The sequence below is a fragment of the Massilia sp. H6 genome (assembly GCF_024802625.1).
GTDB lineage: Bacteria > Pseudomonadota > Gammaproteobacteria > Burkholderiales > Burkholderiaceae_D > Telluria.
On record NZ_CP103372.1, the window covers coordinates 57,672 to 172,776 of the forward strand.

The following is a 115,105-nucleotide window of genomic DNA, read 5'->3' on the forward strand; positions in this document are numbered from 1 at the left end:
GTCATGGAAGGCGATGCACCCGCAGATCCGGGCAAAGCGGTGCTGATGAGCATGCAATAAGCCGGCAAGCCGCGGCAAGGATAGTGAAATTAAAGAACGGGAATGTGCATGCTGCGCTTCTCTCCTGCCAGCATGCCGTGCCTTCCTGCGCCACATACGGCGCAGGAAAGCAAAGCAATGGTGACCGCTTGCTAAAGGGAATTTTAGCTAGGGAGCGTCGACGATAGCCGTAGTGAGTTAGCGCAGGTACACTAGCGAGATGAGTGTTCCAGCAAAAACGAAGTATTGAACGATCAACTGGGAAGAGTAAAACGCAGCGTTAGGGCGCCTGACTCTTCGCTCATCTGGTTGGACAAGGAGATGTGCAGGTAGGGCCGTGCTAGCAGTTAGCAAGGCCGATGTCCAAAGCACAGCGACGCTGCAATTCATCCCTGCCCGGGTATTAGGGGTCTGTTCATCTGCTTCTGCGTGAGGCGAAATGGATGTCGCGGAGCCTGCTCAAGCTGGACGGTCTAGATTAGCAGGGGCCCTACTTCGGCACCGTTAGTCGACGCCAAAAGCAATTGGCGGTAACGATCCTCATCTACCTTTTGTGAGCCCGCTGACTCCTCTTGAAGCCCTATTGGCCGTCGCAGGTCAGTCGTAAGACTCAAAACCCGTTGGACGCCTGTGGCAAAGCTTAATCACAAAAATGTTTTATGTCAGAAATCAGGTGAAGAATCAAAGAATAAGTATGCGTAAAACTACGCAATTTCGAATCCGCCCAATGGTCACGGAACCCGCGTTACTTCCCTGCCGCGGTAACCGTAGCCACGTACTGTCCGAGCAACTTGATCTGCTCGTCGGTCAAATTCTTAAACGCAGGCATTTGGCCGATACCGTTGCGAACGGCCTTTTCCACCCTTGTTGCGTCAGGCTTCAGTTCATCCAAACTGGGCCCGATGGCACCCTCCGCGCCAGCATTCTTTAGTGCATGGCACACCGCGCACGCTGGTACGGCCGTCTTGTTGAACAGCGTCCTGCCAGCCTCTAATTTGTCCTGCGCGAAAGCTGGCGAGCCGACAAGTGCTGCTGCAATTGCGGCGGACGTGGCCATACGTGTAATCGACGAATACATGGATATCCCTTAAACGACGGTAATAGTCAGCGCGTGATCGCGCCAGCTGTTATTGTTGTAGCCACCGGTGTTTTCCACACGGCCCTCTGGCTGGCGATTGCCCCGTGAATCAGTCACGACGCAGGCGATGGTGTAGGTACCGGGCTCAAGCTTCACCGGCAAAACGAACTGGCGCCATGCATAGCGGCCTAGATCCGGCCCTACCAGGCGCGCCGTCTTCCACGTCTTGCCACCGTCGACTGATACCTCGACTGACTTCACCGCATTCAGTCCACCAAACGCCACGCCCTTGATCTGTGCCCTTCCGGCCGATACCGCACCAGTTTCGGGCGCCGGCGAGTTGATCCATGATTTCGGTGACATCTCCCATACCGAAGGATGGCTCGGGTCGCCCTTCTGTCCCGGCGGTGAGATGCGGTAGCCGGTCTTCTGGATGGCAGCATCGGTTTGGGAAGCCGTAAACGCCAGCCTCTTGATGTACTTGATGTTGTTGACACCGGTGTAGCCGGGCACGATTAAACGCAGCGGCCCACCATGCGCGAGGGGAATCGGCTCGCCATTCATTTCCCAGGCCAACATGGCGTCAGCCATGGCCTTCGCGGGTACCGACCGCTCAACAATCACGCTTTTCGGGTCCAAACCCTCCGGCAATTTCTCTCCACCAGTACCAGTCATATACTGCATGCCGTCGATAATTCCGCCGAGCGCTTCCGTCAGGACGCGCACCGGCACACCGCTCCAAACCACGCAGCCCGCAGCGCCAACCTGCCAGGGAGTGCCGCTCGGCTTGTTCGGGAACAGGCCACGGCCATTGCCTGAGCATTGCAGTACCATCGCCATTGTCTCCAGGCCCATCGATTTCAAATCCTTCACACTCAATGTGCGGGGATTCTTTACGCCCTCGACCGCTACTTGCCAGCCGTCGCGGTCGGCGACAACCGATGCATCGGGCGCCGGCAGGTTATTGCGGATGTAGAGCTGGCTGGTCGGAGTTATGATACCTGTACCGAACGCGCTGCGCTTCGTCTCCAGCGTGCTGGCGGTATGCACGATCATCGATTCCGGGTTTTTCCAGTTGACATACGCTGGTAACGGTTTTGCTGCAATAGCAGTATCTGCCACCGCCTGTGCCATTGCAGATCTGGTGAATCCGGCTAACCCTGCTGCTGCCATGGCAGCAGTGCCACCTGCCAGCAGACGGCGACGGGTTGGGTCGGTAATGGGGGGCGGCCGGTCGGCATTTTCCAGTATGTGCGACATCGTTGTCTCCTTTGGATTTTTTAAATTATTGCTTCGGCGAACGCCCGACCTTTCCAATCCTACTCCTCATTACATGCGGTATCAATCATATTCACCGCGTCGCTGTTTTTCGGGCTGATGTACACGCGAATGCTGCCACCGGAAGCTCAGATGCCGTGCGGTAGTGCGGCAACCGAGACAATGGCAACCTTTTTGATACGGCGTCAAGCGTATAGACCTGGATCGCGCAGCATTGCGCTATAGGTAACCGTTGCGGCAAGTCGGCTGACTCCGGCTCAAGGAAGGCGATTGTGATGTTGAAGTTGAATTTTCAGCGAAGCTGGTACGGCGTATGCCAGGGAAGCCGCCTAAATGGCCAGACAAGCAGCGAACGTGGTCAAGCTGGTAGCTACGTAGCCAAACATTAGCAACCGTGCCCTAACGCGGTTTATTGAAAGTATTGCTTTGTCTGCAACATAAAGGCCCCGTCTATCACATCGGTTTGCCGGGATGGTCTAGTCCAAATTCAGTGCGAAAGTATAGCTAATTCTACCTACCCTCCAGCTCCGCTATACATGCCCTAACGTCAGTGGAAAAGAACGATAGAAAGGAAATGGTATTGCCGAGCTAGGCTATCGTTGAGGCAACGCGACACCGATGAGACATCAGAAACATGGTGTTGAAGAACTGAACACAAGACAAGCGTTAGTGCATGCTGTACGGAATCTGGGAGCAATTGATACAAGCACACTAACAACAAAAAAGCATTTGATTGTTGGCTTGCGTGTCAAATCGGTGATAAACTAACGAATTTCGTTGAAAATCAAGTACTTACAAATATAAAATGGCGGAAGCGGTGAGAGTCAAACCCATCTGGCGTTGAAGGCGCGCATTGCTGTGGCTGTTATACAGGCGGGATGGGAGGCCGAGGTGGAAGCGGAGGAGCGCAGCGCAGACGGTACGTTGGTCTGGAAAGCGGATGTCCTCGCGCGGCGGCAGAACGCGGCGGTCGCGTTCGAGGTGCAAATCTCGAATCCCGACTGGACAACCATGGGCGAGCGCCAGGCACGCTACAAGCAGAGCGGTGTGCGCGGGCTTTGGTTCGTCAAGACGAAGAAGCCGTTTCCAGTACAACATGCGCTGCCGATCTTCAACCTGGTCAGTGGCGAAGACGCGGCCTGGCCCGTTTCGCTCCACCACCCACAGGACTGGGAAAATGAGTGGTCCCAGGCTTGGGCCCTTTCCAATGTTACCGAGTTCGTCGGTCAGGCACTCAACGGAGGCCTGAAATGGGCACCGTTGACGACCACCGCTGACGCCGACTGTGACGTCTCGGTCAGGATGCTCTCTTTCGGAAAGTGCTTGAATTGCGGACGAGATGTCGGAACGCCCTATATGCTCGAGGTAGCACTGGCTGGCCAGCCCAGCTTCCCCGTCTTTAACTGGCATCAGGGAATGACAAGGCGTCGCACATACTGGCTAGACCAGGTGCTGGCCCGCCTGAGGGAGGGCGCCGCCGACCACCCGCGGATGGCACTGATGGACCATAAGACGAACTCCTGCGCGGCTTGCAAAGCAAGTGCGAATCGCCTCGGCCATGGCGCTCATTCTGGACTACTGAAATTCCGCATGCGCCTGAAAGACTTCCCGCCACCGCGCTACGGCACCATCGAGTGGGACTGGTTCAACAGGTGGGTACTGCTGCGGGGGTAGAGCAAAGTTTTGAGGACCGTGCCGAACGCACGCCAGGATCCTGACGCTTCGTGACGTACTGCCCCAACAATCGTCTCGGCGCTTCTTTCGCGCGCGAAAGTGGACGTCCTCTGTCTGCTAGATGTCGCCGAAGTTACCGCCTTAGTTGATGTCGGGGTGCGTCCGGAGTATAGCTGTGCGCTTGTCTCGTGTCAGTTAGTTACGTTTTCATCTTTCCGGCTTGCTGGCTGGTTGCTGTTCTCTCTCCCTCCTGCCGGCCGTCCCCACGTGTGTCTGGCTGAACAATTGCTATCGTCCCGCTCAACCGTCACAATCGCGCAATGACAAAGACACTCCCACCATGGATGTCCCCAGTATCGGCGGTCGACGATCTCGACCGGCCGCTCGATGACGTTATCTCGCGTATCGAGAAGCTCAACGAGGGCTTGCGCCGCTTCTGGTCGGAAGCCTCCGGGTGGGCGCCAGAGGATGCGGCCGCTCTCATGACGAAGTCGCGCCTTGACTGGCAAGTTTCGCTTTCGCGTTCACTGCGCCATTGGGACTGCGATCCGCCGGAAGACCTTGAGGAAGGGGACCTCATCCTTGCGTGGACAAACTTGGGTAGCCTGATTGAAGGCACCATCAAGCTCTTCCTGGCCGTCCACTACGATAGTTACAAGAACGATATTGAGACGCTCAAAGACACGAAGGCGTGGCATAAAACGAAGAAAAAACTCCTCGACCCGGATGGGTTGGCTTTGGACACGCTCATCGATTACATCCAAAAGGCGAACTTGTTTCCGACCGAAGAAATCGACCTTTGCAAACTGGTCCAGTCGCGCCGCAATGCGATCCACGCGTTTAAGGATCGCCCGATCGATACTGGCCTCGAGCTCCACATGGCGATCAAGAAGTATTTGTCCATGCTGCGAAGCACGGCCCAGATCCTCCCTTATCCTGACGACGTGTATGCGCCGCGGGAAACATAGGCTATCGACCATGGCACAGGACGAGCGATCAAAGTTTGTGCCGCCATCAGCCCGGTGTGCAAGTAATCCTGCCGGTTCGTTCGGTCCTTTTGCAAGGACGGTCGAATGGAGCCGATTGTACGGCAGTGTCAGAGCGGGGTCGGCGTGAGGATCTTGGGAAGATACAGCGGGTGGCCGGGATGGCCATCCGCTGTTTTTCTTAGATAATGCAGTGCCGGAACCATCGACCGCACTGCCGCATTCCGCTCCAGGTGCGTCCCATAGACGCCCATGCGGCCACGACAACGCCAACCGCCGCGCGCCAGGCGCTGCAGGTGAAAGTCGTTTTGCGGCCCGATTGGCTCGGCGGCCGCCTTCATGTCGTCAGGATCCGTCGCTCTGAACGCGAACAGGTTCGTCATACAAAGTGCGCCGTACCCCCAGGCCTTGGCGAAAGCGATGCAGCGGCGGATGGTCGGATCGTCGGTAACCTCGTCGGCAGTGCTCGGATTGAGAACGACGAACATCGCGTAGCCTTCCGGCTAGGTCGCCCAAGTCGCGCTATAGCGGCGTGTGCCTCAATGTCCTGATTGCAAGCACCTTCCGTGCTTGTTTGTTATCAGATGGCCAAGCTCGGTCGTGGCCTAGGATCGGTCAATCTCGACCTTTTCCAGAGCCCATCATGACAAAGATTGCGTTGCTTCAACGATCCAATCTGTCCGAAGACCAGTGGCATTCCATGCTCATCTCGCTGCTGCGAGGTTTAGCGGCGCTAATCGTTGCGGCCGCGCATCTGCGTGCCCAAGTCTACCCTGGCTTCGGCACCGTTCAGAACCCATCACTGCCGTTTCAGGGGCTTGCCTTTGCAGCCGGGTTTGCCTACCTTGCGGTGATCGTTTTTTTCGTGCTCAGCGGCTGGCTTGTCGGGGGCAGTCTTCTCAACCGCATTGGCACCGACGGCGTTATCAGAAATTACACAATCGACCGGGTAACCCGGTTGTGGATCGTGCTGATACCGACCTTTGGCGCGATTTTGTTGTTCGGCTTGGCGACGGCCGCGCTCGATCCGTCGCGTTTGGCGTTCGCACCGGACAATGCGTACTCGGCAACTGCTCTTGTTGGCAACCTGGTTGGACTGCAAAACATTCTCGTGCCAGAGTTTGGCGGTAATTTTCCGTTATGGAGCCTAGCGAACGAGACTTGGTATTACGTGCTGTTTCCTCTACTCGTCATGCTATTCCGTACCCGGTCCACATGGCGCCGGGTCCTGATCCTGTTAACGGTTGCCGCTATCGTACAACTGCTGAACAGCGCAATCCTGCTGTACTTTTCGATCTGGCTGCTGGGTGCAGCATTCTCACGCGTGCGGATCGAATGTGGCCCGTTCCTGCGCTGGACCTTATTTCTTGGACTCATCGGCGCGGCTGCCGCTATCCGCCTGAAAGGGAAGAGCGACATCAGTGTGGACAGCTTTGTCCAGTACCTGTTATTCAGCATGGTCTTCGTGCTGTTTCTGTCGAGCATGCAAGTCACGTGGGCACGTACGCGAGCTAACGAGTGGGTCAACCGCGTCGGGCGATTCTTTTCGGAGTTTTCGTTTACGCTGTATGTCCTGCACATTCCACTGATGGGAGCGATGCTGCACCTTGCAGCGCCCGTCCTTGGCAACGCCAAGCTCGATCCTCACCGGCCGCTGCATTTGTTGGTGTATCTGCTCCTGTATGTTGGGCTCGTCGTCGGCGCCTTCCTGTTTCACCTGCCGTTTGAAGCCAGGACCTATCAGGTCCGGGAATGGCTGAAGACGACGTTACGATTCCGGAGCGGCGCCGTCCGGGTTTGATTTCCGGCGCCGCCGCATAGCCAGGGCAGGGAACTGCAGGACAAGTGGCGTCGTTGACAACAACGGACGCCACTTGTAGCATCCCACTTAATCATGAAGCACCTCTCCCGTCCATCGCGGCTATTCGCTGCGACGATCACCCTTTTCAGCATCCTGTTCATGCAGCTTGCTGTGGCGGCGTACGCCTGCCCGGCGCTGAGCGTGCAGCATGAAAGCGAAGTCGCGCGCATGTCGGCCTACGTGCCGCCAGACGAGATGCCGGCCTGCCACGAGATGGACCTGGTGCAGCCCAGCCTTTGCCACGCCTACCACCAAGCGGACAACCAATCGCTCGACAAGCCAGGGGTGCCGCCACTGCAACCGTTCCTGGCCGTCGGTTTCGGCTTGCCGCTGCTGCCGCTGGACGTCGCTTACCGACCAGACTCCGCCCCCGCTAATCCTCCTTTCCTGACGCGAACAACGTCACCGCCCCTGGCGATCCGCCACTGCTGTTTCCGTATCTGATCCTCCTGCTTGCCAAGTCTGTCGTCGCTGCGCCTCGCGCACTGGCGATGTTGTGCGTTGCATCCTTGGAGGTTCCATGTTTATCCCATACACCGCGCCCGTGCTGGCGCGTCATCGCGCCTGTCGACACGGCGCACGGCTCGTACTCGCCTCATTGATCTCCGCATTGTGCGGCGGTGCCGGCGCGGCCAACAGTCTGCTGACACTGCAGGAGGCGCAGTTCCGCGCGGTAGAACGTTCCCGTCTTCTTGCCGCCAAGGACTATGCCGTTCATGCGTCGCGAGAACAGGCCGTCGCTGCCGCGCGTTTGCCCGACCCGGTCCTGAAGGTCGGCGTCGACAACGTACCGGTCGACGGACCGGACCGGTTCAGCACGACACGCGATTTCATGACCCAGCGTCGCATCGGCCTCATGCAAGACCTGACGCGCGCCGACAAGCGGCGCTTGCGCGCAGAGCGCTTTGAGCGCGAAGCCGACAGGACATCGGCGGAAAAGACTGCGGCCGCCGCCGCGATCGAGCGCGACACGGCGGTGGCCTGGCTGGAACGCTATTACGCTGAGGCGATGGCAGGGCTGGTCGCCGAACAGGAACAGCAGGCGGGCCAGGAGGTCGCGGCGGCCGAGGCTGCATACCGTGGCGGACGCGGCGCACAAGCCGACGTCTTCAGCGTCCGCGGGGAAGCGGTTGCCCTGGCTGATCGCGCCCGCGAGCTGGGACGGCGCGTCGCCAACGCCAAACTGGCGCTCGCGCGCTGGATCGGCGAGGCGGCGCAGCTCCCCCTCGCAGGCAAGCCGGTACTTGACGCCGTTCCGCTCGAGCTGAGGACGCTGGAAACCCAGCTTGGCCATCATCCCGAGATCGCCGTCCTGCGCAAGCAGGAAGACATCGCTGCAGCCGAAGCGGCGCTGGCACGGGCCGACAAAAAGCCAGACTGGAGCGTCGAAGTCGCATTCCAGCAGCGCGGACACGCGTACTCGAACATGCTGTCTGTCGGTGTGTCCGTTCCCTTGCAGTGGAATCAAGGTAACCGGCAGGACAGGGAGGTATCGGCACGGCTGGCACAGCTCGAGCAGGCGAAGGCCGAAAGCGAGGATGCGCTGCAGGCGCACGTAGCCGAGGTGGGGGCCATGCTCAATGAGTGGCAGAGCAACCGGGAGCGCCAGGCGCGACTGGAGCAGGACCTGCTTCCGCTGGCACGCTCACGGAGCACGTCTGCTCTCGCGCAATACCGCGGAGGCAAGATGTCGCTCGCCGACGTGCTCGCGGCGCGGCGCAGCGAACTCGATGCACGTTTACAGGTGCTGCAGCTGGAGGCGGACACTGGCCGCCTCTGGGCGCAGCTCCGGTTCCTGGTCCCTGCGGGCGGACAACACAATGCGAACCCGGGTACCGACGGGAGGCAGCAATGAACAGGAAAACCATGGCGATTGCCCTGCTGGCGACGCTCGTCGTCGGGGCAGGGGGGTATGGCGTCTATCGCCTCGGGATGAACAAGGGAATGGAAGCCGGGGCCGGGGCAGCGCCGGCGGCGCACGCAGGGGCGGGCAGTGCGCTCGATCCGGCGACCGGAAGGAAGGTGCTGTACTGGCATGACCCGATGGTGCCGGGGCAGAAGTTCGACAAGCCAGGCAAGTCGCCTTTCATGGACATGCAGCTCGTTCCCGTGTACGCCGATGCGCCTGCGGACGAGGGCAAGGTCTCGATCAGTCCAGTGGTGGAACAGAATCTCGGGATCCGCACCGCCGACGTCACGCGGGGCAAGCTGGCCATGGGCGTCGAAGCCGTCGGCACCGTCGCCTACAACGAGCGCGACGTCGCGCTGGTGCAGGCGCGCAGCGCCGGCTTCGTCGAGCGGCTGTTCGTGCGGGCGCCGCTCGACCCTGTAAAAAAGGGCCAGCCGCTGGCGGCAGTGTATGTGCCGGACTGGGTCGGGGCGCAAGAGGAATTCCTGGCGGTGAAGCGCATGCCCGGGAACGGCCTTGATGGCCTGTTGGATGGCGCCCGGCAGCGCATGCGCCTTGCAGGCATGACCGACGCCCAGATTCGGGCTGTCGACCTTGGGGGGAAGGTGCAGCCGCGGGTGACGATCGACGCCCCGGTCAGCGGCGTCGTGTCCGAGCTGTCGGTACGCGAGGGAACGACGGTTGCCGTCGGCGCACCGATGTTTCGGATCAACGGACTGCGCACCGTCTGGATCAACGCGGAAGTGCCGGAAGCGGCCGCGGCGCAGGTACGCCCCGGCAGCCTCGTGGAGGCACGCACCCCATCCTCGCCCGGCACCGTGCTGAAAGGCCGGGTCAGCGCGATCCTGCCGGAAGTCGATCCTGCAACTCGAACCCTGCGCGCCCGAGTCGAGCTGGAGAATCCGGGGCAGCGGCTCGTGCCGGGCATGTTCGCGACCGTGCGCTTCGCGCCGGCCGCGGGCACGGACACGCTGCTGGTACCGACCGAAGCAGTCATCCGGACGGGACAGCGCAGCGTCGTGATGGTGGCGCTTGGAGAGGGCAAGTTCACGCCGGTGGAGGTCGAACCTGGCAGCGAGGGCGATGGCAAGACCGAGATCCGCCGTGGGCTCGAGGCAGGACAAAAAGTGGTGGTCTCAGGCCAGTTCCTGATCGATTCGGAAGCAAGCCTGCGCGGAACCGCGACTCGCCTGGCCGAGCCCCCGAAAGCTGCGCAAGCCCCGCAGGGCGTGCGACCCCAACCGGCCGATACGGGTGCGGGCACGGGTGCGGATACGGGGGCCGGACGCCATCGCGGCGAAGGCAAGGTCGAGAGCATCGACAAGGACGAAATCGTACTCTCGCACGGGCCGGTTCCAAGCCTGCAATGGCCACCGATGACGATGGGCTTCAAGCTGCCCGCCGGCGGATTGCCGGGCGAGTTCGCTGTCGGAGACTCGGTAACGTTCGAGTTCCGGCAAAGCGGTGAAGGCGAGTACGAGATCATCAATATCACCCGGACGCCCGGGGAGCAGAAAGGCCGGAAATGATCGCCCGACTGATCCGCTGGTCGATCGCCAATCGTTTCCTCGTGCTCCTGGCCACGGCAGGCATGACCGCATGGGGCGCCTGGTCCCTCCAGCGCACGCCGCTCGACGCGCTTCCCGACCTGTCCGACGTGCAGGTCATCATCCGCACGACCTGGCCCGGCCAGGCGCCGCAGATCGTCGAGAACCAAGTCACCTATCCGCTGACGACCACCATGCTGTCGGTTCCCGGGGCGAAGACCGTGCGCGGTTATTCGTTCTTCGGCGACTCCTTCGTTTACATCCTGTTCGAGGACGGGACCGATCCGTACTGGGCACGTTCGCGCGTGCTGGAATACCTGAACCAGGTCCAATCGCGGCTCCCGACGCAAGCGAAGCCTGCACTCGGACCGGACGCGAGCGGCGTCGGATGGGTCTATGAATATGCGCTGGTCGACCGGAGCGGCAAGATGGACCTCTCGCAGCTGCGTGCGCTCCAGGACTGGTTCCTCAAGTACGAATTGAAGACTGTACCCAACGTGTCGGAGGTCGCAAGCCTGGGTGGCATGGTGCGGCAGTATCAGATCGTGCTTGATCCTGCCAAGCTGCGGGCCTACAACATTGCGCATAACGTGGTGATCGAGGCGGTGCAGAAGGCCAATCAGGAAGCCGGTGGTTCGGTGCTCGAGCTGGGCGAAGCCGAATACATGGTACGTTCGAGCGGTTATCTCCAATCGCTCGACGACTTCCGCAAGATTCCCCTGATGACATCCGAGGCTGGTATTCCTGTCCGGCTCGGTGACGTCGCGCGAATCCAGCTGGGTCCGGAAATGCGACGCGGCATCTCCGAGCTCAACGGCGAAGGCGAGGTTGCAGGTGGCATCATCGTCATGCGCTCAGGGAAAAATGCACTGGAAACCATCGATGCGGTGAAAGCCAAACTGGCGGCCCTCAAGCCAGGTCTGCCCCCTGGCGTGGAGATCGTTCCCACTTACGACAGATCGCACTTGATCAGACGGGCGGTAGACAATCTGCGCGACAAGCTGGTCGAGGAATTTGTCGTCGTTGCGATTGTGTGCGCAATCTTCCTGTTCCATCTGCGTTCGGCGCTGGTCGCGATTGTCACATTGCCGATCGGTATTCTGGTCGCCTTTATCATCATGCATTACCAAGGGGTGAACGCGAACATCATGTCGCTGGGCGGTATCGCGATCGCGGTCGGGGCGATGGTGGACGCCGCCGTGGTCATGATTGAGAACGCGCACAAGCATATCGAAGCATGGAATCACGCCCATCCGGGAGCGAAGCTGGAAGGGGAGGCTCGCTGGCGGGTCATTGGAGACGCCGCAGCGGAAGTCGGCCCAGCGCTGTTCTTCTCGCTGCTGATCATTGTGCTGTCGTTCATTCCGGTGTTCACATTGGAGGCGCAGGAAGGACGCCTGTTCTCGCCGCTCGCGTTTACGAAGACCTACTCCATGGCAGCGGCTGCAGGTCTGGCCGTGACCTTGATTCCGGTATTGATGGGTTACCTGATCCGCGGGCGTATTCCCGAGGAGCACAAGAATCCACTGAATCGCTTCCTGATCGCCGTCTACCGGCCCTTGCTTGATGGCGTGCTGCGCTTTCCCAAGGCGACGCTGGTCGCTGCCGCCGTGATTGCCACCATCACTATCTGGCCGATGACCCGGCTCGGCGCAGAATTCATGCCGCCTCTCGACGAAGGCGACGTTCTGTACATGCCCTCGGCGCTACCAGGGCTATCGGCGGGCAAGGTGTCGCAACTGCTGCAGCAAACCGACCGCCTGATCAAAACCGTACCCGAAGTGCAAAGCGTGTTCGGGAAAGCGGGACGGGCCGAGACGGCAACCGATCCTGCGCCGCTGGAGATGTTCGAAACCACGATCCAATTCAAGCCCAGGGATCAATGGCGGCCGGGCATGACCACGGATAAGCTGGTCGAGGAACTCGACCGCGTGGTCAAGGTACCTGGGCTCTCCAACATCTGGGTGCCACCCATCCGAAATCGCATCGATATGCTGGCCACCGGCATCAAGAGTCCGGTCGGCGTCAAGGTAGCCGGTACCAGCCTGCAGGAGATCGATCGCGTTGCTGGAGAAATCGAACGGATCGTCAAGACGGTGCCCGGCGTGTCGTCGGCACTCGCTGAACGTCTCAACGGAGGACGCTATGTCGACGTCAACATCAACCGCGACCAGGCAGCTCGGTACGGCTTGAATATCGCCGACGTGCAGAGCGTCGTGTCGGCAGCAATTGGGGGCGACAACATCGGCGAGACTGTCGAAGGCCTGCAGCGCTTCCCGATCAACGTTCGCTATCCGCGCGAAATCCGTGATTCAATCGAAAACCTGCGGCAATTGCCCGTCCTGACGCCACGCGGGGCACAGATTCGCCTGGGTGATGTGGCAGAGATCCGCATCAATGAGGGCCCACCCATGCTCAGGAGTGAAAACGCACGCCTGTCCGGGTGGGTGTACGTCGACATCCGGGGACGCGACATGAACTCGGTGGTACGCGACATGCAGCAAGCTGTCGCGAAGGAGGTCAAGCTGCAACCGGGTTACTCGATTTCCTGGTCAGGTCAGTTTGAATACCTGGAACGCGCCAGTGCGAAGCTCAAGATTGTGGTGCCGGCGACGCTCCTGGTGATCTTCATCCTCCTCTACCTGACATTCAAGCGCTTTGACGAGGCGATCCTGATCATGGCCACCTTGCCGTTCGCACTGGCCGGCGGTATCTGGCTTCTCTGGATGCTCGGACACCACCTTTCGGTTGCCAGTGCGGTCGGCTTCATTGCACTTGCCGGCGTAGCGGCCGAGTTCGGCGTGATCATGTTGCTCTACCTGAAGCATGCCTGGGAAGCCCGCCTGGCTGCCGGAAAGTCATCCGAAGCCGATCTGTTGGATGCCATTCGAGAGGGGGCAGTTCAACGCGTGAGGCCGAAGGCCATGACCGTCGCGGTAATCATCGCAGGTCTGGTGCCCATCATGATCGCCCATGGCACCGGTTCCGAAATCATGCAGCGTATTGCGGCGCCAATGGTTGGCGGGATGCTGTCCGCGCCATTGCTGTCGATGTTTGTGGTTCCGGTCGTTTATATGTTGATGCGCCGTCGGGAGCTGCGACAAGAGGATATCCCGAAACCCGCACGTAACGAGGTCAGTTATGAAAGCACATGAATGATGTTGTCCGGTCGCGGATGAAAAACTCTACTTTACCCACCTTGAGGAGAATCTCATGAAACGTTTTGCCCCACTGTCCCTGATCGCTGCATAGACCATTTCCGGCGCTGCCTTCGGCCAGGCTGGCGATATGAAGGGTATGGATATGAAACAAGGCTGCATGGACATGAAGGATATGAAGGATATAAAGGGCATGGATATGTCGGCATGTAAGGACATGATGAAGGAGAAAACGTCCGATAGCAAAGCCCAGGGTACGCCCCAAAAAGGGGTAGTGCATAAAACGTCGGCCGTAGTGAAGGCGCTGGATCAGGCCAACGGCAAAGTGACGCTTGCACATGATCAGGTAAAAACCCTCAACTGGCCGCCAATGACGATGAGCTTCGGCGTTAAGGACAAGTCATTGTTCGACAAGCTTGCAGTCGGCAAAAAAGTTGACGTGGAGTTCACCCAGCAAGGGTCGAACTACATCATCTCATCTGTCAAATGACGCGCGTACGAGCGTTCATGCTCGTACGCGCGTCATCGCAGTGAAAGGCTGGGCAGCTGCGGTCGCTGCTCTGGCATGCCATTGTGCTGACGCTGAATGACCAGGATGTTGACCACTATCCCTTCAGAATGGCTTGTCGCGCCTGAGTTTCCGTTTTCTGAAACGTCCCGGAAGATGGAATAGGCAGAACCGAAGAAGTGGCGCAACGAGTGGTCCTCCGGACATTACAATCTGCGGCGCTGCGCGCAGCACCGTACAGAGCCGGGTGTCTCCATCAAGTTCGTTTCAACTTTCTAGTGTGTGCGCTTGTCGCTGCAAGCATGCTACATTGACCATATGTGCAGCAGGCTACGATCATTTTTCTTGTGCCTACTCATCGTTTCCTTACCAGTGCAGGGCATTGCGGGAGTAGCGAGGTTCGCGTGCGGCATGTCTCACCATGCTTCAGTCGTCTCCAATACCGAGCCGGATGCGCCATTGGCGGTAGCCGCCGAAGACGCCGGCAATCATGCGGGCGATCACGAACATGTCGCCGCGGCGGCGCAGGGCGCTTCTTCACCTGATGGAGACTGCGCGTCCACAAGCACGGATGCGCATGAGCGGTCCAGTTGTGGTACCTGCGCGGGCTGCAGCATTGGCGCATGCGCGCCGCCCCCCGTGGCCCTTCTGACCGCAGTGGAAGAGCCGGCCAACGGACTTCAGCAACTCTCCCCATCCTCGTTTACCGGGCATGTCCCCGCCCGGATCGAACGCCCACCTCGTATTCTCACGCCAACCGCGGCGTGACAACTTGTCGCGGCTAGTACCGGCGAACGTTTCCTGAACCTGCTGCTCAGCCCGTGCTGCGCGCCTGTGCGTCCTTGACCCAAGGGCGGCGCGCGGTCCTGCGGCTTTGCTCCACCAGCAGCGCGCGGTGCCTGCCGAGTCGGCTGCGAGCCTGGCCTGCGCACGCGCACGTGCCGGGAGCACGGACATTGGCCTGGCACCGCGCCGCGCAGCCTGTCTGCGCCATAACTTTCAATTCGTATCGGAGGTCCATATGAAGTATGTCGATGTATCTGAAGGGGGCGTCAGCAGATGGCGCCGCCGCTTCCTGCAAGGGCTTGGTGCAGTGGCCGGGCTCGCAGGCTTGAGTCCGGGCACACTGTTCGCTGCCCAGGAGGACCGCAGGGCCCTGCGCGGCAGCAATTTCGAGCTGGAGATCGGGCCCGCAGCCGTCAACTTTACCGGCGCCGACCGCATTGCCACCGTGGTCAATGGCCAGCTTCCTGCGCCGACGCTCTACTGGACCGAAGGTGATACCGTGACGATCCGGGTCACCAACCGGCTCCCGACGGTCAGTTCGATCCACTGGCACGGCATCCTCCTTCCAGCCGAGATGGATGGTGTGCCGGGATTGAGTTTCGCCGGTATCGAGCCTGGCCAGACGTTCACGTACCGGTTCGACGTCAAGCAGAGCGGCACTTACTGGTACCACAGCCACTCCGCCTTCCAGGAGCAGACCGGTTTGTACGGTCCGATTGTCGTGGTCCCGAAGGGAGGGGAGCGCGTAGCTGCAGACCGCGACTACGTGGTGATGCTTTCGGACTGGACCGACGAGAAACCCGAACGTGTACTGGCAAACCTGAAGAAGATGAGCGACTTCTTCAACAACAAACAGCCGACCTTCGGCGAATTCGTGCGTGACGTCCAGACGATGGGTTTTTCCGCCGCCGTAGACAAGCGCAAGATGTGGAACCAGATGCGGATGATGCCCAACGACTTCAGCGACGTGACGGCGAGCAGGAACATCAGCGGAGCGCTTCGATACCTTATCAATGGCGCCACGGCGGAGATGAACTGGACGGGCTTGTTCCGCCCGGGCGAGAAGGTCCGCCTGCGCCTCATCAATGGTGCGGCAACGACCATCTTCGACGTACGCATCCCAGGCCTGAAGATGACGGTGGTTTCTGCCGATGGCCAGGATGTGGAGCCGGTCAGCGTGGACGAAATACGCATCTCCGTGGCGGAAACCTACGATGTCATTGTCGAACCGACCGAGGAGAAGGCGTATACGGTCTTCGCCCAGTCGATAGGGCGTTCGGGATTCGTGCGCGCGACGCTCGCGCCACGGCCAGGCATGCAGGCCCCCGTTCCCGCTGTGGACGAAGCACAGTGGCTGACCATGACGGACATGATGGGTGCGATGGCCATGTCCGGCATGCACGGCGGTGGGCGCGGCGGGCACGGGACGGACGCACAGGGGACGGGGGGCTCTTCGTCCGCTGGGGGAGTCGCCGCCTCGGCCCATCAGGGCCATGCGCAGCCAGCGGCTGCCCCGGCCGATGCCCATGCCGCACACGCACAGATGTCCTCGCCCACGAAGCCTGTCCAGCCTCCCAAGGTGACCCATGCGCGCACCGAATACGGACCAGGTGTCGACATGCACGTCGATATGCCGCGCACGAACCTCGATGATCCTGGCGTCAACCTGCGCGGAAATGGCCGCCGCGTGTTGACCTATGCGGATTTGCGGACGATCGGCGGCTCGGTCGATCCAAGGGAGCCGACACGCGAGATCGAACTTCACCTGACAGGCAACATGGAGCGGTTCATGTGGTCCTTCGACGGCCAGAAATTCTCCGAGGCCCTGCCCATCCATTTCCGGTATGGCGAGCGGCTGCGCATTGTTCTCGTCAACGACACCATGATGAACCACCCGATCCACCTGCATGGGATGTGGAGCGACTTGGAGTCCGAAAACGGGGAGTTCCAGGTGCGGAAACATACCATCAACGTGCAGCCGGCACAACGAATCACCTACCGCGTCACAGCCGACGCACGCGGCCACTGGGCCTTTCACTGCCACCTGATGTACCACATGGAAGCCGGCATGTTCAGGGAGGTAGTCGTATCATGAGGACTCCTGTAATGAAATTAATGCCCTCCGTCGTGATCCTGGCTGGCGCGCTGTCAGTGAGCGCAATGGCACAGACTACGCCAGCAGCGGGACACCAACACCAGCCGCCCCCGCCCGCCAGTGGACACGACATGTCGACGATGGACCATTCGAAGATGGGTCACGCTGCGCCGCCTGCCTCGAACCCAACGCCATCGCAGCAAACGACGGCTGCTCCGGGTTCATCAAAAACTGGGGAAGCTGGTCACGCCGGCCACGGGAGCCCAGCCGCGGCACCACAGGCGACAACCCCAGTCCAGAAAGCGGAACCCCAGGCACGCGATACTGGGCACACAGGCCACGGCACGCAGCCACAGACCGCGCCCGTCGCCAAACCGAGTACAGTCCCCGGCCACACGCCGGGCGTGGATCACTCGGCGATGGGGCACGACGCCGGCGCTGCCCAGGCTAGGCAACCGGCTCAAGGGGCTCCCGCTGCGCCCATGGGTGGACACGGCATGACGATGGGACCGATGCAGGGGGGTAAGCCCCCGCCGGATGCGCGCGATCCGAACGCCTATAACGAAGGGACGCGCCACGCCAATTTCGGCAACCACGAGATGCACGACAACGCCCCGTTCGGGAAAGTGCTGGTCGACAAGGCTGAGGTGGCGAAGGGCGATGGCGAACGCGGCCAAAACCTAGAGGTCGAGGCGTGGTACGGCAACGACTACAACAAGGCTTGGGTGAAGCTCGAAGGCGAGCGCCGCGGCGGGGCACTCGAAGCGGCCCGTACCGAACTCCTCTGGGACCGCGCATTCGCGCCGTTCTGGAGCACCCAGCTGGGCATACGGCACGACGCCGGCGAAGGCGGCGGAAGGGACTGGCTCGCCTTCGGGGTGCAAGGCCTCGCGCCGTACTGGTTCGAGACCGAGGCGACAGCGTACTGGCGATCCGGAGGCGAGTTTGCGGCGCGCTTTGCGATGAAGTACGAGATCTTGTTCACTTCTAGGGTGATTCTCGAACCAGAGTTGGGTGCAAACCTGTACAGCCGGGCCGATCCCGAGCGGGGCACTGGAAAAGGTCTTTCGGATCTCAGCTTCGGACTGCGACTCCGGTACGAAATCACCCGCAAATTTGCGCCTTACATCGGTGTTACCTGGGGCAGGCAGTTCGGGGAAACCGCCGACTACACGCGCGTACGCGGCGGCCAACGTAGCCAAACGCAGGCAGTAGCTGGTCTGCGCCTGTGGTTTTGAGTCTACATAGGGTGACGCGTCAGTAGCCCAGGGCAAGGGATGTCCTGCGGGCGACACTGAAACCAACCTTTTTGAGGAGAGCATCATGCATCAACAGTACGAGAGCTGTATCGAAGCTTGCAACGATTGCGCTAACGCGTGCGACATGTGTGCGGCAGCGTGTCTGCAGGAGGATGACGTAAAGATGATGGCGCGCTGTATCGCCCTGGACATCGATTGCGCGCAGCTGTGCCGGTTGGCTGCGGCAATGATGGCGAGGGGTAGCGAAGCGGCAAAGCTTGTCTGCGAAGCATGCGCTTCGCTTTGTGACCTGTGTGCGGAAGAGTGCGGCAAGCATCAGATGCAGCATTGCCAGGAATGCGCTGCGGCATGCCGCAAGTGTGCCGCCGAGTGCCGTCAAATGGCATCTGCTTGAGTTGAAGCGAGGCGACTGCTGCTGTCCTGCGCAGTCGCTGAGCGACTCCACACTCATGCATGGCGCGAATATGCGTCGGCCTTTTTGCGCGCGAAAGAATCTTATATGGGCGAGTGTTGTAAAAACACATTTTTATTGCCAACGTGTAGACTTCTGGCTACATTGGAAGGGCGGCAATATGTATAGACAGGTTGGCTGTCGGGTCTCCCGCTCCGGCTTGGTTCTGAAGCCTCGGAAATGTGTCAGCTTCAGTTGAGTAGCTCCTACAAAAACAAACCCGGAGGGTAAATGGCTTACAAGTACGTCCCAAGAACGACTGCCGCGCTTGCACTGATGGTTCTGCAACAGAGCGCATATGCACAACAGCCAGCCACAGCCGCTACCGCTGAAGCGACAGGAATGCAGCGCGTCCAGGTCACCGGTAGCCGTATCAACCTGCGACAAGAACAAGTCTCCGGGGTCGGTCCCGTCACCGTGATCGATGCCGACACCATCCAGCGCTCCGGCGCAATCTCGATCGAAACACTTCTGCAGCGGCTTCCTTCATCCGCCGGCACGGCGGGCAGCCAGACCAGCGCGTACTGGACCAGTAACGGCTACGGCACGACACAGGTGAACCTGCGCGGCCTGGGAATCGACCGCACGCTGGTGCTCCTGAACGGTCGTCGCGTCGTGTCGGGCGGAACGGGCGCGAACAGCTCGGTTGACCTGAACATGATTCCCGTCGCGATGATCGAACGGATCGAGGTGCTGAAGGACGGCGCATCTGCCATCTACGGCGCCGATGCAGTGGCCGGCGTCGTCAACATCATCACCAAGAAGGCGATGGACGGCGTCGAAGCGTCGGTCCGTTACGGGAAGACCGAGCGCGGCGACGGCGCCGAGAAGTCGGCGGACATCGTCTGGGGCACCAAAAGCGAGCGCGGTTCGCTGATGGCATCCCTGAACTATTCCGAGAGCGAAGCGGTCAACCTGGCCTCGCGCGCGCCCTGCTCACTGTTCGAGGACGAGGGCGAACTGGTGTGCTCGGGCAGCTCGTCCACCATCGGCGGACGCGCGCGGCTGGCGGATGGCCGCCGGGTCAATTTCAACCAGGACCCGAGCGGCAATCCGCGCGGTTTCGAGACCTACAGCGCGGCCAGGCACGCCTATAACAGCAACCCGTTCCTCAACGCGGTGAACCCGATCAAGCGCGTCGGCGCCAGCGCTTTCGGCAATGTGCGCTTGAACGACAAGGTCGACCTGTTCACAGAGCTCATGTTCACCAACCGCCAGTCCAGGCAGCTTGCAACGCCCGGCGCGATTGGTGTGTACCGGCCGATTGAAATCGCTGCAAGCCATCCCACCAATCCGACCGGTCAGAACCTGACACTCGAGCGGCGCCGCGTGGCCGAAGTCGGCCCGCGCTACTTCTTCCAGGAGACGAACACCTTCCGGGTGCTCGCCGGACTGAAGGGTGAGATCGGGGAAAAATGGGACTGGTCGGCATCCCTCAACTGGGGACGGAACACCGGCGTTGATGGGATGACGAACATCATCAACCTCGATCGTGTCGATGCGACGCTCAACGCCGCAACCTGCGGCAGGGGGCCAACAGCAGCCCCGTGCGGCAACTATCTTGGCTACGGCAACCTCAGCCCGGCGGTCCTCGAATACATCCACTTTACGACCCGCGACCATGGTGGGAACGACCAGAAGAGCTTCAATGCAAGCATCAGTGGCGAGGTGTTCTCTTTGCCAGCTGGGCCGGTGGGTTTCGCATCCGGCTTCGAGTACCGCCAGGAGCGCGGATGGCGCGACCCGGACGCCCTGATCGTGTCGGGCGCCGCTAATACGCCTGCGCAGGCCGCGATCGCCGGCGAGTACAGCGCGCGCGAGGTCTTCGCGGAGCTGGCCGTCCCCTTGCTGGCCAAGCTGCCCCTGGTAGATTCCCTGACGCTGAACGCCGCAGCGCGGTACTCCGACTACAGCCTGTTCGGGTCGCAGGCCACCTACAAGCTCGGTCTCGACTGGCAGGTCATCCCCACCTTGAAAATGCGCGCCAACCGGTCGACCGCATTTCGCGTGCCGAATGTCCCTGAACTGTTCGGCGGTGTCTCCGAGGGTAACCTGACGACGACCGATCCATGCAACAACTGGAATACGTTAGATGCGAACTCCGCGGTCTACAAGAACTGCCAGGCGTCTGGCCTGCCTGCCGGATTCCGGCAATTCGGACCGTCCATTCTGACGACAGGCGGCGGCAACCAGAACCTGAAACCGGAAGAGGCGGACACGTTCACCGTCGGTGCCGTCTGGACGCCGTCGAAGGCATTGACCCTGACGCTCGACTATTTCAACATCAAGATCAACAACGCGATCGAGACCGTCCCCGGCTCGACCAAACTCTCGGTCTGCTACAACTCGCCGGGGCTGGCACACATCTTCTGCGGGCCGCAGAGCTTTACGCGCGATCCGCGTACGGGTGAAATCAACTTCCTGTCGTCCCAGCCCGAGAACGCGGCACAGCAGCGCGTCGCCGGGATTGACCTTGGCGCCATGTACGACTTCAGTCTGTTCGGGTGGTCGTCGTCGGTCACGGCCGATGTCTCCCGTCTCAGCGAGTTCGACGTGACGCCGTTCCCTGGCGGTGAGGTCATCGAGTATGCCGGCAAGATCACGGGCGGCCGGGGCAGCTACGCCAAGTGGCGGTCGACTGCCTCGCTAACCACGTCGAACGGACCATGGTCGGGATCCTATGCGGTGCAGTACATCGGCAAGGCTGACGACATCAACGCTGCCCCAAGCGATATCGGCTCCCGCGCGCCGAGCATCGCCTACCACAACGCCAGCCTGAAATATGCATTCAACAAGGCGGTTGCACTGTCGGTCGGCATCGACAACCTGTTCGACAAACGTCCACCGTATATCCAGAGCTGGACAGACGGGAACACCGACACGATGACCTATGACCTGCTCGGTCGCCGCTGGCACGTTCGCCTCGGCTACAAGTTCTAGGGCATTGGGTAAACACCAGGCAGGCCGCTGCGCGTGCATAATGCGCGGCGGCCGCGCGGTGGACAGTCTGCCCTGTCGGGAAACACAACTCAAACACGAACACTATGCAAATCGCCTTCTGGGTGCGACGCGCCCATAAATGGATCGGACTTGTCATTGGGGTGCAGGCACTGCTCTGGATGATCAGCGGCCTGTACATGGTCGTCGTTCCTCTCGAGGTCGTCCACGGCGACCATCTGGCGCATGTGCCCACCGAACGGCTCAAACCGTCGGCAACCCGCATCACGCAGGCACGCCTGCACGAGCTCTACCCTGGCATTACCTCCCTCCGCATGAAGAGCCTGCTCGGGAAGGAAGCCTACGAAATCAAACAAGGCCAGCAGACCACCCTGGTGGACGCCGCCGACGGCAAAAAGCTCAGCCCGCTCGGCCGGGAGGACGTCGTCGCGCTCGCTGATGCAGCCTATGTCGGCGAAGGCAGCGTCCGCGGCGTCGAGTGGGTCACCAAAGCACCCCAGGAAGTCGGTGCACGACCTGTGCCTCTGTGGGCGGTCCATTACGACGAGCCGGGCAAGACAACGCTGTACTTTTCGCCTTTTACCGGCGACCTCGTCGCGCGGCGTCATGAACTCTGGAGGTGGTTCGATTTCCTGTGGATGTTCCACATCATGGATTACGAAGAACGCGAGAACGTGAACAACACGCTTCTGCGCGTCGCCTCGATCTCCGGGCTGGCGTTCGCGCTGAGCGGAGCCTGGCTGCTCTTCTACAGTTTCACGCGGAGGAAGGCAGTATGAGCCACTGGATGCGATGCCTTCACAAGTGGGTGGGACTGATCCTGGCGATTCAGTTCGTTCTGTGGATGTCCAGCGGGGTCATGATGAGCCTGCTCGAGGCAGACAAAGTGGCCGGACGCGAGTTTCGCGTCAAGCCGCCGGCGCCGCCGGCATGGCCGCGCGATGCCATGAGCACGGATGCGGTGGTGGCCGCCACAAAAGAAAACATCATGACCATCAGTTCCGGCTGGCTGCTCGACCACCCTGTCTACCGGCTGCAAAACGACAAGCGCAGCTGGCTCGTGAGCGCAAGCGACGGAGCCGCCGTCGTGGTCGACGCGCAGCTTGCCGCAAAGATCGCCCGTGCGTCTTACTCCGGTCCCGGTAAAGCTAGCGCGCCGCGGCTTCTTTCATATACGCTGGAAGCCCGCAACCATAAGGAACCGGTCTGGCGCATCGACTTCGATGATGCCGACGAGACGTCGGTCTATGTGTCGAGCAAGTCGGGCGCCGTGCTCGAACATCGGAACAGTACCTGGCGCCTGTTCGACCTGTTCTGGATGCTCCACATCATGGATTACAGCGAGCGGACCAACTTCAACAATCCCTTGCTGGTCGCGAGCGCGATCAGCGGCTTGTGGATGGCCTTGACGGGCGTATGGCTACTGTTCGTCAGCGTGCGCCTGGCAGAGTTCGTCCCCAGCCGCTGGCGTCGAAGCCGGACCGTGAACCTGGTCGACACTAGCGGGAGGCCGCAGCGTTCGATCGATGCCGTACAGGGCGACACGGTGTTCCAGGCGCTTGCCCGTTCCGGCCTGCAGTTGCCGTCCAATTGCGGCGGTGGACAAAGCTGTGGCCTGTGCGAAGTCCGGTGCGTCGGAAATGTACCCGCACCGACAGGCGCCGACCGCGCGCTGCTGTCGCCCGCTAAACTCGAGGCAGGTTACCGTCTGGCCTGCAACCTGCCCGTGAAGCGCAGCCTCGACATCGACGTTGGGGATGCCACGGCCTTAGCCGACGAGCGGACAGGGGTCGTCACCAGCGTCAAACCCTTGTCGCCCTTCCTGCGTGAGATAACGGTGCGTCCGAATGAACCTGTAGCGTGTCGTCCAGGCTCATACGTTCAGGTTCATGTTCCCGCGTACGAGCGCGATGCCAGCCATCTCGAGATTCCTGAGGACCATCATGAGGACTGGCGGACTGCGGGCACCCTGGCAGCACTTGCGAACGATGCGCCGGTTCGCCGTTCGTATTCGGTGGCAGTGCCGCTCGAGCGCTGCGACGGGCAACTGACTTTCCTCGTGCGCTTCGTACCTGGCCCAAGGCCGGGCAGGGGATCCGGCTACATGTACACGCTAAAGGCCGGCGATGAGCTGCGCTTCAGCGGCCCGTTTGGCGATTTCGCGCTGAAGACCGGAGCACGTGAAAAGGTGTTCATCGGTGGCGGCGCCGGTATGGCGCCGCTGCGCGCGATGATCCACGAGTTGCTGGCAAAGGGCGCTACGGAGCATATCCACTTCTGGTATGGCGCGCGCAGCCGCCGCGATGCTCCTTACGTGGACGAGATGCGTGGCTTTGCGTTGAATTATCCAAACTTCCACTGGCATTTGGTGCTGTCAGATGAAGTCGAAGAAGCTGACATTCGGGTCGGATTCGCACATGAAGCTGTACTGAACGGTCTGCTGCGGACGCACCCGGATGTCACGTCCTTGGAGTTCTATGTCTGCGGTCCGCCGGCGATGCTGTCCGCTACCCGCGCGATGTTGCGCGATTTGGGTGTGCACGACGAGCACGTCGCGTACGACGATTTTAAGATTTGATGGCTCGGAACTTCAGAACGTCGAGAAATCTGTCGCACAAGTAGAACGGCACAAACTTCGTCAAGTGAACCGTGCGGACCGACGTTACTTTGATGAGAGGCCAGTACTCATTGATAATGATCTGGCGAGATTTTGTGAAACGCGCAAGGGGTGACACCCCTTGCGCGCCTCAGTACTGCGGTCTCCCAGAGGCGGTATTACTTTGCCTTCCGCGATGACCAGTGCACGTGTACGATCGTCCAGTTATCGCCATTCTTCTCGAGGACTGCCGTCTCGGTTCCAAATGCGTGGACCGGCTTTCCACGCGCGGTTCCCGTTGTTTCGGTTTCCTCCCACACGATCGCCGTTTTGCCATCGATACGTTCGGTCTGCTTCAACACCTTGCGGGTCGCGCTCTTCGCGAACTCCATGTCACCACCGAGATGGTGGCCGGCATATTCTTCACGCGAGCGTTCCACATAGCCAGATTCATAGATCGTGATCTCAGGTGCGAGCAGACTGGTTGCCTTTGCCTTGTCACCATTGGAAAGGGCCGCATGGAACGCGGCCAGGGTTTCTTTCGGCGTTGCCGCCAGGCTGCTAGCCGAGGATGCGAATAGCGCTGCTGCGAGGAGAGCTCCTACCGTGAATTGCAATCTCATTGTTATTCCTTTTAGGTTGAAATGTGTCACGACGCCATTGGCGGTGAGGTCGAACTCAAGATGGCGGCTGCTACGATGACTGCGAGCAGAATGACCGCCTCGATCTGAAGGACAAGCGCGAACTTGTGAGTGGTAGCTCGGTCAGTTGCTCCGGTTCTGCGGAGCTGTGCCAACAGGGCAGGCATGACGATGAAGCGATTCATACCTCCGAGCGCTGCGGCGGCAGAAACCAGGCCGACCTTGATGAGCAACACGGTTCCATATGGATTACCGAAAACCTGATCTGGACTTCCGAGTCCACGCCATGCGCTCAGGATGCCGGTGACGAAGATGCCGATTAACGCGACGGTTGCCGAGGTCGAGAGCGCCTCGACGTAGCGCGCACACTCAGTACGGTTTGCCTGTCCAGCGGCAGGCTCGGCGCGCAGCACGATCAACCCGGCGACGATCACTTCGCCCACCCAGAGACTGATCAAGACGAGGTGAACCCAGTCGACTGCGACTGCCCAGGTGAAATCCCCCCCGGCGCCGGCATGGCTGACGATGCTGCGGCTGTACAGGAACAGTGCGAGCGCGCCGAGCCGCAATATGGAAGCCAGTCGGAGTCCGCGCCTCCCGGAAGCCACTGCAGTAGTGATTCCGGCCACGATCAGTGCCCCAGCGCCAAGCATCCAGGCATAGCCGTAGTGTGTTGCCGTGATAACGGACTGTACTGCAGGGAAGGCCTCTGCAACCGGCACCTCCGCCATCGACGCTCCCTCGAGCCACAGCATCACAACATATGTCACGATGGCCACCGCAAAACAGGCAAGCATCGCCTTGCGCAAACGGGGCAGCATGCCGGTTGCCCAAGGCGAGCTCGCCCTGGACAGCCAGAGGGACGCGGCCCCCGCACCCAGGAGCGTGGCGACCGACAGGTTGAGGACGACGGTCGCGGCCCGCTGGATCAATGCCAAGTCTGATTCCATGTCACTTTACCCGGAAAGCGAACTCACCTTTGACCTTGTGTCCATCGCGCGTGACCGTACTCCACTGGACGCGATATGCGCCCGAATGCAAGGCCGGAACAGTTGCGACTAATATTTTGGGGTTGGCAGCATCGAGCACCTTCTTCGAGGGCTCGACGACCGCGCCTTTCTCGTCGATCAGCTTGACTTTGCTGAACGGCAACTCCACCTGCTCGTTGAATTGCAGGCGCACCTGCGTTGGGGCCGGGGTGACGACGGCATTAGCTTGGGGCATGGATGCCTCAAGTTTCGCATGGGCGAGGGCGGCGGAAGTGAAGACACATCCGAAGGCAGCCACCGCTGCAACCACAAGGTTCTTTGCTTTCATTTGATTCTCCGGTTGAGGCCCCGAGTCCGTTGACTGAGGGGCCGGTCGATAGTTTTGCTTATTGGGCCGTGGCCAGCTGGACGATCGTCACAGCGCCATTGACGCGATCGGCCGCGAACTTGACCTTGTTGCCGACCTTAACCTGGTCGAGCATGGCTGGATCCTTGACGCGGAAGACCATGGTCATCGCGGCCATGTTGAGGTTTTTCAGCTCACCGTGACGCAGCGTGATCTTGCCGGCTTCCTTGTCGATCTTTTTGACTTCGCCATCTGTCAGTTCGGCAGGCGCCGCAGCCTGGCTGCCCGAGTGCACGGCATGCGCGTCGTGGGAACCGTGGCTACCGTGCCCGCTTTCCTGTGCAGTCGCGATGGAAGCAGCGGCGCTCATAGCGATGGCGATCGTCAGTTTCGAAAATGCGTTCATGGTATTTCCTTTCGTTCGTTCAAAGTCGGTTAGTTGTAGTGCTTGAAAACCTTGGTGCTGCCGTTGGCCTGTACCAGCAAGACGTCGTACGGGTCCTTGCGCGGTCCTTCCATTCCAGGCGAGCCGAGCGGCATCGCCGGCACGGCCAGGCCCTTCGCCTTTGGTTTCTGTGCGAGCAAGCGCTTGATGTCGCTGGCAGGGACATGGCCTTCGATGGCGTAGCCCTGGACCATGCCGGTATGGCAGGAGCCGAGCTTGTCCGGGATACCGCCACGTTGCCGGTAATCCGAAGGGTTCTCGACATTGACGACACGCGTGGCGAAGCCATTCGCTTTCAGGTGCTCGACCCAGGCGCCGCAGCAGCCGCAGGATTCGGTCTTGAACACCTCGATGATGGGGGCGGCAGCCATCGCAAATACGGGCGTGAATAACGCAGCTGCGAGTGCAACCTGGCTGAATAATCGTCGCTTCATGAGACAGTCCTTTCGTACCTGGTCGGTACCCGAGTGGTACCTGAGTTGATGACGTATTTTGGTTAGTGATGACCTTGGTGGCCAGTCGGCTTACGAACGGTTACCTCGATGTCTGCAGGTTTCACGGCGGGCATGGCCTGGCCGCCAGCCGTCTGGCTGCGCACGGCCGCCGGCGGCTCTCCCTTCCACTCGTAGGCAACCGTGCCTGCCGGGTGCTTGTACCAGCCGGGATCCTTGTAGTCGCCCGGCTTCTGGTCCTTGCGCACTTTCAGAACCGTGAACATCCCGCCCATTTCGACGCCGCCGAAAGGCCCCTGTCCCGTCATCATCGGCAAGGTGTTTTCCGGGATCGGCATCTCCATGTCGCCCATGGAGCCGCCTTTGTCGCCCATGACCATGTAGTCCGGGATCAGCTTGGTGATCTTCTCGGCGACACCGCGGTGGTCCACGCCGATCAGCGTCGGGACGTCGTGTCCCATGGCGTTCATCGTGTGGTGCGACTTGTGGCAATGGAAGGCCCAGTCGCCCGGTTCGTCGGCGACAAACTCGATGGCGCGCATCTGGCCTACCGCGACGTCGGTCGTGACCTCGGGCCAGCGCGACTCGGGCCGGGTCCAGCCGCCGTCGGTGCCGGTCACTTCGAACTCGTGTCCGTGCAGGTGGATCGGGTGGTTCGTCATTGTCAGGTTGCCGGTCCGGATGCGCACGCGGTCGCCCTGGCGGACGTTCATCGTGTCGATACCAGGGAAGACGCGGCTATTGAAGGTCCAGATATTAAAGTCGAGCATCTCGTTGACCCGCGGTGTATAGCTGCCGGGCTCGATGTCGTAGGCGTTCAGCAGGAAGACGAAGTCCCGGTCCACCGCGTGGTGCTTCGGATTCTTCGGGTGGGTCACCCAGAACCCCATCATCCCCATCGCCATCTGCACCATCTCGTCGGCATGTGGGTGGTACATGAAGGTGCCAGGGCGCCGTGCCACGAACTCGTAGACGAAGGTCTTGCCCGGCTGGATGCCGGGCTGGTTCAGGCCCGTGACCCCGTCCATGCCGTTCGGCAGGCGCTGGCCATGCCAGTGGATGCTCGTGTGCTCCGGCAGGCGGTTGGTGACAAAAATGCGGACGCGGTCGCCCTCGACCACTTCGATGGTCGGCCCCGGGCTCTGGCCGTTGTAGCCCCACAGGTTGGCTTTCATGCCAGGGGCGATTTCACGCACCACCGGCTCGGCAATCAAGTGGAACTCCTTGACGCCATTGTTCATGCGCCAGGGGAGCGACCAGCCGTTCAGGGTGACAACCGGGTTGTACGGGCGGCCGTTAGGAGGCAGCAGCGGTGGCTGCGTCGCCGCGGTGGTCATGATCGGCGCCTCCGGCAGCGTGGCGGCGCCTGCACGGCTTACCAGCCCGGCACCGACCAACGCTGCGGCACCGGTGAAGAAATCTCTACGAGAACTCATATTGCTCATTCCTTGTTCAATGTTCGGGGGCTGCTTCGGCAGAGGAGCTTGATGCCAGCGAGACGGAAGACCCTCCGCTTCCGCTGATGGCAGCCTGCAGATCGGTTTCGGCGATCCAGTAATCGCGCTGCGCTTCGATGGCAGCGTTCACGCCGGTAACCTGGGCGCGTGCATCGGCCAGCAGCTCGAAGACACTCATCAGCATGCCGTTGTAGCGGAGCAGGGTCTCTTCGGAGATCTTTTTCTGGAGTGGGACGACTTCGTCGCGATAGTGCCTGGCGACGTCGTACGTGGTCCGGTAGGCCGAATAGGCTTCGCGCACCTGGGAGCGGGCGACGGTGGCGGTATCGGCCGTGCGGTGCACCGACTGCATGTAGAGCGCCTCGGCCTTGGCGGTGCGTGCGCCGCCCCAGTCGAAGATGGGCAGGGCCAGCTCGATCTCGTAGCCGTTCTCGCGCGGGGAGCCCGACTTGCTCGCGTTGGCGTAGCCGGCGTCGAGGACGTTGACGAATCCAGTCGCTTTTGTCAGCCCCAGGGCGCGCGCCGTCGCCTCCGTGCCCAGCTTGGCCAAGCGCACGTCGAGGCGCTGCTGCATTGCGGTCGCCTCGATATTGGCGGCATCGCGCGGAGTTGCCGGCAGTTCCGGGAGCTTGTCCGGGAGCTGGAAAGCCGTGTTGGTTCCCCAAACGCCCATCAGCCGTGTGAGCTGCTCGCGAGCGGCCGTTGCATTGTGGCGTGCTCGAGCGAGCTGCGCTGTTGACTCGGCGGAGAAGGCTTGCTCGCGTGCCTGGTCGAGGGCGCTGAGGTTTCCGACCTTGGCCATGCGCTGCGCTAGTTCGGCACTTGCCTGAGCTGCGTCGCGGACCTGTTCCGCGTAACGCGCCGCCTGCACAGCCGCCACGGCGTTGAAGTAAGCCTTGCGTGTGTCGGCAGCCAGGCGAACCGCTTCAGTAGCCGCGACGAGCTTGGCGCTTTGGAAGCGGCGCGATTCGATATCCCGGCGCAGTGGAATGGTGACCAGACCGACCAGGTCGATCATGACGCTGCGCTCGATCTCGGTCTCTCCGCCGCCCGACATGCGCCCGAAACTGAAGCTTGGGTTGCTCATGCGGCCCGCCTGCACGAGGTCGGCCTCGGCTACACCCAAGTTGGCGAGCGAGGCGCGCAGGCCCCGATTGTTAAGAAGGGCGATACGTACGGCACTGTCGGCCGACAGCGGCTGCTTCAGGATTTCAGCAAGCTCAGCCTGCGCAGGCTCGCTATCGCCAGTTGCTTTCGAGAGGCGGATGTCCTGGCCTGTGCGCTCGGCCGTCAAAGTCGAGACTGCGTCGAGGCCGCCGTCCTTCGAGAAGGTAGCGCAACCGCTCAGAACAAGGACCGCAACGCCTGCAGCAATGGCACGCAGTGAAGGAATTGGTGGCTTTATTGTCATTGGTGCCTTGGCTTAATGATCTTTGCTGTGGTCGGCAGCAGGCTGAACAGCTGGCTTGGCAGCGGGTGCCGGCGCCGCATGTCCGGCGTGTGCGTGGCTGCTGGCTGGCGCGGGGTTGGTCCCGTGCGCGGCGCCGTGCCCGGCATGCCCGGGGCCTCCGGCTACGGTGTCGTTTGCGGTTCGCCAGACCTTGTCAGGCGTAACATCGCTCTCTTGCGGCCGAGGCAGGGAAGCGCTCGTGAAGGCGGATTCGTACAGTGCGGGCGGAACGGCAACGCGTGGATCTGCCGGGTCAGGCGCGTGGTGGGATTGCTGGGCCAGTGCGGAAACAGGCACAGCCAGCAGGGCGCCAATAGTGGCGACCCAAAGCTTGAGTTTCATTGTCAGTCCTCAAAATCGGAAACGGGCGTGCGTACGCACGCGCTGATGCTCAAGAGGCGCAACACCGGCGGCTGCAAACAGCCGGGTCAGCTCTTGTTTCGATTAAGCGGATTGGTGCCGGGGAGGCCGCCGGGGGCCATCCTGGACGAAGCCCACAACAAACGCGGCAGGCGAGGGGAGAACGACGTCGGAGCCGTCGAATGTAGGAACAGTAAGATCAGTTGAAGGTGGTGCGACTGCGCCGAGGCAGAAAGCCGAACAGGAACTGCAGGAAGTGTGTGGTTGCTTCTCGATATCCGGGGCAAGTGAATCGGCTGTAGCGGTCAAATCGACCACATGGCCTGCATGCTCCGCGCCATGGTGAGCATGTCCCTCAGTCATGTCTTCCTGGTGAGGCACACCAGTGACAATCGGTTCTTGCATCTGCTGGTGGACCGGCGAGCAAGACATGCCAAGGCTGCCAGCGACCGCGTTGAGCGGTAGCACGGCAATCAACAGCCAGAGCAGGAATGTCTTGAGAGTGCGGGTCATGGTCGGGCGGAGTATAGCACGACAATTTTCGGCCAGTCATGGGGCTTAAGGCGGATTAAAGGCAGCATGCACGCAGGCCAGGACCAACATCGAAAGCATTGGGGATGCAGATGCATCAATGTCAACATAGGGTGCGTTAGCGCACAGCAGACACGTATTGAATCCTCACAGAATCGGCACGGACGTGCTGCATTTGTGTGTTCCTGCGGCACGCTGACCAATTTGAACAAGGAGATCAAGATGAAAAACGTACAGGCACGTATCGCTCTGGTTGCAGGGGCAGTTGCACTCGCATTTGGCGCTGCGGGAAGCGCGTTCGCCCAGTCCGGCCAGCATGGCCAACATGCCCAGCATGGAACTGCCGCTGCCACAACGTCGCAGCCAGGTAACATGTCTCATCAGGAAATGATGAAGACCATGCAGGACATGCATCAGAAAATGTCGACCATGTCGATGACGGGCGATCACGACCACGATTTTGCAATGATGATGCGTTCCCATCACCAGGCCGGCATCGATATGGCGAAAGCACAGCTAAAGAACGGCAAAGACCCGCAGATGCAGCAGATGGCAAAGAAGATCATTGCCGATCAAACGAAGGAAATCCAGAAGCTTGATCAGTGGATGGCCAAGCACCATCCGTCGAACAAGTAAGCAGTTGCTTTGAACCCGGGGTGCCGAGCGCGGAAAAACCTTTCGCAGCGGCCCCTCAATTCGGTCGCTGCATGGTCTGCATCGTTTGCCCATTCGTATCGTGTAGCGGAACGTCGGGCGAAGGAGTTAGAGTTTTTGCATGGCTGCGCTCCTACGCAAAATTGTCTGGTGCACGTTTTGTTTGATGATCGCATATCACGGGTATGCGACCGCAGCCGTTACGTGCCCTACGATGACAGTCGAGATTGGAGCCGGAACCGGCGATTGCGCTGAAATGGCGGGCGAGGCCGCTGAAAACGAGGATGGCAGTTGCTGCCACGGCGAGCGGCTTTGCTGTTCGGACGCAGCCGTGGCGTACGCTCCCGTTCCCGTATTGCCATTATTCATCACCTCATCCATCCCACCGGAACATTGGCTTTCTCCACGAGCCGAGTTTTCCAGTCACATTCCCGCAGTTCTTCACCCGCCCCCTCGTGCCTGACTCGACGGCGCCTTATCGACTCCGGATCCGTCGTGGGACCGGGGGCGGGGCATTGCCGCCACGAGCGCAATCCCCTGCCCGATGACCCAACAAGCCCGCATTCGCGCGCGGGCATTGCCGCCATCGCTCAGGGGACGCCGTCGACGTGGCCCACGTCCTCGCACGTAAACCCGTTGATACTCATTTAAGGAGCGAACCATGGAAACCGCAGCCAAGAAACTGAACCGCACCTCTGTATTCGATCAATCCCGGGCAGTGATCCGCAACACTGCACTGGGTCTGAGCGCGCTGGTCGCCAGCGCTGGCGTAGCATATGCCGACGGGCCAGGTAGGGGCAACACCGCGCAGTTCGAGAGAAACTACCTGGTCTTCATCATCAACCATCACTATTCGGCGCTACGCATTACCGAGCTCGCTGCCGGTACTGATCCGGTGCGCGATGCGCAGGTCGTTGCCCCGCAAGAAGGTACATCGCCGACACCCGGGTTCAGCGCGACTCCGCCCAAGGCGACCGATGACGAAATCAGGTCGATGGCCCGCATGGGAAACCGCGAACAGCGCGAGGAAATAGGCCGTGCCCAGCGCTTTTTACAGGAATGGTATGGAGTCCACTATCATCCCCAGCTCACCGCCGAGGGACGTCGGATGATCGCTACCCTGGAGGCCGCGCCTGCCGGCGCACAGTTCAACCAGGCCTTCCTGCGGACTTTCAGCAGCCACCACTTCAGTGCACTGGCGCCGAGTGTGCACTGCATGGTCAAGAGCGATCTTAATCATGACGGACTGCGCCGGTACTGCGAGAACATCGTGATCGTTCAGAAGAACGGGATTAATGACATGCGGGAAATGCTGTGCAAACAGTATTCTGACTGCGGCTTCGTTCCAATGAATGGCGACAGGCGTAAGGATAACGAGCTATAAGCACCATACGGGTACGGGGCTGGAACGGTTGGCACAAGCGTTCCAGCCTGTTCGGTTTCAGGTCTCTGCGGCTGGCCATACGTCGTCACGGGACGGCCGAACGATGCGTATGCACGCTTGACCTTACTACCATAGGAAGGTCTAAATTGGGTTCTGTCCACGGCCATGGAACGTCGGCAGAGATCGAACATTTCCTTGATTGTGAGACGGAGCGACCAGACCAGGCCATCGGGGCCCGGGGTTATTCGGCGTGAAGGACATACCTATATCTTTGTCGGAGCCACTATGAAACACGAGTCGCACAAGCTTCCTGACCACCAGCACGGAAACCATGGTCACCATTCCCGTTCTGGACACACGCCCGGGGAAATGAAGGCAGGTGATGGATCGGGCGACCTGACGTCGGTGTTCGCTGAGAAACCACACACCGACCCGGTATGCGGGATGAAAGTCGCGGATAAGGAAGATCGGCGGATCGAGCACGAGGGTAGCGTTTATCACTTCTGCAGCCCAAAGTGTATGGACAAATTCCGCGCCAACCCGGCAGCCTATCTGGAGGCAAATGACACGCCTGTGTCTGCTGAAGCACCGGCGGGAACGATCTATACCTGTCCCATGCACCCCGAGATCCAACAGCCCACGCCCGGGAACTGCCCGAAGTGCGGCATGGCATTGGAACCCATGATGCCCTCGCTAGAGGACGAGGATAACCCTGAGCTGGCTGATTTTCGGCGCCGGTTTCGCTGGACCTTGCCGTTGACGATCACCGTCACCCTGCTTGCCATGGCAGGGCACCGCATTTTCAGTGGCGGGCTGGCGTATCAAAGCTGGATTGAGCTCGTCCTCAGTACACCGGTCGTGCTTTGGGCCGGCTGGCCATTCTTCCTCCGGGGTGCCCAGTCGATCAGGAACCGCAGCCCCAACATGTGGACTCTGATCAGTCTCGGAGTGAGCGCCGCCTATGGGTACAGCGTCGTCGCGACCCTCGCGCCCGGATTGTTCCCTGCGACGTTCGCCGAGCACGGCCGTATTGGCGTCTACTACGAGGCAGCCGCGGTGATCGTATCGTTGACCCTGCTGGGCCAGATCCTGGAGCTGCGCGCCCGCTCACAGACCTCGGCAGCAATCAAATCCTTGCTTGGCCTCGCGCCCAAAACAGCCCGCCGCATACGCTCGGACGGAACCGAGGAAGATGTCGAGCTTTCGCATGTCCATATCGGCGACCTGCTGCGCGTGCGGCCTGGCGAAAAGGTGCCGGCCGACGGCACCGTCGTCGAGGGCGAAAGCGCAGTGGACGAAGCGATGCTTACCGGCGAACCGCTACCGGTGACGAAGCGGCCGGGGGACAAGGTCATCGGTGCGACGATCAATGCTAGCGGCAGCCTGATCATTCGCTCCGAACGAGTAGGATCTCAGACGATGCTCTCCCAGATTGTTCAAATGGTGGCTCAGGCTCAGCGCTCCCGGGCACCCATGCAGCGGCTGGCGGACGTTGTGGCCGGCTATTTCGTGCTCGTGGTTGTCGTTATCGCACTGCTTACCTTGTTCGGTTGGGGCCTACTCGGGCCCGAACCCAGCTGGGTCTACGGATTCGTCAATGCCGTCGCGGTCCTGATCATCGCATGCCCCTGTGCGCTCGGCCTGGCAACGCCGATGTCGATCATGGCGGCGACAGGGCGTGCTGCCACCCAGGGTGTCCTGTTCCGGGACGCCGCAGCGATCGAAGCGATGCGCAAGGTCGATACCATCATCGTCGACAAGACAGGCACGCTCACGGAAGGCAAGCCAGCCTTTGACCGCGCCATTCCTGCCGCCGGATTCCAGGAGGAAGATGTTCTTCAGGTCGCAGCCAGTATCGACCAGGGTAGCGAACATCCGCTGGCCCATGCGATCGTCGCCGAGGCCCGCCGGCGCAACCTCGCCTTGGACAAGCCTGAAACCTTCGAGTCCTCAAGCGGTATTGGCGTGCGAGGAAAGTTGAAGGGGCAGCAAGTAGCCCTGGGCAATACGGCACTCATGGATATCGAGAAGGTCGACTGGAAGCCCTTGCAGCCTGCTGCGGAAGACCTTCGCCAAGTGGGCGCAAGCGTCATGTACCTGGCGTTGCAAGGCAAGCTCGTCGGGCTCATCGCCGTGTCCGACCCGGTCAAGCAGACTACCCCCGAAGCTTTGGCAACGCTTCGTGACGCGGGAATGACGGTTGTGATGGCAACGGGTGACGGTGTCACCACCGCGAAAGCGGTCGCGGCGAAGCTGGGTATCGCTGAGGTATATGGCGAGGTCAAGCCCCGAGATAAACTGGCCCTGGTAGAGCGGTTGCAACAGCAGGGACGGGTCGTGGCAATGGCCGGCGATGGCATCAACGACGCACCGGCACTTGCGAAAGCCAATGTTGGCATCGCGATGGGGACGGGGACCGATGTTGCGATCAACTCTGCACACGTTACCCTGATCAAAGGCGACCTGCGGGCGATTGCACGGTCCCGCCTCTTGTCACTCGAGACCGTGCGTAACATGCGGCAGAACCTTGGCTTCGCATTCGTCTACAACGCACTTGGGATTCCGCTCGCCGCGGGCGTTCTGTATCCTTTCACCGGGCAGCTGCTGTCGCCGATGATCGCTGCCCTGGCGATGAGCCTGAGCTCGGTATCGGTGATCGGGAACGCGTTACGGCTGCGTGGAACGGCGGGCGGGACGAACGAACCGGGATAAGTCTGGCAGGGCAGGTCTCTGGCCTGTCCCGGAGGTATGCGAAAATGCGTGGCTCCGCAAACAGAGGCCCTTCGCGATTGCAGGCTGCTCTTGCTTTGTTTGTGACGAACTGCGCTGCGGGGCTCATCTTATTCTTCGCACATAGACCATGAATGTTGTCGTCACACGTGAAACGCTCGACCTTGTCGCCTTTGTCGGTGCCATTTTTGCCCTCGTCGCGCTTGGCTGTGTCGTGTACTGGGAAGTGCAGCGGCGGCGGCAACGGCGGCGTCAGATTGCACGCGCGGAATCCGCCGGCCGAAGAAGCAAGAAACGGGCGCGAGCCAAGAGGTAAGCAGGGCTCCGGATGCGACACGAGTTCCAGGGACCCGTGGTCCGGAGCGCCACAGGCGCCGGCGCCTGGCTCGTCTGGCAAAGGTCAGGGAGATGCATGTCGACCGTCGCGGCCGCCTGATCATCGACCAAATTACCCGACTGCCTTGGTGAGGTGTTCGTAAAGGATAAGCGAGCCAACAACGATCAGCACCAGGCCGCCAAGCAGCTCCGCGCGCTTGCCGATCACCGACCCGATGCCGCGACCGACCATGACGCCGATCGTGACCATCGTGAAGGTTGCCAGGCCGATCGCGGAAGCGACTATCCAGATATTGGCATCGATGAAGGCCAGGCCGACGCCGACTGCCATGGCATCGATGCTGGTGGCGAAACCGGTCATCGCCAGCACCCAGAATGTGTGCGACTCAGGCCTGGTTTCTTCTGCGTCGGGCGCCGACATGCCCTCGCGAACCATTTTCAAACCCAGGACCAGAAGCAGGGTGAAGGCGATCCAGTGGTCCCAGGCGGACACGTACGGCGCCGCCACCGTGCCGAGGGCCCAACCGACCACGGGAGTCAGGCATTCGATCACGCCGAAAATGAGGCCGGTCCGCAGGGCTTCCTTGATCTGCGCGCGTTGGAGTGCCGCCCCCTTGCTGACGGCGGCCGCGAAGGCGTCGGTGGACATGGCGAGGGCGAGGGCAGCGATAGCAGCGGAATTCATGGGCGCTTTCAGGTCGGGCTAACGCAAAGGCATAGCTGCGCGGCCCGACGTGGCGCGCAGGTATGCCAATGGTCTTGCCAACCGAAACGGCTGCCCGTACCACGGCGACTGCGCCGAGTATGTTGATACGGGAACTTCCAGGGCGGAAGCAGGCTACTCCCCAAAGGACGGCGGGACTATACCTGACCCAGGGGGCAAACTCAACCACCAATTACATCTGCTGGAAGCTATGTTGGTCACCTGCAAGCATCTGAGGTTCGCCATGCCTAATCGATAGGACGCCGTAGGGATGCGCATAAATGCCAGGTTCGGTCTATGGTCAGGTTCCGGATCAGTCAATGCCCCCCCGTTTTGCTGGCTCGTCGCACGTGTCCGCAGTGCCAAGCGCATGGAGAATTTCGCATGCGCCTGTGGTGTCGGTGACGACGCAACGGCTCCTGAGCTCCCTGAGCTGCGTCTCCAATATCGACAGGTTTGCTATACGGTCGACGATGTGCCTGATGTGTTTGTCGAGGAGCGCGTTGACGCCCTCGCAGTTTTGTCCGGGGGCGTCGCGAAAATCGAGCAGCGTACGGACCTCGTCGAGTGTCATGTCCAGGGCGCGGCAATGCCGGATGAACAGCAAGCGCTCGGCATGAAGCTCGGTATAGGCCCGATAATTGTTCGACGACCGGTCCGGCGGGGCAAGCAGGCCAATCCGTTCATAGTAGCGAATAGTTTCGACCAAGCAGCCTGAGCGTTCCGCCAATTCGCCAATTTTCAAGAGAAACCCCGGTACGTTAGTCTAGTGCTTGACCCTGTACCCGCTACAGGGTGTTTAATGCAAACTATATATAGTTCTCAAGGAGTCGTCATGTCGGAATGCCAGGCCAAGTCATGTTGCGCAAAGTCTGCGCCAATCGAGACCGCGGCGACCTCGCCTGCAGCCCAAGACCGTTCGCTGCTCATTCGCATCGATCAAATGGACTGCCCGACGGAAGAGGGCCTGCTGAGGCAAGCGCTGGGGCGCATCGCAGGGGTCGGAACACTGGAGTTCAATCTAGTCCAGCGCAGGTTGCGGGTGGAGCACAGCCTCGATGACTCAGCGGCGATTCTTGCAGCAGTACGTGCGGTCGGCATGGAACCGGTGGTTGAACAGGCAGATGAGAAAAACGGGTCAGCGGCAGGCACTGTTTTCCGCATCGAGAACATGGATTGCCCCACCGAGGAGGCACTCATCCGTAGCAAGCTGTCCGGGCTGCCGCAAGTCGAACAGCTCGACTTCAATCTCGTCCAGCGCCGTTTGAGCGTCAGACACAGCGGGCCAGTAACGGCGATCCAGGATGCACTGACGTCCATCGGCATGCAGGCGGTGCTCGTTGGGGCTGCACAAGGACGAGCCGAGGCGGCGGAGCCCACCTCCCGAAAGCGGCAGTATGCGATCCTCGGGTTTGGGTTGGCCGCGGCGATCGGTGCCGAAATCCTTGCATGGATGACGGGCGATGAGAACTCGTGGCCGGTGATCCTGCTGTCGCTGCTTGCGATTGCGACGACGGGCCTGGGGGTGTACAAGAAGGGCTGGATCGCACTCAAGAACCGCAATCTCAACATCAATGCCCTGATGTCGATCGCAGTGACCGGTGCCGTGCTGATCGGTCAGTGGCCGGAAGCGGCAATGGTGATGGTGCTGTTCGCGGTTGCCGAGATGATCGAGGCGCGTTCGCTCGATCGGGCGAGAAACGCCATCCAGGGCCTGATGGCATTGACGCCCGACCGGGTCAGCGTACGCCTGGACGACGGTAGCTGGAGCGAACAGGACGCCACCACGGTCGCGATCGGCGCCTTGGCCCGTGTTGCGCCCGGCGAGCGGATTGCCCTGGATGGGGAAGTGACCTCTGGCCAGTCTTCCGTCAATCAGGCGCCAATCACGGGCGAGAGCATGCCGGTACCAAAAATGATGGGCGACAAGGTGTTCGCCGGCACGATCAACGAAACCGGTTCCTTTGAATACCGCGTCACCGCCGGTCACAGCAACTCGACCCTGTCGCGCATCATCCGCGCGGTCGAGGATGCGCAGGGCAGCCGCGCCCCGACCCAGCGTTTCGTCGACCGTTTCTCCAGCATCTACACGCCTATCGTATTCGCCATCGCGCTTGCCGTTGCCCTCGTGCCGCCGCTCATGCTGGGCGCCGAATGGATGCCCTGGATCTACAAGGCACTCGTGCTGCTCGTGATTGCCTGCCCCTGCGCCCTGGTGATCTCGACCCCCGTGACTGTCGTCAGCGGCCTGGCTGCCGCAGCACGCGCCGGCATCCTCATCAAAGGCGGCGTGTACCTGGAGCAGGGCGGCAAACTGCGCTCGCTCGCGCTCGACAAGACCGGTACGATCACCCAGGGCAAACCCAAGGTGACGGACGTGTTGCCCCTGCAAGGCGATGCACAGACCCATCTGCAGCTCGCGGCCGCGCTCGCGGACCGGTCCGACCACCCGGTATCGACCGCAGTAAGCCGCCACTGGCAACACTCAGGCCTGGACCTCTCCCTCGCTGCCGTGACCGAGTTCGAGGCGCTGACCGGCCGTGGCACGAAAGGGCGAATCGACGGCAAGTGGTATTACCTGGGCAATCACCGCCTGGTCGAAGAGCTTGGCATCTGCAGCGCCGCTACGGAAAGTGCCCTCTCCCGGCTGGAAGGTGAAGGCAAGACTGCGGTCGTCCTGTGCGATGACGCGTCGCCACTGCTGGTCATTGGGGTAGCCGATACCATCCGTGAAACCAGCCGCGAGGCGATCGCCCAGCTACACCAGCTCGGCATCCGGACGATCATGCTCACCGGCGACAATGGGGTGACGGCAACGGCCATCGCACGCCAGGTCGGCATCGACGACGCCCGGGGAAACATGCTGCCGGAGGACAAACTCGCGGCCGTGAGCGACGAAATTGCGCGATACGGCATTATCGGCATGGTTGGCGACGGCATCAACGACGCGCCGGCACTGGCGAAGGCCGATATTGGGTTTGCAATGGGCGCCGCAGGCACGGACACCGCCATCGAAACGGCCGACGTGGCGCTGATGGACGACGACCTGCGCAAGATTCCCCAGTTCATCCGCTTGAGCAGGCAGGCCGCCGCCATCCTGAAGCAGAATATTCTCGCAGCCCTGACGATCAAGGCAGTGTTCCTGGTCCTGGCGATCGCCGGTTCGGCCACCCTGTGGATGGCCGTGTTTGCGGACATGGGCGCAAGCTTGCTCGTTGTCTTCAACGGGCTTCGTCTGCTTAAAGTACGGGAAGCACGCAGCCAGGTTAGCGGTCAGGCAGGCACCGGCTCCAAAAGTCGGACGTTGCGAGCCGGCTGAGCTACGTGCTAGCCGCGTTCCCGCCAGTCGACATCGGTGGCCCGACGCGCAGATCGGTCGCAAGCCGGCCTGCGTTATGCCATCCACGGTAGACCAACTCAGCCTGTGAGCTCATCCCTTCAGGGGTAATTCAATGGTTGCAGGGCCCGCTCCACCAGCTCGATCAGGATATGGATGACCTTGATATGGAGCTCCTGCACCCGATCAGCGTAGCGTCCAGCACTTGTGCAGATGCAGATGTCGGCACATTGCTCGAGCTGCGATCCCGGCCGTCCAGTCAGCCCGACCACCCTCATCCCCTTGGCACGGGCTGCTTGCGCAGCAAGGACAACGGACGCGCTGCTCCCGCTCGTGCTGATTGCGAACAGGACGTCGCCAGCGCTGCCGTTGCCCTCGACGAACCGGGCGAAGACTTGGTCGTATCCATAGTCATTGGCGACGCAGGTAATGTAGCTCGGGTCGCTGATCGCCACCGCCGCCATTGCGGGACGATTCTCGCGGAACCGTCCTGACAACTCTTCAGCCAGGTGCATTGCGTCGCACATCGAGCCGCCGTTCCCACACGAGATGACACGCCGCCCGCTGCGCAGCGAATCGATGAGGAGGGCGGCCCCCGCCTCGACATTTGCGAGCTGGGCGTCATCGTTGATGAGGTGATCGAGCGCTTCCCGTGCCTCGACGAGGTTTGCCCTGATATGTTCGATCATTGCTTTTCTCCCTCATGTTCACGGTGGCCAGGATGTTCGGCATGTTCGGCATGGTCGTGACCTGCGGCCGGACCGAAAATATGTCCCTCGATTGCCTGCTCGCACGGCGTCGTCTCGACCTGGACGGTAGCGTGATGTATGTCGTACTTGCTCGCAATCAGCTGGCGGATGGCCATCAACAGCGCTTGCGGATCGGCGACGTCGTCACTCTGGACGACGTGGACCGTCAGACTGGCTTTGCCGCTTGTAATCGACCAGACATGCAGGTCGTGCACACTGGCCACACCCGGCACGCCGGCGATCGCTTCGTTAATCTCGTCGATACCGAGCCCCTCGGGGACGCCTTCGAGCAGCACATTCATGCTTGCCTTAAGCAGCGTCCAAGTGCGCGGCAGCACCCACAGCCCGATGCCCACAGCAATCACCGAATCGACCCAGGCCCAGCCGGTGTAGCGGATCACGAGGGCGCCGATGATGACGCCGATCGACCCGAGCATGTCGCTCCATACCTCCAGGTAGGCTCCCTTGACGTTCAGGCTGCTGTCCTTGCCGCTCGATAGCAGCCGCATGCTGATGAGGTTAACGACCAGGCCAAAGGCAGCAACCAGGAGCATCGTTCCCGACTGGATTTCAGGCGGGTTGCCCAGGCGCTGGTACGCTTCGTACAATATGTACGTCGCCACCAGGAGAAGCAGGATGGCATTGAGTGCGGCCGCGAGGATCTCGAAGCGGTAGTACCCGAAGGTACGCGCGCTGTCGGCCGGCCGCCTGCCAATGCGGATCGCTGCCAGCGAGATCGCCAGCGCGGCGCTGTCGGTGAACATGTGCGCCGCATCCGAAATCAGTGCGAGGCTGTTGGTGAGAATGCCTCCGATAATTTCGGCTACGAGAAACGCCGTGGTGAGGATGAGCGCGATCCAGAGCGGTCGTTCGCTCTGGCCGGGCAGTGCTGCATGAGAGTGTCCTGAACCCATCGTTTTCCCCTTATGTAGTGATTATGGTTGTCCTGCTGGTGACAGAAGCGAGGAGATCTCGTATGTCGAGATACCCTGCCGTGTTCTGGACCGCGATATCCGCTGACCGCCTCGCCTGAGGGGGCGTGCACTACTTTCGCCTTGCCTTCGGTTTGGAGCGCTTTCGCGGTTTCGTCCCTGCAGGATTGTTTCGATCCTTGTACTTTAGCCAACCGAAAAACACCATGATTACTCCGAACAGGACTAAACCGCCAATTCCGATAACCTCGACCAGATGGTCGTGTATCGCGTCAGCGGGTTGTTGTTGCAGCTTCATTCATCGCCTCCTTTGAATATCAATGGACGCACTGTCCGTTCAACCGCCATTTAATCCAGCGCCCGCCCCAGATAAATCACCGTACGCGCACAAAGCATCAGTACGATAGCAAGACCGGCAAGCGCATCCAGCCTTCCTGCATCGGCGCCCAGATCACCAAAGGCGACACAGAGAGCAGCTACAGTTGGTACTGCAGACAGCAGCGCATCTACCCGGTCGCTTCCGTGGCCGCCATGAACAGACCAGCGCGTTAGCGCAGCAGTAGTGCCTGCGGCGACTGCTCCCGGTGCCGCAAAGCCCGCCATCGCCATGGCATCGAGAGACTCGGCGTGAAACAGGCCGTGCGCTCCCTGCGCAGTCACGCATATGGCGAGCACCAGGCAGCACGTCCAAAGGATGAGCTGAACGGCTGAGAACATCGCGTCGCCGGCTCCGGACCGGGTCTGCTCGTCGGCCATCTCTTTCGAGTACAGCCGAAATCCGATACTGGCCACGTGATGCGAGGCTGCTCCCATCAGGATGACGCTTTCAAGAACGATTCCTCCAGTCGCGCAGCTCACAAGAGCTACCCCGTGCGCAGCCAGGTCCAGCTTGACAAATCGGCGGGTGCTTCGAGAACACCGGCCACGGTTGTCTCGACCCATTTCGTCCTCCTTGGCTGGGCCGCAAGAAGTCCCCGCGGCCCAGTACGCTCAATGGACGAGGACTTTCGCCTTCTGCATCGGTACTTCATCGCTATCGTTGCGATGCGCAAGCCGGTAGAGCAGGGGAAGAACGAGCAGCGTCAGCGCCGTCGAGGACAGGATGCCTCCGATCACAACGGTCGCCAGTGGCCGCTGTACTTCGGCGCCGGTACCGGTCGCAATGGCCATCGGTACAAAGCCCAGCGATGCAACCAGGGCGGTCATCAGGACTGGCCGCAACCTTGTCAAGGCGCCGTGCGTGATTGCCCGGTCCAGTCCCATGCCTTCCTCGCGCAAGGTCCGGATATAGGAAATCATCACCAGGCCGTTCAGGACCGCCACACCCGAGAGCGCGATGAACCCGACCGCTGCGGATATCGACATCGGAATACCCCGCAGGGCCAGCGCGATGACGCCGCCGGTGAGGGCGAACGGGATACCCGTAAACACGAGCAAGCCGTCTTTCACGTTGTTGAACATCATGAACAACAGCGTGAACACGATGAACAGGGCAAGCGGCACGACCACCTGCAGGCGCGTGGTCGCCGATTCGAGCTGCTGGAATGTGCCGCCCCAGCTCGTCCAGTAACCCGCGGGCACCTTCACGTCCCTCGCGATCGCCGCAGCTGCCTCAGGTACGAAGGTGCCGATATCACGTCCGCGCACGTTCGCGCTCACGACAATACGGCGCTTACCGTTCTCCCGGCTGATCTGGTTCGGACCAGGCGTAAACTCGAGCGTTGCCACCTCCCCCAGGGGAATGAAGGAGGTCGCGCTGCCTTCCTTGGCCGGCAGCGAGATCGGAAGCTGCCTGAGGGCGTCGAGATCGGCCCGCGACGTTTCCGGGAGTCGAACGACGATGTCAAAGCGGCGGTCGCCCTCGAACATGGTGCCGGCTTCACGGCCGCCGGTAGCAATCGCCAGGGCTTCCTGCACCGCGCCGATATTCAGGCCATAGCGCGCTGTCTTCTCGCGGTCGATGTTTACAGTCAGCATTGGCAAGCCACCTGTTTGCTCGACCTTCACTTCGGCCGCACCGGGAATACGCTGGAGCACCTCAGCGATTTCCTGGCCCGTCGACGCCAGCACATCCATGTCGTCGCCGAAGACCTTGACGGCGACGTCGCTGCGCACGCCGGAGATCAGCTCGTTGAAGCGCAGCTGGATCGGCTGCGAGAATTCGTAGGCATTGCCTGCATATTTCTCGGACTCCTCCTGGATCGCCGTGACCAGCTCGGCCCGGCTCTTCTTCGGCTTTGGCCAGTCCGACTCGGGCCTGAGCATGATGTAGCCGTCCGAAATGTTCGGCGGCATTGGATCCGACGCGATCTCCGCAGTACCGGTCCTAGCGAACACCCGGTCGATCTCGGGGAACTTCGCCTTGAGCCCGGCTTCGATTTTCTTCTGCATCTCGACGGACTGGCTCAGGCTGGTGCCGGGGATACGCAGTGCTTGTATCGCGAGGTCGCCTTCGTTCAGGCTCGGAATAAATTCACTGCCAAGGCGCGTGACCAATAGTCCCGACAGCAGAACCAGCACGATCGCACTGGTGACGACAAGCGAGGCGTTACGGAAGACCTTTTCGAGCATGGGAGCGTAGGCGCGACTGGCCGCCGTCATGATCTTGTTTTCCTTCTCCGAAACACGTTTGCCGATGAACAGGGCGACGGCGGCAGGGATGAACGTGATCGACAGGATCATCGCGCCGAGCAAAGCAGCGACAACGGCGAAGGCCATCGGATGGAACATCTTGCCCTCGACACCGGACAGCGCGAAGATCGGCAGGTACACCACCATGATGATGAGCTGGCCGAAGAGCAGCGGCCGCCGTGCTTCCTTGGCAGCGGCGAACACTTCGTGGAAGCGCTCGGCCAGGGTCAGCTCGCGCTTGTGATGGTTCTGCGCATGCGCGAGGCGCCGCACGCAGTTCTCGACGATTACGACGGCACCGTCGATGATGATGCCGAAGTCCAGCGCACCGAGGCTCATCAGGTTCGCGCTGACCTTGTAGGTCACCATGCCCGTGAACGTGAACAGCATCGCCAGCGGGATAACCATCGCAGTAATGATTGCAGCCCGAATATTCCCGAGGAATAGGAAGAGAATGACGATCACGAGGACCGCGCCCTCGAGCAGGTTCTTCTTGACGGTATTGATGGCCTTGTCCACCAGCACGGTGCGGTCATAGACGGGAACTGCCTTGACGCCTTTCGGCAGTGAGCGATTGACGTCGACCATCTTGGCTGCCACCGCCTGGGAAACGGCACGGCTGTTCTCGCCGATGAGCATGAACACTGTGCCGAGCACGACCTCGCGGCCATTCTCGGTCGCGGCGCCGGTGCGCAGCTCCCGGCCGATATCGACGGTTGCGACATCACGTATGCGGATCGGGACGCCATCGACGTTGCTGAGGATGGTGTTGCGGATGTCGTCGAGGGTGCGCACCTGGCCCGGCGCCCGGATCAGGAATTGCTCGCCGCGGCGCTCGATGTAGCCGGCACCGACGTTGTTATTGTTCTGGTCGATCGAGCCCACGACGTCGGCCAGCGACAGGCCGTAAGAACTGAGCTTTGCAGGATCAGGAGCGATCAGGTACTCCTTGGCGAAGCCACCGATGGAGTTGATTTCGGTGACGCCGGCCACCTGGCGCAATTGCGGCTTGATGATCCAGTCCTGGATTTCGCGCAGGTCAGTCGGGGTATAAAGCGTGCCGTCAGGCTTCTTCGCACCTGGCTCGCTTTCGACCGTCCACAGGTAGATCTCGCCCAGGCCGGTCGAGATCGGGCCCATCATCGGCACCACACCGCCAGGCAGGTTTTCCCTGGCCTCCTGGATCCTCTGGTTGACGAGCTGGCGGGCAAAATAAATGTCCGTCCCGTCCTTGAAGATGACGGTCACCTGCGACAAACCGTAACGCGACAGCGAGCGTGTTTCTTCCAGACCAGGGAGGCCGGCCATGACCGTCTCAATCGGGAAGGTGACGCGCTGCTCGACTTCGAGCGGTGAATAGCCGGCCGCCGACGTGTTGATCTGGACCTGGACATTGGTAATGTCAGGTACTGCGTCGATCGGCAGTTTCTGGTAGTTGTAGATGCCCACGGCCGCCATAGCGACGACGGCCAGCATGACGAGCCACCGGTGCTCGATGGCAAAGCGAATTATTCGTTCAAACATGTCGGTTCCTTGTTTCAGTGCTCGTGCTCGGCACTACCTTTGCCTTGCTCGGCCTTCACAACGAAGCTTCCCGTTGCGACGTATTCGGCACCAGCACTCAATCCCTGGACGATCTCCACGATCTTGCCGTCGCCCGCTCCAGTGGTAACGGGCTGTGCGCGGAAGCCCTCGGCTGCCTTGACGAATACGACTGGCTTGCCTTCGATCGTCTGAACAGCGTCTGCCTGTACTGTTACGGCCGCGTCCTTCTTGCCACGAACGACCGAGACGTTCACGAACAGGCCGGGACGCCAGGCGAGGCCCGGGTTATCGATCACGACGCGGGCGGTCGCAGTCCGGGTCTGTTCACCCAGCATGTTGCCCACGTAGCTCACCTTGCCGTTGACGGATTCGCCGCCAGCGGAAGATCGGATGGTTACGCTCTGGCCGACACGGATCATCTGCAGGTCTTTCGGGCTGACCACAATTTGCACCCACACCTTCGACAGGTCGGACAGTACGAAGGCGTTGGCGTCTTCCTTGACGGCCTCGCCCTGCACCAAATGTTTTTCAACCACCACGCCATTGAAAGGCGCGCGTAATACGTACCGGTTGAGGGTGCCCGAGCCTGGCCCGGCCCCCAGCGCGGTAAGTTTCGACCGCGCCGACTGTGCTTCAATCTGGGCCTCGCGGTATTGCTGCTCGGCCTGCAGATAATCCTGCTGGGCCGAGATCTTGTCTTCCCACAGCTTCTTCTCGCGCTCGTAGGTCACGCGGGCGAATCCCAGGCGCTTGTCCGCAGCCAGGGCAGCGCTGCGCAGTTCAGCCAGCTCCGCGCTCGCAATCTCGGCCAGTGCCTGGCCCTTCTTGACGTCCTGGCCGAGCGAGGCGGAGACAGATTCGACGACACCGGCGACCCGTGGAACGACGTGTGCCGTGCGGTCCTCGTTGAAATGCACTTCGCCAGGGAGGGTCACGGCCGTGTCAACGCTGGCTGCGGCCGCCCTGGCGGTCACGATGCCGGCGCCCTGGATTTGCTGGGGAGTCATCTTGATTAGGCCGGGCGCGGCGTCGGCGTGGCCTTTTTCCTTGTCTTCGGCATGACCTCCTTCCTTGGGGGCAGACTTCTCCGTTGTTTCCTCTGCGTGTTCGCTTTCACCTTGCGCAGCGGGGGCATCCTTTTTCCAGAACAGAATGGCAAGCGCGAGAACAATACCTACGGCAACAACGGCCAGGATGGAGAATGTGGACTTTTTGTCGATGTTGAACTTCATGGGGAGATCCTGTTATTTGGGTTGGCGCCGTCGGTGTCGACGTAGCGGCCAAGGTGCGCGACGGCGCGGTAGCGGTCGTACAGCGCCTGGATGTACTGGGTGCGGATTTGCAGCAGCGTGCGCTGGGCGTCGAGGACGTCGAGGAAGCTGAACTTGCCTGCTTCAAACCCTGTCACGGCCGCATCGAACACGCGCTGCGCCCTTGGCAAAACGTCTTCACGCATGGTGCGCACCTGCTCGCGGGAGAGCTGCGCCCGCTGGTACGCAGTCGTCAGGGACTGGTGCAACCGCAGCCGCTCCGCCTCGAGTTCCGTCCGCGCCTTTTCAGCCCGCGAGAGCGATGCCTGGAGACTGCCCTGATTCCGGTTGAACAGGGGAATCGGCAGCGAAACGCCGAGCACGGTTTGCGAGCGGCCGATTTCGTCATCCTTTTGCCTGCCGACCATCAGGGTGACGTCGGGCATGCGCTGGGAGCGATCGAGGCCAACCTGGGCTTCCTCGCGCTCCAGCTGCAGGCGCGAGCGCCGCATCTGTGGCGAGGCATCGAGTCGCCGCTGCAGCTCGTCCAGCGCCGGGGGCAGCGCCAGGTCGAGTGCGGGAATTGCCAGAGGCTGCGAAACCGCGATCGTCTCGCCCCAGTAGGCGGCGAGCGTGAGCATGGCGATCGACAACTCGCTCTGCGCCTGAGCGAGCTCGAGGCGTGCCGTTGCTTGGGCCACGCCAGCGCGGTCCTGCTCGACAGGCGAGACGCGGCCAGCTGCGACCCGTCTTTCGGCGGCATAGGCAGCCTTGCTGGCGACGTCGAGCGAAGCTTGCGCGACTTGGAGCCGCTCCTGCGCACCGAGTGCGTCGAAGTAGGCGGTGGTGACATCGGCGCGCAGGTCTGTGCGCGCAACGCCAAGGTTACCTTCCGCCAGGCTGCGCTCACGCTCGGCCAGCCTGATGCGGGCCGAGCGCTTGCCGCCAAGCTCGAGCACCTGGCTGAGCTGAACTGTTTGGGTGCGGGTGCCGCGCTGGGTTCCCTCGCGGACAAAAGAGACCTCTGGATTGCGAAACACGCCGGCCTGGCGGCGCGCACCCTCGGCAATCGCCACGTCGAGCGCGGCTGCGCGCAGGGTCGGGTTGGCGGCCAGGGCCTTGGCGACGGCCTGCTCGAGCGTCAGCGGCGCGCTTGTGGCCATGGAGGACTGCTGGGTTGCCCCAGGCAACACCGGCTGCGCAGTCATCTGCGCAGCACTCGGCAACGCCTGTGCAAATAGCACAGCCGCCCCGAGGACGAAATACTTGGAATGCATGAATAACTCCGGTTGTTGAAAACGAAGGCTATTCAGCAGCGAGACGTATCGGGACGGCCTTCCAGCCCTCCCGCACAACGATGAGTGGATTTATACGATCTGCCGCCGAATCAGACGGCGGAGATCCATTGAGGCCGCTCGGGGCGAGCGGAGTACGAGGAAGAGTAGTGCGGGGAAATAGCTGGGGGAACGACACGAACAGGTTCCAGGATTGCTACCGCTACTGGAAGAGCGTCGAAGGATAAGGAGATGTGGGAACAGGACGAACAGTGCGAATGCACGATTGTTTTCTTTGCCGAACCCGAAGGCTGGTCCTTTCCGTCGAAGGCGACCTTGTGCCCCTCGGCTTCCGACGAGTGATGGCCGAAATGCTGGGCGGCGCGACCGGATTCATGCTCGCAATACGCAGCGACCACGCTCCAGCTGAGCTGAAGAGCGAGGATCGTCAAGACGAGGTAGATGAAGCGTCGGGCAGCCATGGAGAAAAGTATAGCATGAGGCATCGTCTTTCTTCTGTACCCATTACGGCAGGCTAGTGAGCGGGCGCAGCCAAATGGTACGCATCTATGATGTTGCAACATTTTCTACTGGATGAGAATCGCGTTGATACTGAAAACCGCCGCCGCTGTTGGTAGCCACCGCCGTCGCCCGAATCTTCGGCTGCTTTCTGCCCTACATTTGGCTGCGCAGGGGCAGCGTGATCTGGCTCCTGGCAGCGGCAGCGGCAGCGGCAGCGGCCAGCCTCGCGATTTTCGTCTTGTTACCTACGCTGTATCAAGCAGCTAGCAAGCGGGTGTACGCAGCCTAAGGCGGTGTATACGCTGCGACCGCCTTGGTGTGGCTAAGATTCCGGGTTCAGCAGCGGCTGCGTTTCCCGCAAGCGATTCCAACATACCTGCCGACCCCGAAGAACGTACATTGCTTTTCGATACTTGGTCAGGGAAGCGGGTTAATATATGGTTCTGATACGGAATATAACGCAACTAACATTCCTCCGGACGGGCACCGATGGCAAGTAAAGTCGAGCGCATTCTCATACTGGCAAAGACCTACCCTTCACCTAGCGCGAAGCACACCGAGACGTCCTGCGTTGCGGGAATCAATGAAGATGGTCTGGCGCGGCGCTTATATCCTGTGCCATTCCGTATGATTTCCACGCCTCAGCAATTCGAGAAGTGGCAGTGGATCACTGTCAGAATTGAGAAGCCGCCTGCTGATCACCGTCCGGAAAGTCATCGCGTTTTTGTCGACACAGTTCAAACCGGCGACAAAATCCTCACGACAAGGGGCTGGAATCTGCGTCGACCATGGTGGGAGAAGTTACCGATGTTCGACAGCTTTACAGCTATGGAAGCGGCACGGGAGCGTCGACAAATCAGCTTGGCGATATTGCGCCCGAAGTCCTCGGTCAAGCTCGAAATCTCGCCGGTACAGCATCCGGAATGGACGGAAGAAGAGATGGCCAAGTTAGTACAACAGCAAAGTCAGGGTAACCTGTTCTCCCCCGACGAACAACGCAAACAGCTCAAACTACTGGAAAAGCTTCCATTCGATTTTTACTACCACTACATCTGCGATACACCTGAAGGCGAGCGCGTATGCAAGCATAAGATTGTCGACTGGAAGGTCGGCATGCTTTATCGCACGTGTCGGAAGGACTACGGGGCCGAGTGGGAAGTGAAGTTTCGCGCTAAGCTAGAAGGCGACTTCAGCAAGAAAGACCCGATGTTTATGATGGGAAACATCCACCGGTTTCAGCACCAGTGGCTGATAATCAGCCTTCTGTATCCGCCAAAAGCAGACCGTTCTGCGGGCCTGCAGCCATCTCTGTTTTAACTGCAGCTTTGGAGAGATGCTGTACTTCGGCGCCACTGGCATGCCGCACGGCAGCCGCAACAAAGCTCCTATGGCACATGCGGTAATTCGCCTCGAAGCACAGTAGAGCACAATGGGAAGCCTCTGCCATTTCGGATAGCTCGGCAATGATTTCCCCTTTGCCAGCAAGGTAGCGCTTGAAATCCTTCGTATAGCGCTGCCAATCTCCGTCTTGCCGATATTGGTCCCGTATTGGTTTCGGGCACCCAAGCTCGGAGATATGCCGATAGTGAAAGCCGTTAGCGCTAAGAATTTCGCGTAGTCCATTCTTTGAGAAGCCGCGCTTGCGCGAGAGCGGCAGTTCGCGGATGTCGACAACGGTCTCTACATTGCCTAGTCTGAGCAGTGCCAGGAAATTTTCGATGTCCAGGCCTTCGTAGCCGATAGTAAAAATGCTCATGTGCTGTCCCTTGTGACCGCGGAGTTTACACGAAAATAGTCGGGCACTTCGGTGGACCTCACTGAGCGGCTATCGTTGCCGATCTTGCGCACATTTCCCGCATTCGTTTACCTGCAATACATACGTCGCGCGTGTCACGCTCCAGTATGCATTGGCATGCGTGCCGAGTGTCACGGGCTCGCTGAAGTATTCTCAGGATTCATTCCCAAACCAGGGTCCCGGCACCCGCTCGGGCTAGCTCGCCGTTTTTTCTTGACCTTCCTATGATGGCAAGGTGTACGGTGTCAGTATGGTGAACACTGAGTCAGGAAGGACCGGTATGTCGAACAAGAATCTGGCGGGCGTCGGCCCGTCCATCATGAGCCTGCCGATCGAGGGGATGACCTGTGCGTCCTGCGTCGGGCGGGTGGAAGCGGCACTCCGAAAGGTCGATGGCGTGGGCAGCGTCGCGGTCAACCTCGCAACGGAGCGCGCGGAAGTACGACCCAGCAGAAACGGTACAGTCGACCGTACTGCCTTGGTGCAGGCGATCGAGAAGGCTGGCTATGATGTTCCTGCTCAGACGATCGAACTATCTGTCGAGGGCATGACCTGCGCGTCCTGCGTCGGGCGCGTCGAGCGTGCGCTCCAGGCCGTGCCAGGCGTGACTCAGGCCACGGTGAACCTGGCCACGGAGCGTGCGACGGTACGGGGTACGGCATCGACCGACGCCCTGGTGGAAGCTATCGACAAAGCCGGCTACGACGCCCGTATCCTCGACGCCCTTGCCCGGTCTGGCGATGACGACGCTGCGTCGAGAAAGGACGCGGAGCGGCTGTCGATCAAGCGCGACCTGGTGATTGCGTCCGCTCTTGCGTTGCCCGTGTTCATTCTCGAAATGGGCCCACACCTGATTCCGTCCATGCACCATTGGGTAATGGACACTCTCGGCAGAGAGTCGAGCTGGTACCTGCAGTTCCTGCTGACTACGCTGGTGCTACTGGTCCCGGGGCGCCGCTTTTATACGAAAGGTTTCCCCGCGCTGCTGCGGCTGGCACCCGACATGAATTCACTCGTGGCGGTCGGTACGCTGGCAGCGTACGCGTACTCAGTGGTGGCCACATTCACGCCTGGCGTGCTGCCGGCTGGCACGGTCAACGTCTACTTCGAAGCAGCTGCCGTGATCGTGGCGCTGATCCTTCTGGGACGATTTCTCGAAGCCCGGGCAAAGGGACGGACTTCACAGGCAATCCAGCGGTTGGTGGGCCTGCAGCCCAAAGTTGCCCACGTGGTGCGCAGCGGGCGCCCAATCGATATACCCATTGGCGATGTCGTAGCTGACGATATCGTCGAGGTACGCCCAGGCGAGCGTGTTCCAGTCGACGGAGAGGTCACCGGCGGCGACAGTTACGTCGACGAATCCATGATCACCGGCGAGCCCATCCCGGTACAGAAACGGGCTGGGAGTGCGGTGGTAGGCGGGACCGTCAATCAGAGGGGCGCCTTTACTCTGCGGGCCACGGCGGTGGGCGGGCACACCGTGCTTGCCCAGATCATTCGCCTGGTCGAGCAGGCCCAAGGCTCCAAATTGCCGATCCAGGCTGTCGTCGACAGGGTAACGATGTGGTTCGTACCGGCCGTAATGATTGCTGCCTCGATCACCTTCCTGGTCTGGCTGGCCTTTGGCCCTTCACCAGCGCTGAATTTTGCCTTGGTGAACGCCGTTGCAGTGCTCATCATTGCTTGTCCTTGCGCCATGGGATTAGCGACACCGACGTCGATCATGGTCGGTACCGGGCGCGGCGCGGAGCTGGGGGTGTTGTTTCGAAAGGGCGAGGCGCTGCAACTGTTGAAGGACGCCAAAGTGGTGGCCATGGACAAAACCGGAACCCTGACCGAAGGGAAACCAGTGCTGACCGATCTCGAAGTTGTTGACACTTTCGTGCGAGCCGATGTATTGGCCCACATTGCGGCCGTGGAATCGCGCTCAGAACACCCGATTGCCCGCGCTATTGTCGAGGCTGCGGAGAAAGAAGGCCTTGGGCTTGCCGCGCCAGCCGAGTTTGAGTCCGTCACCGGTATGGGCGTGTGTGCCAATGTCGACGGCGTGCGCGTGGAGATCGGTGCAGACCGCTACATGCGGTCGCTGGGCCTGGATGTCGGGACGTTCGCGCAAACCGCCGAGAGGCTGGGTCGCGAAGGAAAATCGCCGCTTTACGCAGCAGTCGATGGGCGCCTGGCGGCGATCATCGCCGTCGCCGACCCGATCAAGGAGAGCACGCCAGCTGCGATCTCGACGCTGCATCAGCTGGGTCTAAAGGTCGCGATGATCACCGGAGATAACGAACGTACCGCCAGGGCGATCGCTGCACGTCTCGGTATCGACGAGGTTGTTGCTGAGGTACTACCCGAAGGTAAAGTCGAAGCGATCCGGCGCCTTCGCGCTGCGCACGGGTCCGTGGCTTATGTGGGCGATGGCATCAATGATGCGCCGGCGTTGGCCGAGGCGGAGGTGGGCCTTGCGATTGGCACTGGTACCGACATTGCGATGGAAGCTGCGGACGTGGTACTGATGTCAGGCAGTTTGCAAGGCGTACCCAACGCCATTGCGCTATCGAAAGCGACCATCGGTAACATCCGCCAGAATCTTTTCTGGGCTTTCGCCTACAACACTGCCTTGATTCCCGTGGCAGCCGGCATGCTGTACCCAGTCAATGGCGTCTTGCTGTCGCCGGTCTTTGCCGCCGGCGCGATGGCATTGTCCAGCGTTTTCGTCCTGGGCAATGCGTTGCGCCTGCGGGGCTTCAGGCTGCCGCTACTGGTGAATGAAAAGGGAGAAAACAGATGAACATCGGTGAAGCATCCAAGGCATCAGGCGTGTCAGCCAAGATGATCCGCTACTACGAGGACACCGGGCTGATCCCACCCGCGGCCCGCACCGAGTCGGGCTACCGTGCATATGCACGGAACGATGTGCACCGCTTGGGTTTTATCCGCCGTGCACGGGATCTCGGGTTTTCGGTAGCAGAAATTGGGGAATTGCTCAGCTTGTGGAGCGATCGCGCACGGCAAAGCGCTGACGTTAAACGTCTGGCGCAGGCCCACATTGTCGAGCTTGAAAAGCGGATTGAAAGTCTGCGGGAAATGGCGGACACCTTGCAGGAGCTGGTCAGCTGTTGCGCAGGTGATGAGAGACCGGAATGTCCGATTTTAGCTAAGCTCGAACATCCTGACGATGGTGATGCGAAATCTCAGCTGCAGCCAGGCATGACGTCTGTCTTCCGCAGCATGGCGTCGGCCGGAAATTAACTGGAACCGCGCTCCAGGCTGTGCGGCTTGGGAACCGGGGCCTTTAATGAGCGCAACAACAGGTCCCCGCCGGGGATGAGGTCCGTATGCCCGGACGTGCACCCCGGCGGGGGGCAGGGACCTTATAAAGCCCGCGGGGGGAAACCTGCTTCGGTCAGAGCGTGCTCGAGTTCGGCGCGTGTAGCAGAGGCCACAACTTGCACGGTACGCTTCGGAGGATCAGCAGTTACCTGTGCATTCGCGTCGACCGACTGAATAGCCCTCGTGACGCCGCGCGCACAACCGCCGCAGGTCATGTTGTCGATGTGAAACTCCATACAAACCTCCTTATTTAAAGTGTGAGAAGAAGCGTAGGGCTTCCAACGGTAGGAAGGTCAAGAGCTTCCCGAAACGCGCGAATCCAAGCTGTTCGGTCGCTTCGACTTCTGGGGTATGGGCGTAGCAATGACGGAGGGCCTACTGAATCGCCTGTTCGCACCGCTCGGCTACATAGTGCCGACCGAGGCTGAGCCAAACTATTTCGAGCAACCGAATAGTTGACCCATCTCGGACTGGCTCACAAACCAGCGTCCGCGAGAGCCGGGGCGGCCGCATGTGGCCAAGTGCCTGATTGCAGTGTTAGAAATTCAAATTTCCGCTAGCAGAAGCCCGAGGTTGTTCTCTGCACATTCGACCTATGCGAGTCAAGAACGTGAGGCTCCAGGTGTGTTATGTATGATGATCGATGAGGCACAGTAGGCCGCACTGCAATAGAAGATGTTGTTTATAAGCACTTTTCCACTGCTCCTAGGCTAGGGTTCACGTGGTATACTGAATGCTAGCGATACAAACTGCCAAGGAGGCACCATGTTTGCATTCAGCCCGGTTTTCTCTCGTGAAGACGTGCGTCGCGTCGGCGAGAAGATGAACGGCAACTCGCCCCCCCAACTTTCTGATCGAACCAGAAAACTTCTTACTACTGTCCAATTCTCAAGCGGCGATCTTGTCAAAGCAACATCGGGCGCTGTAATTGAAACCTCGTTGGAACTACAGAAGGGCAAGTAACATTTGCAATATCTTTATCCACTTCTGGTTTCTGGTCCCAACGATGTTCCGGGCGCGCTAGCTTACTTCGTATATAAGCGAAGCAAAGTGGAATGGCGTGACAAATTCGTCCTTGATCATGGTCGTCAACCCTCTCCGGACGAGGAAAAGGAATTCGTCAGGATTTTGGCACTTCCAGAAAGTGTAGCAAGCTTCAAGCAGCGAGGGGAACAACTAGCTACGCTGTTTGCGAACAAGCTGCTTGAAGAAAAAATGGCAGTTCTTGCTGCCGAAGTTGTGCAGTCTGAACTAGCGACCAAATTTACTTCGCTTGAGTCCCAAGTCGCATCGTCCATGACTCGCATTGAGGCCCGGTTCGACGAAAAGAAAACACTTGGCGGCTGGTTACGCGATATCGGCACCTCATTGATTTCTGGCTTCGGCTTGATCATCATTCTTGGTGCCGCAGCGCTGGGGTATGCCATGCTCAGCAAGATGAACTCCTCACTGGAGGAGGCAGCCGGGGTCGGTACACCCAAGGACCAAGCAGCTGCAGCGAAATAATCGCGCATTGGCCGCGATTTCCGACTACCTCATCTACCGTACGATACCGATGGCCCCAGCGTAGCCTTTGCTTATCTATCGTAGCTTCTCCAATAACGACGAAGTACGCAGTTCAGTTAAGAATCTCAGGTATTGCATTTCAGCCACTGCAAGTACCCCGGAGACGACGGGCCTACGCCAAACAAGTCCCTGCGACTTTCGCGCGCGAAAGTGTGTAGCTTGAGATTTCAAAGTTGCTACATGTGCTCTCTCGCTCTCGCGTGTCCGAGGAATACAAATTCGATGGCCCAGCTAGGTGAAATGTGCATCGTCTTCCGCGCCTGAACGTGGCTATACAGTCAGCGCTATACTGGAGCCGGTAGACAAACAGCTCGGAGAATGTCGCTACATTTCGGAGGTCAGAAGATGAGCTTACAAGATGCCGTAGACGTGCTGAGCGACCAAGCCGCTGGCCGACTAGTGCAGAGCCGATCCCAGCTGATTTCCGCCGCCCTCGCGCTAGAAACAGTAAGTTTTGACACAACCAGCCGGGATCTCCTCGACGCGGCAGCAGGACTCAATTTGCTTGCAAGGGGAGGCGACCTACTGCTTGATCAAAAGGGACAAGAGCGCGCAGCCCATTTGGCGATGGTGGTCACGGCACTGCATTGGCGCGCACAGCACGGCTATACTGGCCGAGACGGTTTGATTGTGTTTTTCGGCGGCAAGGTGCAAGGCTGGGTAGATGAATTACGCAATCCCGAACATTGGCGGGATGGCTGCATTGCCGTGAATGAACTAGGCGATTCCTGGGTAGCGACCGGTGGAAACGAACAGAATGGCGCCAAAAGTTGGGAGCCCGAATGGACCGATGGTCGGCGCCTTACGACCAGCTAACTGGTCAATAATCCAGTGAAGGAAATTCATTGGAGCACTGAATCGCAACATCACATTCGTTGGGCCACCTAAGGTGTGAACTGCGGCAAGCCATGCGCCCGCGTATCCCGCAACCACGCTTGCGGTAAAACGTCGCAGTCAAACATCTCCATGTCGGGCGTAAGCATGAGAATGCCCCACGGGGCATGCCGTTGCTGATAGCTGCTCCCCAGGCCGATGCCAATACTGCGGTCACCGGCTCGTTCCACTAACGCATATCCTGGATCCGAAGCATGCTCGGGAAAACGCCTCAAGGGCCAGTCGAGGGAGGCGAGCCGCCATGCAAAGTAGCATAATCCGGTGCCAGTTCAGCTGTCAGCGTCATCGTTAACGACTTGGACGTACCAAGACTGCACCGTGCATTCTTTCGTTGTATTGTCGAGTTCAAAGCCGCTGATCGTCATGCAACCGTCCCCAATCCAACGCACCACTGCATCGCGCAGGCGGGGCAGCACGTCTGCACCGACCTTTATATCGCGTAGAACAGCATAGGTCATGCTGCGGCGGAAGTCCTGGTCATACTGTTCGGTCAAGGTAAGATAGCCCATGTGTACAGGCTGGGCTGTTATAGACCGATGGCGGGGAAGGGGTCTGCCATCTTCGAATAGCTGAGCGACACGGACGAACATGACATACACAATGCTGTATAAAAACACAGTATAGCAGATGCCTGATTGTCAAAGCATCTGTGGCAAGGCAATCGCGGCCAGGCACACAAACCACACGTCTACCATCATTCTCCCCATTCTACGCACCCTTCATGGACGGCGCCGATAACTGCGGGGCCCTCTGGTAAAGTTGACCCTCAACGGTACAAACACGTGATAGTTTTCGTGGCTTGCTTTATAATTACTGTTTTACAACTTTTTGTGGCATCCACTTCGATACTGCCTTTAACAAATCATGCTTAGAACCGAACAGAAGGCAGCGATTCGTCAAGGCTTTGAGATGGGCTTCTCGGACACACGTATTGCCCGTAGTGTTGAAGGCATCAATCACATGCAGGTGTTCAACTACCGGCATAAGCTGAAGATACCGACGAGTGATATCGTCAACAGGCGTTACGACATCTGGACTCAGCTCATCTACAAGGGTGTGAGCATCGGCCAAATTGCCAGGATGTATGACGTCACCGAAAAGAGCATCAAAGTCCTGCTCTGGAAAAATCGTGACATATCTCTGGTCGAAGCAAAGGCCCAGGTGTTGAAGCTCCGGGAAGAAAACCAGTTACTCGAGTTGGGAGACGGTATTCCAAGCCTCGGTCAGCTCGGTCTTCAGTTCACACCGATCTCGCCGGGAGAAAAACCTACGGAAGAGGCGCTTGGCGACCAAGAGACCGAGGGACAAAAGGCCGGGTAGCAAACCTGCTCGACTTTCGCGCGCGAAAGTCGAGCGTGATCTCCAAACATACCAGGTTCCTGCAACGACCGATCATCCTGGCACCCGCCGTCGCCCCACGACGCGGATCTCGATCAACCGGCGTGACCGCCAATCACTGTTCATTGCGTGGACGGCCACACACTTCGATCAAGCGCGTGTCCGGATGCGGATGGTGGTCTCCTTCTTCCTGATAGCCTTTCAGGAACTCGTGCCAGTGCCGCGCAACGGTTTCCTTCATTGCCCCACATCCGACCAGCCGGACGGCGATCCGGTCCGCGTCGAGCTCGCGCGCCGCCGCGCCGCTATCGGTCCAGCGCGTCCAGAACCGGTAGGCGTCCAGTCGCGCCACATGGCCGACCTCGTGGGCAAGAATGAAGCGCACATCGTTATCGCTGAATTTTTCGGGGTCGAGCATCCCGGGTGAGACGACGATGACGGCATTACCGGAGAACGCGCCGGCCGCCGCTGCGGCACTGCCGATGACGAAGGTCGGATTGAGTCGAAGACGCAGCCGGCGCGCATAGTCGTCGACTTCCTGGACGATAAATTGTTCGCGCGCAGTGGCGGCGCCCATGCGTGGGCCGAGCTTCTGATAGACCTGGTGGGGCCAGTCATAAAGCATCGCCAGCAGCGCGGCCGAGTAGACCGTGTTCGCGATCCTGCCTGTAAATCGCCCCTTTTTTTTGGCCGGCATTGCCGGCGCTGCAGCCGTCACGCGCTAGGCCGTCAACGGCGCCATGGCCCGTCACCCGTGCCGAAGTTGCGGCCACGGATGTCGACATTACCCACCATCGGCGTCCCATCGATGTTCATGCCCGTTGAATGCCCCAGGTCCGGCCCTCGGCTCGGGCGGTAAGTCGTCCCCAGGCTGAACAACTTCGGAATTTTCGAGAACCATTTTTTAAACATATGACCTCCTCAAACGCTGCTGCGAGCCCACCAGGCGAGCAGCAGCACGACGATGGCGACACCGGCCGCTATCCAGGAATACTTCTCCTTTTTGCTGATCTTGTGCGCCGCGAGTGCAGCGAAAGCATTTTGCCTCTTGTTCATGACCTGCTCCCATGCTAACGGATTGAGAAAACAACGACTTATTTTTTCGCTGGTAACTCGGTGCGCTTCCCTGAAAGCACCGTGTTGTGCAGCGTATTGGCAACGGCGCGCGCATTGGTGCCGCTGCCGTTCTGGTCGAGGCCTGACTCGGCCGCAGCCCGCTCGCCCGAAGCGCGATCCGCGTGGACCGTGTCTGCAACGCCTTTAACCCCATGTGCGACCTCGGTGGCGAATGTGTAGCCGCCGACAAGCTGCTCGGCCACCGACCGCTCGCCGCCTGCGGCACCCGATTTGCCAGTTCCCCTCGCAGGCTGGGCCCGCGGTCCCGTCGGGACCTGCTTGACCAGTCCGGCCGCGTTCACGCCACTATGATCCGTTGGCGAAGCGATGTCGAAATGGGCGCGAGGCTGGAGGTCCGCCGTCGCGAACTGGGCTGCGATCATGGCATTTACCGATCCCATCAGGAACTCGTTCGCTCGGAGCCGGTCCTCCGGCCTTGCGTTCTCGTCGGAAGCCAGGAGGTAAGCAGCGCGGTGCCGCGCCATTGCTTCGTTTGCCCGGTCATCCCCGACGATGCGGTCGGTCACCCCCGCGCCCATATCATGCCGTGCCCGCTCAAGGTATGGCTGAGCTGACGCAGAATTCCCGAACAAACGTCCCTGGTTGAGCTGGAAGCGCTGGTATTCGGGATTTGTCTTCATCTGGTTGGCGACTTCCTTGCCGCCAATCTGGGCATTGAGGGACACGAAACCGGAGGATCGCTTGACCGCATCGGACGCAACATCGGAAAGCGACTTGGACTCGGAAAGCGTTTTGGCATATTGCCGTTGTACGCCAAGCGAGTGCTGCAGCGTGCGTGCCTCGTCGGTACCGATATTTTTGAACTTGTCGCTCTGCAGCGCCGTGTTGAATGTTTTCGCCAGTGCCTGCGACTTCGCCACACTTTGGTCCTGTTCGACCCTGCGGCCGGCGGACATCGAGTCGGTCGCTCCAGTGGAAGTGGTGTGCTGTCCCTTGACGCTGGCCCCGCCGCTGACGCCGAACAGGCCACCCTTGCCGGATAGGGGAGGCCCGACGCTCAGCTCGGCGCTGGCGCCCAGGCTCTGCTGTGTATTGTTCGCGTTCTGCTTGTCGGAAGTGACCGCATGTCCCGATTTCCCGGCCTGGATCGCCGAGTAGTTGCGGCTGTACTCGTCCCTCAACGCCTTGAACGTCGACTCCGTGACCCCGAGCTTCTTGTAGTCCCCGGTCTGGAATGCACGCGTCCAGGACTGCATGTTGGTTTGCCCGTCGGTTATCGACTGCATCTTCTGGTGCGCGGAAGTCAGGCTGTTGGAGGCCTCGCGATGCAAACTCCCAAACTGGGCGTTCGTCGCGATCGCCGGCACGGCGCCCGTGAGGCTGACGTTCGTGCCGCCAACACCTTGCTCTGCCTTCGCCACGCTGCTGTTCGTGACCAGCGGCGTCGCGTCTACGGGCGCCGGGTTGACGGACTTGCTCTCGTCTTTCGAGCCCGACGCCATCGAATCGGATATCTTCACCAGTGCGGCCGACTGACCGAGGGCGAAGATGGTCGACATCAGGATCGGCAAGGTCGCCATCAGGTGGCTGGCCGTGCCGATCTCGAGCGAGAAGTTCTTGTAGACCTCCACCGCGGTCGACTGGTTGATGAAGCCGCCCTGCGCGATCGCACGCATGAAGTTCGAAACCTGGATGTAGATCATCCCATTGATGAGCTCGGCGCCGACGTTCATAATCAGGAGCGGCCAGACGATCATGTGCACGGCCACCTTCATGTTCCGCGCGGCGCCGACGCCCGACCACATCATGAACAGGATGATCACCGGACCGAGCCCAATGATCACGGCCGTGATCTGGTTAGCGAACGCGCCGGCGTACATCAGCGATTCGAAGCCGTTGGCGGCAGCCTGGATGTTGTTGCGCTCGATTTCATTCGCCTGCACCGCCATCGCCAGACAGGTGCTCTTGTTGGTGCCGTCGGCGCGCAGGCAGTCCAGGTCGTTCTTCACCAACTCCGCAAACAGCAGGTTGATCACCTCGGCGTTGGCTTGGGCCACGCCGCCGGCGAGCCCGCCAGAGGTCAGATTCGCGGTGCGTACCGCCGCGTACTGGCTGGCGATTCCTGCGATCGTAAAGTCACCGTTGGCGTTCGGCTGGTCCGCTGCATTCACGGCGCCTTGCACGACGCGACGGAATGCGTCGGACCTAAGCGCCGCGTCGATGTCGGCGCCGACCTGGGCGGCCGCGTCCGCGCACGTGGCAATGTGATTCGTTCCTACCTGAACCTGGGTGACGATGGCGGTCGTGTTTTGCGCCGCCTCGGCCAGTAACATGCCGATCGACGTGCGTTCCGATCCCACGTCCGACCACACCGAAATCGACGCTGGACCCGCCGCGGCTCCGGTCAGGTTGCCGGCAAAGAGGACCCGATCGGCGATCTGGGCGTAATCGGCGCCGGAATCAGAATTCAGACAGGCGCTCAGGACTGCATTGACCTTCGAGGGAATCCCCCCCAACCGCAGCACCGCGGTGCGCGACGTCAACAGGGTTTTCAAGGGATTGATGAAACCGCGGTTTGCTGCCGAGATAGAGGCGTAGTCCGTGCCAGTCGCCTGCATGGCGGTCCTGACCTTATCGCCGACGCTTGTCGAAACCAGGCTTGCCGTCGCCGGCGCGATCGATATCAGCAAAGGCACATTGTCGACCGAGGTCGTCGCCCCGGTCATGCCACTTTCGACGGTCACCGTCGTCTTCAGTGTCGGAGAGGTCAGGAAGATGGCCAGGCAAAACGGGATCAGCAGGGCGACCGCCCGTTTGCCCAGATCGGCGCCGGCCGTACCACCAGGCGCCCCGCCGGCGGCCGCCGTCGTCATCATGAGGAGCGACCACATCGCCGCCAGCAGGGCGAACCCCCACACCAGCATATCTTCCTGACACACCATCGCCACCGTGTTCAGGATCGCGTTCAGCGTCGTCAGGTCGCCATTCGCCGTATAGATGACTTGATCTGGAAACATGGCGGTTACCGGTTAGTGAAACCGTTGAGGATCGCGGCCTGGTTCAGCATCTGGGCGATTTCCAGTACCGAACGGTCATGGTCGCAGCTTTGCTGCCGCTCCAGGAAGTCATTCCGGAGCCGCTCGATGTTGTGCTTTGCCTCGTCAGTCAGAACGTAGGAATTGTTGTTGCCGACGGCCGCGGCTCCCCGGTACAGCGCGCTGCCGAGCTGGGCGGCCACACAATTGCGGATCCCGACCCGCATCCTGCGCGCCATGCTTTTGCGTGCTTCCGGGTTGCTGGTCTTCTGGAGGAGGGCGATGATCGGGTAATTCGCCTGGTGAAGGAACTGCAGCTGCGCCGTCGTGAACTGCCCGCTCGTGCCGCTATTGATGATGCCTACGATCGACGCCGGATCGACGCCGGTGTCGTCAGGCGAGCCGAACAACATACTGTTGATCCACCCCTCGATGCCCTGATAGTTGAAGTCATCGACCCGAATCTGGCTGCAGATTTGCGGGTCGAATCCACCGCTCGACGGTGCCGTACCTGCCGGATCAAGACAGGTGTACAGGTGCAGCGGGTAGTCCGGCCTGCTCGAGCCCGGCCCGCCGCCAGTGACAAAGTCCTCGAGGGTGATGGTGGCGCCGCCCCTGCAGCTCACGCGCGGAATATTGTTAGTGGACTGGTTGCTGGTCGTGTCCTCGACGCCGGCCCCGTTGAACGAGCGGCAGGGTATCCCCGCGATTTCGTAGCCAAGGAGCGACAGCAGTACCTTGTTATTCAGCGAATTCGGATTGCTCGAATCGTCCGCGCTACCGTCAATGTTCGCCAATCCGATGACGCCGAGCACGGAACTCGATCCGGAGGAGACGATGGCCTTGACGACCTGGTTCCCGACGCGCGGGTTGACCTCTCCCTGTTTTCGCAGGTACTGCGCAGCGTTCGTATTGAATTCCTTCAGCCCCGCGGCGAGGTCGGTAAAGATGCCTTTCGCCGTGGAGCCGACCGCGCCATCGCCATCCGTCGAGTCGGAAAGAGCGCGCTCGGCCTTGTCGACGATCAGGTGAGCCAGGCTGCATGAGTTCTTGGCGAGATTGTTCATGTTCTGCAGCATCGTCTGGAATTCCGTCATCAGCGAGTCGAGTGAAGGCGAAATGACTTTGATGGCGGCCTTGAAAGCCAGGCCGGCTGCATTCGAGGCGACGCTTCTGAAAATGGCGATCAGCTCAGCACCATTGATGAAGCTAAAGCTGCCTCCGTACAGGTCGACCCCACCGCACCCGGCGTTCAGGCGCGGCGGATCGAAAGCGACGACGTTTACGTTGTGGATCGGGGTTCTCATCGAATAACCGCCGGCATGGATCCCGACACGGTCCCGGGCGGTGAACGTACCCGGCGCGGTCGAATTCGACATGAACATGGAGTTCAGGTCAGCCATGATGCCGGCCCTGGCGGCGGTCGACAGCAGGAACAGGGTACTGATGGCCACGATGGTGCGCAGTTTCATGTTTGCCTCACTGGTATTGTTTTTGCAAGAGCGGCTGCAGCTTCCGCTTGATGGCGGCCGGGTCGTTTCCGTTGAGTTCAAGGCCGCCGAGGTCCTCGGTCGATGCCACCCCGCGGTTCCATACCGCCAGGTCGCGCATCGTCTGGGACGACAACAGTTTCGTCGTGTGACCGGCGAACGCGATTTGCTTCACAAGCTCGTCCTGTGCGTAGAAGCCCTGGGCGATGACGCGATACTGGTTATTGTCCTTGCCGTCCTGATATGCCCGCGGACGGTGGACGTAGACGACGCTCGGTGTCAGCTTCAGGTCCAGCTTGCGATACAAGCCGTTATCCCTCACCAGGGGACCGCTATAGCCGCGTGGACGCTTGCCGTCGAGCGACACGACAAGCGCTTCCATTCCATACTGGGTGCGCAGCGCGCTCACGATGGGCATCTGCATGGCGCAGAATCGGCAGCTGCCGTCGACGAACACGACAAGGCCGCCGGCTGTGGCCAGCTCCCGCGTTGCCTGTTCCTGTGCCCGGCGGTTCGCCGAGCGGATTGATTGCGCGCCAGCGCTGGCGTAGGGGATACGGTTGTTTTCGTTGAGCAGAGGGTCGGTGTTGGTTACTTCGCTCACCTTTTCGGAGAAGCGCTGGGACTTGTCCATCGCAATGCGACGGACGTACAGATAAGCAGCGACATTCTCATCGGTCGGATCGTCGATGGCCCTTTCCTCGAGCAGCTTGTAGTTCTCCTGCAGCCACTTGACGTCGACCTTCCGGTCTTCCTTCTTCGGCTGAGGTGCGGGGGCACGGACCTGGGTGTCGGGTGGCTTCGCTGTTTTCCCCTTCACCACATACGGCTTGTAATGAAGGAACGCATCGCCGTAGCTGTCGTCGGTGCGCACTTCCTGCCCGAGTACGGCGGTCGATAAGCCAAGGGCGAGTGGAATGATCAGGTAGCGCATAGCGTGTCTGCGACTTTCGCGCGCGAAAGTTAGTAAATCCGGTAGCCCTTGCCGACGATGCTCGCGTGGGGCAGGTATCCCCAGTAGCGCGAATCGTTCGACATGCGGGCGGTACCGACAACGAAATAGCGGTCAGGCGGAATCACCTCCGTTCGCTGGAAGGAGGACGCGGGACGCTTGTAGAGGACCGCGTCCTCGAGCCCTTCGGCCACCAGGCGTTCATTGATGAAGACCTGTTCGCCCCGGATGCTGAGTGTGTCGCCAGGAACGCCGGCAACGCGCTTCAGGACGAAGTCCTCGCCCACATAAGCAAGCGCGCTGATGGACGATGCCTTCCAGAACAGGTAATCCCCGCGTTCTACCTTGTCCGGCTGATGGTGCACCAGCAGGGCCAGGTGCAATTCTGGAAGACAGTTGACCTCGTGAGGATCGTGCGACAGGCTGACGAAAGAGCGGCCGTGCCCGAGGTAGATCGACAAGGCGCAGACCACGGCGACGCCGATCGCGAGCTTGGTACGGCGCGCCGGCACGGATGCCGCAGGCTGCGCGCTCATTCGACATTCCTCCAGCAAAGCGGCCGTGACTCAGGTTTGAGGCCGCCGCAGTAGGCCCGGTCGACCCCGTCGAGCATGGACGAAGCATTGTCGTATCCCAGCGGCAGAGCGATGGCCAGGGCAAGCACGATTCCGATAGATCTCAGCAGCTTCATTTCGTTGGCTCCTTTCGGGCGACCGCGGCCGCCAGTTCTTTCGTGATGTCACGTGTCCCGGCCGGCAGGGCGGCAATGGTCAGGTTTCCGTGGGCGTCGCGGGCGCCGTCGACGATGACATAGCCCTGGTCGGTGTACTGCTTCATGACCTGCAGGATCGGCTGCGCGACCTCGGCTTTCAGCGTCTGGGCGTCGGTGCTGTCGCGTTCCAGGACCGCCGCCAGAATCACCGCGTTCTTGTCGGCGACGAGGTACTTGCCGTTGGGTGTCACGCTGCTGAACTTGCCGCCGGCGTAGAAGCAGGCGGCGCACAGGAATGCGATCGCCACCGCTGGCACGGCGAACGACGCACTCTTCTTGAACGTATCAGCCATTCAGGATCTCCTCGAGTTCGCGGCGGATGTCGGTATCGTTCAGGTTCTCGGCGCGCAGCTGCGCCACGATGTCCTTCAGCCATTTATTGCGCTTGCCCCGCGCATCGCTGATCACCATGTTGACCGCATCGACCGCCGGCACTCCGCTGCGCATGAGTTGGAACACGACGTTGCGGTCGGCACCGTCAGTGGAGAACAGCGCCGCGGTAAAGCGGTCCACATACAGGCGAACTACCTCGTACGTGTTCTCCCCGCAGATGAGAATTTCGGAACAGATCCCCTTTTGGGTCTTTACATCCTTGATAAGCTTGTTGAAGTAGGGGTCGCCCGCGAATTTGGTCATCACGCCTTCGGCGACGATCTTGTCGATCTCCTCGGCCTCCTGTTCCATGACCAGCTTCCAGACCGACTGGCTGAGGATGACCTCGCCGGTGGCGTTGTTCGCCAGGTCGCGCGGGCTCTGCGTAATCACCCAGATCGAGCCCTCGTCCTTGCGCGCTTTTCGATACAGGCCCTCCATCACCGCAGACGCACCTTCGTCCTTCAGCAGCTGCCAGGCCTCGTCGAGCATGACCAGCTTGCGTCCGTCGAGTTTTTTCATCTGGCGCATGATCGTGTTCATCACGAAAAACAGGACGCATTGCTTCAGGTGCTCGTCGCCATCGAGCCCCGACATCTCAAACACCGTGAACTGGTTATTTGCAGCCAGGTTGCACTCGCCAAGGAAATATCCACCACGAGTTGGCGAGTCAACGAAGTTACGCAAGCGGGGGATCAGGTTACAGGCCGCCAGCTGCACCTCGCTGCGGTGCTTGCTGTCGTCGGTGTTCTCCTTGATCGTCGTAAGCGCCTCGATAACGGTGTTGATGTCGGCCTTGCCGCGCGCCTGGCCATAGGCTGCCTTGACTGCTTCGCTGACGGCGATGCGCGCTCCTTTTTCCTCAGGCTCGTTGAAATAGGCCGCTTTCAGGATCAATGCGGTGATGTCCGGATGCTGCTCCAGAAAGTCTTCCTCGCTTAGCCCCGTAAAAGGATTGAGCGAAGGCGGTGTCGGCGTGTCGAGGGTGAACTCGATGAAGTCGCCGTCGGCGCCTTCGCAGAATTTTTTCGAAGATCTCCCGTTGTCGAAGAGGGCAACCCGCGTCCCCGACGCCAGCTCGTTCGTGATCATGTACTGCACTTTGAACGACTTGCCGGCGCCCCCGGCCGCCGCAATAACCCCGTTTTTGTTCTTGTTAGAGAGGAACGGATCGAGGTAAAAGGCCGAGCCCCGGCGCGTGAGATAAACCGACCCCATACGGTCGGTGGATCCGCTCGCATTACCCCGGTAGTCGCCGAAGATCGGCATCAGCTTGGCCGCGACACTGGCTGGAACCAGGGCTTCGGAGTCGAGCTTCTCGGCGATCTTGGCCGAATAGTTCAGCGGCAGGGTCTGGACGAAGCGCACGCCGGTCGTGTCGGTCACATCACGGGCGTCGAAGTCCAGGTTGTTCATCGTCGTCTTGACGTCCGACCGGGCCTGCGCCAGTTCCGCCTTGTCGTACGAAAACACAAAGGCGGTCACGCTCGTGAAGGTCAGCTTGTTGGTACCGTCCTTGCAGGTCTGCAGCAGATAATCCAGGTCGCTGGCAATCTCGGCGCCGTTCTCGGCACCCAGTGAAAACGGAAGGTTGTTGTCCGCACGGTTGCGTGACTTGAGTGCCTTCTCGATGCGGTCCAGCTCTTTGCGTTGATTGGCGACGCGAACCGTTGCGTTGAGAATGAACGGGGTCTTGATCCGCACGCCGCCGCCATCCTTCGTCTGCCCACGATTCAGGGGCGCGCCGATCAGGAGATTTGTCAGGCCGTGCGAGATCCTTGGCGGCAGTGATTTCGGAACGACCGCGGCACAGTAAAGGCGCTTGTTGAAGAGCGCGTAATCGTCCTTGGTGAAATCGAAGATCTCATCCGGACCGTATGCCTGGTGCCGCAATTCCATCAGGTCGTCGAGCGGCTTTTCCTTGCGCCTGTCGTAGATGTTCGGGTACTGGCGGTAGATGGCCAGCAACTGGGAGGGAGTGCGGGCCTCCACGTCGACGAAGCCGCAGGCCTTCAGCCCGGCCAGGAATTCGTTTTGCGCGGCCAGCGCGAGCTCGAGCGTCTCATCGTTGATCAGATGGACCGGTGTCATGAACGACACGATCAGCGTCTTTCGGTTGATGATAGGCATGTCGGTCAGGACACCGATGCGTTGTGCGCGCTCGTACAGCAGTGCCTGACGCTGGATGAGTTCCTGCAGGAGCTTGTTTCCGTGCCCCTTGCCGCGGACGAGGTTATACGGAACATCATAGTCCGGGAGGTTCAGCAGGCTCATCTGCAGCACCGAATCGTCGGGAGCACTCTTGTAGATGTTCTGAATCAGCCCGGCGAACTCGGCACCGCCGCCAGATAAGGGGCTCATCTCATAACATCTGCCGACGCACAGGCCGTCACCATCGGGCTTCGAGACGATCAGATTGCTCGCGCGCGCATAGCTCTCAAGGTGCACAAAGCTGCTGCTCACCTGAGTCGGTAGGTCGGGACGGTTTATGACGATCATGATAGGGTTCCCAGAGCGACATGGCGGGCCGGCGCCCGCCATGTCTGGTTACACGCGGCCTTACTTGGCCACCAGGGTCAATGCGGGCGCAGCTGCCGGCGCCTGCTGTGCCTGCACGATCAGTTGGACTTGCTGCGCGTCCGGCATGCTGGTCGAGATCGTCGTCAGGAAGCCAGGACCCACGAGCGCGATCGCGAGCACGCCCAGGATCACGCCGACCGTCTTGTAGCCGCCGCCATGAGCCAGCTGCCAGATCGCCACCACCAGGACGACCAGGGCGAGCATGATCGTCCACGAGCTGGCCAGGATGTCGCGCAGCGTGGTCACGACCACGTCGAACGGACCGGTGGCCAGTGCGGTGCCGCCGTTCATCGCTGCCATGCAGCCGAAAATGGCGATCGGGGCCACTGCCGCGACCAGGGTGCTGCCGGCGTGTTGCATCATCGAGTTCTTCATGAATTGCTCCGCTATGGATATCGGTTAAACATCAGGAATAACGAGGTCGGGCTCGGGCGATGCTCAGCGCTGTGCGATAAGGACCGCTGGCACCGATTGCACGACGAGGTGCGCGCCTTCGATGACCTGAATTTGCGCCGCAGTCGGCATGCTGGTCGAGATCGTGGTCAGGAAGCCCGGGCCAACGAGCGCGATCGCGAGCACGCCCAGGATCAGCCCGACAGTCTTGTAGCCGCCACCATGGGCCAGCTGCCAGATCGCCACCACCAGGACGACCAGGGCGAGCATGATCGTCCACGAGCTGGCCAGGATGTCGCGCAGCGTCGTGACGACCACGTCGAACGGACCGGCGGCCAGCGCGGTGCCACCGTTCATCGCCGCCATACAGCCGGCAATGGCGAGGGGTGCCGCGACGGCTACCAGGGCGCCCCCTGTGCGTTGCAGGAAAATGCGTTGCAGGAGTCTCATATCGATTACCTTTCTGCCTTTGGAACATTGACGCCACCACTTTGGAGTCCAGCGGGTAGCATTGCTGACCCGGCCGCGCCATCGATACCGCCGCCTGGCTGGGCGAGATTCGTTTGCTGCGGAGACGACAGTTCCTGGTCGGTCTCCGTAGCGGTGCTGTTTTTGGCACGGTGCGGGTATGCGCCGGCCACACGGGTCGTCTGGTCGGATCCGTCGAAGCCGGACCAGCGCGCGCCCTTGACCTCCCGGTAGACGATCACGTCGTCCTGCAGGCTGTCGTTTTCGTCCACGAACCGTTTGATCTTCACCCGCTGCACCACGGGTGCTTTTCGCACCGGCATGCCGGCAACCGGATCACTCGCTGCGTTCAGCCTTTGATGCGGCAGCGGCCCCGCGACCACGGCGCCGCCGCTGGTTCCCGCCGCGGCCGGCTCGGGGGCGATCCCCGTCGCGCGGTCGTGGTCGCTCATCTTGAATTCCTTGTCGAACCGGCTCTCGGGCAGCGGGCCGTTCGTGCTCTTCTCCAGCGCCTTGAAGGAACGGCAGTACTCGGAAGGGTTCTCCTTCCGGTTGCAGTCGAAGGTGCTTTCTCCGATCGGGTTGAAGCTGCAGCCGGCCAGCGTTGTAACGACGGCCAGCAACGCGAAAACTTTGCGGGAATGGTTCATTGGTTCGCCTTCCTGATCTGGTTGAGCTCGACGGATTCCTGAAGGATCCACGTGATCCGCGTACCAGCATTGACCTCGATAACCGGGAACATTTCTTTCGCGTAGTCGAGATAAAATTTGCTCAATGCGCGGCCCGCCTCGTTCACCCCGCCGCCCAAAGCGCTGCCGGCGATCAGATTCGGGTTCGGGTACTGGACCCCTTGCCGGTCCCCGCTTTGGGCGTTCTGGTTGTAGCTCGGCAGCGAGCTCGGCGAAAATGCCTGCCCAAGACCAGATGCGATCCCGGCCAGCGCCGTCTTCGCCAGGATCGATCCCTGCTTGGTCACCACGCGCCCGGAGATCCCCTGGATGCCATCGAGGTCGACCCCATAGGCCCGGATCTTGGCCTCGTGAATGCTGCCTTGCTTGTCGATGCACGACATGACGTCGGCGATCACGTTCGCCCGCTCGCTCGAGAGGATGGCGATGCCGGTTCCACTGATAAAGCAGTCGTTGAAGTCCGAGACCTTCCAGCCATTCGGGAGGATCGCGTTGCCCTTCAGGCGACTGACGAAGGGAGCGCCCACGTTGTTTGCGGACAGGATCGTCCCGCTGGCCGCGCCACCCGCCGAGTTCGAGCGCGCGTTGATCCCGGTAAGCATTACGCTTTCCAGCGCCGAGTTAATCGGGATCACCAGCGGTGGCGCCGACTCGGCCCGCTTGGACGAGGCGGGGTTGGCTTCCTCGTGCCACACACGCATCGCCGTGCGCTTGGCCTGCGCCTGGTGCCCCTCAGGAGGAATCGCGGCATCGCTGAACGGGCTTTTTTCGCCGGCAGCTGCCTTGCTGCTCGTCCCGGGCTGGCCGAAGTCGACAGGAGGCGGCAGGTTCTCGTACGCCGGCGCGCCCGGGGCACCGCCTCCGCCGCTCCCGGCGCCTTCGCCAGCCGCGGTCTGCCCGAACGATGCCGAACCGCCGCGCGTTTCCATCTGGGTCAGGCGGTCGCCTATCCTGCGCATTTGCTCGTCCAGGTTCCGCGAATGTTCCTGCGCATCCTTGGCGTCGGCGCGCGCCTTGTCGAGCGACGCGATCAGGTCCTCGAGTCCCTGGTTGCGGTTCGATGTCGGCAAGGCGCTGAGATTGTTCGCGCTGTTGGGGAGCGCCGGCCCACTCGCCGCACTCGCCTGGACCGTCGCCTGGGCAATCTTGCGCGCCTGGTCTTCCTGCTCGTACTGCGCCCGCTCGCGTGACTTCGCAAACAAGAGGATTGCGCCACCGATCACGATGGCCACCATGGCCCACTTGAACTTCATGTCCATTTCCTGCCACTGCTGCTTGTATTTCGCCATCAGGCCTGTTCCGGACATGTCAGCCTCCCGATGCCTTGCGAGTCAAGACGATGACCTTCGTGCGCTCGTTAGCGGCGAGGATCGGCTTGGGAAAAATCGAGATCGCCAGCACGTTCTCGCCATCGAATTCTTCCTCCTTCAGCGACGCCTTTTGCGGCCCGGGATTGGCGACGTCGTACAGGTAGATGTCCTTGTCTGCGGACGAGTACACCTTCTGTGCCGTAACCACCAGGCCGTTCATGACGATGGGACCGACAGCAAGGTCCGACTGCGAGAAGCCCTGCGGCGCGCCGCCGAGAGCGACCTGCTCCATCAGGCTCTGCGTCTCGCTCACGTAGTCGCCCCCCTTGACCGGCTTCTGGGCGCCCGCACGCAAGGTGGAATCGCGCACCAGGATGACTTGCCCGGTGATGTCCGTTTTCGGTACCAGCTTCAAGTCGATGACCGAGGGACCGTTGGGCTGTTCGAAGGACACCGTGACGCCGCGTGTCACGCCTTCCTTGAACTGGACATAAACATTGTTGCTCGTCGCGCTTTTATCGATTGTCAGCTCGTCGGTACCGACCACTTTCGGGTTGGGCCATGGGAGCTGGATACGGTTCTGGTCGACGGCGCTCATGTACACGGTTTGCGCCCCCCCATTGGTTACATCGACAATCCGGGCGCGGCTGAAATCGAGCGCATGCGCGTCGGCGCCGGCAATTTTCATCACGCCTGGCAGTACGATCTCGGGCGCCTTCGTGTCCTTGACGGCGGCTTCCGGATGCACCGCGAGAAGATCGACCTTTGGCCTCGTCGGGGCCTTCAGTGTCGCCGTGACTTTGCGTGGTCGCTTCGGTTTGCAGGGCGCGGCGACCGACCGCTCGCAGCGCTCGCCGGTATTCGTCGCCGGCGCGAACTCGGCGGATGCGCTCGCGAGCGTGCTCGCCGGCGCAGCGCCAAAGTGCGCGCTCGCACTTTGCTGGGCGTGCGCGGTTCCGAACACCGCGGCCAGCATCAGGAAAACTGGGATAGTCGGTTTCATCGCTTCTGTGCCTCCAGCCAGCCAGAGTTATGGGCCTTATCGCCCTTGTAGGAAGTAATGTCGTCCACCAAGAACCGGTAGTTGTCGACATGGCCCGCATACTCGAATACGTACGGTTCGGGCGTGTCCTTCGCGGCGTTGACCGTGTGGACATCGCCGATCACAAAGTGCTTGTTGATCTTCGGGTCGTACTGATGCTCGCGGAAGACGAAGTAGTACGAACCGAGCTCGCGTTGGTCGGCCAGCAGCCTGGCCTTGGCATCGATCTCGGCGCTGATCTTCGTGTACACGGCCGGCGCGAGAAACGCCTGCAGGAAGTTCTTCTGGTAGTGCGCGTTGGTTGGATTCACCTGGACCAGGTTGCTGGTCACCGCGATCAGGATCGCGCGCTGCGAGCCCACATCCATCGTCGCCTTACCGACTTCGACGGTAGCGGTGCTCCCCGGAACCTGCTGCATCACGATCTTGTCCTGGTTGAACAGGCAGATCACCGCAACCAGGAGAGCGCCGGACAGGCCGACGTTCGCGGTCAGTACGTACTTGACCGTCCGTTCCATTCCTTCCAGGGTCAAGCCTCGGGTTATGATTTCCATGCTCTCGTTCCTGTTAGCTCACCAGTTCATGGGCGCCGTCGTTGACAGGCGCTACGGGGATGTGGGTTGAAACCGAAGTCAAAGGCGGGATTTCCTCCACGAGGACGTCCGCGCGTGCGATCGCTCCCATGTGCAGTGCGCCTGGGTTGATGATCTTGCCGTCGCCGATGAACAGTTTCTTCTTGCGGTTGAAGGCGGCGGAATACCCGGCCACGCCCCAGCGGTAAAGGAGCACCCTGAAGCGGCCAGGCAGGTTATTGCCCTTCCACTGGATGTAGGCCTTGGTGCCAAAAAAGCCCAGCATCGGAACGCCGACGTAGGCGACCCAGCCGAACATGCTGCCGGCAACCATTGCCACGAACACCGACCCAATCAGCAACCACGCGTCCGACAGTTGCGCTCCTGCGAATGCCACGTCGGCCTTGCCATGCTTGGGCACCCGTTCCTCGCTCATTGCAGTGCTCCTTCACGATGACATACCAGGTGGTCGCGCCAGTCGGCCGCTTCGCTGCTGGCCAGCTCCGGGACGCAGATCTCCTCGGCGCGGACCACGACCTTTGGCCAATTGAAGTTGGCCGTGACGCGGTGATGACGCTGACGCGAGGCGACGACCCGTTCCTTCATCCGCGCCGCCAGTTGCTGGTCGCGGAAGTTCAGGAGCGCGAGTTCCTCCTCCGGCGAGAAAAACACATAGGCCTGACGTTGCGGGATCTGCACCAGGACTGGCGTCGTACGCACGCGGCTGTCGGCGACTTGCCGGCCGTGGACATACTCGCCGCCTGCAGCTGGCTCGACGATGGCAGCGCCGCTGCCGAAGCGCGCGCGCTCGGCAAAGCCGGTCGGCGCCGCGAAAGCCTGGCCACACAGGACAGCCAGGGCAAAGACAAGGGATTTCATTGAAGCCTCCTTGCGAGTGTTACAAAAACTTTAATTACAGTTGGCTTTTTAGTCAATCAAAATTAAGCATTTGTTTACTGTGTCGCGAACGCACGCGTGTATGTCGTCGACGCCAGGCGCCGGACGGCGGGCACCTTCGACTGCTGTGCGAAGAATTTGAGCGCATTTGCCACGCTCATCTCTCCGGTCACCTTGCTGAAGTCGCCGGGCGCGTCGCCGGGTCCGACTGTCAGGACGAAGCTGGGAACCGCCGTCACCCGGTATCGCTGGAACAGCATCGGGTTGATTTGCCACCTCGCGCCGCTCTGCGCGCAGCACGCCTCGTTGATCCGGGCGACACGCTGCCGGGTGGCGTTGACGTCGCCCCAGAAACCGTTCACGACCAAGGTGAAGCCGGCGCGCTGTGCCTCCCTTGCGAGCGGAATGAGGGCGGTATCGCTCACCTGTTCCGAGACGAACACGTACCCTCCCGCTTGCCCGGCCGGGCCGCTGTCACGCATGCTTTCGAACAGGCTCTGGCCACGGCCCGCGCCCGCCATGGAGGCAAGCGCGCCGGCGAGAAGGACATTACAGAGGCGAGTAGACGGGCGCACAGCAGTCCTTTTTCCGAAAGATGAAGTAGCCGTAGTCCTTGTCCTGGGGCCGTGCGGCCCCTTTCTCCTGCAGAAGAAGAGGGCGGCCGAACGGGGTGCATGTGTTGTCCGGGAAGGGAAAGACACGGTTCGTCTTGTACTGCCGCTTGTCCATCAGGAATTCCGGAATTCCCATCGCGCCGCACGAGCGCAATGCCGCCAGTCCCGCGGTCGACTGCTGGACACCTGCGGCGTGCAACTTGGCGAACAGGCGCGCGGTCAGCAGATGCGCCACCTGTTCCGGCGAATTGGCCGAGGCCACGTTTCCGGTCACGGGATACATCGGGCCCCAGGCGCCGGCCACCCAGAAGAGGGATGCCGTCGGGAAGCCGGTCGAAGCGGCGATGGCGTCCGGTGCTTCGGCGGCGATCGACGGAATCCCTCCAAACGCGTAGCCGTAGGGAGTCAAGACCATGGCCAGCGCGTCGTCATTCCAGGTCGGATCGGCCCAGCTGATGAACGGCACGTCGAAGCCGCGCTGGTCGAGGCATGGCGAATCCGAGATCACGCCGAGCGCCGTCATGACGGGGTTGATATATTCGTTCACGTGCATGAACGCGCTCTTTTTCAGCGAGCCGGAGGGCGCCGCGCTGCGCTGCTCGGCACCGTACTCGAGCGAATTGAAGGGCGGGGAAATGTCGATCCCGCCGAGCAGCGGCATGCAGCCCGGTTTGTTGGTCACGTCGACCATGAAGGTCGGCTCCCAGAAGCTCATCGGCGTTCCCACCGTGAGACTAGCGGCGCAGAGGCACACCGGCGCGCCGCCGGCGCCGCTGTCGTAATCGTCCCCCGCGACGCCGATGTTAATCAGGTTGCCGGCCAGGCTGACCGGAAACATGCAGTCGTAGCAGATGTCGGTGATCAGGTTCGGGAATCTGCCTGTGCACACCGGGCCGATCCCGGGCTGCGCGCTCGTGTAACCGGACAGCGCAGCGCACCCTGCAAGCAATATCGCGAAGAGCCTCTTCATTTGCGCATCCCGAATTCGATCTGCAGTTGTGCTCCCTGCTGGGTGAGCTTCGCCGGCACGCTGCGAAGCTGGATGCCGTACAGGCGCTGCAGCTGGTTGATGATCAGCTTCCGTTGGTCGAAGTAGAACGGCACCGTCGGCATGCCGTTCCAGGTCACGTCCTTGAAGCGCACGCGCAAGTCGTACGGCGACCCGGCAGTCAGGACGATTTTGAGCCGCTCGCGCCGGCCCGCGGCCAGTGCGTACTGGACTTGCGCCTCGTCGCGACCGTCGATGAAGATCAAGCCTGTCGTCAGCGGCTGGATCTTGAGCGGCTCGATGACGGTGCCGCGTCGCACGACCACGCGGCCGCTCTCGTCGCGGTAGTCCTGGGGCATGACGAAACGCAGCTGGTGCAGCTCCGTCCGCAGACGGGCGTCGGTAGGAACCCCGAGAGGCGCCGGCCGCTTGATCGCATCGACCACCTTGTTGCGGTAGTCCGCCCAAAAGCGGGCAAGCTCCCCGCTCGCTTCCTTTTGCCGGATCCTGTCCTTCATCTGTTCGCGCGCATCACGGTCGACCGGGGCGGTCCGTCCGCGGGTTCCTAAGTCCTCCGGTTGGGCCACCAAGGGCGCCGCCAGGAACATCCAGGCCAACACATGGCGAATCATTGGCTCTCCCACGTTTTCATGGTTCGGGCTGCGTGCACGAGTTCGCGCGGGCGCGGCGCATACATACCCTGCGCCCTGGCGCGCTTGATGCGTTCGTAACGGCGGCGCACGGCAGCGATATACCGGGCCTGTGCGTCGACATCTTTCGATTTCGGTCCTGTGTTGTAGAAGCCCACCCCAGTCCACGTATCACCGGCCTGGCTTGCGTAGCGCGCGAAGATCCAGGCGCCGACGAACACGCTCCCGCATTCGGTGAGCAGATCCTGCTTGGTTACGCGGTGCCGTTCGAGTTCGGGCAAATGCACGGTATTCACCTGCATTTTTCCTAGTGCGCGATTGCCGTCGGCCAGTAGAGGGCCGATCGCGTCCGCGCGGTTGTTCGATTCCTGCTCGGCCATGGCGCGCAACAGGTCGGCGTCCAACCTGAACCGCGCAGCTGCCCGGTCGAAGCATTCGCCCCGCGCTCCTACGGCGAGGAGCAAAAGCCCAAGGGCGATCAGGTAGCGAGCCATGGCGACAGCACCTTACGCAGCCCAACCCGCAGCCAGAACAACGCCTGCAACAACAGCGAGCCAGCAACGAGGTAGATCCCACAGGACACCAGTAGGGGCGCGAACGGCCCGAGGTCTGTCGCCGTCAGCGCGACAAAAAAGCCCAATAGGAACAGGACCACCGACACCAGGTGATAGGCGCTGTGGCGCGATTCGTTGAGGAGCACACCGAGGACTATTTTCATGACCGCACCTATACGTGATGACAGACAAGGGCCGAGCGTGCGCCCCGCATGAGCTGCTCTTGCCTCGCCAGGGCCGCTTCGATATGGGAAAAGTTGTTCTTCTTCGCCGCGTCCATGAGAATTTGTGCACGCAGCATCAGCGTCATGGCGCGGGCGACCAGATCGGCGCGTTCCAGTGGGCTAAGGTTGTGCGGCTGTGCTTGCAGGTTCATGCCGCGTCCGGTATTCGCCAGCTCAAGGGCCATCTGTGCATACGACCCGGCCCTCGCGGCGAACGGATCCGAGACGCCCAGCGATAGCAACAGATCGGTCTCTCGCCTCAGGCCGATCGCCGCCCGGTTCACACCGTCGGCATTACGATTGATCACCTCGTGCAGCTGGTCGTTGATCGAGGCGATCGCCTTGCCGAGCAGTTCGCGATCACGCGGCTCCGCGACTTCGTCAAAAGTCGACGCTGCGCTGATGAGGGCACTTGCCGGCACCGCCGGCGGCGGCACGAGTGCCGTCCGGCGCCTGAACGGGAGCCAGGAGGGAAGCTTCATTTTTTCACCAATGCCGCCAGGCGCGCTTCGATGGCCGACGCGGGAACGGCGCCTGGAATCACGGACCCGTCTTCGAATACGATCGCCGGCGTGCCCAATACCCGGTATTTCGCTGCGAGTGCGGCATTGCGCTGGAGCGGATTGGGACAGTTTTTTTCGACCGGCTTCACACCGCGCAGGAGATAGCCGTTCCATGCCGCGGCGCGGTCGCCTGCACACCAGATGTGCTCGGAAAGACTCGCGGCGTTCGGGTGCAGACTCGTCAGGGGCAGCGGGAGCATGTAGACCGACACGTTTTGCAGCTTGCCCAGCTCGCCCTGAAGCTGGCGGCAGAACGGGCAGTCCGGATCGGAGAACACGAAGATCCGGCGCGCCCCGCTGCCGACCTGGATCGCGTCCGATTCGTGCAGGTCGGCCGGGTCGAATTTTGGACGGTTCGCTTCGCGCAGGCTGGTCGTCAACGAACGGCCTGACTTCAGGTCGACGACATCGCCGTTGATGAGCACCGAAAAATCCTCGTTGATATAGATGACCTCGTTACCCCGCACCACGGAATAGAAGTCGCCGAAGGCCTTCTTGACCACCGCGTCCTTCGTCTGGGGATATTTCGTATGCAGGTCCTGCAGGAAATCGGCACGGGCCTGCGTGCAGCAGGTCAGGATGAGAGCGAAAAGAAGTGCGCGCATGGTGTCCTCAGTAGAGAATTTTGACGTCGATTCCGGTGGCGGCGCCTGGCCGGGCCAGCTCGAGAGCCACATCGGCCGTGGTGAATGGAAGGGGCGGGTGGGCATAGGCGTCGTTGCGGATCAGCTGGCCATCGCCAGGTACCCCGTGCCAGCGCACGGCCAGGTTCGGGTATCCATTGGCCGTACCGCCGCGGTTCGTAAGGCGGAAGCTCACCCTCACGGTCCCCTCGCCGGTCGTGGCCGCATTGAAGTCTGTGATCGACACTTCTTCCGGATTCGGTGCCCGCGGGGCGACCGCGGCCGCGACCGGAATCACCGGGGCGCTCGACAAGGACGGCGGTGTCGGCTGGGGACGCACGACCGCAAACACGAGCCCGGCTGCGGCGAGCAGAAGGCCGCCGCCGATCGCCACCCGGACTTCCCGCCGCACCAGCGGCAGCGCAAACCGGCGAGACGTCGGGCGACGGTCCGTAGGTGCCGCCGGCAGCGGTCCCTCGTCATCCAGGACCGCGTCGCGGAACTTGTACACGTCGACACCGCACGTGGGGCACGGAAGGCTGACTTGCTCGCCTCCGAATGCAAGGGCGGACTGGTGTCCGGCGGAGCAGCGAAAGATCGACATAGATCCTCTACGAATAGTTGTTCAGCACGACCGCAACATAAGCGGCGCAAACGGGGATAAGCGAAATCGACGGCCACAACATCCGGTTGAAGCCGCTCACCACGTGGTAGTACGCAGCCAGGACCGCGAGTGCGGCCGCCTTGAACGCCACGACAGCCGGGCTGAAGCCGACGTGCGCGACCAGCCACAGGATCAAGGGATTGGTTTCCGAACGCCCCTCGCCGGCAGCATGCAGACTGCTGTGCAGGTCGAGAACCTGAAGCAGTGCCAACAGAATGCACATGAACGCGAGCAATCGACGTTCGGAGCGCTGCAGTACAGGATCGGGGGTCTTCACGGTCTTCCTCGCAAAACCACGCTGTAGACGAGCTGGCAAGGAAAATCTTAATTTTAGTTGACTAAAAAATCAATCAAAATTAAGTATTTAGCTTTTCTTACATCAAACTGGGGGTGGGTGAAGGGCAGCGTGCACGACTTGTTGAAGGATTTCATGCGCAAAAAACGGGATATGGCTTAGCAGTTCAATTGCAATTCTATAGTAGCATCAGAAACAATTGCAACGGAGTTATTACAAAAATGTTCACATTCACAACGCATTTTGTTATATGTCATGCAAGTATTAGCGCTTACTCAGATTGCATGCATTTTGGCGTCGCTGGGCGCGAGGGGGAGCAGGATTTCCACGTGCGTTCCTGCCCCGGGCCCAGTCTTGAGCTCGAGCTTGCCGGCGAAGGCGTACACCCGCTCTTTCATGCCGATGAGACCGATCCCTTCCTGGACCTTGTCCGGGTCGAAACCGACGCCGTCATCAATGACGGCAAGACGCAGGGCGCGTTCATCCCCCTGGTCGCGTACCTGAACCATTACAATGACTTCCGCCGCCTGCGCGTGCTTGACCACGTTCGACACGCACTCCTGGATCAGGCGATAGGCGGCGATCGCGAGTGCGCCCTCGACCTGGCCGACGTCGCCCGTCGATTTGAGCGTGAAGGCCGGCGCGCCTGGCGCCGCTTCATAGGTCTGCAGCATTTCCTCAACTGCGCCTTCCAGACCGAGCATGTCGAGCACTTCCGGCCGCAGGCGCCGGACGATTTTGCGCGCGCTGGTGTACAGCTCGGATGTCACCTTGATGATCGATTCAGCACTCTCCCGGATCACCGCGCTTTCTGCGGTAGGCGGTGACGCAGCGACCATGTCCAGGATGCGCCGGGAGCTGTACCGTGCGCCAAGCAGCGCGGCGTTGAGCTCGTCGTGGATTTCGATCGCGATACTCTTGCGCTCGTCCTCGACTGCGGAATCCACCTTCTGGATCAGCCTGCGCTTCTCGGCATCGGCCTTCAGTGCCTCGTTGCGGGAAGCCTCGAGATCGCGCGTGCGCGCCTGTACCTTGCGTTCCAGGTTGCGCTTCGCCTCATCGAGGCTGCCGGACATCTCGTTGATGGCGTCCAGGAGCTCGCCCACTTCGCCGCCGTCGTCGACGTCGAGTTGTACCGCATAGTCCCCCCCGCGGATGTCGCGCAGTGCGCGTATGGCGGTATCCATCGGGCGATGCAGGGCCTTGCCCAGCAACGTGGCGACCCAGACGCTTGTGAACACCACCACGGCCAGCAGGAACAACTGGGAGAGGATCCGCCGCTGCTGCTTGGTTTCCGCCTGCTGCTGGGACAGGATCACGCGGACCTCGCCGATCATCTCCGTCGTCTCGGCCCTTTCTTGCTGCTCGCCGGCGAAATGCGGCGCGTCGTCGCGCCCGAAATCATCGACCGGCAACGCACGGCGATAAACGCGGGCGCCGAACACGCCCCCGTCGGACTGGCGCGTCTCCTTTGACCGCACCGCCACTTTCAGCGTGCCGTTGGCATCCAACACCTCGATCTTGTAGATCCACTTGTCCGCTATCACAAGGCTGCGCACGACCCGCTCCAAGTCCTTTAGGTTGCCCGAGGTAAGCCCGTATTCGCTGTTCTCGGCGACCGCTGCGGCCAGGATCTCCCCGTGCTCGCGCAGGTCCTGCCTGGCCTCGTACGGGCTGGAATTGAGGAGGTACACCAGCTCGCCGAGCGCCATCAGCATCAGCGGGATGATGGCCATGACACTGAGCCGCCAACTAATGGATCGGTTTTTCCACGACCAGGCCCAGACACGCTTCCGGATGGCTGAGGTCATGGCATGTCACCGCTGCCCAGGTCTGTAGGCGAAGTTGCGCGCGATCTCGTCGACCACGAGATTCAGCGAGCGCGCCACATCTTCATTAATCAATGTCCGGAAATACTTTGGAAACTGCGGTTCGGGCAGTCGTCCATTCCCGTCGTAGTCGTTGACCAGTTCCTCGAGCTGCGCGTTGATTTCCTCCACCTCCGAATAGGTGGTGGCCAGCGCGCCGGCGCGCACCAGGGCAGCCGAGAATCCGACCACGGCCTGGCCATTCCGGTACGTGGTGAGCAGGACAGTACGCAGGTTCTCACTGTTGTACACCAGGCTGTCCGGGATCGCGAGGATTGCCGGGGCGTCGCTGGTGCGGCTGAGGATGCCGTTGATCGAATCACCTGCACCGTAGTTTTCAACCACGAGCGGCATCTTCGTTGCGGCCGCGGCACGCTGCAGCGAGGGCTCCAGGAAAGCCGTCCGTCCGCCCAGTACGACCGCAGTGCGGACCGGGCGCTTGAACAACATGCCGACCAGGCGCAGCTGCGCGGCCGGCGACGGTTCCGCATAGATCGCTGTCGCTCCAGACCGACGCTCGCCGGCAGTTTCGATAATGGAGTGATAGACCTGGCTCGAGGTGAATACGGAAACGACCGGGCCTTCGCCAACGTCCGCCATTACCGCCCGTAACGCCACCGGCCCCACAGCGATGACCATCGCCTTGCGGGCGGCCGGCGCCTTGGCGTCGCTGACCTGGGCACGGGGAAAGCGCCTGCGCAAGTCGGTCACGACCTTCCGGGTTGATTCGCCGCTGTCGGAAACGGCAATCACCAGGTCGCGCCGATCGCGCGTCGCCGCCGGCAGGGGGGCGGGACGTGCTGCAGCGGCGCCCATCCCCATCAGCAGCACGCCGGCGCGCGCCAACCATCGGCGGCGGGACTGCAGGTGAACGATGGCGGAAGGGCTCATGCGGGTAGCGTTCAATTGGATTCACTACACCGCAGGAATGCGGCCGGCAGCGTTCAGCAAAGGATCAGTAGGACACGCGCAGCGAGGCAGCGAAGCGCGTGGAGTCGGAATAGCCGTTGACCAGCACGCGGTCGACGTCGTACACCGCTGAGGTAAGCCGGTCGCTCAGGTGACTCACCGAGAACACCGGGGTAACGGTAGCGCGTGAACCGACGCGGAAAGATTTCGACACCCTCAGGTCCTGGCGGCCGTAGCGACTTTGCGCGCCGGGTTCCCCACTCGCCCAGTACACCGACAGGCCGGCGCGCCAGCCGCTGTCGAACTTGCGTGCCAATCCGAGCAATGCGCTGTTCTTCGAATACTGGGTCCGCTCCATCGGAGTATTGCTGCGGTTATTGAGGCGTGTGTAGCCTGCGTGGCCGCTCCAGCCGTTCGCCAGGTCCAGGTCCGCCTGCACTTCGGCGCCGCGCAGCCGCACCTCGCCATTGTTCGTCGGGTTGAAGGAATCCAGGGTCAGACGTTCTGAAATCAGCCTGGACATCTCATCGTCGAACAGCTTGGCGTCGAGCATCAAACCGTATTGCGGGAAGTTCCCGCTATAACCGACCTCGCGCGACAGCATTTTTTCGGCCGTGAGATTGCCTGCCGCCTGCGCGGTCTGAGCGAAATAGGCCGAACCGGAAGAATTGATGGGAGGCGTCATGTTCGTCGTCAGGTACGACCAGTCCGCGCGTTGCTCGATGATGTCGGGCATGCGGTCGGCCCGCGAGACCACAAAGCGAATGGTATTGTTGGCGTTCAAGCGCTGGTTGAGCGCCAGGCGCGGCGATACGGACGAACCGGTCAGCTTGTCCTTCTGGTAAAACCCGCCGGCGTTGAGGCTCGTGGAATCGAACGGCCGATACTCGGCGTTCACGAAGGCCCGCCAGGTCGTATTCGCCACTGTGCCGCCGAGGTAGGTCTGGCTCACCGCTTCATCGCGGCGCAGGCCCAACCCGCTGACCAGGCGCAACGAATTCGAGACAACATAAGTGTGCTGCAGCTCGATGTCCCGTCGGCGCTCGCGGTAGTCATTGTTGGCGTCACCGCACGTCGTTTGAAGCGCGGCGGCGCCGCGCAGCCGGATCGCAAGCAGGGCCTGCAATGCCAGGGCATTGTCCTGAGCTGTGCCGCCGCGTGGTTGGACGCCGGCGATGATTGCCCGCACATAATCCGGGTTCGCTTTCCACAAGGCGCCAAGCTCGGGCAGGAACGCAAAGGCGGGAACGCACTCGATCCACGCCTCACGGTTCTTGTGTTCGGACTGGTAAGCCTGCACCCTGAATTCCTGGCTCGCCGACACCGTGTGCCGCCACGTGACACTCAGGTCGTTTTCCTTAAGCCGGACGTCCGGGAACGTGGTCTGGTACTGATCGCTTGCGATTTGCTCCTGATCGCTGTTCACCAGCGACAGCTGCACGTCCAGTTGATCGCGCGGGGTCAGCTCGGTCGTCGACCGCCAGCTGAACCGGTTGGTTTTTGCCGCGTCGTGGTCGGGGAAGCTGGACAGGTGGCCGAAACTGGTCACTTGATTGAACCCCTGGTTCTCCGAGTGCTCCGCCGAGCCCCGGAATCGCGTCGATTCCCCCAGACTGCCCGCGTAGCGTACGTACGCCTCTCGCTGCCCGCGTGATCCGCCGGTAACGCGCAGTGCCGCGCCGTCGGTCGCATGCGGATCCTTCGTGATGATGTTGACGATTGCCTCCATCGAATTCGGGCCGTAGGACGCGCTGTTTGGGCCCCGCGTCACCTCGATGCGCTGAATGTCGTCAATCGACACCGGCAAGGCGGTCCAGTCCACGCGTGCGAACGCCGAACGATACGCCGAAACACCGTCGATCAGCACGTTCAGGCGCCGCGGCGCGTGGATATTCGTCCCGTGGTAGTTGATACGGTACTCGCTGTTCGACAGCTGCGTTACCTGCATGCCGGGCACCAGGCGCAGCGCCTCCGGTACCGAACGCACCCCATACTTGTCGAGCATGTCCGCAGTGATGACCGTCACACTTCCCGGTACGTCTGCGATTGACTGCTTCAGCCGGGTGGGCGTGAGCACAATCGAGACCTCGTCCGACAGAGGGTCATCGTTTGTCCCTGCGTGGGACTGGCTGCCGGCGAAAAACGAGAGCGCACCGACCGCCATCAGGCGAGAAGTTCGATTCATATTAGCTTGACAAGTTAGGGTAGGTAAATGCGACGAAGTGAACTGCATTGAGCGCGAAATGGGTCACGATCGCTCCCTCGACGCGTTTGCAGACGGCATAAGCCGCTGCGTAGTGCAACCCGGCCACAGTGGCCAGGAAGATCAGCAACGGTCCGCCCTTGACGTGGGCGATCCCGAACAAGACCGAAGAAATGGCGGCGGCAACAACCGCCCCGAACCGCCACTTCGACATCGCGGCGGCAAGACCGGCGTACGTGAATCCACGGAAATACGCTTCCTCCGTGACGCAAGTGAACAGCAGGTTTGTGCCGAGGAAGAATGCCGAGTACGGTGTCCATTTGAAGTCCGGCCTGACAAAACCCAGGATGACGCCAAGGCCAAGCACGACGACGAGCGTCGACACGATCACCGGCCATACCCGCCTCAGCATGTGCAGCCAATCCTCGGCTTTGCTGATGCGTGAACAGAACACGCCAGCCAGGATGACGCCGACGGCGGCCGTGTCGAAGTTGGTACGGATGGTGTAAGCGGACGCGTCAGCGGAGAACCGCAGCTGCTCTGCCAGCACGGGATTCATGAACCCAGGGAAGCGGTGCGCCGCGAACAGCAACGGCGCCAGCCAGGTCAGGGCCAGCAACGGCACACGCACCCAGCGGTTGCTGCTCTGTTTTGCCGCGGTGGCCACTGCCGCAAAGAGTGCGAGCCAGCAGGGAGCCTGCCAGGTAAGGAATCCCGTCACGACCCCGGCGAGGCATGCGAGGGTCAGCAGCGGCACCCAGAGCCATGTGCGTGAGCCCCGCATTTCCGGTGCGGGTACCCACAAAGCCACGGCAGCAGCGGCCAGGGTGCCGAAGGTCAGGATGAACTCCAAGCTGAGCGACATCGGTGGCCGTCAGAGTTCGATGAGGTGGTGCTTCGCCGCCAGCATCGTCAGTTCGGCCGGGCGCGTGATTCCGAGCTTTTCCTTGATCGCCATGCTCGCGTTCGCGACGGTCTTGACCGACAGCTTCTGGTCCTCGGCGATCTCAGCGATGGTCATCCCCTTGGCCATCAGTTTGGTGATCTCCAGCTCCCGATCGCTGAGCGACGAGAACGGGGTCTGTTCGCCCCGCACCTGTAGCTTGGCCATCCGGTCGGCGATGCGTGGCTGGAAGTACAGCTTCCCCTCGCGCGCATGCTGCACCGCGTCCGCCAGCTCGCTCTCCTCGCAGTCCTTGTTCACGAAAGCGAGGGCGCCGATGTCATAGGTCCGTTTGATGAGGGTGTGCTGATCGAACTGGCTGCAAAAGACGATACGCGCCTTCCGGTCGGCCGCGAGCAGGTCTGCCGCCACGTCGAACCCGGTCATTTTCTCGCCAAAGCGCATATCCAGCAGGACGACGTCGGGCGTCAACTGCTGATACATCGGCACGACCTCTTCCGCGGCCTTGGCTTGGCCGACCACATCGATACCGGACTTTTCAAGCGACGTCGCAATCCCGGTCCGCACGATCTGGTGGTCATCGGCAAGCAGCACGGTCGTTCGCCTCAGCTTCTCGTTCAAGTTTGCCCCCGAAATGGCTTGGTGTCCCGTTTGCCTACCCATTGCAAATGTTTTACTACTCATGTGTGACGCGAATTCTATCACTCTGCACTATTGGGTCAAAGTAAAGATTGCCCATTGTTGCTCTGCGATAAGACAACAAATTTACCTCTTGACGGTCAATAGAAATCAAGCTAACATGGCGACAGCTCGATGGGGAACGCGTGAGCAGACGCCCCCCGCTTTCGCGCGCGAAAGTCATTCCGAGCATACCGACCATCATCACGTGGAGACGACCATGAAAACCGATCTGTATTCCCGCATGTATTCCCGCCTCGAGGACCTCATCCCGGAGCTCTCGAGCATTTCAGCACCTGGGGCGTCCTTTTACGCGTCGCCCCGGTCACCGACCGACATGGCTCTTTTCTGCAGCGTTGCATCGTGCAGCGGAGATGAAGTCGAGCTCGAACTCGCCAAGGATGAAGTCGTCGGTGGGCTTGAGCAGGCGGGCCACTGGATGAAGTTCAGGATCGACCGCAAGACGAGGACCGCCCGTCTCATCGCCTGTCAGACCGAGGCGGCATACGAAACTATCCACGGCGAAACTATTTACCCACAATCGCGCCACCTTCCGTTAAACTCGTTCGCTGTTAATTGGCTGGGTATCTTGGTACATCTGCAATTTGCCTTTCGTACGATTGTTCCGGCCCCATCGTTCAACTAAAGGAAGCCTCTTATGGCGATGAAAAGTGTAGTGTTTGCCAATCAAAAAGGTGGCATTGGCAAAACGACAAGCTCCCGGCACCAGTATTGGCATTTCGTCGAGAGGGGGATGCGCACCCTGGGTATCGACCTGGATATCCAAGGTAACTTCACCCGTACCTTGTTGAACATGGGCGCAGCGAACGGGATCGCACTGCCAGTGGACGAGTTCGGCCGGCCCAAGCTGCCAGAGGGCGTTCTACGCGCGTCTGGGCTGTTTGAGGCGGACAACAGTGATCAGCCGCTCCAAGTAGGGCCAAACGCATTCCTGATCGGCGCCGATCCGGGCATGCTCGACGTCGAGCGTGAAGACTTGGACGAAGTAGTCGCCGCAGGCCAGAAGCGCTTGGCCGAACTCGCACAGGACTACGACGTCGCCATTATCGACACCGGGCCGTCCGTGTCGGGTCTGCTCGTCGTGGCCCTGTCAGTGGCCGACTTTGCCGTGTCGCCGTGCAAGCCCGACCGCGATGCCATCGAAGGATTGATGGGGTTCTTCACCAATGTGCGACGAGTCGCCGAGCGTGGGACGAATCCGAAGCTTGCTTCGCTTGGTGTTCTTCCAAATCAGATCGACCGCAAACGGGCGTTTCATCGAGACACGCTAGACGAAATGCGTGCGACCTGGGGTGACGGTGTATTGCCTGTCGATCTCCCTGAGCGGGCCGCCATCGATGTCGCGAAGGATCGTCCCGTGTGGCGCACCGAAGCCGGCACCATGAGCCGCAGCGTCGCAGCCAAAGAGATGGTCGCGGTGTGCACATGCATTTCAAACCGAATGGGCTTGTAAGAGGTAACAAATGACTAAGAAAAACAGAAGTCTTGGATTGCAACAGTACACAGGCGTCGTCCAGGGCGCGACCCAACGTACGCCTGATGCTCGCATCAAGGTTAATTTAATCGATGTCGAAGCTCAGGTACGAACCCAGTTCGACGAGCAAGCCCAATCCGAACTCGATGCGTCAGTCAAGGCGCAGGGCGTCATCCAGCCCGTCGTGCTGCTGGCGAAACCGGACGGTCGGTACCGCCTGGTCGCCGGCGAACGACGCCTGCGCTCGACGCTGAACAACGGTATCGACGACATCCCCGCCGTGATCCGGAGTAATCTCGAACCGTGGGAGATCCGCCGGATCCAGGTGTCGGAGAACGCCGAACGCGACGACATTACCCCGCATGATGAAGCGCGCGCGGTCAGCGAGGACGTTGCGAACTACGGTGTTCCGAAAACGATGGAGATCTGGAACCGTTCAGAGGGCTGGGTCAGCAAACGTACCTCGGTCTCCAACTACGCGGAACCATTAAAGCAGCTACTGAAGGACCGGGTTCTCCGCGATCTTGAAGTGGCGGGCAGCCTGAATCAGATTTACGACCTGGACAAACAGGAATTCGCCCGTCTCGAAAAGCGCGTGCGCGAAGGGCTTCCGCTGTCGCGCGAAGAAGCCCGCGGCAAGGTACAGCAGGTCAAGGAATGGCTGAATGAAGCCAAGCAGCGTGAAGAACGCCGGCAGAGCCTTGGCCAACAGGCGGGGCGGAACAAGGGCACATCGCAGGCCGGAGCCGGGCAAAAGACATCGCCGAAGGACGGCGCCGCGTCCGAACGCCAGCCCGACACCAAGTCGGCAGCCGCTGTTTCCAGCATCGACGTCACCACCACGGCAACTTCGCATTCCACTCGACCGGCGCCCGACGCACAGGTCAATCCAGGTGCGAAGGAGCCTGCGTCCGGCGCTACGGCCGCTGCGCCCGCGATCAGCAACGAACAAGCCTTGGTACTCGAGCAAATGGTCACGCTGTTCCAGAACGGCCTCGCCAACCGTGAGCTCATTAAGGACGTCCAGGATGAGTTGCTGGAACTGGGTGCCGACATGAACCAGACGGAGTGGGCAATGTGGAGTCTGTACCAGACGGTCGCGCTCCCGCTTCTGGCCGCCCTCGGCGAGACGCGCGCGCAGCGCTACCTGCAGCGCACTATCGCCGATCTGCGGAACGCGAAACCGCAGGCTTTGTGGGAAGCACTGCACCCGGCCACGGACGGAAAAGCCTCCGATGACTGGACCGCGGCCCGCACTCCCGTCGCGCCGATGCCGAAAGGCTGGCGTTTCTAGCGAACACGCCGCTCGCGCGGCGCCCACCCTACAAGAGCTAAAACATGAAACTGAAGCGACTGACTCTCGAAGACTTCGACCGCCTGGCCGAAGGCACCCGTTTGCAGGACCGTACCCGCCAGCTCGCACGAGAGGTCCTGGTCGACGGCGAGACGCCTTCTGACGTGGCTGCGCGCGCAGGCATGACAAAGCAACGCGTGGGCCTGGCGGTAGGAGTCATCGAAAAAGCATACTTCGCGGACCAGGGAGGGGGGCTCGGCTGGGTTTCCATGGAAATGGAACTGCCCGAGCGGGTCGCGCTGCAGCTTGACGAGCTGGCCAAGGCGCTGAAGGCGTCCGGCGATCAAGCCAAACTCGAGCAAGCCTCCGAAATCGTCATGGCCGCCGTGTCAAAGGCGCGCAAGCTGCTCAACTAGCATCCCAGAAAGTGAAACGCCCAGCGAGCAGGCCGGGCGTTTCGGTACCATCATCACCAAGAAGCCGAAGCTCCATTGGATGGCAGGATCATAGCAGATCCACTTTAAGCGCGTAAGTCATTCAGCGACTTGCCTGCTTCAGCCCGACTTTCAGCCTATCGGAGCTTGTTCCAGGCTTGATCCACCCTGACTTGGCATGGCTGGGTCTTTACGGTGCGCCCCCCTCCCCTCACAACTTTGGCGGTCCGGCTCCCTCAGCCGGACGCCGCGCCGACGCCGTGCTGCCCTACCCAATGCGTTCGCTACAGGCCTGTTCCGCGACCATTTACTTCGTCAGCGACCATGCGTCCGGTTCGGCCCGTGCCGTCGGTCGCTGCTCCACTACCGAACGAAGGACACGACCGGCCGCAGGTACCGACGGCCTTCAAGCCGGCACATCCGCCGTCCGCCCGTCATTCCGTCCACGTGGCCAGCTTCGTCCAGCCCGGACACCAGGTCGTCCCCTCCCCCCTTCGTTCACGTGTCCAGATGCAAACCACTGTCTTTCTCAAATACATCGCGCAGTCGCGATCTATTGTTGACTTTCTCACTCTACTAGATAGAATGAAGCGGAACTTTTAAAGGTATGACATTCATGAGTGCACTCATCAACTCAAGAGCCTTCCGCGAGGCGGCTGCAGCAGGCGCGCTCTCGGATCCTGCCGTCGTCGGCGTGGAAGGCGGCTACGTGCTCGAGGCGACCTTCGGCCAGGTCCGTACGCAGCTGAGCGCACGCAGCTCCTCCGGGGAGGAGAGCCGGCGCATCTTCGCCTCGCTGCAGTCGGCCGCCAGCTTCCTGCAGGACAAAGCACGGATACTTGCTTACACCGTCGATGCCTCGGGCCACCGCCCAGCGGCGTCGTCGCCCCGATACGCCCGCGTCGCTGAACGTCTACGCCAGGCGCACGCCGCCCTGCGGCCAGCCCCCCATCCCATGTAAGCAGAGGTCTCGATGTCCGAACAAGAAGCCGCCAGCCCGGCACCAAGAAAACGAGGCCAAGTCGCCCTGCGCAAACCGGCACCGTCATCAATTACCGAAGACGCCTTCCAGAGCCCACAGCTCAGCCTCTTCCAGAACTTCCTGGCGAATACACCGGCGCAACGTGAGCAGCTCTCCAATACCATTGCGCTATGGGACAGCATTCCCCGCTACAGTATCTCCCGCAACCTGCAGAACCGGCTGCGCAACGAACACGGTACCCTGGATCTGCTGAAACTGAACTTCCGGCACAACAAGCAGGACTACCTCGCGACCATCACGCCAGCACGTATCGAGGTCAAGGAAGGGCCGGAAAAGGGCAAGACCGTCGACTTCTACCCCAGCGCCTCCGAAGAGCTGATCGAGGACGCGCTGCGGAAGATGGCCGCGGACCAGCAGCAGCAACAAGGCTTCTTCGACAAAAAGGGATACGTCAGCGGCATCGCGTTCTCGCTCTACCAGCTGCGCGAGGAACTTGCCGCGCGTGGGCATACGCGCTCGTACCGGGAGATTCAGCTCAGCCTTGAAATACTTCACAAAACGCACATCGACGTGAAGGCCGACGCAGGCAGGGACGAGCACATCGCCGGCAGCACGTATTTCCCGGCAATGCAGGCAGTTCGCCGCAAGGACATCGACGCCGATCCGAACGCTCGCTGGGTCGTGCAGTTCCACCACCTTGTCACGCGCAGCATCGACCAGGTCACCTACCGCCAATTCAACTATCATCAGCTGATGGGACACCGCAGCCAGCTCTCGCGCTGGATCCACAAGCAGCTGGTGATGAAGTTCACCTTCGCCGCGATCGGGCAGACGTTCAAAATGATGTTCTCGACGATCCAGCGCGACAGCGCGCTCCTCAGCGGATACAAGGAGACAAGGCAGGCCGTGGTCGCCGTTGTCGAGTCGCTCGAGGAGCTGAAGACCTCGGGCCTGCTCATGGACGCCGTTAAGGGCAACGAAATCCGCGGCGCCAGGAACAAGCTCGAGGACGTCGAATTCATCCTGACGCCTTCGCACGACTTCGTTCGCGAAGTAAAGGCCGCGAACAAACGACGCCAGCTGGCCGGCGCTGCAGACCCGCTCGTCGTCACCTGACCGGATTTCTAACTGACGCCTCGCTATCGGCCGCCTCCGCAACCACGCGGCCGCCGCCCCTGGGACCTCGACGTCCCGGGAGGTGCGGCTGACAGGTCGCCACCACGCGGTAGGTTTAGCTGACGCGTCGCCAGCATCAAGGAGGTTTAGCTGACGGGTGAATACGCCATCACGACACGAATTGCCGCACTGCGGTAGGTTTGTCTGACGGGTCGAAAGAAAAAACCAGCGCGCCGGTAGGTTTGGGTGACGGGTGCGTTTTGGTTGCCATATATCAAGACGTCGAAAACTCAATCAATATTAAAGAAATACCCAAATTGGAAACTTTTATTGACGGTGCAGAGTTTTTCAACCCCAACGTCCTATACGAAACTACATCAAGAGTATCCAAAAACGCTAGGGAGGTTCGGCTGACGGGTGGAATTCCTCCGGTAGGTATGGGTGACAAGTGGCCCGAAAAAGCGGTAGGTTTGGATGACAGGTGCCGGAAGGTATGACTGACGGCCGCTTAATCATTAAGCAGCGGGCACCCGGGCCACATCGTCGAGTAGGGAGGTTTCACTGACACCGGGTCAAAACATCGGTAGGTATGGCTGACACGAGCACTGTGAACAGGAGGTATGCCTGACGGGTGAGGCAGATTCCACAAAAAGCAGCCGTTTCGGTCGTGAAAAAAGGGCGCGGTCAACTGATCTCGGAAGGTATGGCTGACGGAAGGGTGCCGGTAAGCACATGATTTCTTTGGATAATTTTCATGTTATCCACAGGCCTATCCTTTTAGCCTTTTCTCTATCCTTTTACTACCCATAGAAGCCGCATACTCCACTTCCAGAGCACACAATCCCGAACACAAGCGCGACTACACTGGTCATCAGTACAGCAATACAATCCTCGCTCGAGACCCGCGACCGCGCACCACCTCTCAGCACGCAACACGAAATCGACATCGCTAAGCACGATGTGCCGTTCCACCGCATACCTATCGCCCATCTCCGGCAGGATCGCACACCTCCTGGCTATGCCGTCAAGGCGCTCCTCGCCCGTTCGGTGCTCGCCTTCGGCTGCGCTCCGCATGCGGCCTGCGGGGCGTCCATGACGTCGCCAGGAGGCATGCGACCGTGCCTGCGAGGCGATAGGTACACGGTGTCACTAGGCAGCTGGCCTGTGCACCACTAGTTCCTGGCTGCCCAACCGAGCAGACAACACCGTCAGGGCCTGTTCCGGCCCCGACACCCGGCCCGAGGCTTCCAGGTTCCGGTGTCGCCACCGCTCCACATGTCAGCCAAACCTCCCGCCAACTCGTGCCGGCACGTTTACCGCAAAGACCGGATCCACGTCATCCGCTCAGTTTGTCTGGCGATCCAGGCCAAATGCCCGGTGCCTGCACTGGGAACTTTCGCGCGCGAAAGTCCAACGCGCCGGCCGCACGCCGCTGTTCAGGCTCGTCGACTGACATCAATTCTCGCACGGTCGATCTTACGCTATTGACCGTCAATAGTTGTGGTGTATAATAGATTCTGTTGGAGCAGCCCTGTTTTCCAACGAACCGCCCGCCGGCGTGAGCAGACGCCGACGACGCGCCAACCGAAACCATCATCATCACGGAGATCTAGCCATGGACAATTCACCACTTGGATACGCTTCGAAACGCATCGCGTCGCGCAGCGCTTCACTCCTCCAGTTGCCGCAGTGATTTCGAGGAGACGACCATGCTGACCAAAGAAATCAAGCACTTCCACTTTTGCTGCGGCATCGGCGGCGCAGCGAAAGGGTTCAACAAAGCCAACCCACGTGTCGGCGTGCTCGCCGCGCGCTTCCGCTGCCTGGGCGGCGTCGACGTCGACCCTTCCGCAATCCGTGACTTCAACCGCCTAGTGGGCGTCCCCGGAACCGTGATGGATCTGTTCACCCGCAGCCAATACATCGCGTTTCACGGCAAGGAGCCGCCAGCTGCCTGGCGCGAGATGGGGCCGGCCGACATCCGGCGTGCCGCCGGCAACGAACGGCCGAACATCGTATTCATCTCCTCGCCGTGCAAAGGTGCGTCCGGGCTGCTTTCCGAGAAGATGAGTCAGACGGCCAAGTACCAGGCGCTGAACGAACTGACCTTACGGTGCATCTGGCTGATGGTCGAGGCCTGGGCCGACGATCCCGTCGACCTCATCGTTTTCGAAAACGTACCGCGCCTGGCCACGCGCGGGCGCCACCTGCTGGACCAGATCAACCAGGTGCTGCAGCGATACGGCTATGCGGTCGCCGAGACGACGCACGATTGCGGTGAGCTGGGCGGCCTCGCCCAGTCCCGTAAGCGCTTCCTGCTGGTCGCCCGCCATACGGAGAAGGTGCCCCCGTTCCTCTACGAGCCCGACAAGAAAAGCCTGCGCGCCGTCGGCGACATCCTCGGCCGGATGCCGTTCCTGGGCGACGAGACCGCCGGCCCGATGCACCGGATCCCGCGCCTGCAGTGGAAAACCTGGGTCCGTCTCGCCTTCGTCGAGGCGGGCTCCGACTGGCGCAGCCTGAACCGCCTGGCGGTCGAGAATGGGCGCTTGAGGGACTACCTGATCGTGCCACAAATGCACCGCGGCGTGCTCGGCGTGAATCCCTGGAACGGCACAGCCGGCACCGTGACCAGCCGCGGAATGCCCAACAATGGCAATTTCGCGGTTGCGGATCCGCGGCACGCCGGCCCGGACAAGCACAGCAACGAGCTGCGCATCGGTACGTGGCACGCGGCGTCCCGCGTCGTGTCGGGCGCGCACGGTAGCGGGCAATGCGTCGCCGATCCGCGTTTCGACCAATCGAAGAAGTGGAACGACGGCCAGGCATATGGGGTGCACCAGTGGACCGAGGCGACCGGCACGATCGCAGGCCAGCAAGCGCCGGGCCAAGGCGCTTATTCGGTCGCAGATCCGCGCACGGACGGCATCGAGACACACAAGAACGTCTACCGGATCATTCCCTGGGGTGGCACGGCCGGAACCGTCACCAGCGGCCACGGTCCCAGCAGCGGCGGCGGCTGCGTCGCCGACCCCCGGCCGCCGCAACGGGATCTGTTCAGCAAGTACGCCGTCAGCGGCTGGTCCGGAACCACTGGCACCGTCATCGGCGGCGACGACTCAGGAGCGTATGCAGTGGCAGATCCGCGCTCGTCGAGCAGCTTCCAGGGTGCGGGCAAGTACCTGGTAACGCCTTTCGATGAGTCGGCCGGCACCGTGATCGGCGGAAGCACCTCGGGCCAGGGCGCGTTCGCCGTCGCGGATCCGCGTACCAGTCTCGATCGAAAGCGGGGCGACGCGTACCTGACCTGTGGCCACTACGGGATCGTGCCCTGGAGCTCGCACTGCGGCGCCGTCAGCGCTGCTGCCGGCCACGACAACGGCAGCTGGAGCGTAGCTGACCCGCGCATCGAGGCGCTTCCCGCTCTCGATCAGAAAATGGTCGCCATCATCCAGGCCCTCGACGGTACCTGGCACAGGCCCTTTACGACGCTTGAGCTGGCCGCCCTGCAGAGCCTGATCGAGCCTGAGGAATACCTGCTGCTGGACGGGATGTGCGACAGCCTCTGGCGCGAGCATATCGGCAACCTGGTACCGCCAGATGCCGCGGAAGCGATCGCCGACGTCTGCGGGACCACCTTGCTTCTGGCGGCATCCGGCGAGACCTTTGTGCTCAGCGCGGCGCCGATCTGGGTGCGCAACGTGGCCCTTGCGCTGACTATGCCGGCGGAAAAGCCGCTGCCTTTCTAGGGATCGGTGAGGTGGCGAGGCCGCGCGAAGGCTCCATCCCGGCGCTTTTACGTGGCTTCGTAGCCGGCGGCGCCTGCGCGCCACCAGGTCGACGGGCGCCGCCGCTCTCCTGCAGGTTTCTCTGACGCCGCATGGTCAAGGCTGCAGGACACGTTTCCGTCATCGTGTAGTTCCGGAACGGGCATGGACGAACAGCCCGATAAGTATGATCCGCCCCAAAAATCACTGTGCATGATCTGGCAAACTCAGCAACCACTCTAACAATCCACTCCCTATCATGTCCCAAGCTAAACGCCATCCTGCGCCGGCTGTTCCCGGCGTAGCCAAGGTTCTTGACCCCAGTGTGCGCGCACCAGGCATCGGCCGCGTAGCCTTTCGCGTCATCGTCTTCGGCCTGTTACAGAAGCTGATCAATATGGTCGTAATCTTCACAGCTACCCAGAATGGCCTCAATCACGAGTCGGCTACAAGCTCCGACCTGCAGGCGTTTGGGGTCGTGTTGTTCGTGCTATTTGCGGCGGTTATTTGCCCAGTCGTCGAGACGATCGCGCTGCAGGCGCTTCCGCTCGAGGTGATGCGCAACAAGGGCGTGCCTCGGCCGCTGGCCATCCTGGCATCGGCTCTCCTGTTTGGCCTGTGGCATGCGCGCGAAGGCGCAGCCAAGGTAGCGGGCACGTTCGCGGTGGGGCTGATGCTGGCATGGATCTATGAGCGGTATCGGGACGAGAACACGATTCCTTGGGTGCTTGCGGTGACCGCCATCGAGGCGGCCAGCCCGGGGTTTTGGACGGGAATGAAGCTGGGCCTGCAGGGTCTGTTTTCGCGCTTCTCGCCAACAGGCTTCATGTACGTCGCGTTGCCGCACGTCGTCTCGAACACGATCGCTCTGGTTGCTCTCATTGCGATCAGCATTTCAAAAAACTAATCGGGATAGCCCAGGCAGCCCTGGCCGTTATACCCACCCTGCGGTCGGCCGATCCTGAATCCACGCAGCGTTTTGAACCAGGTGTCCCGGCTCTCGATCGGCACCACTTTGGAGAACAACGTGAATACTGTCTTTGGCGAGGTGCCACCCGGCGTTCCCTTCAAATTCCCCGGCGACGCCCGTTTGTGGGTAGCCGACGCTGAGCGATACGCCCATACGCTCGAGTCCGACGACGATGCCAGGAGCTGGAGAGACCTGGTGTTGTTCGAAGAGCCGGTCGAGCTGGTCGCCGAGGTCCCACTCGGAGCGGATGGACAAGAAGCGCCGGGCGTGTAAACAGGCAAGGGTTGGCTACGCGGGCCGCGTCCGGAACGCCAACGCTGCACCGCATAACGGCAGGCTGTGGTGCGTGCTGCAGCTCACCCACCACCACACCGTGTGCGCATCGACGCCACGCTCCGGGAACGCACGATCCCGCTCGAGCTGGAGGTCGATCCCGCAAGCGGTCAGGAGAGAAAAGCTTGCTCGGCGAAACGCTTCGTCCCGGCGTCAGGCCGTTCGCGCGCACGAACCTGTCTCCTCGGCCGAAACGGCGGCCCAACTTTCGCGCGCGAAATTTTGGCGGGGTTTCTGGACAAGCTCGCGCGGGCCGGGTATCCTCGGATCAGCGACCCATGTTCCACTCGGAATATGGGCAAAGCCTAACGTGGCTGACGACGGGCTGTCGGGTAAAACGTGGATTTGGCAGTTTATTTTGAATTCCAGCATCGAGCTTCTCGTGCGGATATTCAGCCCCCCATTCTTTGGGATCCCATTTACCCAGGAGTTCGTCATGCAAAAATATTGGCGCGACCGCGCCTTCGACATTCACGGCACCATCAAGCAGCAAGGCTTCGCCATCTCGCGCGATGCGCCCGCCGAGATCTTCGGCGCCTTCCTCACCTACTACACACGGCAGGAGCTGCTGTCATCGCTCCATGGCGAGGACCTGATGGACCTGCAGCCGGGCGGCAGTGCCGCGTCGTATGTCATCCTGGACGCCCAGCTCGGCACTAGGCGTATCGCCGACTTGCTCAAGATCCCGTACCAGCAAGCGCTTCAGCTGGCCCCGCTGTTCCTGCAGGCGTTCGAGCAGCTCGCCCCCGGCCGGGTGTTCCGGGACGAAGAAGACTTTGTCCGCGACCTGGTCCTGCCGCGCCTGAAGCAAGGCCTCCAAGGTTCGCCCGCGTTCGCCGCTGCCTTCTCTGCCCTCGAGTCAAAGCACATCCGCATCGACACCGACCGCTGGGACGACAGCGACTACTTCTACCGCGAGCTGCCCAGCGCGGCCCAGCCGCCCTCCGCGCCGCCGCTGCGTGCCCTGCGCGAAGGCAAAGGCGATACGTGGCAGTTCCGCGGCGTCTTCTCGCTGCACCCCGCAGACGCTGCCGGCAACATCCTCAACCAGAAGTTCGTCACCTGGGCGGAGGCTCGGCTCGAGTTCGCGAAGGTCGACCGCGCCTTCCTGGCCGCCGGCGAGTACCAGGTGAACGTGTTCGGCGGGGTCGCGCGCGCCTGGTCGGCAGGCGGGCCGTTCGATCCGGTCGCTCATCCCGACATCGTCATCCCGATCGTATTCTGATCGCGCCCTCAGCGCCGAGCCCTGCCGAAGTTGGCAGGGCTTTTTTTCGGCCCGCCAATACCTGTCCGGATGGCGCGACGTGTCACCCATACCTCCCGCTTTGCCGCTATTGCACGTGCCGAGCTAAACCCGTCGGGCGTCCCCCTGCGGGCCGGGCTGTCGTGCTGTGCATCGAGCCCGCGGCGCGGTCTCGCCCCTGCGGGCTTCCATCCCTGACGCCTCCGCGCCTGGCGGCGCTGCGCGCTGCGCTTGCCCTCCCGGCCGACCAGGTCGGCCGTCCGCGCGGCGGCGCCGCTTGGCTGTCCAGAGCTGCGCTGGGTGAAGTCAGCACTTTCGCACGCGAAAGTGAAGGGTGGGAGATAAAACCCCCGACTCCGGTGCCGCTTTCGCACCAGTGCCGTTCCACCGCGCACCTATCGCCCATCTCTCCGGCAGGATCGCACGGCGGCGGGCGATGCCGTCAAGGCGCTCCTCGCCCGTTCGGTGCTCGCCTTCGGCTGCGCTCCGCATGCGGCCTCCGGGGCGTCCATGACGGCGCCCGCCGCCATGCGACCGTGCCTCCGAGGCGATAGGTACACGGTGTCACTCCGGGGCGGGCCTGTGCTCCGCTGGTTCCTGGCTGATCAAGCGAGCAGGCAACACCGTCAGGGCCTGTTCCGGCCCCGACACCCGGCCCGAGGACTCCAGGTTCCGGTATCCGGGCGCTTTGCGCAAGAGCGAATATACAACACCTTTACTATTGACGGTAAATAGCTAACTGCGATATAATCGTTACATGAACTGATGGAGGGTGACATGAGTTTCTGCAACGAGTTTCGCATCCATGGCAATCTGGCTCGCGACCCGAAGCGCGGGCGCACCGGCAACGGCGTAACCACTGCCTTCTACGTGGTCGCCGTCGAACATCAGTCGCGCCATGGCGACAGCGTCCAAACCTCGACCGATTTCATTCCCATCACCACCTACGGCAAGCAGGCCGAAAGCGATCTGAAGTACCTCGCCAAAGGAAAAGAGGTTTCGGTGCGCGGTCGGGTGCGCAGCTGGTATGACAGCGTCCAGAAGCGCGGCGGCTTTTGCTTTGAGCCGGAACCGGGTTGCGTTCGCTACATCGGCGCTCCCGTGTCGCGCTCGACGGAGGCCCCTCTGGAAGGAGAACACGATTCCTGGCTGCAGGACTACGAAGCAGCCATGGCCCAATACGATGCCGTGCCGCATACGACGCGGCCGACTCGTTTCGCCGCGCGCGCGTGAGCAGACGCGCCTGCGGTGTTTTCGCAGTACCACAACCACATCACCAAGGAGCTCAGCATGAATCTCGCAGATCAGCCCGTTGTCCCGGTCGCCGTCGCCAGCCCAAGCACCGAAGTCGACATCCCGTTCAACAAGCTGCACATCAGCCGCAAGAACACCCGCATCAAGCCCCACAGCGCGCCGGATATCGAGTGCCGCGCCGCCTCGATCTTGGCTTACGGCGTCCTGAACCGCCTGCAGGTGATCAATGAGCAGGGACAGGACGGCAACACCGAGTTCGGTGTCATTGCCGGTGCCGGACGCTTCTTCTCCATCGAGCTTCTCGTCCAGCGCGGCCTCCTGCCGGAGGACTATCCGGTCAAGTGTGACCTGCGCTCCGAGGACGACGCGATCGCCATTAGTCTGGCAGAGAACGCCAACCGCACGCCTCCGCATGAAGCGGACGAGTTCGTGGCCTTCAAAGCGCTGGCCGACGAGGGCAAGTCGCCGGAAACTGTCGCGGCGCACTTCGGCGTCAGCGTGCGCACGGTCCAGCAACGGATGCGCCTGGGCGGCTTGCACCCCGAGCTGCTCGATCTTTACCGCAACGGCAAGATGGGCCCCGAAGAGGTGCGCGCCTTCTGCCGGTCGGCGGATCAGGAACGTCAGCTGCAGGTCTGGAATGCGTTGCCGCAGTGGAATCGCACCGCGCACATCATCCGCAACCAGCTCGCGCAGGATTCGCTGGGTACCAACCATCCGCTGGTCGTCTTCGTCGGCCTCGACGCATACAAGCAGGCCGGGGGCGTGGTGACCGGCGACCTGTTCTCGCAGGACGCAAATGACGGCTTCCTCGAAGACCTCGCGTTGCTCCACCAGCTGGCCGTCGACAAGCTCCGCACGGCTGCCGCCGATATCGTCGCGGCGGAAGGCTGGTCATGGTCCGATTTCTGCGAATCCTTCGACCACCGCCTGCGCAGCCAGTTCGACCAAGCCAAGCCGGAGCGCCGGGAGGCGACCGAGGCAGAACAGGACGAACTGGCGCGGATCGCCGCCGAGGTCGGCCACCTCAAGGAGAAGCGCGACAGCCTGTACGACGCGCTCGAGCGACTGGAAGCTGGCGAGGGCGAGGAGGGCGATGAAGGGGAGGCGCGTGATCCCGGTGCGCAGGCCACGGGCGAAGCCAGCGGCGAGTCTGCGGAGGAAGCTCTCAGCACGCAGATCGAAGAGGTCGAGCAGCAGATCAGCCAGCTGAACGGCTGCGCGCATGCGATCACGCAGGCGCTGCAGTTTTACTCGGACGAAGTTCGCGCGACCGGTGGCGTGATCGTCGCCTTGGACGGGCGCGGCGGTATGGATATCGTGCGTGGCCTGATCCGGCGCGAGGAAAAGCCTGCCGAAGCACCGAACCAGCCGTCCGGCAGCGCTGCACCGGGCACGCCAACCGCCAGCGGCACCTCCGTCCAGCCTTCGGCCACGGGTACCGGCCTCGGCTTCACCCAGCCGAAAAAGGAACGCTCCGAAATTTCCGAACGGCTCGCGTTCCAGCTGTCGGCGCGCCGCACCGCAGCCATGCAAGCGTTGACGGTGGCGAACCCGCAGGTCGCATTGGCCGCCACGGTCCACCGGATGCTGGATTTGGTGACCCGGCGCTACCGTTCGCGCGACGATGAGCCTGTGAAGATTTCCGCTACCGGCTCGTTCCAGAGCCTGCACGACAAGGCCCCGGACCTGAAGGGTACGCGGGCAAGCGACGAAGTCCAGGCGCGGATCGACGCATGGCGCGAACGCATCCCCGCCCAGACCAAGGACGAGTTCGCTTGGCTCCTGCAGCTGCCTTCTGCGGACCTGCTCGACTTGCTTGCCCTGTGTGTCGCCCTGACACTCGACGTCACCACGGGCGTGGCGGGCAAGCAGCCGGGCGGCGAACTGGCCACAGCCCTTGAGCTGGACGTGGCCGATTACTGGACCGCGACCGAGGCGTCCTACTTCGGAGCCGTGTCGAAGGAAACCATCATCGCGGCGGTGGAAGAGGCGTGCGGCCCCGGCAGTGGCATGCCGATTGTCAAGATGAAGAAAGGGGAAGCCGTTAAATATGCAGAGCAGAAAATCGCACAAACCCGCTGGCTTCCGGCGATGCTGCGCGCACCAGCGGCGAAGGCTGTGGCGACGGACGTACCGGCCACCGACGCATCGGCGACCGAGGCACCGGCGACCGACGCGGCAGTGACCGACGCGGCAACCATCGACACCGGGACGGCCGAGACTCCCGCCACGGCGGTCGCCACCGACGCACCGGTGACCGCACTAGCGGCGACCGACGCGGCAGCGACCGACAGCGGCGTGGCCGAGGCACCGGCCACTGAGGCGGCGGCACCCGAGGCAACGACCAGCGAAGTCTTGGTGGCTGAGCCAGCCATGACCGAGTAATGTAACGCTTGGCGGGCCGGACCATCGGCCCGCCTCTCAGCGAGGATTCCGACCCATGAAGACCATCGAACAACCGGCCAGCGCCTGGATGCGCCTGCCGTCCGGACAGCGGATCGATCTGGCCAACCCCGACCCGTACGCCTGGACCGATCACGATCTCTGCGTGCGCCTTGCGCGTGTGTATCGCTGGGGCGGCGAATCGATACACCCGATCCCGCTGTCCGTCGCGCAGCATTCCCTCGCCGTGCTTGAGCTGCGCCGCGTGTGGGCAGCGAAGCCGCTGACGGTCGACCAGGAGCTGCGCGAGCTGCTCCACGATGCGGAGGAAGCGCTGCTGGGTTTCGACTGTATCAGTAAGCTGAAGCCGCTGCTGGGCGACCCTCTGCGCGAAGTGAGCGACCGGTTGAGCAACGCCGTCGCCGTCCGCTACGACCTCCCCGAGTGGACCGATGAGGAACGAGTCGAGCACAAGCGCGCCGACGTGGCGTGCGCCGCGTCGGAAGCCCTGTACTGCGCGGGTTGGACCGAACACGAGATTTCCCATGTGCTCGGAATAACCGAGCCCGTGCTAAAGGTCGATCCGCTCGTCCAGCGGTACCAGTGCACGCCGTGGGAACCGTGGCCGAGTGCCGTCGCGGTCGAGCGTTTCCATGTCGAGTTATTGCGCCTGTTGGGCCTTCGGGAGCGTCGACAGCTACCGAAATTGGCGTAAAATGTTTTGACAGGATGGCTTTTTGGGAGGTTGCACAGATGGAAAACTCGGTGAGCATGAGGCTGGAAGTTTCACAGGCGCTGAACGAGAAGCTCAGTACGCTGGCTCAGGTCAACGGTACGTCGCTGGACACCGTGCTGCTGAAGGCGCTTACCTTGTATGACGTCGCCTCGGACGCGAAGCAGAAAAACCAGCACATCGGCATCCTGGATGCCCAGCAGCGTGTCATTGCCGAGGTTGTCGGCGTGTAACGGTGCCGGTTGGATGTGGAAGAGCCGCCTTCGGGCGGTTTTTTTTTACTGGTGCGTCGTCAGGCTTTTGGGCGCGGCCCCTGTTCATGAGGCTGCGCCTGGGCGAAGTCAGCGCCTCCGCCTGGGCGGAGGCAGGGAAGGGGTACGCAACAGCCCACTCCGGTCGCGTCGACCAGGTCGTTGCCGACGCGGCTGCAGCGGCGATGCGGTTGTCCATGCGTGAGGCTGCGCCTGGGCGAAGTCAGCGCCTCCGCCTGGGCGGAGGCGGGGAAGGGGTACGCAACAGCCCACTCCGGTCGCGTCGAGCAGGTCGGTGCCGGCGCGACTCCAGCGGTGGTGCGGTTGTCCATGCGTGAGGCTGCGCCTTGGCGAAGTCAGCGCCTCCGCCCGGGCGGAGGCGGGAAGGGGTACCAACAGCCCACTCCGGCCGCGTCGACCGGGTCGGTGCCGGCGCGGCTGCAGCGGCAGTGCGGTTGTCCATGCGTGAGGCTGCGCTTGGTCGAAGTCAGCGCCTCCGCCTGGGCGGAGGCGAGGGTAGGGTACGCAACAGCCCACTCCGATCACGCTCTGCGCCAGGTCACCTTACCTTTTGTACCCATGCCATCTTCAGCCAGAATGGCTGCGCCGCGCGCTATGCGGTCAAGGCGCTCCTCGCCCGTTCGGTGCTCGCCTGCGGCTGCGCTCCGCATGCGGCCTGCGATCGCGTCCATGACCGCGCGCGCCGCTCCGCCACCCCGGCCTCGAGGCGACGGGTACACGGTGACGGTTCAGCCCCTGCCTGCGCGCCGCTCCTGCGCGTCTGCTCGACCCAACAGCAACCCCAACTTCGCGGGGCCTGTTCCTGCCCCGCCCCCGACCCGAGGGCTCCAGATTCCGGTAAGACGGCGCCGCCGTCAAATCGAAATATACTCTTTCCAGTCAATAGTTTGTTTTGGTAGAATGTAGTTGTGCGGTTCTCCCGTACCGCCCCGCGGGGTGAGCAGACCCCGCGCGGACGCGACTATCAACCATCATTCCAAGGAGCCAATCATGAACTTGTTCGGTTATCACTCGACAGTCACCCCAATCCTCGCGCTGCCCCAGGGCCCGGCTGCACCGCGCCCTGCGCCCGCTCCGGCAACCCCGACCCCAGAGGCGGGCGCTCGCGCGCCCGCCTCCAACGACGCCGGCGAACGGTGCTACGACTTCGACATTCACCAGGGCGACTGCACCCTGTTGCTGCCCCAGTATCCCGACCACTCGTTTGACCTGGCGGTCACGGACCCGCCCTATATCGTCGGCTACCGCGACCGGGGCGGGCGTTCGGTGCTGAACGATGATAACGACAAGTGGCTCGAACCCGCTTTCCGCGAAATTTTCCGTGTGCTGGCCCGGGACGCCTTCTGCGTGAGCTTTTACGGGTGGAATCAGACCGACCGCTTTTTCGCTGCCTGGAAAGCGGCCGGGTTTCGTATCGCCGGGCACTTCACTTTCCCGAAGCGGTACAGCTCATCGGTGCGCCTGGTGCGCTATCAGCACGAGTCCGCTTATCTGCTCGTGAAGGGCCAGCCGGAGCCGGCCAACGTCATTGGCGATGTGATCGACTGGGGCGCCCATACCGGGAACAAGCTGCATCCGACGCAGAAGCCGCTGTCGATCTTGCTGCCGTTGGTTCAGGCTTTCTCGAAGCCTGGGGCTCGTGTGCTCGATCCGTTCATGGGTTCGGGCTCCACCCTGGCGGCCGGGATGATGTGCGGCCGCCAGTGCACCGGGTTCGAGCTGGACAAGGGTAACTTCGAGATTGCGAAGAAGCGGCTGATGCGCATGGCGCAGGTGCATTCGCACCTGGTCGATGATGTGTCCTGACGTGTAGGCGAGCGCGGCGCCCGGCCGGTGGTTGGCTCGGGCGTCTCCCTCGGGCGCTGCCCTCGGGCCGGGCTGTCGTGCTGCGCATCGAGCCCGCGGTGCGGTCTCGCCCCTGCGGGCGTCCATCCCTGACGCCTCCGCGCCTGGCGGCGCTGCGCGCTGCGCTTGCCCTCCCGGCCGACCAGGTCGGCCGTCCGCGCGGCGGCGCCGCTTGGCTGTCCAGAGCTGCGCTGGGTGAAGTCAGCACTTTCGCACGCGAAAGTGAGGCTGGAAGAGGCAACCCCGACTTCGGCGCCGCTGCGCACCATGCACCGTTCCACCGCGTACCTATCGCCCATCTCTCCGGCAGGATCGCACGGCGGCGGGCTATGCCGTCAAGGCGCTCCTCGCCCGTTCGGTGCTCGCCTTCGGCTGCGCTCCGCATGCGGCCTCCGGGGCGTCCATGACGGCGCCCGCCGCCGTGCGACCGTGCCTCCGAGGCGATAGGTACACGGTGTCACTCCGGGGCGGGCCTGTGCTCCGCTGGTCCTTGGCTGATCGAACGAGCAGGCAACACCGTCAGGGCCTGTTCCGGCCCCGACACCCGGCCCGAGGCTCCAGGTTCCGGTATCCGGGCGCTTTGCGCAAGGGCGAAAACACAACAGCTAAACTATTGACGGTAAATAGATAACCCTGTAGAATGGAGTCTGTAGTGATTGATGACCCAAGCCCGAAAGGATAGCCATGAACACTTCTGCTCCGCAAGCCGTCACCGCGACCGAGTTGTTTTCGGCCCTGTTCGTTTCTGGAATGTATGACCACGATATGGATACCGTGCTGGCGAAGTGCGACAGCAGCCACACGGAACTGATGTGCGAACTCGTGTCCTACAGCGCGCCGCTGGCGGACATGATGACCGCCGCCATTCTGTGCGTCGGCACCGATGTTGCGGGCGGCCTGCTCTACGACGTCGCCAAACCGTTCGGCAGCTGGTTCGGCGATGTGGTTCTGCGCGCCGGTGCCATGCCCCAGCGCGAACGGGCCGTGGGCAAGCTGCAAGATTTGGTCATTGACTTCTATTCGCAGGCGGAGAACTGCGACTGCGCCAAGCTCGCCGCCGCCGTGAGCGGCGCGCACGGCCTGCACGTCATTCACTAATCCGGGGGACTGATGAACAGCCAAGGGGGAGACCGGAGCGTGATTTACACACTGACGGTGTCGGGTTCGCTTCACGACAGGCTCAACCGTATTGCCGCCAACAACGGCGGCAATACGGGCGAGGTACTCGCCAAAGCGCTCGCGCTGTACGAGGTTGCGATTGATGCACGCGGGCAGGATTGCCGCGTCGCAATCCTCGACACGAACAACTGCATTAAAACTGCGATCGAGGGATTGTGATGGACAAGCAAGGCGATATACGGACGCTCAACCTTGACCAGCTCATCAGCCGGGAAGGCGATCAGCTGGAATTGAAGATCAAGAACGAGACCGACGAAGACGCCGAGGCACGCCGTGCGCGCGACTCGGCCGATGCGAAGCTCAAGCGCACGATGACGCTGATTCTTTTCGTGTTCGCCTTGCTCATCACTGGCGCGGTATTCATCGCCTGCATCGTGGTCGCCCTGTTCGGAACGCCAGACGACAAAAAATGGGCCTGTAGCATCGTGACAGGCATCACCTCCGGTCTGGTCGGCTATCTGGTCGGACAGTCGAAAAAGTAGAGCGGGCGGCTTCTACGGCCGCCTTTCAAGACGAAATCTTTGACTTGCGAGGAAATTATGCGCGGACTGGATACAAGGATCACGCTTGCTCATGCGCGAATCGCCGCCGTCATTGCGGGCGACGATGCGGGCGATGTGGTAGTCGCCGGGTTCATCAGAGCTTTCGAGCTTGCGCGCCTCCAGGGGTGCCATGATGGGCACGTAGGCGTCTTCACACCGCCTCTGTTGTTCCGTGGCGAGCCGGATTTGCTCGGCTGGTGGCAGGACGGGCGGGAGTCCGTGGCCGAGCTGGCGGAAGTCGGGGCATTCCCAGGATGCGACGACGGCGCCGCCGATTCATAACGTGCGGCTGCGCGGGTCAGTGTGCCGGCGACGTGGCGCCCGCGCGGCGGCGCCGCGGCGGCCAGTCCGACCTGGCCGGTCGGCCCGGCCGCCTCCGCGCCTGGCGGCGCTGCGCGCTGCGCTTGCCCTCCCGGTCGCCGCGCGACCGTCCGCGCTGCCGCTTGGCGCCGTCCAGAGGCTGCGCCTTTGCGAAGTCAGACTTTCGCGCTACCGCGCGAAAGTAGGAGTAGCTCAACGGCGGCCACGGCTTCGGCAACTATCCCCGGCCACGCCACCTGCCTGGCTCCGGCGCCTCTTCTGCCGGACGCGCCTGGTCGGCGCGGTCAATCAGCACCGCGTTCCACTTCCGGTGGAACGTCTCGCCAACCCGCTGGGTCACGAATCCCTGCATGATCGGAAACATGACCTCCCCCGCCTGCTCGAGCGAGAGGGCCTTCAATTTGTTCGCTGGCTTGAAGTCGGCTTTCAGTCCGTGCCGCGCGTCCTCGCCAGCGACGTCGAAGTTGTTTGCGGTGTAGTTGAAGTTCTGCAGGTCGCCTTCGGTCTTGCCGCCGAGCGCCGCTACTTCCGCCCGCGTTCCCTTTTTGCCCTTCTCGTGGAAGTCGGCGGTAATGGTGTCCAACACCTTCGACAGCGACGAGAACGACACGCCTTCGCGACCCAGCGTACGGTAGATCATCCGCAAATACCGATCCGAACGCGCCAGGAATAGCTGGATGCTGACCGGATCGAGCGGTCGCTGCGACCTGAAGTAGCGCAGATCCTCGACATCGTCCGGGAACATGGGAACCGGCACCGTGCGGTAAAAATCCTCTTGCGCAGGTTCCCTGGTCCACAGATCCCGGCCTTCGCCAAGCGTGAAGTCGTAGAAGTCGGCGCCGAAGCGCACGCGCATCACGCCGTTGAACAGGATGAGCAGCTCGCGGGCACGCATCGCGGCTTGCGCGCCGGTGAGCCCGTTCAGGTGCGGCGAGGTGAAATCGTAGACGGTCGGCCTGTCGTCCTCGTACTCGGGCAGGATCTGGACGTCGACGGAGGTGAAATGGTTGGTGAAGCTCTCGAGCCAGCCTTCGTTGCCGCTGAGGTGAAAGCCCCATTGGAAGTGGCTTGGGGCCAGGCGGCCACGTGGGCGAATGCTGGATGGGTCGTTTTCGATGTCGGTCATGGCGATGCCGGGCAAAGAGTAGATGCTACTGCGGGGTTCGGCGCACGTCCAGTACAGCGCGTCTCCCTACGGGCCGGGCTGTCGTGCTGCGCATCGAGCCCGCGGTGCGGTCTCGCCCCTGCGGGCTCCATCCCTGACGCCTCCGCGCCTGGCGGCGCTGCGCGCTGCGCTTGCCGAGCCAACCAGGTCGACCGGCCTACACAAGAACCCACCAAGGCGGCCGCCAAGCGCAGCGGTGGTTTCGCGCGCGAAAGCGGCGTTAGCCGGGCCGTGCACATTTGGCAGCGACGCATGCAGGCGCGCACCAGGCGCGCTACTCGCTGCGCTCGCGCCTTGCCCGCCGATCGAACCGCTCGCGCGCGTGGCGGGCAAGGCAGTCAGCCGCCGCCCGGGCGGCGGTCGGGCGCTCCCCGCGCGGGCTTTCGTTCCGATCGCTCTGGCGCGCCGGCGCGTCGACCCGAGTCCTTTCGCACGACCGAAAGGCTAGGGCGGTTCGCCGGCGGCGCAAGGGCCCACTGCGCTCACCGCTCGCCCGTTCTCGCTCGCATGGCTCGCTGCGCTGCGGCCTCGCGGTGTCCCTTGCGCCGCCGGCTTTGCCCCGCCCTGGATTCGGTCTCAAGGCGAAAGAACTCAGATCGACGGTGTCACCGGACAGGATGCCCAGGCCGAATCGGAACGAAAGAAACCCCTACGCCCAGGCTCCGAATCTAGATCCCGGTGCCCGCTTGAACCCACGCAGGAGGAACCATGCCATACGCAATTTTCTACAGCTCCCCGATCTTCGACGGCCGGGACGCGGTCTGCGGCACCCGTACCCGCCGCCTGAATGAAAACGTGTACGAAACGCTCGGCTTGCCCGAGAAGATCGCTGCTGCCGGGTATCGCTGCGAGGGCTTCGCGGACGACGTCGCGCCGTTCGTGCTCGACCTGCAGACTGGTCAGCCGGTGACGCGCCGGTCGATCTATTTCCAGCCTGTCGAGGACGATTGCCCATTCTGAGGTTGTGCAGCCAGGAGCGCCGCGCCTGCGGCGCGCTTTTCCAACCCGCCGCTACGCGGCGACCACGAAAGGACGGAACGATGTACGCATCCCGCGCAGGCTTGATCTGGACCACCGCCAACCGTGCGGAACTGACCGTGTTCAGCGACTGCGCGCGCGTGACCCTGTATTGGGACAACGGCGACTACGCGTATGTCATCGAGGACGACGAGGCGCAAGCGCGCGCAGCCCTGCGGCGCTATGGCTTCGACGCCTGACTTAACCGCGCCCGGGAAAAGCGGGCGCACCACCATAAGGAGGACACCATGCACCTGACCACCGATCCGAAGAATCCCTGCCGTCTGCTCGACGAGAACGGTCTGTTCGTTGCCGAAGTCGGCAACGCAGAAGACGCCGCAGCGGTTGTGCTAGCCTGCAATACGCACGCCCGGCTGGCCACCGCCCTCGCGCAGTGTTTGAACTTCATCGAGCACAAGTGCGCGAACGAAGGCCAGGCCACGACCAAGGAAAAATGGGCGCGCAACGTCGAACGGTTCCGGCGGGACGTCGGCAAGGTCGGCATTGGACGGAGTTACACGGACGAAGCGGTCGTCGACCTGCACGCGGCGCGCGCGGTCCTGGACGAAGTCAAGGCATCCTCCGGCGAAGCGCCCCGTACCCCTGGGGACGGTACAGCTGCACGCGGCTGCGCGAAGTCGGCAACTATGACTATTGACTGTAAATAGTTAATAATATATACTGTGCTTGTTGGGGCGATGCTTCGATGCCGCTCCAACCGCCCCGCTGGCGTGAGCAGACGCCAACGAACCGGGTGCCGCCAACCATCGCCGCCAGGAGCCGACATCATGACCCAGCATACCGCCACCTATTCGCCCGAGGACAACAAACTGCGCCTGTATCCTGCTTCGAAACTCGATCCGGCTACCTACGCCCGGGTGAAGGAAGCGGGTTTTCAGTGGGCGCCGAAACAGCGGTTGTTCGTTGCGCCGGCGTGGACGCCAGCGCGCGAGGACCTGCTGCTCGAGCTGTGCGGCGACGTCGGCGACGAAGACACCAGCCTGGTCGACCGCGCCGAGGAGCGCGCGGAGCGCTTCAGCGAGCGCAGCGACAACCATGCGGAGGAGGCCGATGCCGCCCGGCGCGGCGCTGCGGCGATCGCCGACCGCATCCCCTTCGGCCAGCCCATCCTCGTGGGCCACCACAGCGAGCGCCGCGCTCGCAAGGACGCCGAACGCATCGAGAACGGGATGCGCAAAGCGGTGAGCATGTGGGCGAGCGCCGAATATTGGGGCAAGCGCGCCGCCGCCGCCTTACGTCACGCGAAACACAAGGAGCGCCCGGACGTGCGCGCCTGCCGGATCAAGTCGCTCGATGCCGACAAACGCAAACAGGAGCGCGCGCGCGACGAGGCCCTGTACTGGCTGGAATGGTGGAGTGCGGACGGGCTGACCGAACAGCATGCGGTCACCCTTGCCAGTCGCTGCAGTTTGCACCTGCCGCGCAAGGACGGCGACAGCGAGGACCTCCATTCCGGTCCCAGCGTCTACGACGCGCTCACGAACGGCCACCCGTCGCTGTACGTGCCGCGCACCCTTGCCGAAATCGTCGACGCGGCGAAGAAGCAATACCAGGACGCCGCCGCCTGGACGCAGCGCTGGATCGACCACTTCGCCAACCGCCTCACGTACGAGCGGGCGATGCTCGCCGAGCAGGGCGGCCAGATCGCGGACACGGTGGACCTGCAGCCAGGCGGGCGCGTCCTGGTGCGCGGTCAATGGCTCACCATCCTGCGTGTCACCAGGCGCGACGGCAAGGCGCTCAGCGTGACCACCGATGCGCGCGGCGTCGCTGTGCGCCCCGTCGACGAGATCACGGATTACCAGCCGCCGACAGCGGAGACCAAGGCGGCCGCCGCTGCCGCGACGACCACCGCGCCGCTCGCCAACTACGAGCGCGCCGACTTCGTGCGCCTCACAAAAGCCGAGTATCAGGCGGTGCCGAGCGACTACCGAGGATACAAGGCTATCGCCGCTGGCGGAACCCACGGCGCGCACCGGGTCAGGTACGTGCTCGGCGCCTTCCTGACCGCGGAGCAGCGCGGACAACGACCGCGCCACGATTCCTGCTTCGTGTTCCTCACGGACGAGAAACGCAAGGATCCACCCGCCAGGGCGGAGCAGCTGGACGCGCGCGTGCCGGTCGCCGAATAACGGTGCGCGACCGTCATGCGCTCCGTTCTCCCGTGCCGGCGGCGCGGCGCCGCGGACGCCGCGCAGTGCCTGCTGCCCTTGACCGAACCGCCGCGCTGCGCGCCGCTGGTCGTGTCCTACGGCGCCGGCGTCGACAGCACCGCCATGCTGGTGGCCATGCACCGGCGCGGCATCCGGCCGGACCTGATCCTGTTCGCTGACACCGGCGGCGAAAAACCCGAGACCTACGCTTACCTGCGCACCATCGACGCCTGGCTGGCGTCGGTCGGATTCCCTCCGGTCACCGTGGTTCGCTACCAACCCAAGCGCGCGAAATACAAGACCCTGGAAGGCAAGTGCCTTGCCAACCAGACGCTGCCGTCGCTCGCCTTCGGCAAACACTCGTGCAGCTTGGTCTTCAAAGTGGAACCGCAAAACCGTTACCTCCAGCGATGGGCGCCCGCTGTCGAGGCCTGGGCCGCCGGCATCCGGGTCCGCAAAGCCATCGGCTACGACAACGGCGACCAGGACTGCCGGCGCCGGCGCAAGGCCGATGCCGCCGTGGCGAAGAAGGCCGCGCAGGGCCACATCGACGCCGACCGCTTCGACTACTGGTATCCGCTGCAGGAGTGGGGCATCGACCGCATCGAGTGCCTTCGCCTCATCGCCAGCGCAGGCTTGCCAAAGCCCATCAAGAGCGCCTGTTTCTTTTGCCCCGGCTCGAAGAAGAGCGAGGTTGTCTGGCTGCGCGATACGCACCCGATCCTGTTCCGCCGCGCACTCAGGATCGAGCGGGGTGCGCAGGAAGGCAAGCACGGTCTGTCAACGGTGGCAGGGCTCGGCCGGTCGTTCGCCTGGTCGTCGCTCGAGACGGTCGATGCTGGTTCCGTGGTCGACCTGGCCGAGTGCCTGCGGCCGTGATCGTGGCGGGGTCGCCTGCGGCTCGGGCGTCTCCCTCGGGCGCTGCCCTCGGGCCGGGCTGTCGTGCTGCGCATCGAGCCCGCGGTGCGGTCTCGCCCCTGCGGGCTTCCATCCCTGACGCCTCCGCGCCTGGCGGCGCTGCGCGCTGCGCTTGCCCTCCCGGCCGACCAAGTCGGCCGTCCGCGCGGCGCCGCCGCTTGGCCCGTCCAGAGCTGCGCTGGGTGAAGTCAGCACTTTCGCACGCGAAAGTGAGGCTGGAAGAGGCAACCCCGACTTCGGCGCCGCTGCGCACCATGCACCGTTCCACCGCGTACCTATCGCCCATCTCTCCGGCAGGATCGCACGGCGGCGGGCTATGCCGTCAAGGCGCTCCTCGCCCGTTCGGTGCTCGCCTTCGGCTGCGCTCCGCATGCGGCCTCCGGGGCGTCCATGACGGCGCCCGCCGCCGTGCGACCGTGCCTCCGAGGCGATAGGTACACGGTGTCACTCCGGGGCGGGCCTGTGCTCCGCTGGTTCCTGGCTGATCGAGCGAGCAGGCAACACCGTCAGGGCCTGTTCCGGCCCCGACACCCGGCCCGAGGACTCCAGGTTCCGGTATCAGGACGAAAAACGCAAGCCCGCGCTGCAAAATCATTCTATTGTCGGTAAATAGTAAAAATGCTATGATTGTCGTGTCATCCCGACGTCAATCAACCGTCCAGCGACGGAGGCACCATGAGCTATACAGCGTATATCGAACACCTCTGCAACAGCAAGGGGATCAATGCGGCTTACGAAGAGGCATGCAAGACCATCCGCAGCATGGGCGCCGATGCCGACGCGCTTTGGTCTTCCCGGTTCTTCGAGCGGCAAATCCAGGACGACGGAAGCAAGAAACTCTGCCCAACGACCGAAAAGCGCGTCAGCCAGGCATACGACGAGCAGGACCTGGACGGCCTGCCCATCCCGGAATTCCTGTATTGCGATGAGGATGGCCAGCTCTACCCGGTGACGGTCGGAGCACAGGGCCGCCACGCACCAGACCCTGACGGTCCGGATGTGACGCCGTTCATTTACGCCAGCGCGGGCATGATCGCAAATGGAAAGGTGGTCGGGCACGTCAGCTATACCGATCATTGAAACTCTTTTCACTTTGTATTCATCCGTAATTATTGTTGTCCTGCCCGGGCTTCGATTAACTCGGGCATAAACACCGAAAGCCGACCAGCAAGGTTTTTATCGGCAAGGCGGTAATAGCCTTGATAAAACCAGACCAATTTAATAATGGATGCGCATTGAGGGAGAAAGCTCAATAGTATCTCCCTCCCGTTTCGATAAAATAGTTTTAATCATTTAAATATGTCGCGCTCTTGAAAGCGATTGCCTAACGGCGGCGACACTTCCTATTCCTGATCTTTTGATTTAGTGGAGGCTATATGAACGCAAGCGAAGGGCTGATCAATTCCATGATGCCGCAGGAAGTTTCAACCGACGTGCTTATCGAGAAATACGCGAAGGGAAACGAACAAAGCGTGTTTGAAGTGCGGCGGCGGGTTGCCGAAGCGTTGGCCCAGTGGGAACCGGAATCGCAGCGCAGCCATTTCGCAAAACAGTTCATGTGGGCCCAGGAGCACGGATTCGTTCCCGGCGGACGTATTAACTCGGCTGTCGGCCTGGACACGAATGCCACGCTCATCAACTGTTTCGTGCAACCCGTCGGCGATTCCGTTACGGGATTTGAAGACGGTCTCCCGGGCATTTACACGGCCCTCGCGCAGTCGGCTGAGACCATGCGTCGCGGCGGCGGTGTGGGTTATGACTTTTCGGCCATCCGGCCTGCCGGTAGCGTGGTGAAAGGAACGGGGTCGCGTGCGTCCGGACCAGTTCCCTACCTCGCGCTTTTCGACGCTTCATGCAGGACCGTGGAGTCAGCTGGTGCACGGCGCGGCGCACAGATGGGTGTCCTGCGGATAAGCCATCCCGATATCGAGCGGTTCATTGCCGCCAAGGACGGCGGCGAACTCAGCTGTTTCAACCTCTCGATCGGCGTCACCGACGAATTCATGGAGGCAGTCGAGCGGGACGGAACCTTCGACCTGTTGCACAAAGCCGAACCCGGTGAGGAACTCATTGCGGCCGGCGCCTCCCAGCGAGCCGACGGCCTGTGGGTCTATCGCCAGGTGCAGGCGCGCGAGCTGTGGGACAAGGTCATGCATTCGACCTACGACCATGCCGAGCCGGGCGTCCTGTTCGTCGACCGGATGAACGCCGAGAACAATCTGTGGTACGCCGAAAAGCTGAACGCCACCAACCCTTGCGGGGAACAGCCCCTGCCGGCATACGGCTGCTGTGACCTCGGTTCGCTCAACCTGACGCAATTCGTCCGCAATCCGTTCAGCGCGGAAGCCTCCTTCGACTTCGACCTGATGCGCCGCGTGATCCCGGTCGCAGTGCGCATGCTTGATCTGGTCCTCGACGCCACCGTCTGGCCCCTTGAGGAGCAGGCAGCCGAGGCAAAGGCGAAGCGCCGGATCGGTCTGGGTTTCCTGGGCCTGGGCAGCGCCCTGATCATGCTTGGCCTGCGCTACGACGCAGAGGACGGGCGCGCACTCGCGTCCAGCATTGCCCGTGAAATGCGGGATGCCGCCTACCGCGCTTCGATCGAGCTGGCCAGGGAGAAGGGCGCCTTCCCCCTGTTCGATGCAGACGCCTATTTGAATGGCCGGTTCGTGGGGCGTCTACCTGCCGAACTTCAAGAGGCAATCCGTGCGCACGGCATCCGCAATTCCCACCTGCTGTCGATCGCGCCGACCGGAACGATCACGCTGGCCTTTGCCGACAACGCGTCGAACGGGATTGAACCAATATATGCCCTGACGTATCAGCGGAACAAACTGATGCCTGATGGTTCGAAGCGGCAGTACGAGGTGCAGGATCACGCCTGGCGCCTGTTCGTCCACCGCAGCGGCGACGTCGCCCCGGACGCCCTGCCTGCTCACTTCGTTACCGCGTTGCAGATGTCGGCGGCGGACCATCTCAAGATGATGACCGCTGTGCAACCTTTCGTCGATACCGCGATCTCGAAGACCGTCAACGTGCCGGCGGACTACCCATATGACGATTTCAAGGGCCTGTATGCTGCTGCCTGGCGCGCTGGCTTGAAAGGCATGGCCACCTACCGTCCAAACGCTGTGCTCGGCAGCGTCCTCAGCGTGACCCCGGAGGAACGTGCTGCGCCTCCTGTGCCAGCGGACGACGATCCGCTGCGCAAACCTTTCGACAGGCGGCCGGACGGTATTTTGGAAGCGGTCACCTCTAAGATGGCCTATGGGACCCAGGAGGGAATCAAGTCCTGCTATCTCACGGTCAGCTTCATGCCGGTCAGCGGCCTCGTTGGCGGCAAGGAGGTCACCATCGAAAGGCCATTCGAATTCTTCATGCCGGCTGGACAACGCAGCGAAAGCCAGCAGTGGATCACCGCGTCGATGCGTCTGCTCTCGCTTGCTGCGCGGGCGGGCGGGCCTGTGGCGAAAGCCCTGGAGGACATGCGCAAGGTTGTCTGGGAGAAGGGACCAGTGCGCTGCGGATACCTGAAGAAACAGGATGGTACGCAAGTGCCGATGTTCCATGAGTCCGAAGTGGCGGCAGTCGGATTCATGCTGCAGCGCCTTCTGATTCAACGCGGGTTCCTCGATGCAGAGGGCAAGCAAGTACCTGTGGCCGAACTGGCACGCGCATACTCAGCACGCAACCGGGATCTATCTTGGGAGCTGGAGGCACCGGGAAGCGTCCCGGATCTTCAACACCACCAGGCAACGGGCGGCAGCAAGTGTCCCGAGTGCGGCGCACACGCACTGCGCAAGGTCGACGGATGCCAGCGCTGCGAATCCTGCTCCTACATCGGTAGCTGCGGCTGACGAACCACCGGACCTGCAGGCAGAGGGTGGCCGCTGGTTCAGCGGTTGCCCGGTCCCGATTTAGCGGCCCGCTGGCAGGGCGCGCTGTTGAAAGATTTTAGCCAAGAACAATAGTCGGCCCAGCGCGACCGTTGCGCCAGGACGGGCGCAAGACTCCCCGCTTACGATGCCGTGCGCCGCGCCTGGCCGGCACCATCCTTCCCACCTCCACGTTTCACGGCGCTGCGCGCTACGCGCGCAGCCTGTCGACCAGGTCGACAGGCCGGGCAGCTGCGCCGCGCGGCCTATCCAGAGGCTGCGCCTGGCGAAGTCAGACTTTCGCAAGCGAAAGTAGGAAGAGGAAAACGCAACCTCCCGACTCCGGCGCCGCTGCGCACCATCCGCCGTTTTACCGCGCACCTATCGCCCGACTCTCCGGCAGGGTCGCACGGCGGCGGGCTATGCCGTCAAGGCGCTCCTCGCCCGTTCGGTGCTCGCCTTCGGCTGCGCTCCGCATGCGGCCTCCGGGGCGTCCATGACGGCGCCCGCCGCCGTGCGACCGTGCCTCCGAGGCGATAGGTACACGGTGTCACTCCGGGGCGGGCCTGTGCTCCGCTGGT

General features: G+C 61.7%; 106 protein-coding genes, 1 pseudogene and 1 riboswitch (1 of these 108 running past the window's edge). Of the genes and pseudogenes, 52 read left to right on the forward strand and 55 right to left on the reverse strand.

Features of this window, described 5'->3' with window-relative positions; translation table 11 throughout:
* A protein-coding gene (locus NRS07_RS19345) for a YncE family protein (protein ID WP_259213788.1) crosses the window boundary here: on the forward strand, window positions 1-60 show its end. The gene continues 1,362 nt to the left of window position 1, outside the view; the window shows 60 of its 1,422 coding nt (coding positions 1,363-1,422); its start codon lies off the left edge, out of view; its stop codon occupies window positions 58-60.
* A gap of 724 nt (window positions 61-784) precedes the next feature.
* Here the strand turns inward: NRS07_RS19345 and NRS07_RS19350 are convergent.
* Together NRS07_RS19350 and NRS07_RS19355 are read right to left on the reverse strand one after the other, a co-directional pair.
* Window positions 785-1,117, reverse strand: a complete 333-nt coding sequence (locus tag NRS07_RS19350; RefSeq protein ID WP_259213790.1) for a cytochrome c — start codon at window positions 1,115-1,117, stop codon at window positions 785-787.
* A gap of 9 nt (window positions 1,118-1,126) precedes the next feature.
* Entirely contained in the window at window positions 1,127-2,377 is a 1,251-nt protein-coding gene (locus NRS07_RS19355; protein ID WP_259213792.1) for a sulfite oxidase, read from the reverse strand.
* Between the two features lie 858 nt (window positions 2,378-3,235).
* Here NRS07_RS19355 and NRS07_RS19360 point away from each other — a divergent pair.
* Both NRS07_RS19360 and NRS07_RS19365 read left to right on the forward strand, forming a co-directional pair.
* Entirely contained in the window at window positions 3,236-4,069 is an 834-nt protein-coding gene (locus NRS07_RS19360; RefSeq protein WP_259213793.1) for a hypothetical protein, read from the forward strand.
* A gap of 320 nt (window positions 4,070-4,389) precedes the next feature.
* Window positions 4,390-5,037, forward strand: a complete 648-nt coding sequence (locus NRS07_RS19365; RefSeq protein ID WP_259213796.1) for a hypothetical protein — start codon at window positions 4,390-4,392, stop codon at window positions 5,035-5,037.
* Between the two features lie 128 nt (window positions 5,038-5,165).
* Here NRS07_RS19365 and NRS07_RS19370 read toward each other — a convergent pair whose 3' ends face one another.
* Window positions 5,166-5,543, reverse strand: coding sequence for a DUF1643 domain-containing protein (locus tag NRS07_RS19370; RefSeq protein WP_259213797.1), 378 nt, complete (start codon window positions 5,541-5,543; stop codon window positions 5,166-5,168).
* Between the two features lie 155 nt (window positions 5,544-5,698).
* Here NRS07_RS19370 and NRS07_RS19375 point away from each other — a divergent pair, with 155 nt between their 5' ends.
* The 12 genes from NRS07_RS19375 (at window position 5,699) to NRS07_RS19430 (ending at window position 24,165) form a co-directional block, all read left to right on the forward strand.
* Complete coding sequence (locus NRS07_RS19375; protein WP_259213799.1) at window positions 5,699-6,856, forward strand: acyltransferase; 1,158 nt, start codon at window positions 5,699-5,701, stop codon at window positions 6,854-6,856.
* A 93-nt stretch (window positions 6,857-6,949) separates the two neighbouring features.
* A complete protein-coding gene (locus NRS07_RS19380; protein ID WP_259213802.1) occupies window positions 6,950-7,360 on the forward strand; it encodes a hypothetical protein in 411 nt (136 codons plus the stop codon).
* A 76-nt stretch (window positions 7,361-7,436) separates the two neighbouring features.
* Complete coding sequence (locus tag NRS07_RS19385; protein ID WP_259213805.1) at window positions 7,437-8,771, forward strand: TolC family protein; 1,335 nt, start codon at window positions 7,437-7,439, stop codon at window positions 8,769-8,771.
* A complete protein-coding gene (locus NRS07_RS19390) occupies window positions 8,768-10,354 on the forward strand; it encodes an efflux RND transporter periplasmic adaptor subunit (protein ID WP_259213811.1) in 1,587 nt (528 codons plus the stop codon). The genes NRS07_RS19385 and NRS07_RS19390 overlap by 4 nt, the downstream gene beginning before the upstream one ends.
* The gene (locus NRS07_RS19395) at window positions 10,351-13,527 is read left to right on the forward strand and encodes an efflux RND transporter permease subunit (protein ID WP_259213814.1); all 3,177 of its coding nucleotides are present in this window, start codon (window positions 10,351-10,353) and stop codon (window positions 13,525-13,527) included. Before NRS07_RS19390 ends, NRS07_RS19395 begins: the two co-directional genes overlap by 4 nt.
* Window positions 13,528-13,660: 133 nt before the next feature.
* Complete coding sequence (locus NRS07_RS19400; RefSeq protein ID WP_259213816.1) at window positions 13,661-14,020, forward strand: copper-binding protein; 360 nt, start codon at window positions 13,661-13,663, stop codon at window positions 14,018-14,020.
* Window positions 14,021-15,059: 1,039 nt separating this feature from the next.
* On the forward strand, window positions 15,060-16,919 hold the full coding sequence (locus tag NRS07_RS19405) for a copper resistance system multicopper oxidase (RefSeq protein ID WP_259213819.1): 1,860 nt from the start codon (window positions 15,060-15,062) through the stop codon (window positions 16,917-16,919).
* Window positions 16,920-17,416: 497 nt separating this feature from the next.
* Complete coding sequence (locus NRS07_RS19410) at window positions 17,417-18,157, forward strand: copper resistance protein B (RefSeq protein ID WP_259213821.1); 741 nt, start codon at window positions 17,417-17,419, stop codon at window positions 18,155-18,157.
* An 85-nt stretch (window positions 18,158-18,242) separates the two neighbouring features.
* Window positions 18,243-18,572 carry a four-helix bundle copper-binding protein gene (locus NRS07_RS19415; protein ID WP_373889885.1) on the forward strand — a complete coding sequence of 110 codons (330 nt, stop codon included), beginning with the start codon at window positions 18,243-18,245 and terminating at the stop codon, window positions 18,570-18,572.
* Between the two features lie 288 nt (window positions 18,573-18,860).
* Window positions 18,861-21,569, forward strand: coding sequence for a TonB-dependent receptor (locus NRS07_RS19420; protein WP_259213823.1), 2,709 nt, complete (start codon window positions 18,861-18,863; stop codon window positions 21,567-21,569).
* A 104-nt stretch (window positions 21,570-21,673) separates the two neighbouring features.
* On the forward strand, window positions 21,674-22,366 hold the full coding sequence (locus NRS07_RS19425; RefSeq protein ID WP_259213825.1) for a PepSY domain-containing protein: 693 nt from the start codon (window positions 21,674-21,676) through the stop codon (window positions 22,364-22,366).
* Window positions 22,363-24,165: a 2Fe-2S iron-sulfur cluster-binding protein gene (locus tag NRS07_RS19430; protein ID WP_259213827.1), complete on the forward strand. Its 1,803-nt coding sequence runs from the start codon at window positions 22,363-22,365 to the stop codon at window positions 24,163-24,165. Before NRS07_RS19425 ends, NRS07_RS19430 begins: the two co-directional genes overlap by 4 nt.
* A gap of 197 nt (window positions 24,166-24,362) precedes the next feature.
* Here NRS07_RS19430 and NRS07_RS19435 read toward each other — a convergent pair whose 3' ends face one another.
* From NRS07_RS19435 to NRS07_RS19465, 7 genes are all read right to left on the reverse strand, one after another.
* Complete coding sequence (locus tag NRS07_RS19435; protein ID WP_259213829.1) at window positions 24,363-24,806, reverse strand: nuclear transport factor 2 family protein; 444 nt, start codon at window positions 24,804-24,806, stop codon at window positions 24,363-24,365.
* A 26-nt stretch (window positions 24,807-24,832) separates the two neighbouring features.
* Window positions 24,833-25,762: a copper resistance D family protein gene (locus NRS07_RS19440; protein ID WP_259213831.1), complete on the reverse strand. Its 930-nt coding sequence runs from the start codon at window positions 25,760-25,762 to the stop codon at window positions 24,833-24,835.
* Window positions 25,763-25,775: 13 nt separating this feature from the next.
* On the reverse strand, window positions 25,776-26,141 hold the full coding sequence (gene copC, locus NRS07_RS19445) for a copper homeostasis periplasmic binding protein CopC (protein ID WP_259213833.1): 366 nt from the start codon (window positions 26,139-26,141) through the stop codon (window positions 25,776-25,778).
* Between the two features lie 58 nt (window positions 26,142-26,199).
* Window positions 26,200-26,565 carry a copper-binding protein gene (locus tag NRS07_RS19450; protein ID WP_259213834.1) on the reverse strand — a complete coding sequence of 122 codons (366 nt, stop codon included), beginning with the start codon at window positions 26,563-26,565 and terminating at the stop codon, window positions 26,200-26,202.
* Between the two features lie 29 nt (window positions 26,566-26,594).
* Window positions 26,595-27,038, reverse strand: a complete 444-nt coding sequence (locus tag NRS07_RS19455; RefSeq protein ID WP_259213835.1) for a DUF411 domain-containing protein — start codon at window positions 27,036-27,038, stop codon at window positions 26,595-26,597.
* 62 nt (window positions 27,039-27,100) lie between these two features.
* A complete protein-coding gene (locus NRS07_RS19460; RefSeq protein WP_147935917.1) occupies window positions 27,101-28,492 on the reverse strand; it encodes a multicopper oxidase family protein in 1,392 nt (463 codons plus the stop codon).
* Window positions 28,493-28,508: 16 nt separating this feature from the next.
* Complete coding sequence (locus NRS07_RS19465) at window positions 28,509-29,924, reverse strand: TolC family protein (protein WP_259213840.1); 1,416 nt, start codon at window positions 29,922-29,924, stop codon at window positions 28,509-28,511.
* 1,152 nt (window positions 29,925-31,076) lie between these two features.
* Between NRS07_RS19465 and NRS07_RS19470 the strand changes: the two genes are divergently transcribed.
* The 3 genes from NRS07_RS19470 to NRS07_RS19480 all read left to right on the forward strand — a co-directional run bounded on the left by NRS07_RS19470 (window position 31,077) and on the right by NRS07_RS19480 (window position 35,604).
* A complete protein-coding gene (locus tag NRS07_RS19470) occupies window positions 31,077-31,490 on the forward strand; it encodes a DUF305 domain-containing protein (protein ID WP_259213478.1) in 414 nt (137 codons plus the stop codon).
* A gap of 679 nt (window positions 31,491-32,169) precedes the next feature.
* On the forward strand, window positions 32,170-32,892 hold the full coding sequence (locus NRS07_RS19475) for a DUF305 domain-containing protein (protein ID WP_259213480.1): 723 nt from the start codon (window positions 32,170-32,172) through the stop codon (window positions 32,890-32,892).
* Between the two features lie 369 nt (window positions 32,893-33,261).
* On the forward strand, window positions 33,262-35,604 hold the full coding sequence (locus NRS07_RS19480) for a heavy metal translocating P-type ATPase (protein ID WP_259213843.1): 2,343 nt from the start codon (window positions 33,262-33,264) through the stop codon (window positions 35,602-35,604).
* Window positions 35,605-36,070: 466 nt separating this feature from the next.
* Here the strand turns inward: NRS07_RS19480 and mntP are convergent, their stop codons facing one another.
* Together mntP and cadR are read right to left on the reverse strand one after the other, a co-directional pair.
* Window positions 36,071-36,643 (reverse strand): manganese efflux pump MntP, encoded by a 573-nt coding sequence (mntP, locus tag NRS07_RS19485; protein ID WP_259213486.1) that lies wholly within the window; start codon window positions 36,641-36,643, stop codon window positions 36,071-36,073.
* A gap of 7 nt (window positions 36,644-36,650) precedes the next feature.
* Window positions 36,651-36,818: riboswitch (yybP-ykoY riboswitch) on the reverse strand.
* A 156-nt stretch (window positions 36,819-36,974) separates the two neighbouring features.
* Window positions 36,975-37,406, reverse strand: coding sequence for a Cd(II)/Pb(II)-responsive transcriptional regulator (cadR, locus tag NRS07_RS19490; RefSeq protein WP_259213494.1), 432 nt, complete (start codon window positions 37,404-37,406; stop codon window positions 36,975-36,977).
* Between the two features lie 90 nt (window positions 37,407-37,496).
* Here cadR and NRS07_RS19495 point away from each other — a divergent pair, with 90 nt between their 5' ends.
* On the forward strand, window positions 37,497-39,980 hold the full coding sequence (locus NRS07_RS19495; protein WP_259213495.1) for a heavy metal translocating P-type ATPase: 2,484 nt from the start codon (window positions 37,497-37,499) through the stop codon (window positions 39,978-39,980).
* A gap of 119 nt (window positions 39,981-40,099) precedes the next feature.
* On the opposite strand, the gene NRS07_RS19500 is transcribed toward NRS07_RS19495, so the two are convergent.
* From NRS07_RS19500 to NRS07_RS19525, 6 genes are all read right to left on the reverse strand, one after another.
* On the reverse strand, window positions 40,100-40,687 hold the full coding sequence (locus NRS07_RS19500; RefSeq protein WP_259213496.1) for an SIS domain-containing protein: 588 nt from the start codon (window positions 40,685-40,687) through the stop codon (window positions 40,100-40,102).
* Window positions 40,684-41,661, reverse strand: coding sequence for a cation diffusion facilitator family transporter (locus NRS07_RS19505; RefSeq protein ID WP_259213498.1), 978 nt, complete (start codon window positions 41,659-41,661; stop codon window positions 40,684-40,686). Before NRS07_RS19505 ends, NRS07_RS19500 begins: the two co-directional genes overlap by 4 nt.
* 366 nt (window positions 41,662-42,027) lie before the next feature.
* Window positions 42,028-42,621, reverse strand: coding sequence for a hypothetical protein (locus NRS07_RS19510; protein WP_259213499.1), 594 nt, complete (start codon window positions 42,619-42,621; stop codon window positions 42,028-42,030).
* Between the two features lie 48 nt (window positions 42,622-42,669).
* The gene (locus NRS07_RS19515; RefSeq protein WP_259213505.1) at window positions 42,670-45,834 is read right to left on the reverse strand and encodes a CusA/CzcA family heavy metal efflux RND transporter; all 3,165 of its coding nucleotides are present in this window, start codon (window positions 45,832-45,834) and stop codon (window positions 42,670-42,672) included.
* 14 nt (window positions 45,835-45,848) lie between these two features.
* Window positions 45,849-47,087, reverse strand: a complete 1,239-nt coding sequence (locus NRS07_RS19520; protein ID WP_259213507.1) for an efflux RND transporter periplasmic adaptor subunit — start codon at window positions 47,085-47,087, stop codon at window positions 45,849-45,851.
* The gene (locus NRS07_RS19525; protein ID WP_259213509.1) at window positions 47,084-48,382 is read right to left on the reverse strand and encodes a TolC family protein; all 1,299 of its coding nucleotides are present in this window, start codon (window positions 48,380-48,382) and stop codon (window positions 47,084-47,086) included. Before NRS07_RS19525 ends, NRS07_RS19520 begins: the two co-directional genes overlap by 4 nt.
* A 625-nt stretch (window positions 48,383-49,007) precedes the next feature.
* Between NRS07_RS19525 and NRS07_RS19530 the strand changes: the two are divergent.
* A pseudogene (locus NRS07_RS19530) lies at window positions 49,008-49,187 on the forward strand (hypothetical protein); the annotation flags it as partial.
* A gap of 203 nt (window positions 49,188-49,390) precedes the next feature.
* Window positions 49,391-50,218, forward strand: a complete 828-nt coding sequence (locus NRS07_RS19535; protein WP_259213514.1) for a hypothetical protein — start codon at window positions 49,391-49,393, stop codon at window positions 50,216-50,218.
* Here NRS07_RS19535 and NRS07_RS19540 read toward each other — a convergent pair.
* Window positions 50,157-50,657 (reverse strand): DUF488 family protein, encoded by a 501-nt coding sequence (locus NRS07_RS19540; protein WP_259213517.1) that lies wholly within the window; start codon window positions 50,655-50,657, stop codon window positions 50,157-50,159. The two genes, NRS07_RS19535 and NRS07_RS19540, sit on opposite strands and share 62 nt — an antisense overlap.
* Window positions 50,658-50,976: 319 nt before the next feature.
* Between NRS07_RS19540 and NRS07_RS19545 the strand changes: the two genes are divergently transcribed.
* Window positions 50,977-53,484 carry a heavy metal translocating P-type ATPase gene (locus tag NRS07_RS19545; protein ID WP_259213520.1) on the forward strand — a complete coding sequence of 836 codons (2,508 nt, stop codon included), beginning with the start codon at window positions 50,977-50,979 and terminating at the stop codon, window positions 53,482-53,484.
* Window positions 53,481-53,945, forward strand: coding sequence for a Cu(I)-responsive transcriptional regulator (cueR, locus tag NRS07_RS19550; protein ID WP_259213526.1), 465 nt, complete (start codon window positions 53,481-53,483; stop codon window positions 53,943-53,945). The genes NRS07_RS19545 and cueR overlap by 4 nt, the downstream gene beginning before the upstream one ends.
* A 122-nt stretch (window positions 53,946-54,067) precedes the next feature.
* Here the strand turns inward: cueR and NRS07_RS19555 are convergent, their stop codons facing one another.
* Window positions 54,068-54,262, reverse strand: coding sequence for a heavy-metal-associated domain-containing protein (locus NRS07_RS19555; RefSeq protein ID WP_259213528.1), 195 nt, complete (start codon window positions 54,260-54,262; stop codon window positions 54,068-54,070).
* Between the two features lie 529 nt (window positions 54,263-54,791).
* On the opposite strand from NRS07_RS19555, the gene NRS07_RS19560 reads away from it, so the two are divergent.
* The 3 genes from NRS07_RS19560 (at window position 54,792) to NRS07_RS19570 (ending at window position 56,408) form a co-directional block, all read left to right on the forward strand.
* The gene (locus tag NRS07_RS19560) at window positions 54,792-54,989 is read left to right on the forward strand and encodes a hypothetical protein (protein ID WP_259213530.1); all 198 of its coding nucleotides are present in this window, start codon (window positions 54,792-54,794) and stop codon (window positions 54,987-54,989) included.
* Between the two features lie 87 nt (window positions 54,990-55,076).
* Window positions 55,077-55,532 (forward strand): hypothetical protein, encoded by a 456-nt coding sequence (locus NRS07_RS19565; RefSeq protein WP_259213531.1) that lies wholly within the window; start codon window positions 55,077-55,079, stop codon window positions 55,530-55,532.
* 405 nt (window positions 55,533-55,937) lie between these two features.
* A complete protein-coding gene (locus tag NRS07_RS19570) occupies window positions 55,938-56,408 on the forward strand; it encodes a hypothetical protein (protein ID WP_259213541.1) in 471 nt (156 codons plus the stop codon).
* A gap of 347 nt (window positions 56,409-56,755) precedes the next feature.
* Here the strand turns inward: NRS07_RS19570 and NRS07_RS19575 are convergent, their stop codons facing one another.
* Window positions 56,756-56,995 carry a hypothetical protein gene (locus tag NRS07_RS19575; RefSeq protein WP_259213543.1) on the reverse strand — a complete coding sequence of 80 codons (240 nt, stop codon included), beginning with the start codon at window positions 56,993-56,995 and terminating at the stop codon, window positions 56,756-56,758.
* A gap of 355 nt (window positions 56,996-57,350) precedes the next feature.
* Between NRS07_RS19575 and NRS07_RS19580 the strand changes: the two genes are divergently transcribed.
* On the forward strand, window positions 57,351-57,806 hold the full coding sequence (locus NRS07_RS19580) for a hypothetical protein (RefSeq protein ID WP_259213545.1): 456 nt from the start codon (window positions 57,351-57,353) through the stop codon (window positions 57,804-57,806).
* A gap of 133 nt (window positions 57,807-57,939) precedes the next feature.
* Here NRS07_RS19580 and NRS07_RS19585 read toward each other — a convergent pair whose 3' ends face one another.
* From NRS07_RS19585 to NRS07_RS19740, 32 genes are all read right to left on the reverse strand, one after another.
* Window positions 57,940-58,521, reverse strand: a complete 582-nt coding sequence (locus NRS07_RS19585; RefSeq protein ID WP_259213554.1) for a M48 family metalloprotease — start codon at window positions 58,519-58,521, stop codon at window positions 57,940-57,942.
* Window positions 58,522-58,553: 32 nt separating this feature from the next.
* Complete coding sequence (locus NRS07_RS19590) at window positions 58,554-58,736, reverse strand: hypothetical protein (RefSeq protein ID WP_259213555.1); 183 nt, start codon at window positions 58,734-58,736, stop codon at window positions 58,554-58,556.
* Window positions 58,737-58,745: 9 nt separating this feature from the next.
* The gene (locus NRS07_RS19595; RefSeq protein ID WP_259213559.1) at window positions 58,746-58,880 is read right to left on the reverse strand and encodes a hypothetical protein; all 135 of its coding nucleotides are present in this window, start codon (window positions 58,878-58,880) and stop codon (window positions 58,746-58,748) included.
* Between the two features lie 38 nt (window positions 58,881-58,918).
* A complete protein-coding gene (locus NRS07_RS19600; protein WP_259213562.1) occupies window positions 58,919-61,918 on the reverse strand; it encodes a conjugal transfer protein TraG N-terminal domain-containing protein in 3,000 nt (999 codons plus the stop codon).
* A gap of 5 nt (window positions 61,919-61,923) precedes the next feature.
* Window positions 61,924-63,408: a conjugal transfer protein TraH gene (locus NRS07_RS19605; protein ID WP_259213564.1), complete on the reverse strand. Its 1,485-nt coding sequence runs from the start codon at window positions 63,406-63,408 to the stop codon at window positions 61,924-61,926.
* 7 nt (window positions 63,409-63,415) lie between these two features.
* Window positions 63,416-64,360, reverse strand: a complete 945-nt coding sequence (gene traF, locus NRS07_RS19610; RefSeq protein ID WP_259213565.1) for a conjugal transfer protein TraF — start codon at window positions 64,358-64,360, stop codon at window positions 63,416-63,418.
* Window positions 64,361-64,389: 29 nt separating this feature from the next.
* Window positions 64,390-64,914 (reverse strand): signal peptidase I, encoded by a 525-nt coding sequence (gene lepB / locus NRS07_RS19615; protein WP_259213566.1) that lies wholly within the window; start codon window positions 64,912-64,914, stop codon window positions 64,390-64,392.
* Entirely contained in the window at window positions 64,911-65,069 is a 159-nt protein-coding gene (locus NRS07_RS19620) for a hypothetical protein (RefSeq protein WP_259213567.1), read from the reverse strand. The genes lepB and NRS07_RS19620 overlap by 4 nt, the downstream gene beginning before the upstream one ends.
* Entirely contained in the window at window positions 65,066-65,443 is a 378-nt protein-coding gene (locus tag NRS07_RS19625; RefSeq protein ID WP_259213569.1) for a hypothetical protein, read from the reverse strand. Before NRS07_RS19625 ends, NRS07_RS19620 begins: the two co-directional genes overlap by 4 nt.
* Entirely contained in the window at window positions 65,436-68,021 is a 2,586-nt protein-coding gene (locus NRS07_RS19630; RefSeq protein ID WP_259213570.1) for an ATP-binding protein, read from the reverse strand. The genes NRS07_RS19625 and NRS07_RS19630 overlap by 8 nt, the downstream gene beginning before the upstream one ends.
* Window positions 68,022-68,081: 60 nt before the next feature.
* Window positions 68,082-68,477 (reverse strand): hypothetical protein, encoded by a 396-nt coding sequence (locus NRS07_RS19635; protein ID WP_259213571.1) that lies wholly within the window; start codon window positions 68,475-68,477, stop codon window positions 68,082-68,084.
* 63 nt (window positions 68,478-68,540) lie between these two features.
* Window positions 68,541-68,945, reverse strand: a complete 405-nt coding sequence (locus NRS07_RS19640) for a hypothetical protein (RefSeq protein WP_259213572.1) — start codon at window positions 68,943-68,945, stop codon at window positions 68,541-68,543.
* Window positions 68,946-68,950: 5 nt separating this feature from the next.
* The gene (locus NRS07_RS19645) at window positions 68,951-69,613 is read right to left on the reverse strand and encodes a TraV family lipoprotein (protein WP_259213580.1); all 663 of its coding nucleotides are present in this window, start codon (window positions 69,611-69,613) and stop codon (window positions 68,951-68,953) included.
* A complete protein-coding gene (locus NRS07_RS19650) occupies window positions 69,610-70,959 on the reverse strand; it encodes a TraB/VirB10 family protein (RefSeq protein ID WP_259213582.1) in 1,350 nt (449 codons plus the stop codon). The genes NRS07_RS19645 and NRS07_RS19650 overlap by 4 nt, the downstream gene beginning before the upstream one ends.
* Before the next feature lies 1 nt (window position 70,960).
* Window positions 70,961-71,965 carry a type-F conjugative transfer system secretin TraK gene (locus NRS07_RS19655; protein WP_259213583.1) on the reverse strand — a complete coding sequence of 335 codons (1,005 nt, stop codon included), beginning with the start codon at window positions 71,963-71,965 and terminating at the stop codon, window positions 70,961-70,963.
* Complete coding sequence (locus NRS07_RS19660) at window positions 71,962-72,558, reverse strand: TraE/TraK family type IV conjugative transfer system protein (RefSeq protein WP_259213585.1); 597 nt, start codon at window positions 72,556-72,558, stop codon at window positions 71,962-71,964. The genes NRS07_RS19655 and NRS07_RS19660 overlap by 4 nt, the downstream gene beginning before the upstream one ends.
* A gap of 13 nt (window positions 72,559-72,571) precedes the next feature.
* Window positions 72,572-73,012, reverse strand: a complete 441-nt coding sequence (locus NRS07_RS19665) for a hypothetical protein (RefSeq protein ID WP_259213588.1) — start codon at window positions 73,010-73,012, stop codon at window positions 72,572-72,574.
* Window positions 73,009-73,455, reverse strand: coding sequence for a hypothetical protein (locus tag NRS07_RS19670; RefSeq protein ID WP_259213589.1), 447 nt, complete (start codon window positions 73,453-73,455; stop codon window positions 73,009-73,011). The genes NRS07_RS19665 and NRS07_RS19670 overlap by 4 nt, the downstream gene beginning before the upstream one ends.
* Before the next feature lie 74 nt (window positions 73,456-73,529).
* Window positions 73,530-73,994, reverse strand: coding sequence for a type-F conjugative transfer system pilin assembly protein TrbC (locus NRS07_RS19675; RefSeq protein ID WP_259213590.1), 465 nt, complete (start codon window positions 73,992-73,994; stop codon window positions 73,530-73,532).
* A gap of 28 nt (window positions 73,995-74,022) precedes the next feature.
* Complete coding sequence (locus tag NRS07_RS19680) at window positions 74,023-75,057, reverse strand: TraU family protein (protein ID WP_259213591.1); 1,035 nt, start codon at window positions 75,055-75,057, stop codon at window positions 74,023-74,025.
* Entirely contained in the window at window positions 75,054-75,707 is a 654-nt protein-coding gene (locus NRS07_RS19685; RefSeq protein ID WP_259213592.1) for a conjugal transfer protein, read from the reverse strand. The genes NRS07_RS19680 and NRS07_RS19685 overlap by 4 nt, the downstream gene beginning before the upstream one ends.
* Window positions 75,704-76,219: a lytic transglycosylase domain-containing protein gene (locus NRS07_RS19690; RefSeq protein WP_259213600.1), complete on the reverse strand. Its 516-nt coding sequence runs from the start codon at window positions 76,217-76,219 to the stop codon at window positions 75,704-75,706. The genes NRS07_RS19685 and NRS07_RS19690 overlap by 4 nt, the downstream gene beginning before the upstream one ends.
* Window positions 76,204-76,443 carry a hypothetical protein gene (locus NRS07_RS19695; protein WP_259213602.1) on the reverse strand — a complete coding sequence of 80 codons (240 nt, stop codon included), beginning with the start codon at window positions 76,441-76,443 and terminating at the stop codon, window positions 76,204-76,206. The genes NRS07_RS19690 and NRS07_RS19695 overlap by 16 nt, the downstream gene beginning before the upstream one ends.
* Before the next feature lie 8 nt (window positions 76,444-76,451).
* A complete protein-coding gene (locus NRS07_RS19700; RefSeq protein WP_259213614.1) occupies window positions 76,452-76,985 on the reverse strand; it encodes a hypothetical protein in 534 nt (177 codons plus the stop codon).
* Complete coding sequence (locus NRS07_RS19705) at window positions 76,982-77,743, reverse strand: DsbC family protein (RefSeq protein ID WP_259213619.1); 762 nt, start codon at window positions 77,741-77,743, stop codon at window positions 76,982-76,984. Before NRS07_RS19705 ends, NRS07_RS19700 begins: the two co-directional genes overlap by 4 nt.
* Window positions 77,679-78,200, reverse strand: a complete 522-nt coding sequence (locus NRS07_RS19710) for a hypothetical protein (RefSeq protein ID WP_259213621.1) — start codon at window positions 78,198-78,200, stop codon at window positions 77,679-77,681. Before NRS07_RS19710 ends, NRS07_RS19705 begins: the two co-directional genes overlap by 65 nt.
* 100 nt (window positions 78,201-78,300) lie before the next feature.
* Window positions 78,301-78,630, reverse strand: coding sequence for a DUF5658 family protein (locus NRS07_RS19715; RefSeq protein ID WP_259213623.1), 330 nt, complete (start codon window positions 78,628-78,630; stop codon window positions 78,301-78,303).
* Window positions 78,631-78,923: 293 nt separating this feature from the next.
* Window positions 78,924-80,384 carry a HAMP domain-containing sensor histidine kinase gene (locus NRS07_RS19720; RefSeq protein WP_259213625.1) on the reverse strand — a complete coding sequence of 487 codons (1,461 nt, stop codon included), beginning with the start codon at window positions 80,382-80,384 and terminating at the stop codon, window positions 78,924-78,926.
* Window positions 80,385-80,465: 81 nt separating this feature from the next.
* Window positions 80,466-81,407 (reverse strand): hypothetical protein, encoded by a 942-nt coding sequence (locus tag NRS07_RS19725; protein ID WP_259213627.1) that lies wholly within the window; start codon window positions 81,405-81,407, stop codon window positions 80,466-80,468.
* Window positions 81,408-81,471: 64 nt separating this feature from the next.
* The gene (locus NRS07_RS19730; RefSeq protein WP_259213628.1) at window positions 81,472-83,610 is read right to left on the reverse strand and encodes a TonB-dependent siderophore receptor; all 2,139 of its coding nucleotides are present in this window, start codon (window positions 83,608-83,610) and stop codon (window positions 81,472-81,474) included.
* Window position 83,611: 1 nt separating this feature from the next.
* Complete coding sequence (locus NRS07_RS19735; protein ID WP_259213630.1) at window positions 83,612-84,493, reverse strand: CPBP family intramembrane glutamic endopeptidase; 882 nt, start codon at window positions 84,491-84,493, stop codon at window positions 83,612-83,614.
* Window positions 84,494-84,502: 9 nt separating this feature from the next.
* Window positions 84,503-85,153: a response regulator transcription factor gene (locus tag NRS07_RS19740; protein ID WP_259213633.1), complete on the reverse strand. Its 651-nt coding sequence runs from the start codon at window positions 85,151-85,153 to the stop codon at window positions 84,503-84,505.
* 277 nt (window positions 85,154-85,430) lie between these two features.
* On the opposite strand from NRS07_RS19740, the gene NRS07_RS19745 reads away from it, so the two are divergent.
* The 18 genes from NRS07_RS19745 to NRS07_RS19830 all read left to right on the forward strand — a co-directional run bounded on the left by NRS07_RS19745 (window position 85,431) and on the right by NRS07_RS19830 (window position 104,994).
* Complete coding sequence (locus tag NRS07_RS19745) at window positions 85,431-85,856, forward strand: hypothetical protein (RefSeq protein ID WP_259213636.1); 426 nt, start codon at window positions 85,431-85,433, stop codon at window positions 85,854-85,856.
* 12 nt (window positions 85,857-85,868) lie between these two features.
* A complete protein-coding gene (locus NRS07_RS19750; protein WP_259213638.1) occupies window positions 85,869-86,684 on the forward strand; it encodes a ParA family protein in 816 nt (271 codons plus the stop codon).
* 10 nt (window positions 86,685-86,694) lie between these two features.
* Window positions 86,695-87,999, forward strand: a complete 1,305-nt coding sequence (locus NRS07_RS19755) for a ParB/RepB/Spo0J family partition protein (RefSeq protein ID WP_259213642.1) — start codon at window positions 86,695-86,697, stop codon at window positions 87,997-87,999.
* A gap of 44 nt (window positions 88,000-88,043) precedes the next feature.
* Window positions 88,044-88,415, forward strand: a complete 372-nt coding sequence (locus tag NRS07_RS19760) for a transcriptional regulator KorA (protein WP_259213644.1) — start codon at window positions 88,044-88,046, stop codon at window positions 88,413-88,415.
* A 634-nt stretch (window positions 88,416-89,049) separates the two neighbouring features.
* Complete coding sequence (locus NRS07_RS19765) at window positions 89,050-89,394, forward strand: hypothetical protein (protein ID WP_259213645.1); 345 nt, start codon at window positions 89,050-89,052, stop codon at window positions 89,392-89,394.
* A gap of 12 nt (window positions 89,395-89,406) precedes the next feature.
* Entirely contained in the window at window positions 89,407-90,531 is a 1,125-nt protein-coding gene (locus tag NRS07_RS19770) for a hypothetical protein (protein WP_259213650.1), read from the forward strand.
* Window positions 90,532-92,240: 1,709 nt separating this feature from the next.
* Window positions 92,241-94,280 carry a DNA cytosine methyltransferase gene (locus tag NRS07_RS19775; RefSeq protein ID WP_259213651.1) on the forward strand — a complete coding sequence of 680 codons (2,040 nt, stop codon included), beginning with the start codon at window positions 92,241-92,243 and terminating at the stop codon, window positions 94,278-94,280.
* A gap of 277 nt (window positions 94,281-94,557) precedes the next feature.
* On the forward strand, window positions 94,558-95,205 hold the full coding sequence (locus NRS07_RS19780) for a CPBP family intramembrane glutamic endopeptidase (protein ID WP_259213652.1): 648 nt from the start codon (window positions 94,558-94,560) through the stop codon (window positions 95,203-95,205).
* A gap of 120 nt (window positions 95,206-95,325) precedes the next feature.
* Window positions 95,326-95,541, forward strand: a complete 216-nt coding sequence (locus tag NRS07_RS19785) for a hypothetical protein (RefSeq protein WP_259213653.1) — start codon at window positions 95,326-95,328, stop codon at window positions 95,539-95,541.
* Between the two features lie 496 nt (window positions 95,542-96,037).
* Complete coding sequence (locus NRS07_RS19790; protein WP_259213656.1) at window positions 96,038-96,826, forward strand: hypothetical protein; 789 nt, start codon at window positions 96,038-96,040, stop codon at window positions 96,824-96,826.
* A gap of 795 nt (window positions 96,827-97,621) precedes the next feature.
* Complete coding sequence (locus NRS07_RS19795; RefSeq protein WP_259213658.1) at window positions 97,622-98,077, forward strand: single-stranded DNA-binding protein; 456 nt, start codon at window positions 97,622-97,624, stop codon at window positions 98,075-98,077.
* Window positions 98,078-98,134: 57 nt separating this feature from the next.
* Window positions 98,135-100,486, forward strand: a complete 2,352-nt coding sequence (locus NRS07_RS19800; RefSeq protein ID WP_259213659.1) for a ParB/RepB/Spo0J family partition protein — start codon at window positions 98,135-98,137, stop codon at window positions 100,484-100,486.
* Between the two features lie 55 nt (window positions 100,487-100,541).
* Complete coding sequence (locus NRS07_RS19805; RefSeq protein WP_259213660.1) at window positions 100,542-101,198, forward strand: phosphohydrolase; 657 nt, start codon at window positions 100,542-100,544, stop codon at window positions 101,196-101,198.
* A 38-nt stretch (window positions 101,199-101,236) separates the two neighbouring features.
* Entirely contained in the window at window positions 101,237-101,449 is a 213-nt protein-coding gene (locus tag NRS07_RS19810; RefSeq protein WP_259213662.1) for a hypothetical protein, read from the forward strand.
* A gap of 1,029 nt (window positions 101,450-102,478) precedes the next feature.
* Window positions 102,479-103,294, forward strand: coding sequence for a DNA methyltransferase (locus NRS07_RS19815; protein ID WP_259213664.1), 816 nt, complete (start codon window positions 102,479-102,481; stop codon window positions 103,292-103,294).
* Between the two features lie 723 nt (window positions 103,295-104,017).
* The gene (locus NRS07_RS19820) at window positions 104,018-104,431 is read left to right on the forward strand and encodes a hypothetical protein (RefSeq protein ID WP_259213668.1); all 414 of its coding nucleotides are present in this window, start codon (window positions 104,018-104,020) and stop codon (window positions 104,429-104,431) included.
* A 39-nt stretch (window positions 104,432-104,470) separates the two neighbouring features.
* Window positions 104,471-104,671 carry a hypothetical protein gene (locus NRS07_RS19825; protein ID WP_259213669.1) on the forward strand — a complete coding sequence of 67 codons (201 nt, stop codon included), beginning with the start codon at window positions 104,471-104,473 and terminating at the stop codon, window positions 104,669-104,671.
* Complete coding sequence (locus NRS07_RS19830) at window positions 104,671-104,994, forward strand: hypothetical protein (protein ID WP_259213671.1); 324 nt, start codon at window positions 104,671-104,673, stop codon at window positions 104,992-104,994. The genes NRS07_RS19825 and NRS07_RS19830 overlap by 1 nt, the downstream gene beginning before the upstream one ends.
* Window positions 104,995-105,006: 12 nt before the next feature.
* On the opposite strand, the gene NRS07_RS19835 is transcribed toward NRS07_RS19830, so the two are convergent.
* Both NRS07_RS19835 and NRS07_RS19840 read right to left on the reverse strand, forming a co-directional pair.
* Complete coding sequence (locus NRS07_RS19835; RefSeq protein WP_259213674.1) at window positions 105,007-105,186, reverse strand: hypothetical protein; 180 nt, start codon at window positions 105,184-105,186, stop codon at window positions 105,007-105,009.
* 406 nt (window positions 105,187-105,592) lie between these two features.
* Window positions 105,593-106,501 carry a hypothetical protein gene (locus NRS07_RS19840; RefSeq protein WP_259213676.1) on the reverse strand — a complete coding sequence of 303 codons (909 nt, stop codon included), beginning with the start codon at window positions 106,499-106,501 and terminating at the stop codon, window positions 105,593-105,595.
* Between the two features lie 747 nt (window positions 106,502-107,248).
* Between NRS07_RS19840 and NRS07_RS19845 the strand changes: the two genes are divergently transcribed.
* The 7 genes from NRS07_RS19845 to NRS07_RS19875 all read left to right on the forward strand — a co-directional run bounded on the left by NRS07_RS19845 (window position 107,249) and on the right by NRS07_RS19875 (window position 114,506).
* A complete protein-coding gene (locus NRS07_RS19845) occupies window positions 107,249-107,500 on the forward strand; it encodes a hypothetical protein (protein WP_259213679.1) in 252 nt (83 codons plus the stop codon).
* A gap of 80 nt (window positions 107,501-107,580) precedes the next feature.
* Window positions 107,581-107,757: a hypothetical protein gene (locus NRS07_RS19850; RefSeq protein WP_259213702.1), complete on the forward strand. Its 177-nt coding sequence runs from the start codon at window positions 107,581-107,583 to the stop codon at window positions 107,755-107,757.
* Between the two features lie 48 nt (window positions 107,758-107,805).
* Window positions 107,806-108,225 (forward strand): hypothetical protein, encoded by a 420-nt coding sequence (locus tag NRS07_RS19855; protein WP_259213703.1) that lies wholly within the window; start codon window positions 107,806-107,808, stop codon window positions 108,223-108,225.
* Between the two features lie 120 nt (window positions 108,226-108,345).
* Entirely contained in the window at window positions 108,346-109,710 is a 1,365-nt protein-coding gene (locus NRS07_RS19860) for a DUF3560 domain-containing protein (protein ID WP_259213704.1), read from the forward strand.
* A 15-nt stretch (window positions 109,711-109,725) separates the two neighbouring features.
* A complete protein-coding gene (locus tag NRS07_RS19865) occupies window positions 109,726-110,610 on the forward strand; it encodes a phosphoadenosine phosphosulfate reductase family protein (RefSeq protein WP_259213705.1) in 885 nt (294 codons plus the stop codon).
* Window positions 110,611-111,324: 714 nt separating this feature from the next.
* Window positions 111,325-111,729, forward strand: coding sequence for a hypothetical protein (locus tag NRS07_RS19870; RefSeq protein WP_259213706.1), 405 nt, complete (start codon window positions 111,325-111,327; stop codon window positions 111,727-111,729).
* 296 nt (window positions 111,730-112,025) lie between these two features.
* Window positions 112,026-114,506: an adenosylcobalamin-dependent ribonucleoside-diphosphate reductase gene (locus tag NRS07_RS19875; protein ID WP_259213707.1), complete on the forward strand. Its 2,481-nt coding sequence runs from the start codon at window positions 112,026-112,028 to the stop codon at window positions 114,504-114,506.
* The last annotated feature ends 599 nt before the right edge of the window (window positions 114,507-115,105 follow it).

Bases quoted from the DNA above. Each gene is read 5' to 3' on its own strand.
- lepB (WP_259213566.1), bottom strand. From the start codon at position 64,914: ATGAGCGCGCAGCCTGCGGCATCCGTGCCGGCGCGCCGTACCAAGCTC.
- NRS07_RS19600 (WP_259213562.1), bottom strand. From the start codon at position 61,918: ATGTTTCCAGATCAAGTCATCTATACGGCGAATGGCGACCTGACGACG.
- NRS07_RS19820 (WP_259213668.1), top strand. From the start codon at position 104,018: ATGAACACTTCTGCTCCGCAAGCCGTCACCGCGACCGAGTTGTTTTCG.
- NRS07_RS19465 (WP_259213840.1), bottom strand. From the start codon at position 29,924: ATGACAATAAAGCCACCAATTCCTTCACTGCGTGCCATTGCTGCAGGC.
- NRS07_RS19515 (WP_259213505.1), bottom strand. From the start codon at position 45,834: ATGTTTGAACGAATAATTCGCTTTGCCATCGAGCACCGGTGGCTCGTC.
- NRS07_RS19545 (WP_259213520.1), top strand. From the start codon at position 50,977: ATGTCGAACAAGAATCTGGCGGGCGTCGGCCCGTCCATCATGAGCCTG.
- NRS07_RS19455 (WP_259213835.1), bottom strand. From the start codon at position 27,038: ATGAAGCGACGATTATTCAGCCAGGTTGCACTCGCAGCTGCGTTATTC.
- NRS07_RS19450 (WP_259213834.1), bottom strand. From the start codon at position 26,565: ATGAACGCATTTTCGAAACTGACGATCGCCATCGCTATGAGCGCCGCT.
- NRS07_RS19815 (WP_259213664.1), top strand. From the start codon at position 102,479: ATGAACTTGTTCGGTTATCACTCGACAGTCACCCCAATCCTCGCGCTG.
- NRS07_RS19865 (WP_259213705.1), top strand. From the start codon at position 109,726: ATGCGCTCCGTTCTCCCGTGCCGGCGGCGCGGCGCCGCGGACGCCGCG.
- NRS07_RS19780 (WP_259213652.1), top strand. From the start codon at position 94,558: ATGTCCCAAGCTAAACGCCATCCTGCGCCGGCTGTTCCCGGCGTAGCC.
- traF (WP_259213565.1), bottom strand. From the start codon at position 64,360: ATGCGCTACCTGATCATTCCACTCGCCCTTGGCTTATCGACCGCCGTA.
- NRS07_RS19470 (WP_259213478.1), top strand. From the start codon at position 31,077: ATGAAAAACGTACAGGCACGTATCGCTCTGGTTGCAGGGGCAGTTGCA.
- NRS07_RS19800 (WP_259213659.1), top strand. From the start codon at position 98,135: ATGAATCTCGCAGATCAGCCCGTTGTCCCGGTCGCCGTCGCCAGCCCA.
- copC (WP_259213833.1), bottom strand. From the start codon at position 26,141: ATGAAAGCAAAGAACCTTGTGGTTGCAGCGGTGGCTGCCTTCGGATGT.
- NRS07_RS19635 (WP_259213571.1), bottom strand. From the start codon at position 68,477: ATGAAGAACTCGATGATGCAACACGCCGGCAGCACCCTGGTCGCGGCA.
- NRS07_RS19520 (WP_259213507.1), bottom strand. From the start codon at position 47,087: ATGAAGTTCAACATCGACAAAAAGTCCACATTCTCCATCCTGGCCGTT.
- NRS07_RS19850 (WP_259213702.1), top strand. From the start codon at position 107,581: ATGTACGCATCCCGCGCAGGCTTGATCTGGACCACCGCCAACCGTGCG.
- NRS07_RS19625 (WP_259213569.1), bottom strand. From the start codon at position 65,443: ATGGCTGATACGTTCAAGAAGAGTGCGTCGTTCGCCGTGCCAGCGGTG.
- NRS07_RS19435 (WP_259213829.1), bottom strand. From the start codon at position 24,806: ATGAGATTGCAATTCACGGTAGGAGCTCTCCTCGCAGCAGCGCTATTC.
- NRS07_RS19405 (WP_259213819.1), top strand. From the start codon at position 15,060: ATGAAGTATGTCGATGTATCTGAAGGGGGCGTCAGCAGATGGCGCCGC.
- NRS07_RS19745 (WP_259213636.1), top strand. From the start codon at position 85,431: ATGAAAACCGATCTGTATTCCCGCATGTATTCCCGCCTCGAGGACCTC.
- NRS07_RS19605 (WP_259213564.1), bottom strand. From the start codon at position 63,408: ATGAAACTGCGCACCATCGTGGCCATCAGTACCCTGTTCCTGCTGTCG.
- NRS07_RS19705 (WP_259213619.1), bottom strand. From the start codon at position 77,743: ATGTGGCTCTCGAGCTGGCCCGGCCAGGCGCCGCCACCGGAATCGACG.
- NRS07_RS19560 (WP_259213530.1), top strand. From the start codon at position 54,792: ATGTTTGCATTCAGCCCGGTTTTCTCTCGTGAAGACGTGCGTCGCGTC.
- NRS07_RS19655 (WP_259213583.1), bottom strand. From the start codon at position 71,965: ATGAAACCGACTATCCCAGTTTTCCTGATGCTGGCCGCGGTGTTCGGA.
- NRS07_RS19480 (WP_259213843.1), top strand. From the start codon at position 33,262: ATGAAGGCAGGTGATGGATCGGGCGACCTGACGTCGGTGTTCGCTGAG.
- NRS07_RS19700 (WP_259213614.1), bottom strand. From the start codon at position 76,985: ATGAAGCTTCCCTCCTGGCTCCCGTTCAGGCGCCGGACGGCACTCGTG.
- NRS07_RS19840 (WP_259213676.1), bottom strand. From the start codon at position 106,501: ATGACCGACATCGAAAACGACCCATCCAGCATTCGCCCACGTGGCCGC.
- NRS07_RS19415 (WP_373889885.1), top strand. From the start codon at position 18,243: ATGCATCAACAGTACGAGAGCTGTATCGAAGCTTGCAACGATTGCGCT.
- NRS07_RS19690 (WP_259213600.1), bottom strand. From the start codon at position 76,219: ATGGCTCGCTACCTGATCGCCCTTGGGCTTTTGCTCCTCGCCGTAGGA.
- NRS07_RS19855 (WP_259213703.1), top strand. From the start codon at position 107,806: ATGCACCTGACCACCGATCCGAAGAATCCCTGCCGTCTGCTCGACGAG.
- NRS07_RS19730 (WP_259213628.1), bottom strand. From the start codon at position 83,610: ATGAATCGAACTTCTCGCCTGATGGCGGTCGGTGCGCTCTCGTTTTTC.
- NRS07_RS19725 (WP_259213627.1), bottom strand. From the start codon at position 81,407: ATGAGCCCTTCCGCCATCGTTCACCTGCAGTCCCGCCGCCGATGGTTG.
- NRS07_RS19535 (WP_259213514.1), top strand. From the start codon at position 49,391: ATGGCAAGTAAAGTCGAGCGCATTCTCATACTGGCAAAGACCTACCCT.
- NRS07_RS19680 (WP_259213591.1), bottom strand. From the start codon at position 75,057: ATGAAGAGGCTCTTCGCGATATTGCTTGCAGGGTGCGCTGCGCTGTCC.
- NRS07_RS19835 (WP_259213674.1), bottom strand. From the start codon at position 105,186: ATGGCACCCCTGGAGGCGCGCAAGCTCGAAAGCTCTGATGAACCCGGC.
- NRS07_RS19735 (WP_259213630.1), bottom strand. From the start codon at position 84,493: ATGTCGCTCAGCTTGGAGTTCATCCTGACCTTCGGCACCCTGGCCGCT.
- NRS07_RS19400 (WP_259213816.1), top strand. From the start codon at position 13,661: ATGAAGGGTATGGATATGAAACAAGGCTGCATGGACATGAAGGATATG.
- NRS07_RS19395 (WP_259213814.1), top strand. From the start codon at position 10,351: ATGATCGCCCGACTGATCCGCTGGTCGATCGCCAATCGTTTCCTCGTG.
- NRS07_RS19555 (WP_259213528.1), bottom strand. From the start codon at position 54,262: ATGGAGTTTCACATCGACAACATGACCTGCGGCGGTTGTGCGCGCGGC.
- NRS07_RS19770 (WP_259213650.1), top strand. From the start codon at position 89,407: ATGTCCGAACAAGAAGCCGCCAGCCCGGCACCAAGAAAACGAGGCCAA.
- NRS07_RS19695 (WP_259213602.1), bottom strand. From the start codon at position 76,443: ATGAAAATAGTCCTCGGTGTGCTCCTCAACGAATCGCGCCACAGCGCC.
- NRS07_RS19370 (WP_259213797.1), bottom strand. From the start codon at position 5,543: ATGTTCGTCGTTCTCAATCCGAGCACTGCCGACGAGGTTACCGACGAT.
- NRS07_RS19760 (WP_259213644.1), top strand. From the start codon at position 88,044: ATGAAACTGAAGCGACTGACTCTCGAAGACTTCGACCGCCTGGCCGAA.
- NRS07_RS19845 (WP_259213679.1), top strand. From the start codon at position 107,249: ATGCCATACGCAATTTTCTACAGCTCCCCGATCTTCGACGGCCGGGAC.
- NRS07_RS19775 (WP_259213651.1), top strand. From the start codon at position 92,241: ATGCTGACCAAAGAAATCAAGCACTTCCACTTTTGCTGCGGCATCGGC.
- cueR (WP_259213526.1), top strand. From the start codon at position 53,481: ATGAACATCGGTGAAGCATCCAAGGCATCAGGCGTGTCAGCCAAGATG.
- NRS07_RS19460 (WP_147935917.1), bottom strand. From the start codon at position 28,492: ATGAGTTCTCGTAGAGATTTCTTCACCGGTGCCGCAGCGTTGGTCGGT.
- NRS07_RS19505 (WP_259213498.1), bottom strand. From the start codon at position 41,661: ATGGGTTCAGGACACTCTCATGCAGCACTGCCCGGCCAGAGCGAACGA.
- NRS07_RS19875 (WP_259213707.1), top strand. From the start codon at position 112,026: ATGAACGCAAGCGAAGGGCTGATCAATTCCATGATGCCGCAGGAAGTT.
- NRS07_RS19380 (WP_259213802.1), top strand. From the start codon at position 6,950: ATGAAGCACCTCTCCCGTCCATCGCGGCTATTCGCTGCGACGATCACC.
- NRS07_RS19665 (WP_259213588.1), bottom strand. From the start codon at position 73,012: ATGAGCGAGGAACGGGTGCCCAAGCATGGCAAGGCCGACGTGGCATTC.
- NRS07_RS19475 (WP_259213480.1), top strand. From the start codon at position 32,170: ATGGAAACCGCAGCCAAGAAACTGAACCGCACCTCTGTATTCGATCAA.
- NRS07_RS19580 (WP_259213545.1), top strand. From the start codon at position 57,351: ATGCTTAGAACCGAACAGAAGGCAGCGATTCGTCAAGGCTTTGAGATG.
- NRS07_RS19385 (WP_259213805.1), top strand. From the start codon at position 7,437: ATGTTTATCCCATACACCGCGCCCGTGCTGGCGCGTCATCGCGCCTGT.
- NRS07_RS19595 (WP_259213559.1), bottom strand. From the start codon at position 58,880: ATGAACAAGAGGCAAAATGCTTTCGCTGCACTCGCGGCGCACAAGATC.
- NRS07_RS19670 (WP_259213589.1), bottom strand. From the start codon at position 73,455: ATGAAATCCCTTGTCTTTGCCCTGGCTGTCCTGTGTGGCCAGGCTTTC.
- NRS07_RS19640 (WP_259213572.1), bottom strand. From the start codon at position 68,945: ATGAGACTCCTGCAACGCATTTTCCTGCAACGCACAGGGGGCGCCCTG.
- NRS07_RS19585 (WP_259213554.1), bottom strand. From the start codon at position 58,521: ATGCCGGCCAAAAAAAAGGGGCGATTTACAGGCAGGATCGCGAACACG.
- NRS07_RS19495 (WP_259213495.1), top strand. From the start codon at position 37,497: ATGTCGGAATGCCAGGCCAAGTCATGTTGCGCAAAGTCTGCGCCAATC.
- NRS07_RS19410 (WP_259213821.1), top strand. From the start codon at position 17,417: ATGACGATGGGACCGATGCAGGGGGGTAAGCCCCCGCCGGATGCGCGC.
- NRS07_RS19390 (WP_259213811.1), top strand. From the start codon at position 8,768: ATGAACAGGAAAACCATGGCGATTGCCCTGCTGGCGACGCTCGTCGTC.
- NRS07_RS19570 (WP_259213541.1), top strand. From the start codon at position 55,938: ATGAGCTTACAAGATGCCGTAGACGTGCTGAGCGACCAAGCCGCTGGC.
- NRS07_RS19675 (WP_259213590.1), bottom strand. From the start codon at position 73,994: ATGGCGGGCGCGGGCCGTGGCCAGAGCCTGTTCGAAAGCATGCGTGAC.
- NRS07_RS19830 (WP_259213671.1), top strand. From the start codon at position 104,671: ATGGACAAGCAAGGCGATATACGGACGCTCAACCTTGACCAGCTCATC.
- NRS07_RS19720 (WP_259213625.1), bottom strand. From the start codon at position 80,384: ATGGCCATCATCCCGCTGATGCTGATGGCGCTCGGCGAGCTGGTGTAC.
- NRS07_RS19510 (WP_259213499.1), bottom strand. From the start codon at position 42,621: ATGGGTCGAGACAACCGTGGCCGGTGTTCTCGAAGCACCCGCCGATTT.
- NRS07_RS19430 (WP_259213827.1), top strand. From the start codon at position 22,363: ATGAGCCACTGGATGCGATGCCTTCACAAGTGGGTGGGACTGATCCTG.
- NRS07_RS19525 (WP_259213509.1), bottom strand. From the start codon at position 48,382: ATGCATTCCAAGTATTTCGTCCTCGGGGCGGCTGTGCTATTTGCACAG.
- NRS07_RS19870 (WP_259213706.1), top strand. From the start codon at position 111,325: ATGAGCTATACAGCGTATATCGAACACCTCTGCAACAGCAAGGGGATC.
- NRS07_RS19590 (WP_259213555.1), bottom strand. From the start codon at position 58,736: ATGTTTAAAAAATGGTTCTCGAAAATTCCGAAGTTGTTCAGCCTGGGG.
- NRS07_RS19425 (WP_259213825.1), top strand. From the start codon at position 21,674: ATGCAAATCGCCTTCTGGGTGCGACGCGCCCATAAATGGATCGGACTT.
- NRS07_RS19575 (WP_259213543.1), bottom strand. From the start codon at position 56,995: ATGGGCTATCTTACCTTGACCGAACAGTATGACCAGGACTTCCGCCGC.
- NRS07_RS19375 (WP_259213799.1), top strand. From the start codon at position 5,699: ATGACAAAGATTGCGTTGCTTCAACGATCCAATCTGTCCGAAGACCAG.
- NRS07_RS19755 (WP_259213642.1), top strand. From the start codon at position 86,695: ATGACTAAGAAAAACAGAAGTCTTGGATTGCAACAGTACACAGGCGTC.
- NRS07_RS19750 (WP_259213638.1), top strand. From the start codon at position 85,869: ATGGCGATGAAAAGTGTAGTGTTTGCCAATCAAAAAGGTGGCATTGGC.
- NRS07_RS19650 (WP_259213582.1), bottom strand. From the start codon at position 70,959: ATGTCCGGAACAGGCCTGATGGCGAAATACAAGCAGCAGTGGCAGGAA.
- NRS07_RS19685 (WP_259213592.1), bottom strand. From the start codon at position 75,707: ATGATTCGCCATGTGTTGGCCTGGATGTTCCTGGCGGCGCCCTTGGTG.
- NRS07_RS19420 (WP_259213823.1), top strand. From the start codon at position 18,861: ATGGCTTACAAGTACGTCCCAAGAACGACTGCCGCGCTTGCACTGATG.
- NRS07_RS19660 (WP_259213585.1), bottom strand. From the start codon at position 72,558: ATGGAAATCATAACCCGAGGCTTGACCCTGGAAGGAATGGAACGGACG.
- mntP (WP_259213486.1), bottom strand. From the start codon at position 36,643: ATGAATTCCGCTGCTATCGCTGCCCTCGCCCTCGCCATGTCCACCGAC.
- NRS07_RS19355 (WP_259213792.1), bottom strand. From the start codon at position 2,377: ATGTCGCACATACTGGAAAATGCCGACCGGCCGCCCCCCATTACCGAC.
- NRS07_RS19365 (WP_259213796.1), top strand. From the start codon at position 4,390: ATGACAAAGACACTCCCACCATGGATGTCCCCAGTATCGGCGGTCGAC.
- NRS07_RS19795 (WP_259213658.1), top strand. From the start codon at position 97,622: ATGAGTTTCTGCAACGAGTTTCGCATCCATGGCAATCTGGCTCGCGAC.
- NRS07_RS19765 (WP_259213645.1), top strand. From the start codon at position 89,050: ATGAGTGCACTCATCAACTCAAGAGCCTTCCGCGAGGCGGCTGCAGCA.
- NRS07_RS19805 (WP_259213660.1), top strand. From the start codon at position 100,542: ATGAAGACCATCGAACAACCGGCCAGCGCCTGGATGCGCCTGCCGTCC.
- NRS07_RS19790 (WP_259213656.1), top strand. From the start codon at position 96,038: ATGCAAAAATATTGGCGCGACCGCGCCTTCGACATTCACGGCACCATC.
- NRS07_RS19860 (WP_259213704.1), top strand. From the start codon at position 108,346: ATGACCCAGCATACCGCCACCTATTCGCCCGAGGACAACAAACTGCGC.
- NRS07_RS19540 (WP_259213517.1), bottom strand. From the start codon at position 50,657: ATGAGCATTTTTACTATCGGCTACGAAGGCCTGGACATCGAAAATTTC.
- NRS07_RS19810 (WP_259213662.1), top strand. From the start codon at position 101,237: ATGGAAAACTCGGTGAGCATGAGGCTGGAAGTTTCACAGGCGCTGAAC.
- NRS07_RS19630 (WP_259213570.1), bottom strand. From the start codon at position 68,021: ATGATCGTCATAAACCGTCCCGACCTACCGACTCAGGTGAGCAGCAGC.
- NRS07_RS19620 (WP_259213567.1), bottom strand. From the start codon at position 65,069: ATGAAGCTGCTGAGATCTATCGGAATCGTGCTTGCCCTGGCCATCGCT.
- NRS07_RS19500 (WP_259213496.1), bottom strand. From the start codon at position 40,687: ATGATCGAACATATCAGGGCAAACCTCGTCGAGGCACGGGAAGCGCTC.
- NRS07_RS19350 (WP_259213790.1), bottom strand. From the start codon at position 1,117: ATGTATTCGTCGATTACACGTATGGCCACGTCCGCCGCAATTGCAGCA.
- NRS07_RS19645 (WP_259213580.1), bottom strand. From the start codon at position 69,613: ATGAACCATTCCCGCAAAGTTTTCGCGTTGCTGGCCGTCGTTACAACG.